The organism is Methanobrevibacter millerae (assembly GCF_900103415.1).
Taxonomy (GTDB): Archaea; Methanobacteriota; Methanobacteria; order Methanobacteriales; family Methanobacteriaceae; genus Methanocatella; species Methanocatella millerae.
Genome location: NZ_FMXB01000005.1, coordinates 80,990 through 163,318, shown reverse-complemented (window position 1 = coordinate 163,318; position 82,329 = coordinate 80,990). Strand labels below are relative to the sequence as shown.

Sequence of the window (82,329 nt, the reverse complement as noted above, 5' to 3'; positions counted from 1 at the left end):
TACAGATTTTAGGCTTTAAGGGAGAAATAGATTCAGTTGGAGATACATTAGATAAGATTAACTCCATTAAAAAGGATTCGCAGATTATTCAACTGCTGAATTCTGACGCCATTGCAGGAAAAAGGCATGTGCTGCACGGCGTTAACCAGGCATTTCTCGCATTTGAAAGGAATGAAAATCTTGCAAATGACTTAAGTGTTGAAATATGCCTCAGATGCTCTGCCCAAAGACAGATATCAAAGGCCTTTGATTTATTGGGTCTTAAGGAAGGACCTATGAACCTGTGCGCCATATTAATTGACTGCGGAGATTATACGGAAGAGTTATCTCAACTGTTTGCATCAGATGAAAGCGTTTTACTTCCAGATGTGGAAAAATTAAAGAAAATCTATTCGATTAATGATGATGAGCTTGAAATATTGGATGTTGAGGATATTATTATAGACAGGATAACAAGGCTCATTGCAGATTATTAATTGCACTGATTATTTCATCCAGATACTCTTTTTGAAGGCAGTTATAGTTCAGATTTTTGATTTCGATTGAAATCGCCTTTGCTTTTACCCTGTTGTAGTTGGGACATTGGGTAATGAATCCGCTTCTGTTGATGGGTAATACTTTTTTCAGCTTCCAGGTTTTTTCCTTGGAATCATCATCCCGGATAATTAAATTGACGCCTCTTTTATCGCTATGTATTGTGTTAGGTATGTGTTTTTTTAGATAGTTTGTTGCATTTACTGTGACTTGTAAATTTCTTTCAACACTTTTAAGTTCCTCATATATACCACTTGAAATAATTTCATTAGTTTTGCTTAATTTCAATGGCAGTGAGCTTTCCCTGAAGACTTTTTCATCATTGGAGCATATGAATCCACCGCTTCCGACATTGATTATCTTTGGCTGTCCCGTTGATGCAATGACAATATCTGAGTTTCTGCAGCTTCCCAATATTTTCTTTTCATCCCCTATTCCTGCTGATGCGTCTTCTATCGTCGTAATCCCGTTGCTTTTGCAGTATTTTGAAATTGCCTTTACGTCCTGTTCGGCGGTATAGCCTGCAAAGCTGGTATATATCAGTGCAGAATCGTCGGGAATGTCCAATTCGTCTATTTCATTAGGGTTAATTAGTCCCAAATCGGTTTTAAGTAAAATAATTTCCTTTTTCAGGAATTTGGCAATCTGTTTGAATCCGTGCCATGCTCCCTGATCTGGTATTATGACGCTTCCATTAACAGAATTCAATGCCGCGAAAATACTGTTGTTTCCGCTTGAGGTTATTCTTCCATGTTCGGCGCTGGTCAGTTCACAGACTCTTATTTCGCAGTCCTTCTCGAAAGTGGTGTTTTCCAGTTTTCCTGAGGCAACGTCAGACATTATTTGTTTTGTTTCATTTTTTGGCGTTTTGAATTCAAATAACATATTAATCATTTCTTAAAGTACATGTCAAGGGTGGTCTGTTTTGTGTGAAGCATTTCATTAAGAAGCGTTCCCTGATTTACAAATTCCTTAACAGGGATTCTGAGTTTTGTCCCTGCATATTTTAGTGAATCTTCCAATGTTTCAAATTCGAGGTATGGCTTTTTCATTGCTTCTTTAATGTTTTCACGTACGTTAAAAACGCCTAATGGTACGTAATTTTCATACGCTTCTCTTAATATAATTACTCCGGACTGTTTTTTGATTTTTGAAAGGTAATCAAGAACAACCATTTTTGCAGTGTAATAGCACCCTCCAACGATAGAATATTCCTTTTTGCCGCCGTTCGTTTCGTAATCCGAAAAAATTAACCTTTCATTTCCCATAATTTTAATGAATGCCTCATACCATTCGTATTGCCATTCAGTTGGAGTTAATATGATTACATAATATGTATTTAGAGCTCCAAATTCAAAGACTCTGCAGGTATCCAGTATTTCAAATTTTCTTACATCCTTTAAAAATTCATCTGCAAGTGTTGAATCGCATGCTGTAATTGACCATCTTGTCGGAACAAGCTTTCTTCTGTTTTTGGTTCCAATGGCTCCCACAGAAAAGGCTTTCTGCATTGCCGAGAAGGGCACTTCCTTATTGTGTAGGTTTACAACTGCGTCTACAGCTTTCAAGTCCGTATCGTAAAATGTCTTTTCAAGCTGTCTGTCCCATTTTACTGCATCTATATCAAATTTTTCGATGACTGCGCTAGGTCCGTGGGGAGTGCTGTCTTCCGTTAGCATTAATCCGGTCGGCCTTCTTCCGAAGGTGGCTTCGCTGTCTATTGATGTTGATGCAAGGGAAATGTCTTGAAGCTTTTCAACGAAAGGATTTTCCAAATCGTCAATCTTAATCAGCTGCTTTCCCCTTACAAGGCTCATCCTATAGTTGATTATATCCTCCTGTTGCTTGTTCTGCCCAATCCAGGATTCCGGCGAGTCCATAATTGATGTGTCACCTGTTTCGCCGACCATCATAGGTCCGGCATAGACTTTGGGATATGACCATCTTCCAATAAATACTGATGGTGGTGTGCTTCCTTCAAGGTTTTTTCCAACATTAACAGACTTCATTTGGATTTGCTCTGTTAATTTGGCCAAATAAGCGTTTTTGGAGGTAATCATAATAAAATAAAAAAAGTAAAGAGATTAAATCTCTTGTTTAACAGAATTCGATAGTTGCAGGTGGCTTGTCACTTACGGATAATGCAACGTGGGTCACTTCTGAGATTTCGGAGGTTATTCTTTTTGAAATAGTCTGAATCAGTTCCCATGGAAGCTCCGCTACGGAAGCGGTCATGGCGTCAATTGAGTTCACGATTCTAACAACAACCAGGTATCCGAAGTCCCTTTGGTCCCCCTTAACTCCTGTGACTTTGGTGTCTGTAAGTACTGCGAAATATTGCCATACGTCCTTGTCAAGTCCTCTTGCTTCAACTTCGTCGCAGACGATTTTGTTTGCTTTTCTGCAGACTTCAACGTTTTCCCTTGTAAGTGCTCCGACTACACGTACTCCGAGTCCAGGTCCAGGGAACGGTTGTCTGTATACGGTTGTAGCAGGAAGGCCTAATTCGTCTCCGATTTCCCTTACTTCATCCTTGTACAGATCACGGATAGGTTCACAGAGTTCCAGTTCCATTCCGCTTGGAAGAGCCAGATTGTGGTGGGATTTGATTTCGCCTTTGGTTTCAATCCAGTCAGGTGCAATGGTTCCCTGTACCAGGAATTTTGCTCCGGATTCAATTGCTTCCCTTTCAAAGACTTCAATGAATACCCTTCCGATGATTTTCCTTTTCTCTTCCGGGTCATCCACGCCAGCGAGCTGATCCATGAATTCGTCTGAAGCGTCAACAAACTTGAAATTGAGTCTGTCCTTGAAGGTGTTTGTTACCTGTTCAACTTCGCCGGCTCTTAAAAGGCCGTGGTCTACAAAAACAGCAGTCAAGTTATCGCCGATAGCTTCCTGAACAAGCACTGAGCAAACTGAACTGTCCACTCCGCCTGAAAGTGCAATGATGGCTTTTTCATCGCCAATCTGGTCTTTGATTTTTTGAATTGCGTCTTCAATAAATTCTTTTGGGCCTAACATTCTAACCACTTACTCTTCTTCATCTTCTTCTTCGTAATCTTCAATAATCTGTTTAATAATGGCTTCCAATCCGTTATCGTTACCGGCTTCAATGGCTTCAAATATTTCATCATATTTAATGAATTTTTCGAGTTTTACAGATTTTGCTCCAATTCCAGAGATTCTAAAGCCGTATTCTTCATCGCCAACTTGGATGTTTACGTATTGTTTTTTCAATCCGTCCTTATTTTCCATTGCTTTTTCTTTTAAAGCTTCTACGTTATCAATCATTATTACACCTATCTTTTACATATTTTATAGAAATTTTCGAATATTTGTGATCCTTTAGGGGTGTGATGCACTTCAGGGTGGAATTGGATTCCATATACATCCTTGCTCTTATGTTTAAAGGATTCAATATCGCATAAGTTAGAATTAGCCAAAATCTCAAATTCATCCGGTATGTTTTTAACTTCATCTTTGTGTGAAGACCAAACCTGCATTTCAGGAGCTAATCCTTCAAATAAGTTTTCGTCATTAATAATATTAATTTTAACCTGAGCATAACTTTCGGTATCTGAAGTGGATACTTCTCCTCCGTAGGCTTTAGCAATTAACTGATGGCCTAAGCATATTCCTAAAATGGGAATGTCAAAATGCTTGATGTATTCCTCGCTGTTACCTGCTCCTTCGATGGAAGGTCCTCCTCCTAAAATAAGTCCTGTTGGACTTTTGGCTTCCAGTTCTTCAATGCTTAAAGTGTTGGAAACCAGTTCGGACTCCATTTTAAGATATTGTAAACTGCGCTGAATTCTATGATTGTATTGGCCTTTATTATTAATTACTAAAATAGTCATGTTATACTCCAAAATATTATATTATTATTTTTGGTTTTTTTCATTTATTAAAGTATTGTGCATCAAAACTTTATATAGTAGTGTAAATAAATAAAAGTCACATGGAACTTAGAGATTTGATATTTGTTATTGTCGCAATTTTAGCGGCTGTTGTAATATTTAAAGTGTTTATGTGGTTATTGCCAGTATTCGTCGTTTTAATAATAGCGTTTTTCATTTATATCTTTCTTTCCGAGAGATACAACTATTAACCTTGCTTGATGTCATGGTATGCGGATGTGGCTGCAACTGCACCTTCTCCACATGCTACGACCCACTGCTTTAAGCCGACGCAAACATCACCTATCGCATAAACGTATTCCACATTAGTTTTCTGTTCCTTATCCACGATAATGTGGCCAGTTTCATCAAGATTAACTCCCAATTGAACTGCCAGTTCCGTATGGGGTATGTATCCGACGCTTATGAATACTCCATCTGTTTTCATTTCACTTAATTCTTCTGTTTTAGTATCCTTTAGGACAACTGATTCAACGATCATGTCCCCTTTAATCTCTTCAACCGTCGCATTATAGATTACGCTGATTCCTTCCGCTTTTACCATGTTCTGCAGGTGCTTTTGAGCTCTGAACTCATCTCTTCTGTGGACAATCGTAACGTTGCATCCAAGGTTTTTCAGATAAATGGCTTCCTGAAGCGCGCTGTTTCCCCCGCCAACCATTATAATGTCTCTTGACTGGAAAAAGAGTCCGTCACAGGTTGCGCAGTAGCTAACTCCACGGCCTAAAAACTCCTCTTCTCCCGGAACATTCAGATGGCTGTGTGAGCTTCCGGTTGCAAGGATTACAGTTTTCGTTAGGTATTCGTTTTTATCCGTTTTTACTGTGAATCCATCATCGTTTTTTTCTATGTTTAAAACGTTTTCGAATTCATGGATTTCGGTGTTCTTTTCGGCCTGGGTTTTCATTATTTCGGTTAGCTTAAGCCCTGAAATGTTTTCGTATCCAGGATAGTTTTCCATTTCCGGAACTTCCCTACCTATTCCTCCAGCAAGGTCCTTGTCCAAAATCAGGTTCTTTGTTCCCTGGCGTCCTGCATAGATTCCTGCCGTTAAGCCGCCGGGACCTCCTCCAACAATAATAATATCATAACTGTCCATATTAATCACTAGTTAATATGTATAACATTATTGTATTTAAAAATTAGTTCATTAAAAAAATAATGGAAAAAAGGATTATTCATCCTTTCTTCTTGTATATCCAAAAATAAGTATTGCCATTACTGCAACTATCGCAATGATATATGGCAGAGGGGACTGTTCGGCTTTTTTAGAAACGTCATCTTTTTTGGTTATTTCGTGTGCCGTATTTTCCTTGCCGACTGTACTTGGAGACTCATCGGCAGTATTTGGCTCTTGATTCTGGTTTTGTGCACTTTGCATATTGCTTATGCCTGCACTTGTATCCAGGGTTGTTGTGGAGTTGCTTTGCGTATTGACGCTTTCAAGTACTTCTTCAATCATTTCCTGAATCTCTTCCGGAATCGTTTGTGTGCTGTCGCTTTCAATCTTTTCAGTGTCAGTTTGAGTAGTGTTTGTGTTTTCGTTAATTATGTCTGTGCTGTTTTGGGTTTGATTTGAGTCCTTGTTTGTGTTGTCACTTGAATTTGTCTGTAACTCCTTGTTGGTATTGTTTTCAACAACATCATCACTTTGATTTGTATTTTCCGGAGTTTCTGTCTGATTTGTTATTTCAGGAGTTTCCGGATGATGATTCGGCTTTTCATCAGGCACATGAGGAGTGTCATCAGGATTTGAAGGTTTTTCCTTTGGAGTTACAACATATGTATTTCCGTTTTCATCGACGAATATGGTCGGGGATTTAATCAAATCGTTAGTGATGAATGCCTTTTCCCATTCGTCGCTGTTCGGATCGATATCCCAGATGTTTCCATCGAAGCTTGTGCCAGTTGCAGTCGTTTCATCAACGTAAACCAGGGATCCGACTTTTGCAGTATTTCCGCTAATTATGTTGTTGCTGAAAATAACCGTAGACGGAATATGTGGAGTTTCCTCGGCAATGAAGATTGCACCGCCTTTTCTTTTGGCAGTGTTGTTTAAAATCTTGGAGTTGGTTACATTTAACCCTCCGGATGTTATCATTGCACCGCCCTGAATTCCGGCATAATTATTGGAAATTGTACAGTTGTTAACGGTCAGCTGTCCAGGCCAGTTGTAAAGAGCTCCACCCCATTCTTTTGCATTATTGTTGTCAAAAGTACAGTTTTCAGTCAATGTTGTGGAATAGACGCCCACACGCAGGGCTCCTCCGTCACGTTCTGCGTAATTAAGCCTGAACGTTGAATTGTAGATGTATGAGTTTCCCCAGTATGTGGCGAGTGCTCCTCCATCATGCCCTGCTGAGTTATTGATAAAATTACAGTTTGTAGCGTTCAGGAATCCGTAATTGGTAAAGGTTTCCCATTTTATCCTATGCTGTTCGCCTGCAATGTCAATAGCTCCTCCGTTGTGTCCTGCAGTATTGTTGATGAAATCACAATGGTCGACGTATATCTGTCCGCCCAGTTCTGAATGGATTGCTCCACCGTAATCTGGACCTTTTCCGTTGATGAATGTAAGATTGAAGAATTTAACTTTGGAAACTGAATTGACTAGAATGATGCTATTTGTATGATTGCTGTCAATAATAACATCACTGGTATTTCCCAATCCCTGTAAAGTTATGTTTTTATCAATTTCAATCCCTGATTCGACATATGTTCCGGGCATTAGGAAAATAACGTCATTATCGTTTACGTTATTTACAGTATCCTGTATTGACATCGTATTGTCAATCGTCACGTTTTCCGCTGAAACATATGGAATCATTAAAAAGATTAATAAAACCAATATGATTAGGCCTTTCTTTATTTTATTCACCTCCTTATGAAATATTATCTAAAAATAAATTAATAAGTCTTTCTATTGAAATGTAAAAATATATTATTAATAATTTTACTTTATTCAATTTTTGAATTATGATTTTTGATTATTTTAACATAAATTGATGTTAAAGTTATTTTTTTGTATAAATAGGCATGTATGATTTTTAGTTTAGTTTTTTAAAATGAATTGAACTGTATTGATTTAATCGTTATGAAATATCTTTTAATTAAAGTATATATACTTCTTATGTTAATAGTTAATGTACTCTTTAAAGGAGGTTTTCAAATGACAAATTTAGACAAAAATGTTGAAGATCAAATCGAAGCAATTGTTGAAAAATACCAAAAGGAAGATAATAAACTTTTGAATTATCTCATAACTGATGATGAAATCACATTTTTCTCATCAATCAACAACGGTAAGAAAATAACTGCTGAAGATTTGCAGAAAGTTGCAGAAGTATTGAACGGTACTTTTGAAGGATTTGAAATAATAAATCAGGAATACAGATTTAAATTTAAGATGAATCTCTAGATTCATTATTTTTTTTAATTTTTTAAAAAGAGAGGTTAAGGTGTTTATCGCACAATTAAACACCTTGTGTTTTGGAAAATCTTTTGGCAGATAAATTTTTCCAAATTTTTAAATTAGAAAATTGTGAAAACTAATTTAATTTTTTGAGAGTTTTTGGATAATAATGTATAATAGCAATGTGTTTTAGGTTCGCCTAAACTTTTACATCACTAGTTATAATGTTGGAATTAATAATATATAAAGCTTTCCATTTTTTTAGGTATTCCTAAATTTTAATAAAAAAAGATTTTGGAAAATCTCAGATGAGATTTCCTTAAATTAATTTCTGAATTTCTTCACGAACGATTTTGTTGACCAGACCGCCGTCGGCTTTGCCTTTAAGCTGCTTCATACACATTCCCATTAAAGGCCCCATTGCGCCCATCTGACGTTCCTTAACCATTCCTTCATTTTGAGCCACAATGTCTGCAATGATTTTAGCCACGTCATCTTCGCTCATCATGATTAAGTTGCTTTTCTCGGCGATTTCTGCAATGTCTGTGTCTGGAGCTTTAATAGTCTCGACTGCAAGTTTGCGAACGCTGTCTTTTGCAATCTTTCCTTCAGCTAAAAGGGTAAAGATTCCTTTGTAATGATCCAGGGTCAATACATTAACGTCATGGCCTTCCCTTTTGATTTCACGTAAATCATATGCAAGAAGTGATGCTACAGGTGTTGCGTCAACGTCAACGTCAGCCAAAATTGCTTCAAAGGTATTTGCTTCCTGCCTTTTGACAAGCTGTGTAGCCAAATCTTCGCTTAACTTATACTCTTCGATGATTCTGGCCTGCTTGACATCCGGAAGTTCCGGCAAGTTGTTTGCAATAGGCTCGATTCTCTCATCAGTAATCTTAAAGAGCGGAATGTCCGTTTCAAGATACATCCTGTTTGCGGTTGGAAGAGGTCTCATGTATTCGGTGTTGCCGTCATCCAAAGCCTTACGGGTTTCCTCAACAACTCCGTCAAGACCCAGTTCGGCTCTTCTTTTAACTTCTTCTAAAGCTGAAACGGCAATGTCCTCGTCGTGAGCTACAATGATGAATGCGTCATCTTCGCCTATTGATAAATGTTCATTTACTTTATCAACTTCCTCTTGGGTTATTCCGTAAGCAGGCAATTCGTCTGAATGGAAAATGCCTGAAACTCCACGTTTTTTGGCATAGCTTGCAATTTCAGTACCGAACCTTCTTCCAGGCTGCACTTCACGGCCAATCAATCCGTCAAAGCCTTTAAGCACTACGGCCTTAATCGTTTCGGCGGACTTTAAGATCTTGGATTCGGTATCTTCAAATAGCTCATCCAAAGTGTGAATCTCATCTAAAACTTCAGCATTTCTTGCGTTAAGCTCCTTTTTAATGTCAATTAATACAAGTTGCCTTTGCACTTCCCTTTCAACGATTTCACTCATCAAGTCAAGATCCTGAACACCCTTGATTTCAACACGTGCCCCTTCGGCAATGGAAATGTTCAAGTCTTGCCTGATTGTACCGAGACCCCTTTTTACGTTGGTGCTTCTTAAAATCTGGCCGAGCATATATGCGACTTCCCTTACCTGTGCAGGGTCATGCATTGAAGGGTCAGTAGTGATTTCAGCCAAAGGAATACCTAACCTGTCAAGTCTGAATTCGGTAAATCCGTCCTTGGTTTCGATTCTTCTTGCAGCGTCCTCTTCAAGCCCAAGACTTTCGATTACAACCCTTCCGTAAGGGGTGTCAAGGTATCCGTCGGTTGCAACCATTCCAGTTCTTTGAAATCCTCCGGTGTTACTTCCGTCAATAACCTGTTTTCTCATTGTATGGAACTCATCTACAATATGCATGTTCATCAGGCATGCAATGGTAATGCAGATGTCTAAAGCCTCTTCATTTAAGCTGTGGGGAGGTTCGTCATCGTTTTCAACAAGACAGGTGTGCTTTTCGAAGTTTTCATATTTGAAATTAAGCCCTCTTAGAGATTCCTGCAGTGCTGCTCTGTCGATTTCTCCAAGCTCTGACTGGGTTGGCCTTAATTTCCTTTGAATCAGTTCAGTATAATCGTCATCAACCAGTTCCGTTTTACATGGGCAGAATAATTTATGTTCGCTGTTTAATTGCTGATGAATTTCAAGTCCCATTTTTAATCCTAATTCGTTATAATCCATTTTACCACCCTAATTCAAGAAATCCTTAATTGATGATTTTTGTGAAAATTCACCTGCAATATTATTTTGCATAATCTCTTTAACTTCATCGTAATCGTCGCTTTGACCTAATGCCCAGCATAATTTGACATAGGCGGTTTCAGGGGTCATGTCCATTCCGGAGATTACTCCGGCATCGATTATTTCACGGCCCGTTGAATAAACGTTCATGTTAACCCTGCCGTAGAGACATTGTGAGGTCATAACTACAGGAATCTTTTCGTCCGCTGCTCTTTTGAATGACTCAATCAGATTGTCTGGAACGTGTCCGAGACCGGTTCCCTCAATTACGATTCCCTTATATCCCTTATCAATGTGATATTCGATGAACTCTTCTGAAATTCCCGGAAAACTCTTGATGAATCCGACTTTCTCTTCAATGGCTGTATTCACTTCCAGTTCATTTTCGCCACGTTTGACATAATTGTACTCGGGATTAACGTTGATCTTTTTATTTTGGATTTTAGCAATCGGCTGAGCGTTAATGCTTCTGAATGTATCTCTGCGGCTTGTATGCATTTTTCTTACCTTCGTTCCTCTGTGGAGGTAAGTGTATTCGTCGTTAAGGCTTCCGTGCATGCACACGCAGACTTCAGCGATGTCTGACTTTGCTGCAATAACGGAATCAATCAGATTGATGTTTGCGTCGCTTGAAGGTCTGTCTGAACTTCTCTGCGCACCAGTAATTATTATTGGAACAGGAGTTTTAAGCATGAAGCTCAATGCGGCTGCAGTATAGTGCATAGTATCGGTACCGTGAGCTATTACAACGCCGTCAGCGCCTTCGGAAATATCTGAAGCAATCTCTTCAGCGGCTTTCACCCAATATTCAGGCTTCATGTTTTCACTTAATATATTATATAACGCCTTTACGTTGTAATTTGCATAATCCAATAATTCCGGGTTGGCCTTTACCAGATCGGATGCTGTAAACTTAGGATGCACAGCTCCTGTCCTGTAATCGATGACTGAAGATACAGTACCTCCGGTAGATACAATAGAAATGTTCTGCTTGGAAGGGTCGGTTGGAATTTCCTCTTCGTCATAGCCGATTTTAGGCTTGTCTCCCTTTTCAATTAACTCGGCTGTGGTATTGTCAATGGCCACGCCTATATTGTAACCGCTTGACAGTTTGATAACCAAATATCCGTCATCGGCGTCTTCAGGCCTGTCAAGCAAAATACCGGTATAGGAAATGTCTTCCTTGTGAACTTTGATGGTATCTCCTATACTTAAACCGTAATTTTCCAGATAATCTTTTGAAAGTTCTTTATATGTCATTAAATCACACTATAAATTGTTTTTTAACCATTCCGCTCCGGCTTCTAAAACTTCAATGTTCACGTCAATGACCTTAGGCTTTGATGCAAACATTTCACGAATAGCGTTTTCATAGGATTCACGTTTTAAAACGTCACCCAATTCGGTTAATGCACCTAAAAGCGCAGTGTTTGCGGTTCTTGCGTTTCCATGCTCTTCTGCAATGTCAACACAAGGCATTGCAATAACCTTAACGTTTCTGTCGGTTTCAAATTCGCCGATTTTTGCGTCGTAAAGTATAACTCCACCTTCCTTAACGTCAGCTGAGAACTGTTCAAGTGAAGGTTTGTTTAAAGCGATAAGAATGTCAATGTCATCAACAACGGGAGTTCCTATTGTTTCGTTTGAAATCACAACTGAACAGTTGGATTTTCCTCCCCTCTGTTCAGGTCCGTAGCTAGGATACCATGACACGTGCTTTCCTTCCGCACATGCTGCCTGGGCAATCGTCAAACCGGCACTCAATACTCCCTGACCTCCAAATCCTGAAACTTTAATGCTTACAGGTTCGATATCCTCATCAACATAGCCTGAGCCTTCTGTCCTGTTAACATTGAATATCTTGTCCAGTGATTCGGTTGAAAAGTCACTTGGAGGTCTCTTAACAGGTTCCTTTTTGTATAGGTTGTTTCTGAAGTTTTTAACAGGGAATTCCTTTTCCATCTGCTCTTCAATGAATTTCTGTGCACTTGCAACATCCTGCTTTAAATTGGTAGGACAAGGTGATAGCACTTCAACGAATGAATAACCTTTGCCTTCCTTTTGAACGGTCAGTGCCTGCTTGATTGCAAATTTGGCAAGCCTTATCTTTAAAGGATTTGCAAGTGAAACCCTTTCAATGAATACCGGTGCCTTTAATGTATTGATTAACTCGCACATGTGCGTAGGGTGTCCGGTATAGTCAGGATCCCTTCCGGTCTGGCAGGTAACTGTCTTTTCACCGATTAATGTTGTAGGAGCCATCTGTCCACCGGTCATTCCGTAAACTGTGTTGTTCACGAAAAATACTGCAATCTTTTCTCCTCTGTTTGCAGCCTGAAGGGTTTCATTCAAACCGATTGAAGCCAAATCTCCATCTCCCTGATAACTCATTACAATTGCATTATCTTCGGCTCTTGAAATACCTGTGGCTACTGCAGGTGCTCTTCCGTGAGCGGTCTGGAAGTTTCCGCAGTTGAAATAGAAATAAGCATATACTGAACATCCTACAGGAGAAATCATAACGCATCTTTCCTGTATTCCAAGCTCATCCATACATTCAGCTATTAATTTGTGCAATATTCCATGTCCACAACCGGCACAGTAGTGAGTAGATTGAATGTTGGTTCCTTTTCTAGGATACTCTTCTAAAAGGGATTGTGGATTTCTACGTATCTGCAATTCATAATCTTTATTAATTTCTTCACTCATCTTTCCACATCCTTAATCAATAATGTTCGGGCTTGCCTTTTCTTCACTTCTCCCGGAAGTATCTAAGTTCTCATCTTCAATGCCTGCTATTTCATAGATTTTGGCAAGCACGTGTTTCAGTTCAATCAGGTTACCGCCCATTCTGTTAACCAGATAAGTATCATCTTTTCTTAGTGCCGCAAACTGAACGTCAGCCAGTAACTGGCCGTTACTCATTTCCACGGAAATGAAGCTGACTCCTTTATCGGATAACTCTTTAACTTTATCGGTTGGGAAAGGTGATAACGTAATCGGCCTTAAAAGTCCTACTTTCAGGCCTTTTTCACGGCTTTTGTCAACAGCTGATCTTGCGATTCTTGAGCTGATTCCATATGAAACCAGAACGATTTCTGCGTCTTCAAGCTGATATTCCTCAAAGATTACTTCTTCAGCCTCTATTTCAGCGTATTTTTCCTGAAGCTTGTAGTTGAAGTCTTCCAGTTCATTAAAATCATTGTAAATTGAAGTAATGAGGTTTTCCATGGTTTCCTTATTTCCTTTTACTGCCCATGGCTTGTCGTTTTTAGGCTCAATCGCTTTTTCGGGAAATACCAATGGTTCTGCCATCTGTCCTAATGTACCGTCAGCCAAAACGACTACAGGGTTTCTCCATTTGTCTGCAAGTTCGAATGCCTTCATTGTCAAGTCGCACATTTCCTGAACGCTGTTCGGAGCCAAAACTATGTTTTTGTAGTTTCCGTGGCCTCCGCCCTTTACGACCTGATTGTAGTCTCCCTGTTCAGGTCCGATGTTTCCGAGTCCAGGTCCTGCTCTCATGATATCAACGATAACCGCAGGCAATTCTGCACCTGCTAGAAATGTGAATCCTTCCTGCATTAAACTGATACCAGGTCCTGATGATGAGGTCATGACTCTGTGGCCCGTACCTGACGCACCGTAAACCATATTGATTGATGCCTCTTCACTTTCGGCCTGAACGAAGTTTCTTCCGACCATCGGGAAGTATTTTGAGGCTTCATGCAGTATTTCGCTTGCAGGAGTAATAGGGTATCCGAAAAAACAGTCACAGCCGGCATACATTGCGCCGATAACGACTGCCGTATTTCCCTTAACCATCTGATTGCTCATTTATTTTCCCCCTTTGCTGGCCACTTTGGCTCTAATCATTCTACCAACTGTATCATCAACTATCTTTTTGTATTGATGTACTTCAAGTGCCAATGGCTCCGGACATGTAAAGTAACAGTCCTTGCATCCGGTACAGCCATTTCCGCTGTAATAAGCGTATTGATATCCTGCGTTATTCATGTCATCTGAAAGCAAAATAGCATTCTGCGGGCATCCCGTTATGCATCTTTTGCATCCTTTGCATAATTCAGAATTGATAACTGGAAAAGATATTTCTTCATCCACCATAATAATCTCCTATTGATTTTTGTCGTTTTCTCTAATTTGCACTCTTCTTATTTTACCACTGATAGTTTCTGGAAGTTCGTCAACATATTCGACCTTCCTAGGGTATTTATAAGGTGCTGTAACACGTTTAACATGATCTTGAATGTCTTTTGTAAGTTCATCTGAAGGTTCGTAGTCAGGCTGTAAAACAATACTGGCTTTTACGATTTGACCTCTGACTTCATCTGGAAATGCTGTAATCGCACAGTGTGCAACAGCATCGTGTGAAAGCACTGCGCTTTCCACTTCGTAAGGTCCGATACGGTAACCTGAGGATTTGATGATGTCGTCATTTCTTCCGACAAAGTGAACGTATCCGTCCTCGTCCATCCATGCGGTGTCTCCGCAGTGGTAGTATCCGTCATGAACCTGTTGTGCTTGTTTAACTGGATCTTTGAAGTATTCTTTGAATAATCCTGGAGGAACACCTTCTGATACATCAAAACAAAGTTCTCCCTCTTCACCAATTTCCACGGGATTGTCATTTTCATCCAATAATTTTAAATTGTAAAGTGGGGAAGGTTTTCCAATTGAACCGATTTTGGCATCCAGCCAGATGAAGGTTCCGATGGATAATGTGGTTTCAGTCTGTCCGAATCCTTCCTTGATTCTCAATCCTGAAATGTCATAGAATCTTTCGGATACTTCAGGAGGAAGAGGTTCGCCTGCAGTTGCGACATATTTTAAGTTTGAAAAGTCATATCCTTCGATTTTTTCCTTAATCAGGAATCTGTAAACCGTTGGAGGTGCACAGAATGTATCAACCTTATTTTCAATGATTTTTTCAAGGAGTTTTATTCCGTTGAACCTTACGTAATCGTAAATGAATATTGCTGTTCCGGCAATCCACTGGCCGTAGATGTTTCCCCATACGGCTTTTCCCCATCCCGTATCTGATGCCGTGTGGTGAACGCCGTCTTCAACGACGTTTTGCCAGTATTTGGCAGTTGGGATGTGTCCTAGTGCATAAGTGTGCCTGTGGGCAACCATTTTCGGAAGGCCGCTTGTACCTGAAGTAAAGTAAATCAGGAATACTTCTTCAGCCATTGGGTTTTCTTCACTTGATGGTCTTTCATAAACCGGACTTTCCTCTTCGATTGCCTTGTTGAAGTTAATCCAGCCGTCCCTGTCGGTTTCAATTACTAGCTTTTGAATGTCCCAGTCGATTTCCTTTTCGGCGACTTCATAATCTTCAAGCAGGGTGTCCTCTTCAACGGTAATGACTGCTTTTACTTCAGCCTGTTTTAATCTGAAATCGATATCGTGAAGCTTCAGCATGTGTGTTCCGGGAATGGCTATCGCTCCGAGCTTGTGCAATGCAACCATGCAGAACCACCATTCGTATCTGCTTTTCAATGTCAGCATTACCTTATCGCCTTTTTTGATGCCCAATCTTTTAAATAAATTGACTGCTTTGTTTGAATATTCTTTCATTTCTTTGAATGTGAAAGTGTGATTTTCATCATCGTCATTTGTCCAGATTAAAGCGATTTTTTCCGGATCGATTTCAGCGTATTTGTCAACAACGTCAAATCCGAAGTTAAAGTCTTCATCATACTTTAATTTGAAGTTCTTAAAAAAGTCTTCATACGAGTTGAAATCTACTCTTTCAACAAAATCTCCTATTACAGATGTCATATAATTACCCTCTACATTAATACTGCTAAGAATTTAGCTGGTTTATCATTAAGTGCTACCATTGCGTGTCTATGAGTTGAATCGAAAAATATTGAGTCTCCTTCATTTAAGATAATTTCGTTATTATGAATGTAAATTTTAAGGGTTCCTTCAAGAACATAGTTGAATTCCTGACCAGGATGTGAGTTCAAAGATGGTATTGGATTTTTTTCTGGATCTACCGTTACCAGGAAAGTTTCTGCTTTTTTGTGAATAAATTTAGCACATAAGTTTTCGTGATTGTATTCTTTTCTTCTTTCAACTGAAACACCTTTGTTTGCACGTGTAATGTCAAAAATGCTCATTCTACTTTCTTCACCAGTTAAAAGTAAACTTAAATCTACTTGGAATTTATTTGCGAGTTCATAAATGAAACTGGCTGGAATGTCGACTTCGCCGGTTTCATATTTGTTATATGTTTCCACATCTACGTTTAATTCTTCAGCTATATCCTGTACTGAAATATCAGAAAGCTCTCTTAATTCTTTTATTCTATTTCCAATATCTTTGTTATATTCATTCATATGTAACACCTTAAATCTATAACATATAATAATTATATATATCACTTTATATAAAGCTTGTCAAAAATCGTGATAATTCATTATAAATTATTGTTTTTTAATTTAAATCTTTAGTACAAAAAGGGTCATTTTAACATTGAAAAAATTACCTCCTTTTGAATATTACTCGATGAGCTTATTTTTACATGATAAGAGCAATATTACTTTTAAAATGGGTTAAGCATATATTCATGCTGTAATTTTATCTGTTGATTTTACATCTAATCATGACATTCAAGACCCTAATCGCAAAGGCTCCATGGCCTTTTTTAGGATATTGCATAGCTCATCAAAACAGTCATCATACGCTTTAAAATCGTCTCCCTGAGGACAGCTAATGTTCGGATGTCTGCAAAAGTTGGATATTTTATGAATTTCTAATTCAGGATAGTAAATCCGAATTTTTTCTCTTTGAGTTTCATTAAATGTAAAAACGCAATCCATATCCTCAATGTTTGTGTCCTTGAAATAGGTTGCCTCATGATTGGAAATGTCGATGCTGTGGGATTTGCAGACATCAACAGCCACTTTCGAAGGTTTGTCTCCATTTTTAGCCACTATTCCTGAGGAATAAACTTTAGCTTCATTTCCGCACATTTTTTCAAATATTCCTTCAGCCATTGCACTCAAAAGCATATTTGTGTTGTCTACAAACATTATTTTCAGTTTAACTCCGGAAAGTCTTTTTAAGTTTCTTGATGAAATCTTTCTGATAGCTTCATTGGAATCATTTTGAAGAGCATATGAAAAGGCATTTTCATCGTTGAGATTAGGGTTTGTGCATGCCCGATATCTCAGATTCCCGTCATTGCTTTTCATTAGGGTTTCGGCTAAAAACTCTTCATCATCGATTCGTGAACAGATATCCATTGCCAAATAGTCTCCATAGTATCCAACAGCCCACTTTAAAAATTCCACGTCTTCGATTCGCCAACAGGCAATCCTCTGTATATATTCGTCGCGCTCATTTTCCACAATATACTTTAATACATTCTCATCGATTATGCCTCTGCATGCACTGCTTCTAACGCTTTTATCGCCATTGTAGAAAATTTCGCATAAAAAGTCATTGTCCGTAATTTTTCTAAGGGACTGCCTTCTTACGGATTCACTTTCATCATTCAATGCAAGACTCTTCAAAAGATCCTGGTCAGTGAAATTGGGATTTTCGATAGCTTCGCTTCGAACGTACTCAGATTCGTCGTTCAATGCTATTTCTTCCAGAATTTCCTTGTTTGTTATTTTTCTTGCACAAACCTCACGAACATCCTTTTCTTGACTGGATAAACCAAATTCTTCTAAAATCCTTTGATTTGTAAAATTCTCTTTGCCGAGAATTTTCCAACATGCATAAGCATCATCAATTCTATAGATGATATCCTCCAGGATATTGATATTTTCAATTTTTTCCACTGCAGCCCTGCAGACAATGCCTTCACTGTCGTTTAAAGCTATTTCCTTTAGGATTGTTTCATCAGAGAGATTGTAGTTTGAAACGGCACTTTGCTGGATATATGGGTCGGGGTCATTGAATGCTACATCAGCCAGAAATGCTTTGTCCCTTAAATGGTAATTGCTGATTGCTTGGCGGCGAACGTCAATGTTTGAATCATTTAAAAAGATGTCCTTCAAATCTTTTTCGTCTGATATCTTTCGACAGGCATCACTGCGATAGAAATCCGGGCAGTCGCCTTTAATGATATCGAGCAGAATGGATTGATTTTCTATACGTTTAATGGCATGGGAAGTATGTGGACACTGGAAAATGGTTTCGCGCAACAGCTCTTCATCATCAATGCAGAGCATAGCCATTTGAGTGACCGAAACAGACATGTCATTCATGGCAATGTCAAACAGCACGTTTTCATCAGTTATTCTTTTTGTGGCTTCCAGCCTTGATGTGTAAAATTTGGCATTAAGTGCAATGTCTTTCAGCACTTCCTGATTATCTCCGATGTGGTTTACTGCATAGGCAGATATTTCGGAAATATCTCCACCATCCAATCCAAAACGGTGCTTTGTATCAATCTCTTTAGCTATTTTGATGAAGCTTGATTCCAGTTTGATATTTCTGATGGCACTCATTTTGATGAAATATGCGTTGGGGTATCTTCGAACAGGCCTGCTTCTGATTTGAATATGCCTGTAACCTTCAGTCCAATCGTTTAATACGGTATCTACTAGAATATCCTCATCGTCAATTTGCATAATCAGACTGGTTTTATCCTTATGATTATCCGTATTCTTGAACTGCTCATATAAAAATTCATTGTCATGGATATTAGTTAATGCGGCCTGCTTTACATAATCCGATTCTTCATTAAGATATATGTCCTTGAGGATTTCCTCATCTTCAATCTTCATCAAGACGAATGATTTAATCGGGGTCCTTTCATCATATGCCAGATTAATTAGAAGATCCTGGTTTTCAATCTGGTAAATAATGGCAAGTTTCACATGAATTTCCAAATTTTCATCCAGAACTTGGATTTCCTGAAGTTTGTCCTTAAGTGAATACATGATATCTCCACAAATTTTTTAGGAATTAGCTTTTTAATTAATTTTTTGGTATTAATCTTATTAAAATATTTCATTAGAGGTTATTTCAATTCTTGAGTATGGCTGGGGGATTAGAAGCATTATCTTTTGATGGATTCTCACAAAAAGGGAGATTATTGAAACGATAAGACAAAATATTAGAAATATCGCAAAGAAATATCCCATGCAGAGCTTATGATGCCATCAATCAAAATTTTTTTCTCATCGCTTCGGCAGCATATGCAGTCAAATATTATAAGTATAAGGGCATCATCATTCGAATTTATACATATTTTCCTGCCATTTATATTTAAGGATTGTTTCAAATTGCTTATAAGTCACATAAAGCATTTTCTTTATGCAGGATTAGGATTCAATTATTGATTAAAGCTTTCACTTTCAGTGATTTAAATAAGCATTGAATTAAATTATTAATTGAAGATTAAGTTCTTCAACATTAATTGATGAGGAGGTAAAGAATGGGACTTTTCAAAGAATACGATAACGTAACCAATATTGATTCTTTCGAATGCTTGGATGAAAACAACAATCCAAAAAAAGAGGATGAAAACGTAATGGATCTTGTCTTCATTTTGGACAAAAGCGGATCCATGCATGACTTGGTGGAAGATACGATTGGAGGATTTAATTCCTATATCGAAAAAGAAAAGGAAAAAGGCGAAAACATCCTTGTGACATTGGTTCTTTTTGATACGGAATACAGGATGCTCTATACAAGAAAACCGATTGAAGAAGTGGGAAGGCTTACCCGTGAGCAGTATCATGCTGGCGGATGCACTGCACTTTTGGATGCTATTGGAAGAACAATTACCTCTCTTGACAATGAGGTCAGCGGCAAGGTGCTTTTTGTAATCACAACCGACGGATTGGAAAACTCTTCCAGACACTTCACAAAAGACAAGGTCAAAAAACTCATTGAAAGCCATGGCTGGGAATTTCTCTTCATTGGAGCTGATATCGATTCATATTATGAGGCGTATACTCTTGGAATCGATGGAGACCATACAGCCAACTATGAAAAGAGTTCTCGCGGTGTAAGCGGACTCTTCGGTTCAGTACGCAGATTCAGGTGTGCATATTCAAGGAATGAACATAGAAATGTTGACTGGAAAGAGGATGGTTTGGATTAGGTTTCAAACCTTTTTAAAATGAATTTTTCAATTAATCAAATAATTAGGAGGGAAATTAATGAATCTTTTTAATGATGGAAAGAATGTAACTAATGTTGATTCATTCAGTTGTTTTGATGAAAACAACAACATTAAAGAAGAATCAAAAGAAGATGTAATGGATTTGATTTTTATCTTGGACAAAAGCGGATCCATGTATGACTTGGTGGAAGATACGATTGGAGGATACAATTCATATATCGAAAGGGAAAGGGCAAAGGGCGAAAACATCCTTGTGACATTGGTTCTTTTCGATACCGAGTATAAGATGCTATACTCAAGAAAGCCGATTGAAGAAGTGGAAAAGCTTACCAGCAAAGAATACTTTGCAGACGGATGCACTGCATTATTGGATGCTGTTGGAAGAACAATCGTTTCCTTTGACAAGGAGCTTAAAGGTAAGGTATTGTGCGTAATCACAACTGACGGATTGGAGAATGCTTCCAAAGAATTTTCAAAGGATCAGGTTAAGGACCTTATTGAAAGCCGTGATTGGGAATTTTTATTTATTGGAGCGAACATTGATTCATATGGAGAAGCTTTTACTCTCGGAATCGATGATGACCATGCGGCCAATTATGAGGCTTGTGCCCGTGGAGTAAGTGCATTGTTCGATTCAGTGGAAAACTATAGGGATGCCTACTCAAGGGATGAGCATGAGGATGCAGAGTGGAAAGAAGGTTTGGATTAGGTTCCAAACCTTATTTTTTTTATTTGATGATTATAATGAAAGACCGTGACAAAAGAATTGCAACTGATTTGGCATACAGAATCATAAAGGAAGTCAGCAGGACAATCCGGCCATATGTCGGAAAAGAGGAATCTGGCGTTACAGTAAAAATCGGGGCGGATGGAACACCAACGTCGCTCATTGATGTCATTGCCGAGGACACCATAATCAACATTTTGAAAAAGGTGCCGATTTATTCTTATGTTATAAGCGAAGAAATCGGTGAAATCAAAATTGGAAAGGGAACAGTAAACGGCATTGTCCTGTCCGAAGAGCTTCAGCGAGAAGATTTAAGTGATGATGAAAAGGCCAGTTTCATTTTTCTAATTGATCCTGTTGACGGCACCACCAATGCTATTAGGGAAATTCCGGCTTATGCGATATCAATTGCCGTTGCTGACGTTTCATATGGTAGGATGTCAACATTGGATGATGTTGAACTGGCTTTCATATCCAACTTGGCTGATGGCAGTTTTTTTGAAGCTGAAAAGGGAAAGGGATGTCTGCTTCGAAACAAGGAAGTTCAGCCAAGCAGTATTGTTAATATGGATGAAATGACTCTTGGCGGATTCATAAAGACCAATACATCATCAGCTTCAAAGTTGGTCGATACGGCTCGAAGAATGAGAGTATTGGGCTCTGTTGTACTTGAACTTTCATATGTTGCTAGCGGAAAATACGATTCGTTCCTTGATTTGAGAGGGAGCAGAATAATCGATATTGCTGCATCAAAACTGATTATTGAAGAGGCAGGTGCAATAATTACAGATAAAGACGGTGAAGCAATACATACTAGTTTGGGCATTCATGAAAAAACGATTGTTGTTGCATCAAGCAATAGAATACTTCATGATAAGATAATCTCCATTTTAAATGGTGATTGATTTTTACTTTTTTCTTAACTTTTTTTGAATCGATTTATGAAATTCGAAACTTGGATTGATATTATCTGTTTTTAATGCCAGCCTAAAGCTAATCCTTTAAGTGACTTATATATCCTCTTCAATAGATTAGTATTTGTGTCTAAATCTGATATTCGGTGAAGAATTAATCAAAATCATATAAGGGAGGAATTGCTTATGAAGGATATGATTAAAGGAAATTTAACTCCTGAAAATAAAAGAATAGCAGCAAACAGAAACATCAATATTAAAATCTGTTTGAGATGTAAAGCTCATAACTCCATTGGCGCTACTAAATGCAGAAAATGCGGTTACAAACGTTTAAGATTAAAAAGCAACAAACTGGATGTTAAACAGAAAGGATAATATTAAAATCTGTTTGAAATAAAATGCCCGCAACCCGTTGATACTAAAAAACCGGGTTGCGAAGATTTAAAATTCAAAACTAAAGAAAAAAGAGGATAACTATTATCCTCTTTAAAAACTTTTTTTTATAAAACATCAAATACTATTATTTATAAAAGATTAAACAAGATGAACTTCCGATAGATTTAATGATTTGGAGGAACATAATGACTTTTTTGGATTTTTTAAAAAATAAAAAAGCACAAAACAAAGAAAATAACAAATTGCGAAAAACACAAAATTCCGATTTTGAAAGGGAGTATTTTCCAAACACTAAAAAACATTTGGAAGAATTTGAAAAATTAAATAAAACTACAAAAAGCATTTTTGATTTAGGTTCCTATGATGTATTGATTATCCTTGAAGATGGAACAAACCTGACCAGCTGGGATGATGTAAAAAATAAGGGAAAAATTGTTTATGTAAGTGAAGATTTATCCAAAGAAACCTCATTATATGAGAAATATAAGGATTTGGGTAGTTTACGTTTAATTATAGCACAAAATGTATCTAATAAGATAAAATCCACTTATTCGATGTTTTTGGGATGTAAGAGATTGGTTGATGTAATCGGATGCGAAACATGGGACACTTCTAATTTAAATAGTTTGGAGAACATGTTCGGTGAGTGCTCAGCATTAGTTGCCTGTGAGGGTTTAAAAAATCTAGACGTCTCCAATGTCAGGGACATGACAGGATTGTTTAATGAGTGTGATTCCCTTTCAAATGTGGATGCATTAAAGGATTGGGATGTATCGAATGTTACCAACATGTGGAGCATGTTTGCAGACTGTAAATCTTTAAGGGATATTTCCGCTTTGAAGGATTGGGATGTTTCGAAAGTTACCAATATGTGCAGCATGTTTACGGGATGTAGAGCACTTAAAGATTTAACTGGCCTAGAATCATGGGATGTTTCTAATGTAGGCGACTTTGGTAGTCTATTTTGGGGATGTCCTTCATTAGGTGATGTTTCGGCTTTGAGAAATTGGGATACTTCCGGTGCTTCAGGATTTGGCAGAATGTTTTGGAAATGTGAGAATCTGGAGGATATTTCTCCATTGGAGGGTTGGAATGTCTCAAATGTTGAAGACATGGTTTACATGTTCGTAAATTGTAAGTCAATAAAAGATTTAAATGCATTAAGTAATTGGAATGTTTCAAAAGTCAAAATAATGAGAAGCATGTTTGAGGACTGTTCTGCTTTGGAAACTCTTGACGGATTGGAAAACTGGAATTTGGAAAGCATCACCACAGTAGAGCGCATGTTCGATGGATGCACTTCATTAAGGGACGTATCTGCTTTAAAATCATGGAACATTCCAAACAGCATAACCTCCGGAGGCATTTTTAATGACTGTCCCGATGTCAAGGAAAATCCTCTTAAAAAGGAAATAAAAGATAAAAACAAGCCATTAAATTATATTGATTTGAAATTCAAGTTTCTGGATATCTATGGTGCGGGATGGTGTCTGGTTAAACTGGGAGATATTTACAGCAGGGCATCATACATTACTGATGTTCCCTATGACTGTCTGACATCAATCATTAATGCAATAAAAAACGATGAAGACTTCCATGTTGACTTTAATGGTGAAGGATGGGAATTTGAAGTGCGTGCAGATAATGAGCAGTGCTATTTTAATTTTTATGGTGGAGAAAAACACTCTTTTGACACGATGAACAAGTATGATCTTGCAATTGTAATCTATAGGAATATTATTGATGATTTATCATCCTGGCAGAGCTGGTCTAATGAGGATTTGGAGCCATCGCTTAAGGAGTTGGAACAGTTAATTGATGAATGGCTAAATTAGGTGAATCTAGAAACTTCTGATATATTGATGAGTTAATCGGCAACGAAATAACCAATGTTGTTCTATGCTCAGCCATTGTTTTAGATTCTGATGAGGAATCACAATATCCGGAAGGAATTAAACACAATGTTAACGAGTTGGTTATTGGCGGGAATGGACACACTAACTGCTCGGGCAAAAGCACGATATATTTTGCTGGACGAGAGAAATATGGTGGTGGAGCAATATGCTTAATCAAATCAAAAAATATGAATCCAAAAATTGTATTTTCAAAGACGATTCTTCTTCATTTTCAGTTAGGGAATCATAGTATTGAAATCAAATCTATCGTCGACAATGTATTCTTTGCAGAAATTTAGGTGTCTTCGCTTTTTTCTTTAATTTTCAATGTAGTTTTTCACCTTGATGGCATGTTATCACTTATAGGATATTTTGTTTAGTAATTTAAATAAATTTTATTAATAATGTTTTCAATAGATATATTACATATAAATATTATTCATTAATTTGAGTGGGATATGTATGGAATGGAAAAAAGCAACAATATTCATAAGCAGTACATTTAATGATATGCATGCCGAAAGGGATTATCTCATTAAAGAGGTATTTCCTGAATTGACTGAATGGTGTGAAGAGCGTAAAATACGTTTATCTGACGTCGATTTAAGATGGGGTGTAAAAGAAGAGGATTCTGAGAACAACGCAACTGTAGGTACCTGTCTTCGTCACATCGATAAGAGCCGCCCATTCTTTTTATGTTTTTTAGGTCAGCGTAGAGGTTGGGTTCCTGATTTTGAAAAGGATATTAATAAAGAAACTAAAGACCAATATCCAACAATAAAAGAGCTTGATCCGGACAGGTCAGTAACGGAAATGGAAATTGAACATTCATTGCTTTCTCCACTTTATAGAGTACTGAATGAAGAGGATAAGCTTTGTCCTCCAACCAGACATTCATTGTTCTTCTTTAGAAATCCAAGTTATGTGGATAATCTCTCTCCTGCTCAAAGATTGATTTATACCAATGACAATGAAAAGAATATTGAACATGCAGATGAAAAATTAGCTGAAATCAAACAAAGAATTCGTGATAAGCAATCCAATGAATCTAAAGAAAATGAAAGTCGTAACGATGAAGAAAAAATTTATGTTGATGTAACCGACTATGAAGGTACTTGGGATAGTGATTTGGAGCTTCCTGAATTATCCCACTATGAAAATAATGAGGGCAGAGGCAGATTGACTGATTTCAAATGCGGTGACAAATCACTTAAGGAAGTCTTGCTGGAACAGCTAAAAAAACAGTTGGAAGCTGAGTTTCCAGAAAATATGCCTGTTGAAGATCAGACTCCACTTCAAAAGGATTTAGATCAACAGGAAATATTTTGTTACTTGAACAGTGAAGGATTTATCCCACGTCCCAATTACACCGGCTACCTGGAGGATTATGTTGAAAATTCGCATGAAAATAAAATATGTCTTGTAAGTGCCGAGGCTGGTTACGGTAAGACAATGCTTCTTGCAAAATTCGCAACGGACTTTGAAGAAAAGGACAATGGCATAAAACTGTATAAAAGATTTTGTGGAGCTTCCGATTTAAGTTCACAAACATATTCACTTTGGAAATCAATAATCGATGAAGCAGGAATTAGTGAAGATGAAGAATTTTATCCAAACAATCTTGATGAATTGAAAAGAAAAATTCCTGAGATTTTAAATACAATAGCAAGCAAAGGCAAATCCCTAATCATAATTGATGCTGTAAATCAGATGCCGAATGGAATGGACATGCTCAAATGGTTAGGTCACCTTCCGGAAAATTTAAAAATCATCATTTCCATTAAGGAAGATAAAAATGATGAAAAATATAATGATAATTTAGACAAAATTAAAGCAAGAAATAACATTTGCCATTTCGAGATAAAGGAATTGGATGATGATGGAAAACGTGATTTGATTAAGGAATATCTTAAAAACTACTTGAAAGCATTGGATGATGCTGAAATCGATACAATATGTGATTTTCCTGCATCCAAAAACCCTCTGTTTTTAAAGATTCTGCTTGCGGAACTAAGGGTATTTGGTTCATTCGACCAATTGAAGGATAAAATCACAATGTTTGGTGACTCACCGAAATCCGCATTCGACCACGTTCTGGAAAGATTGGAAGAAGACGAACAAAAAGGAGAGAATATTGTCCCGTTAATATTTTCACTTTTGGCAAATGCACGTGTAGGTTTGTCTGAAGACGAAATAGTATCCATCATTGAAACTCAAACTGATATTGGTAAAAAAGAGATTCAAGATGTGGTAAGATTAAATCTAAGGCAGGTACGCCCGTTCATGGCAAGAAAAGAAGGTCGTCACGACTTTTTCTACGAAAGTTTCAAATTGGCAGCTCAGGAAAGATATGCTGATAAGAAAATTGACAGAAATGCATCATTGGCAAGTTACTTTATGGCCAAGGCAGATCCTGGTGAGGATTATTCATTCGATGTTGAAGGTGAAAATGAAAATGAAAAATTAAGGCCTTTGAATGAACTTCCATATCATTTAGATGAATCTAAAAATACTGATGAGTTATCTAAGGTTTTAAGTTCATTTGCATTTATAAAAAATAAAATGAATTTATCTGATGTATATAATTTAATCTCAGATTATCAGTTTGATGATGAACATAAATTCATTACCTCTCAGGAAGACCATCCGATAGTATTGATTGGAAGGGCGCTTGAATTGTCCGCTCCGGTTTTGGATAACAACAAGGACCAGCTATCTGCCCAATTATGGGGTAGAATGTGCGATATTGATGATGATATCATCAAAGGTTTGCTAGCTGAATTGGACTCAAAAACAGATGATGATTGGCTTAAATCCAATAATGCTGCATTATATTCTCCTAAAAGTTCAATCATTAAAAGAATTAAACCTGAAGGTAAGGAATCTTCTAGTTTCATTTCAATTTCCGAAGATAAAAAGCTTATGTTGGCCAATGAAGATGGAGTATTGAACATTTTTGATGTAAATCTAAATGATTTGGATACCTTCAGGGAAGATGATCCGAGAATCATTAAAATCATCTTGAATGATGACGGATACACAATGCTTGTGGCCTATTCAAACGGTGAAATTAAGGAATTGGATTATAACAATAAGATCATTACTAAGGAATATCCTAAAATCGATGCGGAAATCACTGACATCTACCTGTCAAAGACCTACAACAAGATTTATGCATCTTCACACAATGGGGTATTTTCAATTGATTTGGATACTAACGAGCTGAAAAAGGAAGATATTGAAGCTAAAAACTACAATCAAATTCTGGTTCCAAGAAGAAACGAAGCCATTCTTGTATGTGATGAAAGGGAAGTTGATGGATGGGACGTATATGAAATGAGAAAGGCATATAACAAACAGCATCAGCAAAATGAGGAGGAAGAGTCAGGTACAAAATTGGATTCATCAGAAGAAATAAGATTCATGGGACTGAACAAGAGATTTTTAACCTTGATTTCAGAAAACGGACAAATGAAATTCTGGAACACTCTTAAAAACTCAGGCGGTGGAGAAAGTATTGCTGAAGAGCATGTTTGTAGCCCGAACGATAAATTCACTCAGGCAATTACATTGGAAGATGAAAATGAAATTATAACCATCTCAGATATGGGCGTAATGAGGGTGTGGGACATTCCACAGCCAAGAAGCCCTACATTTGATAGGTTAATCGATATTCAAACAGGTATTAAATCACCTACAGCCATTGATTATTACACTGATGGAACCGACAGGTGGGTTATTGTTGGAAATGAAAACAATGACATTAACGTTATAGATTTAAATAAAAAAGTAGAGGCAAATGAGGAAACTAAACACAGTGAATCCGTATTGTCTGTCAAAATCGATGACAACCGTATGATTACCGCATCAGATAACGGTGAAATCTTCACATGGGATTTCGATAATGAAGAATTTAAAAACAAGTATACAAACGATTTCAGATGCAATTCAATTTCATTTAATCGTGAAGATTCCAAATTGGTCTTGGCTGGTGTTAAGGCCGAAAAAGACGGCAGAAAAACTTATAAGATAGCCACCTGCACTGTCAGTGATGGCATGTGGGGGGCTAATGATGCGGAGTCTATCGAATTGGAGAGTGAAGAAACCACCAATTCCAAAGAAATCATTGACATTGCACAAAATAATTCAGGAATTGTATTCATCGAAGAAGATAAGTTATCTCTGGGAGGCAGCGAAACCAAATTTGATAAGACTGCAACAACATTGGCCACCAAATTTGATTCCGATGATGCATATGTTGGATTTGAGGATGGAAGCATTGTAAGATATCCGAGCGGTGAAACTTTCAGTGAAATTTCCTCTCAGGTTACCAAGATTAAAGTCTCAGAGGGTAAGGTAATTGCAGGTTATGAAAACGGATCCATTGAAATTCTGGATTTGGATTTGGGCAGTCATGAACATCTAGATGCTCATGATAAGGCTGTAACCAACTTTTATGTTGATGATACTCAATTAATCAGTTTAGGTAAAGACAATACTATAAAATTCTGGGATATTGGCAGTAAAGAATGCAAATATACTTATTATCTGGATATTTTCGCCACTTCAATTAGCCTTAAGGATGGCAAACTGGTTGTCGGAGATACTTTAGGTAATGTAAGGTTCTTTAACTTTGAAAATTATTAAATTGGAGAGGTATTTCTTTACATGGGTGAAAGTTCTCAAAATATTATTTACGGATTTAAATATTTCAATGATTTAATTCATTCAGGTTCTAAAGAAATTAAATTAGAATCTGATATTTTTTTAGATGATAGTGTAATAAAAATAGATGTTGATGATTTAGTTATTGATGGTAATGGTTATGCTATTGATGCTAATGGTAAAACACGGATTTTTTATATTACTGGAAATAATATTGTATTAAAGAATATGACCTTTAAAAACGCTTACTCAAAAGAGAGTGGAGCGGCTATATCTAATTATAAAAAAGAACTAACTATAATTAACTGTAAATTTATTAATAATATTTCTTTTGGTGGGGATGGCGGTGCTATTTGTAATTGGAAAGGATTTTTGAATATTAAAAACTGTGAGTTCATTGATAATTGTTCAAAAGGCAATGGCGGTGCGGTATTTAATGGAAATTCGGTGAAAATTTCGGATTCGAATTTTACTAATAATTCATCAAAAGAATGGGGATTATCTATTTTTAATAATTCAAATTCCATTATTACATTAAAAAACATAGATTTTATTCGTGATGAAAAGTTAACTTTAAAAGATACGGATTTAAATAATGAAATTTTTAATAAAGGCATGATTAATGTTGAAAATTTTCAAGCAAATTCATTTAAGAAATATATTAAATGTGGTTTTTTACATATTATTTCAGATAATGTGAATTCTTTTAAATATCTTGATTATCTTGTTCATAGTGGAAAAAAAGAGATTTTTTTAGATTCTAATATGGAATTTGAAGAGAATAATTCAACAATTATAATAGATGTTGATGATTTAGTTATTGATGGGAATGGGAATGTAATTGATGCAATGGGTAAAAATAGTATATTTGAAGTCAAATCTAATAATGTAACATTTAAAAATATTATTTTCAAAAATGCTAATTCTAAAGAAGGTGGCGCAATAAATAATTATGCTCAATCCTTAAATATTATAAATTGTTCTTTTGAGAATAACATTTCAGAAAATGCGGGAGCTATTAACAATAATGGGAAAATAAAGTTAATCAATTGTTCCTTTGAAAACAATGTCTCAAAAAATGATTTGGGTGGTGCAGTTAATAATTATGGTGAATTAACATTAATCAATTCTGTTTTTGAAGGCAATATTTCTCATCGTCGTGGTGGTGCAATAAACAATTTTCATTATTTGGATTTGGAGGGATGTTGCTTTAAGTCAAACATTGCGGAATTTGGGGGAGCTATAAATAATTGTGATTTAGGTTCTGTTAAAGCTTTCAAATGTGATTTTAAGAATAATGGTGCATTTGTTCAAGGAAGCATCATTTTTAATAATAATCATGTTAATTTAATTGATTGCAATTTTAAAAATAATATTTCATACAAACAATCTCATTTTATTTATCATAATGGGAATGAGGATAGTAAATTCGATATTGAAAATTGTATATTTTCACAAAATCTTTTTGGGAATAATTTATTATATCTTAAAGAAGGTTTTTGCTTAGTAAAATCATCTAATTTTGATGTATATAATGATTATATAATTTATAATCATAATGCCAGTTTAAGGGTTGAGAAATCTAAGTTTGTTGATTATAATCAAAAAATAATTTTTAATGATAATATATTGTGGATTTATAAGGATGAAAATCTTGAAAATCAAATTGAATTTGGTGATAACTGCCAAACATTAAATTATATTGGTGAAAAACTTCCTAGAGATTGGTATGGATTTGATTATTTGGATAAATTAATCCATTCGGGTTCAAGTGTCATAAATTTGGATTGCGACATTTTAATACATGGTTCGGAACAGGATTTTTATGAAGGCGGGATTGATATTGATATTGATAATCTTGTCATTGATGGGAATTATCATACAATAGATGCTAAAAACTTATCTAGAATTTTTTTAATCTCATCAAAGGGTATTGTAATTAAAAACCTGCAGTTAAAAAATGGTAAATATTTTAAAGGTAAATTTGATGATAATAATATTGGTGGAGGAGCGATATATGCCATGCCAAATTCTTCTATAGAATTAAAAAGATGTAAATTTTTAAAAAATAAATCAAGAGTATCTGCGGGTGTAATTTTAAATAAATCTGAATTATTAAAGATTACATGCAGTATATTTAAAGATAATCATGCTAAAAATTACGGTGGCGTAATATTTAATGAAAACTCTTTAATCAAAATTAATGATTGTGATTTCATTGAAAACTCATCACATGATTCTGCCGGAATTTACAATAAAAATTCTTCTTTAACTATATATAATGCTGTTTTTAACAAAAATAATGCGGAAAAATGTGGTGCGATATGTACAGATTCAATAATTCAGTTAACTGATTGCAAGTTCAAAAATAATTCTTCTAATGATAATGCCGGCGCAATATTAAATTGCGGTAGCTGTTGTAAGTTATCAGATTGTGAATTTTTGAACAATAGTTCTGTTAAGCAAGGAGGAGCTATTTTTAACAATTTGGGTAATATCAATTTGGATAATTGTGATTTTTCAAAAAACTCTGCTAAACAGGATGGTGGAGCCATATTTAATGTAAAGGGATGTATATGTGTAGTAAAATGTGCTTTTAAAAATAATGAGGCTGAAAATATCGGTGGAGCAATTGGTAATAATCCATATTCAAAAACATACTTAAATAACTGCTCATTTTTTAAAAATATTGCTAATTATGGTGGATCAGTTTCAAACATGAAAAGATGTAATTTAAATCTTAATAATTGTGATTTTGAAAATAATTCTGCTTTAGAAGATGCTGGGGCTATTTATAATTGGTATGGCTTTGTCAATGTTTATTCTTCCACTTTTAAAAATAATAATGCTGGAAATATTGGTGGAGCTATTGATAATTATTTGGGATTATTAAATCTTGAGGATTCCACCTTCCAGGAAAATGAAGTTAAAAGAGATGGCGGCGCCATATTTAATGGAGGAATGTTGAAATCAATGAAAAATTGTATTTTCACAAATAATAATGCTCTTTTCAAAGGTGGAGCAATTTATATGACTAAAAGTAGTTCTGCGATTATTGTAAATACCCAATTCAAATCAAATAGTGCTTTTGGAAATAAAGGTCATGGCGGTGCAATTTATTCCAATTCTTTATATGATGGGGATGCAAATGTGTCCTTATCTTTAATAAAATGTGACTTCTTAAATAATGGCTCTAATGAAGGAGCAGCTATTTACAATAAAGGAAATTTAAATTTATTTATGGCGGATATTAAAGATAATCAATCAGTTAATGGTGGTGCATTAATTAATGATGGAAAAGATGCCATTATGGCTGTTAAAAAATCTAATTTGCATGAACTTCAATATATAATTAATAAGGCAATATTAAAGATTTCATCAGAAAAAAATGAATTTAAGAATAAAATAATAAATGATGGTGGAGAGTTAATATATTATTAATTTTTTAACTCAAGGTTTTATAATTAAAATTCGAAATATAATTTTATAAAATTATACATAAATTACTCTGATAAGGGCATTGATTATTGCAGAAAATATTTGAAAGAGAATATCCTATGAAAATAAAGCAAAGAAATGCAGTTTATAATGAATTAAAGGAAAAAATGATTAAATTTGGAATTGATTTATGATTTTCATCGATTTAATCAAAAAATACTCTATTAAACTCTATTTCATTTTTTCCGCATTGGGGGCAGGGGTTATCCGGACTTATGACATAAAACTCTTCACCGCATTGCGGACAGACTCCTTCATCAATTTTTTCTCCATCTAAAGTAATGTTAAAATCATCGCCTTGATAATTGATGCAGAGGATTTCCTTTTCGAATTTCATTATCTCTTCACTCAAATTACGGAACCTTTGGGAAATGTCGAAATAGAATTTGTCCCGGTTCAAATTGTTGGCAGAAAGTTCATTCAAATGATTGGACAGGTCATTTTGAAGCGATTTTAAATCCAGATTATCTGAATCAAGGTTATTTAAGTCCCCATTAAATAAATCATATGGATTATAATCTTCGCTTCTGAAAGTTTCACTGCTTTTCTCTTTAACGTAATCGTTAATATTAAAATCCATTGATTCAAAGGACTTTTCACTTAAATAATCGTTAAAGTCTATTTTATAATAGATATCCTCGTCATGATTCTCCAGATAGTTATTCAACACCTTTAGGCTTGCATAGGATTCAACCAATTCAACAAGATTGTAAAATATGACTGATGTTTTAAGCATTTTTTCCTGTTTTTTTGGAAGGTAATCCTTTAAAAAATCAATGCATCCTTCTTTTGAAAAAATGCTTGCGCTGGGTCCTGTCCGATAAACAGAAACTGTCTTATCGCAGTTTTTACAGTAATGCTGGATGACAATGCCTCGTAAAATGGATCCAAGCGAATAGTTCATAGTTGAAAATAGACTTTCATACTTTTCTATAACGCCTGTATCATCCTTAAGCAGAAATAATAGTTCACATCCATATAGCTAAAGCCGCAGTTTTTACAGGTATAATATTCATGGCATGACATCTTTAACTCCTCTTTAATAATTAATTATTATTTTACTCTATCTTGAATGGCTTATAAATAATATAAAGTTTTTTCTTTAACCTTGGCGATTTTTTATAAATCAATGCATTTCATTAATTTATATAAGATTAAAATTAAACTTATCACATGAATAATTTGACTGTTGAAGATGTTAAAAAAATTAAGAATCCGGATAGATTGATTGAAATAGCAAAAAATCAGGATTTGAATACTAAAATCAGAAATCAAGCACTGGAAAACATTGAAGATAAGGGAATTTTCAAAGATTTGGCATATGATGAAGATAAATTTTTAAGATTATATGTTGCCGAGCACATTGATGATGATGAGATATTGCTTGATTTGATTTTAAATGATAGCGATGACTGGGTGAGGCATTTGGCGGGCAATAATTTTGTAGACAACTGCGATGCTGCGAAATATGAAGATGTTTTGCTTGAATTTGCCCTTGAAAATCCTGCATATAATGTATCTCCATATACAAAAACAGATTGGACGGCCAAATCTGCTTGCGATAGAATCAATGACAATTCAAAGCTATTGAGAATAATAAAGGAGTCAGAATCCGAACATGTTTATTCCGCTGCAATACACAAAGCCGACAGGGAGTCGTTGGCCGAGTTATTGTACGGTGAAAAATTGGGTATGAAAAAGAAACTGGTGATTGCAGCCGAGATTGAAGACGATGAACGATTAATGGAGCTTCTGGAAGTGCCGATAGGCCCTACAAGAAAATATGTTCCAAATGATGGTGATCTTGGTGATGATGGTATCTGCGGCGTTTGGGTAGTGGGCAATATTTCTCCGGGAGACAGCATTTACACCTCAATTGTCTTTTCATATCCAAATGAAGAAATAGTCATTCAGGCATTAAACATTATACAGCATGAATCATATTTGGAGTATATAAGGGGACATCATAAAAGTCCAAAAATTCGTGATCTGGCGAGCAAGAGATTGGAACATATTAAAAGATAGGAGTGATTTGAATCGGCGAGCGAAAAATAGCTGTGATATTTATAGGGATTCAGGCAAGCGGAAAATCAACTTTTTACCGCAGATATTTCTCCGATTATGTCCATGTTAACCTGGACACGTTAAAGAGGAGAAGCAGGGAAAAAACGCTATTGGATAAATGCATTGAAAACGGAGATTCCTTTGTCGTTGACAATACAAATCCCACAATAGCCGACAGGCAGAGATACTTTGACATTCTAAAGGATGAGGATTACGAAATTCACGGTTATTATTTCAAATCCTCAATTGGAGAATGCCTTTCAAGAAATTCCAAACGTGAAGGCAAGGCCAGAATCCCCGATGTTGGTGTCAGGGCAACTTATGCAAAACTGGAGTTTCCAAGCTATGATGAAGGATTTGACAAGCTCTATTATGTGGCCATTGACGGTGACGGCTATAATGTATGCGAATGGGGTAGCCATGCCATATAAGTGAAGTTTTGTATAATTCGCCATAATCAAAAGTAACCTAAAGTGAATGCTTTCTATTAGTTATATAGCATTATAGTTAAACTTTCTATTAAAATGATAATGTTGGAGGTAATAATGTCTGCAAAAACACATTCTAAGGTTTATGTTGAATATTTAAAAAATAAATACAGCACTGGAGATTCAAATAAATATTTAAAGGAATTCGAAAAATTAAACACAACCACAGACAGCATTTACGATCTGGGTGATTTGGACGTATTGATTATCCTAAAGGATGGAAGGAATTTGACTCACTGGTACGATGTCAAAAATAAGGATGATGTAATCTATGTAAGCGAGAATCTGTCTTCATATAGTGATTTGTCCAGAAAATATTCATCTTTTAAATCCCTTAAGGCGATTGTAACGGCTGATGTCACATCCAAAGTAACTGATATGGAAGCGATGTTTCATTCATGCGAATCCCTAAAGGCAATTCATGGCCTGGATAAATGGGATGTTTCCGGAGTAAAATCTATGCGTGCCATGTTTTTAGGCTGCAAAAGTCTGGAGGATTTCTCAGGCCTTATGAATTGGGTTGTTGCTTGCGTTAATAACATGGAAATAATGTTTAATAGCTGCAGAAGCCTGTCTGACATATCTTTTTTAAGAAACTGGGATGTTTCCAATGTATCTGATATGAATCACATGTTTTTTGCCTGCTGGAGCTTAAGGGACTTGTCCGCTTTGAAAGGTTGGAATGTTTCAGGTGTTAAAAGCAGCAGGTGGATGTTTTGCGGCTGCAGAAGCTTGGTTGATTTAAACGGACTGGAAAAATGGACTTTTGCCACTAGCAATAATGATTATGGAATGTTTGTAGGTTGCAGGTCTTTAAAAGACGCTTCTGCTATAGATGACTGGAATGTTGGTTATTTATCAAGACGGAATTTCTTTGATGATTGTCCTAATCTAAAGAAAGTCCCCAAATGGTTTAGTAGGTGATAATATGGATTTTCAAAACAGAATATCTAATTTGTTTAATGGAAAAAAAGATTTCAAATATCTGGATGATTTGGTTAATTCAGGTAAAGACGAGGTAAAATTAACTTCCGACATTTGTCTGTCCAATGCGGAAGAATCACTTTACGTTGAAGGTATTGAAATCAAAAATGATGTAATCATTGACGGATGCGGCCATATGATTGATGCCAATGAAAAGTCACGCATTTTCAAAATCGAAAATAAAAGGGTCACATTTAAAAACATTAATTTTAAAAACGGATCATTCAGGTCTGTTGGTGGTGATGGAATGGCTTTTATTGAGCTTTTGGCAGGCGGCGGAGCAGTTTATGCATTCGATTCAAATTTAAGGTTTGAAAACTGTTCATTCAATAATTGTCTGGCGCATCGCGGAGGGGCCGTTTCCCTCAGCTATTGTGAAGCAAGCATTGATGATTGTCATTTTACAAAAAACATCGCAAAGGAATGGGCCGGAGCAGTATTTGATGACGATGACAGTTCCCTGACAGTAAGCAATTCCACTTTCAATTCCAATCTTGCAGGCAAGGAAGCCGATGACATCAGGGCAATTGAAAGCTCATTGATTGTAAATGACTGTAACTTTTTAAATGCAGCTGCAAACGCTTCAATTGAGGCAGGAACAAGTGGAAATGCAGTTTTAAAGGATTCAACTTTCAATAATGCTGATGTCGTTTTAAACTGTTTGTCCGTAATCAAAAGCTGTGATTTTAAGAATTCACAGATTAGTGGACGCTTTTCAGAAATATACATCCCCGAAGGCGAAAGCTATGATTTCAATGTTGAAAGCGATAAGATCCGCTACCTGACAAGTGATATGGGTTGGGTGCTCGAGCTGACGGAACATGAATTGGCAAGGGAATTTCTTAAATACTTCCCTAAATTCAATGGGGCTGAATTCAGCGAGCAGGACAGATTGCATAACGAAATGATTGAATTTGTAGATATTTGGAGAAAAATCTGTTCATATGATGCAAATTTCCTTATGGCTGATGTTATTGTAAACGTTTTGGATTTGGATGCTGATGACATCGAGTTTGACCGCATAGATAAGGAAAGTGCGGTAGATAAAGGCTCATTTGATGAACTGCATGGCATTTTTGAATCCGTTATTGAAATGCATGTGGATTTAGGTAAAAATTTCAAATATCTGGATGATTTAATCCACTCGGAGAAGAATATTGTCTTAAATTCAAATGTTCGTCTTGATGATGACGAGGCAGGCGATTATGCCGATGGAATTAAAATAGATGTTGATGATCTGGTTTTAGATGGAAATAATCATTACATTGATGCCGATAATAAAGCTTCAATATTCAAAATCGACGGGAAAAATGTTTTAATTAAAAATGTGGTATTTAAAAATGCATTTTCAAACATGGGCGGTGCAGTATCAAACATCGGGGAGGTAACATTCGAAAATTGCAAATTTATGGATAATATTGCCTCTGAATTGGGAGGAGCAATTGCCAATGATGAAAAAATGACTATTAAAGGTTGTGAATTTACAAACAATTCTTCAGGTGGTGTCGGCGGCGCAATAGCTGCAACTTATGTATCTGAACTGCTGATTGAAGAGACTAAATTCACCAGAAATACTGTCAGTTCGGATGTCGATTGTCCGGGCGAGCTCCTGCCCGAGCAAGCTCAGGGATTTGGAGGAGCAATCTACAACAATGGAAAATTGGATATTAATAACGTTCAATTCGTTGAAAACAGCTGTGATGTAAGTGGCGGGGCAATGATTATCCTGCCGGACTCCAAAGTTAAAATGGATGCGGTACTGTTTAAGGACAATCACGCTAAACGCGATGGCGGTGTGGTTCATACGATGGGTGAAATTGATATAGATAATTCGGAATTTATCACTAACCATGCAGATAACACTGCAGGAGTATTTGATGCAACAGAATCCTCAAAACTAATGATTTCAAACTCCAAATTTGAAGACAACAGTGCCAGCGATGGAAAAATCATTGTCAATAAGGGAAAATTGGATTTAATCGACTCTCCACTCGATGAGGGAGATATTGTTGATGAATCACCATCAGTTAATGATGATGGCAATGTCCTTGAGGGTGAAACCGAGATGTTTGTAATAGAATCAAATGAGGAATCCTCTGAAAGTAAGTTTCCGGAAGGATATGATGATTTTGCAAGAAAGTTCAAGGATTACTTTGAAGAAATGCTGGAAGAAGAGGATACCAAGGGCAATCGCCTAATGATGTCATTGCTGTTTGCTTTATGGGCTGACAAATTCCCTGAAGATGCCAATTTGGTTGGTGCGGCATTGTTGATGGGGAGCATATATGGTGATGAACTTGTAAGAGTGATTCTGGAGGATTTCACGCAGGAGGAATACAGAAGGAGACTTACGCAATACGATCCGATTGACGAGGAATTGTCCTCATGGTTCATGGCGGTCGCATTGGTCGGCATGATTTTCGCAAATTCCAAGGATGATGAAGACGAAGAAAAATTGACTTCAGATGAATATGCCCAGCATTACATCGACTTTACAAATAATTTCGCAAATGCGGATGAAGAAAAAGATGACGTATACGATTCAATCAAGGATTTGGTAAATGAATGGAGGCAAAATTTTCCTGGCGATTTAAACATGTCCCTGGCGTATATCACCGTAAATTTCCCACATCTTTCAGAAGAAAAAATCATTGAGCTTTTGGAAGGCCTGAAAGAGCAATCTCCCGGTGATGATGATAGCTATGAAAAATTATATGCTGATTGTAAATGCGTATTGAGCCTTAGAAACATAAATTTGGATGATTATTTGGAGGATTAAAAATGTTTTCGGAACCGGATTTTTTACCATTTAATTTACTGGAAGCTTTACTCAAGTATTTTGAAAGCGGTGAAAGCCAATATGTAACTATTGACCTTGAAGGAAAGGAGACTACGGTTAAATTTTCTTCTGATATCTCCGCCGGAGGAAATGTTCTATATGAAAGTACGATAGATTATGCAAAAGAGTTTATCGCTCAGCTTGAGGAAAGTTTTAACTCAAATCCCATTTATTCATCCCTAACGGATAATGAAGATTATAATGAACTGGTTAAACTAATTAATAACATTAAAATACATATTCGAAGGCAGGAAAATCCTTTTATAGGCTTTTTGGAATCCAAATTTGAACAAATCATCAATCCCGACATCGATGATGATATACGGGATAAATATTTTAAGGAATTTGAAGAGCTGAATACCACAACTTCAAGCATTTATGATTTGGGGGATTTAAGTGTCCTCATTATCCTGAAAGACGGAACCAATCTGACCAGATGGAGTGATATTGAAGATAAAAAGGATGTTTTATATGTCAGCGAAGACTTGTCTGATCGCATGCATGTTGCTCATGAATATGCCAATCTTGAATCTCTCAAGTCAGCTATCGTTAAGGGAATAACCCATGAAGTTAAAGATGTATCCAGCATGTTTTGTGATTGTCATTCCCTGGAATACGTTTTTGGATTTGACTCATGGAATTTTTCCAATATCAAAAAGATGGATTGCATGTTCATGAACTGTTCACTGCTGTCTGACATTTCCTTTCTCAAGTCTTTTGACGTGTCAAATGTGACAGATATGATGGCTGTATTTCAAAATTGTATTTCTTTAACAGATTTATCTCCTTTAAAGTCATGGAATGTCAGTAATGTGGAAAATATGCATGCAATATTTTGCATCTGCTCTAATCTGGCCGGGCTAAACGGTTTGGAATCGTGGGACGTTAGCAATGTGAAAAAAATGGAATCCATGTTTCATGAATGCAGATCTCTAGCTGACATTTCGCAATTAGCTAACTGGAAGCCGGATAATGTTGAAAATCTGTATGAAATGTTCAGGGACTGTTATTCATTAAGAGACTGTGAAGCTCTAAATGGTTGGAATATTAAAAGTAATGTTAACATGATTGACATGTTCAAATACTGTGAAAATGTGCAAAAGCCTGAATGGTATTTTGATTCAACAAGCAAAGTTGAAGAATATATTAAAGGAATTGATGACGAAGAGAAATTAATCGATATTGCATATAACGATTCCGATTATATTGCCCGTAAGTTCGCAGCCTATTACATCAGCGATGAAGATGTTTTAAAGGATCTTATTCAAAAAGGAAGTGGCATGGGTGTTCTTGAAGCTGCAGTTAAAAATAAAAGCTTAAATGATGATGAATTCCTATTTGAGCAGTTCAATAGGGATGATTTAAGTGAAGCTTACAAATATTTTTTAATCGAGGGCATTTCCGATGAATCTTATCTGGCCAGGATTGCTCAAAACGATTATGCATTATGCTTTAGAATGCAGGCGATTAATATGATATCTGATAAATCCGTTTTGGAAGATATTTCTAGAGATGATGATAATATGAGCGTTTGCAATTTCGCCTTAAAGCGTTTGGAAAATCTTTAAGTTGGAAACGAAATAAATTGCTTTCATTGACTTATATAATATCCTAAAAATATTTTTATATAGGGAGGTGAATGTAATGGATTTGGGTGAATTGCTTTTACTGTTTCAAGTGAATAATCTTATTGAAAAAAGGGATTTTAAAGGAGCGATGGAACTTATTGACGAGTTGCTTGAACAAAATCCCGATTCTGCAAATGTCATTTTTGCAAAAGCATTATGTTTGGATGCTATGGGTGACTTCAAAGCCGCTTTGGAAATGGCTGAAAAAGCCAGAAGCATTGACAGTGATGTAGTTCCTGATGAATTTTACAATGCAGTCTCTTTCAGGGCAAAGAATACAGTTAAAAAGACTCCAACTAAAGCATCTGAAGAAAGCAAAATTCCTTCTATCTTAAAATCAGGCACTAACCTGATTAATAAAAAAGAGTTTAACAAGGCCAAATTATTTTTTGATAGGGCGTTATCAATTCAAAGCGATAATATTGAAGCTTTGGTTTGCCAAGCTTATTGTTTTTACAGTTTAGGTAAAAAAACTCACGCTCATCAATTGGTATATGATATTGACAGGTTCGAAATAGCTCCAGATTTTTTAAAGTATTTTGATGAACTGATGGGCATTGATGTGGATGATGCATATTATGATCATGAATCTTTAAGGGAAGTCACGGATTTATGTGATGAAGGCTTCAGCTACATCGATGACTATAAAATCAAGGATGCAAAGGTATGCTTCAATAAGGCTTTAAAGATTGATTCAAAGGATGTAAATCCCGTTGTTGGCAATGCATACTGTTTGTATCATTTGGGATATTATGTTTTAGCATTTAAAGAGTGTAAAAAAGCCATTAATATGGACATTGAATCCATTGACCGCAGTTTTTATAGAAAGGTGAAGGCAAAGGCTCGTGAGGTGAAATAATGGGTGTTCAAGAGCAGTTAAATAAGGCCAACGATTTTTTAAGTAATGGAGATTTCATTTCCGGTGAAAAGGTCTATGATGATATTCTGGCCAGAGACGAAAATAATGTTGATGCGCTTTTTGGAAAGGCAAAATGTTATTTTAACAGGTGCAATTACTCAAAGGCTCTTGAAATCTGTGATATGGCACGTGAAATTGATTTGGGTGCCGTTCCAGATGAATTTTATAACCGGTTGCTTTTGGCCGTCAAATCAAATAACGATTATCACTCCCGAAATGCCTCTCACTTCAGTCATTCAGATAATGTCGATTCAAAGATGTGTCCTTATTGCGGCCGTGAAATTAATCCGTTCATGGTAATCTGTCCTTTTTGCGAGTTTGACTTTAGGGATTATGATTTATATGAGAAATGTGAAAATTGCGGAAGGCTTGTTGATGAGTGTGATGCAGTTTGCGCCAATTGCGGTGAAGTCTTAAAATCTCATGAAAGTATTCCTGAAGTTGTCAGGTTGTGCGATGAAGGTTTTAGGCTCATTAAGGATTATAAAATTAAAGAGGCTAAGATTTGCTTCAATAAGGCTTCAAAAATTGATTCAAAAGATGCTACTCCAATTGTGGGTAGCGCATATTGTCTTTATTATCTGGGATATTATGTGCTTGCCTTAAAAAAATGTGATGAGGCATTAAAGCTTGATCCTGATTCAGTTGATGATGGTTTCTACAATGATGTAAATGATAAGGTTAATTCCGTTAAAAGTTAATGAAAGTAAAAGCTTTAGCTGATTTAAGTACTTTTTAATAGTTAAATATCATTATGAATAGCGGAAATTTTTCAACAGAAATTAAAAGATGCGAGGAATTCCTCGCTGAAAAATCCTTTAAAAAGGCTGATGAATCAATTTCAAATGCTATTCATATTAACCGAGACTCTCCATATGCATGGTATTTGAAGGCCAAGGTATCCATTGGTCTTTTGGATTATCAAAATGCATTGGAGGCTTGCAGAAATGCAATATCTATAGATCGCAAAGGCGAATATATTAAGTTAAAAGAAAATATTGAAAATTTCATTGATTTGCAGGATGGTGATTTGGCACTGGCCGCTTATCCAAATAAAATTGACAATATGCTTGTTTTGACAAGCAGTAAAAATATCCGCTTATTGTCCGATAGAAAACCAAATAAAATGGTTTATATCGGAATTTTGGATTCAATCAAAGAAGATGTGTGCAGTAATGACTCTTCACATGAGGATATCTATCTGAAAGTTAAAGGATTGTCCGAAAGATTCATTGACCTGGATTTCATTCCAAATTCAAGCAATAATCCAAGAAGGGTTGTCGGTGCATACGGATTCAAAAGAGCGGCCATAGATTCCAATTCATGCAAAACGGTCCAAATCGGATCCATGATTCATGAATTGGCTCATCATTTGCTCTTTGAAATTTTCAAAAATGTTATAATGTACGTTTACGAGTCCCAGAATACTGATACTATTGAAGCTTTTGGGTGGTATAGCCTTACAAGTAACGTTTATTGGCTTTTGATGAATGAATATTGCGCCCATACGGTCGAATGTTATTATATGCATTTAAACAATTACGAATCATTTAATAATATTTTAAGAATTAAAAAAGATTTGGATTTGAAGAGGGTAAAGGAAGCGGTTGAACTTGGCAACGGTCTGGCTGGCGATATCATTTATATCCTGGACGGATTTTTTACAGATGAAGTATCAAAAGAAATTAAAATGCAGTTTTGCTCTGATCGCGTTATACTTATGAAAAAAGGTTGTGAATTTAAAAGTGATGTGAAATTAGGTGACGAGGAAAAGTTTAATATGATTAATTCCATTTTAAAGGAGACTCTTATTAATGTTAAGATTAATTTCTCTTATGGTGAATTAAATCAATTCAAAAAAATATTTGCAGATATTGGGAGTTAATTATGTCAAGATTAATCGAATATGCAAGGGAACTGGAACAGCAAGGCAGGTTTGAGGATGCCCTGAATTATTATGAAATGGCAATTGATGAAAAGGGATGTCCGTTTGATATCAGAAAGGATATAGGCCAGGTTTTAAACAAGCTGGGCAATTATCAGGAAGCGCTGGACTGCTTTGATTTGGTATTGACGATGGATGAAAATCATTTTGAATCATTGTTCGGCCGTGCAATTTCTTTAATCGGTCTTAATGAGTGGGTTGATGCATTCAATTCACTTGTAAAAGCAGTCAAGCTTGATAATGATAATGCAAATTGCTGGTATTATCTTGCAATTATTCTAAAGGAATATGGCGAAGAGGAAAGTGCCAGAAAATATTTCAAATACTTTAATGAGCTGGATAACGAGGACTTTTCCAATGTCCGCAGCAATTACGAGTTTGGCTTGATCTTTAAGCAGAGGGAAAATGAACTGTTCAGACGTAAAAGGACTTTAAATATCGAAGGCTTTAGAAAAGAATTGGCTTCATATGATCTGGATAATGAGAAAATCGAAACATTGCTTCGCACAATGCCCTATGAGGAATTATTATTCCATATGTATTGTTTGAAAGATTTGCATAAGGATTATCTTACAAAAGAGATTATCAAACAGAGCCTGGGATTGAATGATGAGGATATCATTAGGATGTTTGAACTGGAGGATGAGGAAAAAATCAAGCAAAGCGTAATTTCAATTTTAGGCTATGATCCGTTCGTGGATTTGGATGATGAGATTAATGTTCCTTTGTATGAAAAAACCGGTTTGTTCAGATATATTGATGATCACAAAGCAGATAATGGTGTGATTCGCGGTATCAGCGGATTTAATCGTTTCGTTAATGTGATGGAAGCAAAAAACATGCCTAAATTGTGCAGCAGAAATTTGAATTATGCGGAGGGCAATGCCCAATTTCAGATTAATGTATCAAACAGCATTAATGTGGCCAATGATAATTTCAACCAAGCTAAAAAAGCTATCGTTGGTAAAAATTACTCTGATGCATTTGTATTTCTGGATATTGCTTTAGAAAATTGTCCTGCGGATTATTACAACATATATAACATTAAATTTTATTATGCGACATTATTGTCCAAATTCAAGTCTCCGGATTATAAACTTTTGGCATTTAAATATTGCAATAACATTGAAGATAAATTCAGATATTTTAAAAATAAGGAGGTATACTTATTAAACAAAGCTTGCATAGCTTATGATTTAAGTTTTCATTATTTGAACTTTATAGATGAAGCAATTTATTATTTTAATAAATATTTGGAAGTGAAAGGTGGCAACGAAGATATACAATACCTGTTAAACAGTCTTTACTTGAGAAAATTATAATAGTTTGGGAGTGGATAAAATGAGTGAAAACGAAAGAATTATCGGAATCGATTTGGGAACAAGTAACTCTGCAGCTTGCGTATACATTGACGGTAAAGCAACTATCGTTCCAAGTGCAGAAGGGGCAACAGTTTATGGAAAGGCATTTCCAAGTTATGTTGCATTTACTGAAGATGGTGATTTGCTCGTAGGAGAGCCTGCAAAAAAACAGGCTATTACAAATCCTGAAAATACAATCAAAGCGATTAAAAGAAAAATGGGATCAGATTATACTGTTGAAATTCAGGGAAAGGAATATACTCCACAGCAAATCTCAGCATTTATCTTGCAGAAAATCAAAAGGGACACGGAAGCGTTTCTTGGTGAAGAAATTTCAAAAGCGGTAATTACCGTACCAGCATACTTTGACGACAATCAAAGAACAGCAACAAAGGACGCTGGAAAAATTGCAGGTCTTGACGTATTAAGACTTTTGAACGAACCGACAGCGGCAAGCCTTGCTTACGGCTTAAATAAGAATTCAGATGAACACATCAACATTCTGGTATTTGATATGGGTGGAGGAACATTGGATGTAACGATTATGGAATTTGGAGATGAGATTTTCGAAGTTCGCGCAACCAGCGGAAACACCCAGCTCGGTGGAAAGGACATGGATTTCGCCTTAAAAAAATACTTGGCCGACGAGTTTGAGCAGGAACATGGAGTTAACTTATTGGATGATCCGCAAGCCGATATGAGACTGGAAGAAGCAGCGGAAAGAGCTAAAATCGAATTATCCAATACTGTTGAAACGGAAATCAATCTGCCGTTCATTGCAATGGACAGCGACGGTCAGGCATTGAACCTCATTACTACAATCAACCGTTCCAAATTGGAAACTCTCGTTGAGGAAATTGTAAAAAGGGGTGGTGAAACAATTCAAAGAGCATTGGATGACGCTGTAATGACTTCAGAAGACATTGACAAAGTAATCCTTGTCGGAGGACCTACAAGAATGCCAATAGTTCAGGAATACGTTGAATTATACTTGGCTAAAAAAGTTGAAAGGGGAATCGATCCTATGGAATGCGTTGCGCAGGGCGCTGCAATCCAGGCAGGTGTAATCGACGGCGTAATCGGAGATCTGATTCTTGTTGATGTAACTCCTCTATCTTTAGGTACTGAAGTGGCCGATGGGTCCACGTCAGTTATCATTCCAAGAAACACTGCCATTCCAGTTAAGAAAAGTGAAATCTATTCAACAGTCCATGACAATCAAACGGGCGTTAATGTAAATGTTGTTCAGGGTGAACGTAAGATGGCTGATGACAATTCACAGTTGGGTTCATTTTTACTAAACGGAATTCCTCCAGCTCCAAGGGGAGTGCCTCAAATTGAGATTACCTATGAAATCGATGCTGATGGTATCTTAAACGTAACTGCAAAAGAACTCTCAACTGGTGTAAATCAATCTATCATCATTGATGCATCAATGAAAATGTCCGATTCAGAAATCGAAAGGGCTATTAAAGAAGCAAATGAATATGCTGAACAGGATGAGAAAAAATACAGGCTAGCTCAGCTTAGAAACGATGCGGACTCAGCCATTTACGCTGCTGAAAAATTCATTTTTGATCCCGAATTCAGGGACCAGATTCCGCCATCTGACATAGACAGAATCGAAAACCTGATTGTTGAGTTAAAACAGGCTGTCAGTGATGAGGACGTTGTTCAAATTACTGTCAAGACAAAAGAGTTAAATGATGCAACCACTGAAATTGGAGCTAGTTTCTACTAGCTTCAATATTTCCTTATTGTGGAGGTGTTACTATATTTGATTTCGGTGAATTTCTTATAATGGGAGTTTTTATTTTTGCTTTTATTTTTGCCCTTTTAATCGGCTTAATTCAATATAATTTGCTGCATAAGGCTCTGTTTTATGGAGTGGTAGTTGTTGTTGTAGTCGTGGCGATATATATCATAAATAAAATATTGATTTGGAGAAACTAAATCCTGGTTGAATTTCGCATCTGTTTTAGGCTGATTTTTGAGATGATACTATGAACTCACAGGGAATCGTTTAGATTTCATTGGCTTTTTTTCTTTTTTGAATATTTTTTTAGTGTTTTTAATTTTTCCTACTTTTCATTTTTCAAAATCAGATGAAACACAAAAGATAATAAATCAAAAGCTCAAAAAATTAATCATGGGATTCATCTGGTGAGAAAATCAGATGATTTTTATATTAATTTGGTAAAAATGAGACAATGATTTTCAAAAAGGATTTTGATGAGGAAAGCAAAGAATGCGAAAGTTTAACCCATATTGAAGAGGACATTGCCGAGCCCGCATTAATTGAAATTGATAAGTTATTTGGTGCCGCTGATGTTTTAAGCATAAAATACGCTGAAATTCATCATGAAAGAATTCGCAACATTTCCATTATCGCACCTTTAATAGTATTTTTCTTTCTTCTTTATGAAGCTGCAGAGCAGCATTGGCTGATTTTTGTGGTTACTGCACTTGTCTTATTGCTGTATTATGTTTATAGTCATCCTGATGATGAGAAAACTCATGAAAAATATCTGGAATACCGAATGCTTGCCGAATCGCTCCGAGTTCAATATTTCATTTCAAAGGCAGGCATCAAAAAGCAGGTAATTGATATTTTGCCGTGGTTTACTGAAATACGGATTCCTCTGATTAAGGACGTCCTGTCTGATTTGCCCACGCTAGACACAGGTAAAAAAGAGCCTATTCTGGACATCTGGATTAGAGATCAGATGAACTATCATGCCGAAGCACACAAAAAGGCATTAAGGCAGGAAGAGAAAAACAAGTTTTATGAAAGAATTTCACTGATTGCAACAATTGCCTTTTACGTTATGGCGCTGGTTTTTGAAATTACTATGATAATGTACGCTCCTTTTGATTTGGAAACTCCTCACTGGATTCGTGCAGGCTTGAAAATCGGTGTGGGAACCGCTACGGCAATTACAATATTTCTTTCAAACTACTATGGAAAAATGTCCTTATCCAGTAAGGTTGAAGAGCATATGAGAATGTACCTGCTCTATCAGAAAATCGAATTCGAAATTAAAAAAACCCGGGAGGAGCGCGAAGAGCAGATAATCTATCTGGCTAAGCAATGCCTGATTGAAAACACCGTTTGGTATTCACATCAAAAGAAAAACGAGCCGGATTTTGCCGTCGAATGATATCTGGTTTTTCACAGGGAAATTAATGGGTGAATAATCGATTCAACGGTTAATTATATTAACGCTCGTAATAAAAAACATTATTTTAAATTAAGCTATCTTAATATCATTGATGTATCAATAAATATTCATTTTGTGCACGGCTTAACTATATAGGCTTTTAGCTATATTTAACTGGATGTGTGATTCCTTAAATATCTTGAAGGTTTTCAAAGTGAGTTTGTTGTCACTTTTGATATCGTCATTTAATTTATCCCATGAAACTAGATTAGTGCTTGTTTTTTTGAGTATTCTCCAAAAATCCTGCTTAAATTAACCGGAAAATCGTACAAGAAGGTTCTGGGGGATAATAAACAACACTGGGTCAAGGGAGATGACAATAACTGAATCCACACTATACAACAACACAGCACAAATCTATGTGGAGCAATATATATAAAATCAAAAAATATGAATCCAAAATTTGTACCTTCAAAGACAATAAACCGGGTGATGTTTATGAAAAAAGTAATTGCTTCTAAACATGTGAGAATACTTTTTACTAAGATATTAATGCTTTCTCTTGACTCGAATATAGATTTTCTTATTTTTTCCATTTTGGTAATTGCTGTAAGAAGTAATTTTTAAGGGAATTTGTTCTGGATAAAGCTTTTTCTTTCATTGATTTATATAAACTCAAAGTAAAATTATCATTAAAGGTTTTTTCTTGAAAGGAATAATTCCCGGATAAAGCTTTTGCTTTATCTGATTTATATCTATTATAAATTAAACTTATTAATTGAAGATTATTTCTTGAAAGGAATCATCTTTGTTTAGGAGTTTTATATTGTTAATGTTTTCATTAGATATAAAGACTCTGTTTAAAGTAAATAACTGTTTACTTTGTTTTGAATGTCAGGTAGTATGGCATTTATAATTGATTAAAAGGAGGTTACTACATTGGTAAAAGAAAAAGAACATATTAATTTAGCATTTGTTGGACACGTTGACCATGGAAAATCCACTTTAGCTGGACATGTATTGTTAAAAGCTGGTGCAATTCCGGAAAAGAAATTCGGAAACGGCGAAGAAAGATTCAGAAAAGTTTTCGATACGTTAAAAGCCGAACAAGATGGTGGAATTACCATAGATTTAGCACATCAAAAATTTTCCACTAAAAAATACGATTACACTGTAGTAGACTGTCCTGGACACAGAGACTTTGTTAAAAACATGATCACTGGTGCTTCCCAAGCAGACGCTGCTGTGTTAGTTGTTGCGGCTAACGATGGGGTAATGCCTCAAACAAAAGAACACGTATTCTTATCCAGAACTTTAGGCATTAACCAGTTAATCGTAGCTATCAACAAAATTGATTTAGTCGATTATTCTCAAGAAAAATTTGATGAAGTAAAAGATGAAGTATCTAGATTAATTCAAAACGTAGGTTTCAATCCTGATGATGTTGATTTCATTCCATTATCTGCATTTGAAGGAGATAACATCAAGGAGATTTCTGAAAACACTCCATGGTACAAAGGTAATACATTAATTGACGCATTTGATAGCTTATCTGCTCCTGAAAAACCAACTGACTTACCATTAAGAATTCCTATTCAAGATGTTTACTCCATTACTGGAGTGGGAACAGTGCCTGTTGGAAGAGTAGAAACTGGTGTCATGAAGATCAATGAAGACGTTATCTTTGAACCTGCCGGCGTTTCCGGTAAAGTCACTTCCATTGAAATGCACCACGAACAATATGAAGCTGCTGAACCTGGTGACAACATCGGATTCAACGTAAGAGGCGTAGGTAAAAACGATATCATGAGAGGAGATGTTGCAGGTCATGTAAACGATGCTCCTGCTGTTGCAAAAGAATTCAAAGCACAAATTGTTGTTTTACAACACCCGGGTGTAATTACTGTAGGATACACTCCTGTATTCCACTGCCACACTTCTCAAGTTGCATGTACTTTCGTAGAATTAATTCAAAAGTTAAACCCATCCACTGGAGAAGTTGAACAAGAAAATCCGGACTTCTTAAAAACTGGAGATGCAGCTATCGTTAAAGTTAAACCTACTAAACCAATGTGCATTGAAAATACAACTGAGATCCCACAAATGGGCAGATTTGCTGTTCGTGACATGGGACAAACTGTTGCTGCAGGTTTATGCCTTGAAGTGACAGACAAAAAATAGATTCGAAAGTAATTTTTATTACTTTCTCTATTTTTTTTAAGTGTAAAGTAAAAACTTTATAAAATTTATATACTATTTTAAACATAACGATAATTAGAAATATTATTGGGGAGGTGTTAATCATGGGGCTCGAAGATTTAGAATCAGATTTCATTTGTATGAAAGTCGAATCTAACTTCAGCTTCGTGATTGATGCAGGCTTTTTTTAGATAAACCAGATTAATGCATTATTTTTTTATTTTAACTCTCGGCTTTCATACGTTAATTAATTAAAGGGAGTTATTTCATGACAAGAAAAGAAAAAATTACTGCAAAAATAAAAGAATTGATGTATGGACCTAAAAAAATTAGAAACATTTGTATCTGTGCCCATATTGATCATGGAAAAACTACTTTGTCTGATAATTTAATGGCGGCAGCAGGATTTATTTCAAAAGATCTGGCGGGCGAACAAAGGATAATGGACAGTAAATCAGATGAAAAAGATCGTGAAATTATTATTGATGCTGCAAATGCTTCTATGGTTCAGAAGTACAATGGTGAAGATTATTTAATTAACTTAATTGATACTCCAGGACATGTTGACTTTGGCGGGGATGTTACCCGTGCAATGAGAGCTGTTGACGGTGCAGTCGTTGTTGTATGTGCTGTAGACGGTATTAAACCGCAGACAGAAACTGTACTTAGACAGGCTTTAAAGGAAAATGTAAAACCTGTACTTTTCATTAACAAAGTCGATAGACTAATCAATGAGTTAAGGTTCAGTGATGAAGAGCTAAAGGAAAGATTTTTAAAAATCTTTATGGATGTCAACAACCTGATTAAAAAGTTATCTCCGGATAATCAAGATTGGCAGCTGGATGTAAACGACGGAAGTGTCGCATTCGGTTCCGCTTATCAAAATTGGGCTATCAATGTTCCTACAATGCAGGAAACAGGCATTAAATTTAGCGATATTGTTGAATATTGTATCCAAGGTAAATCCAATGAATTAGCTAAGCGTTTGCCTTTATATGATGTTTTGATTAATATGGTAATTGAACATCTTCCTTCTCCGGATGTTGCACAGGCATACAGAGTTCCAAAAATATGGAATGGAGATATCGAATCACCTGTAGGTCAGGCATTAATCAATACCTCTGCAAAAGGCCCTCTTGGTGCAATGATTACAAATGTGGCTGAAAGTGATCATGCGGGTTTTGTTTCAACATGCAGAGTTTATGGAGGCACATTGCAAAAAGGTGGAGAAATTTATCTCGTTGGAGCTAAAGCAAAATCCCGTATTCAACGTGTCGGTGTCTTTGTCGGTCCGAATACCATTGATACTGAAAAAGTTCCGGCAGGAAACATTGCATTTATTACAGGTATTAAAAATCCAACTGCTGGTGAAACATTATGTTTGGCCAGTGATAAAATAGATGAATTTGAGCCAATAGACCATATTTCAGAACCTGTTGTAACAGTAGCTATTGAACCTAAAAACATAAAGGATTTGCCTAAATTGATTGATGTTTTAAGGAATGTTGGAAAAGTAGATCCAACCATTAAGGTCAATATTAATGAAAAAACCGGCGAACAATTAATTTCCGGTATGGGTGAACTTCACTTGGATGTAATAATTAACAGGATAAAAAACGATAAAAAATTAGAAGTCATTACCTCAGAACCTATTGTTGTTTACAGGGAAAGCGTTTTAGGTAATGCAGGTCCTGTTGAAGGCAAGTCCCCAAACAAACACAACAGATTCTACATTGAGGTAGAGCCATTGGATGAAGGTATCTTAAAAGCATTGAATGCAAAGGACTTAAAAGAAGGAGAAGTCAAATCCAAGGAAATGGCAAATAAATTCATTGAATTCGGTATGGATAAGGAAGAGGCAAGACGTGTCTGGGACATATGCAACAAGTCCATGTTTTTAAACATGACTCGCGGTATCCAATACCTGGATGAAGTAAAAACACTGTTGCTTGAAGGTTTTGAAGAAGCCCTTAAAGAAGGACCTTTGGCTTCAGAAGAAGTAACCGGACTGAAATTCAAATTAGTCGATGCTAAACTTCACGAAGATGCAGTTCACAGAGGCCCGGCACAAGTCATTCCCGCGATTAAGAATGCCATTAAAGGTTCTATCATGCTTGCAAATCCATGTTTGGTAGAACCTATTCAAAAAGTTTTAATATCAGCTCCGCTTGAGTATATTGGTGCCTGTGCCAATAATGTCCAAAACAGGCGTGGAATGATGATTGGTCAGGAAATCTTTGATGATGTCAGTGAAATGGAATTTGAAGTTCCGGTCGCTGAAATGTTTGGATTTGCAGCCGATATCAGATCTGCAACTGGAGGTAAAGGATTGTTTTCAACTGAAATTAAAGGATTTAAAACCTTGCCTCGCAATTTGCAGGACAATGTTGTAAAACAAATCCGCCAAAGGAAAGGCATTTCTCCAGAGCCTTTCAGTGCTGAACACTATTTAGGATGAAAGTGTTAGTCACTTTCATTCTACAACCTTTTTTTAGTAAAATATTTTAAATTAATATGCATACCTGTTGAATCAATCCGAATCAATGGTCATGCAATCCTTATTTTGTTAAATGTCAATAATCTTACTGAAATAGTGGATGTCCTTATTCCTATTATCTTCAAATTCGCAGTTTTCCACATCCAGATATTTTCTATGCTGGCAATAAATTGCTCCACCATTCGGTGCTTCGTTAAATATGAATGTGGAATCAGATAATGTCAATATCATGCTAGAACTTTTGATTGCCCCTCCATCACGTTTTGCACGATTAAACTTGAATGTAGAGTCGTTAATGTTGAGTTGGCTGAAATTGTATATTGCACCACCGCCACCCGCAGAGTTAGTGAAGAATTCACAAGCATCAATCTTTAAATTGGCGATTTCATCCCTATTGATAATGCATAATGCTCCCCCAGAAGATTTTACTTTATTTCCGTTAAATTCAGACAGGATAATTTTTAAATCACCTGAATTGCAATAAATAGCTCCTCCACTCTCTGCGGAATTATTTTTGAATTCTGTTTTTTCAATCTCCATATTTCCGTTAGAGTATATTACCCCTCCATCATTAGAGGAAGTGTTTCCAGCAAATTCAGAATTTTTAATCGACAATGAGCCGTTTGAGAAAATTGCTCCTCCGAAATATTTTGAATCATTGTAGGTGAACTTGCAGTTGATGATGGATAGCTCTCCACAGTTATGTATGGCTCCACCTTCGCTGCTGTGCTTTTTTTCCGCCATATTTTTTGACAAAAATGAATCCTTGACGGTCAGCCATCCCTTATTGGATATTGCTCCTCCGTCTTTATTGGAAGTGTTGCCTAAAAACTGGCAATTCTCGATAGTCAGACTGGAGTCATAGTTGACTCTCAAGCATCCTCCTGCATTGTTGATTTGATTTCTGTAATCGATTTCCTGAAATCCGTTTTTAAAGACAATATTTTTAAGCAGAATGTTTTTTCCTGTCACACAGAATATGCGGGATTCGCCGGCACCGTCAATCGTTTTGCCGTTCCCGTCGATGACCAGCCCATCGATGTCCAATTCGATTCCGCCTTCATAGAAATCCCTTTCATACTTTTCAAATACCACATCTTCCATTAAAACTATTTCCTTGGAGTTGTTATGGTGGATAATCCTGTCGAGATATCCGAAATCATGCTTTTCCTCTTTGGGAATCAATTCTTCTGGGGTGTCGACAATGCCAGTGCCCTGAATCTTATCCAACAGATTGTCTGAAAGTTTCCGGATGAATATGTTTTCACTATTGATGATTGTTTTGCCTTCATCTGTAATTTTAGGGGCAATCAGTGTCAAATCACCATAGTTTTCAATATTTTTAGGATTATTGTTGAATGTATTTGCATCAAAAAGTGTATTTTCAATCGTGAACGTTTTTAAATTTGAAATAATCATATCATCAATTGTGTTTTCTGTGATTTGGCCATTGAAGAGAGAGGCATTTCCAAAGTTGGTAATGATGAATTCCGATTTGTTGTTTGAAAAAACAGTGTCATAAACCCTCAAGTGGGAAAAGTCATGTTCGCTGTGGATGATTCTGCCGGTATTTTTTGAAAATTCGGAGTTTTTGATTTCGACAAACTGGGAATTGTGGATGATGTTGTTTGGGGATACATTTTCACAGATTCTTGAATTTGACATTGTCATTTCGCCTTCATTACGTATTGCAGCTCCGATTTCTGCAGTATTATTCTTAAATACTGAGTCGGATATAGTTAATTCACCCATGTTGTGTATTGCCCCTCCACGTTTGTTAGATGAGTTGTTTAGGAATTTGCAGTTGACGATGATAAGTTTGCCTTGACTCATTACAGCCCCTCCGCCGGGATGGTTCATGTCCTGGCTGACTTTATTGTCCACGAAAGTTGAATCTTCAATTCTAAGCTCGCCTGTGTTGAGCAATGCGGATCCAAAGATATCACTGAATCCGTTTTTGAAAACCATGTTTTTGATTGTGACATTTTTGGCCTTGCATTTGAACATCCGTGCCTTTTGCCTTCCATCCATCGTGTGGCCGTTGCCGTTTATGACTATATTGTCAACATCCAGTTCAATGCCTGTTGAATATTTCCTCTCTTCAGATTTTCCTAATACTATATCCGAATCCAGAAAGATTTCAGATGCATTTCCATGAATCTGTTTGTCCAGATATTTGAAATTGCGGCTGGAACTACCATTTTTATTTTCATTAGAACCGAACGCTTTTTTTAACCTGTCTCCAAAACCCATACTATCACCAGTTAATATTAACTTTAGAAATACTATTAATTAAATTTACTTTTAAAATTTCTTTATTTAATGATATTATTGCTTAGAAAAATGAAAAAATGAATTTGATTCAAAAAATTATTTAAATAATTCAATAGCTATGTCTTAATGAAAGCAAAAGCTTTATTTCACTTATATTCTTTTTAATTTATACATTTAATTGTAAACTATTTACTAAAAAATAAAGGTGGTGATAAAATCAATAAGAACTTTGAATATACAAGAGATAGTTTATATGACCATTTTGAAAAAAATATGGTATCCAGAAAGTTATTTAGAGTGGATTGCGACACAGATGAGCTGTGGCAATTTTTCCTGGATAAGCTTCCAAATCAAATCAACCCTATTTATCGTGAAAACAGGGTTCATGATTGCAGTAGCTGCCGTAGTTTTTTCAGACATGCTGCCAATATGGTAGCAATTGATGAAGACACATATGAGTTAATCACATTGTTCGGATGTGAGCCTCACAAGGATTATGAAGGTGTCTTTAAAGAGTTGGATGAATATATTAAAAGCTGTAAAATTACAGATGTGTTTAAGCATGATACAAAAAAATTAGGTCATAAATATGATCGTGAGCAATTGGAAGACGGCAGTGTAGTTAGACACAATCACTTTTACCTTGAGCTTCCAAGAAATCATGTCGGATATAGAAGCGATGTTGCTGAAGCTAGAACTACTAGGGAAGTGTTGCAAGCTTCAACTGAGGAAATTTCTCTTGATTCTGTTGACACTGCCTTAGAACTTATCTCCACTAACAGCTTATATAGAGGTAACGAATGGAAAGATGTTCTTGAAAAATTCAGAGATCACCTGGTTGAAGTTGAAAGTGTTGATGAAGATAATTTAGATAAGTTTTACTGGATTAAAAGTATTGAACTTGGTCAATTAATTTCTAGATTAAAAAATAAGAGTATCGGTACACTTTTAGTGGAAATCAGTTTCGGCGTACCGTTGGATGAAGCGGTTTCCAATTATGAAAGAATCGTTGCTCCAACTAACTATAAAAGGCCTAAGGCAATTTTCACAAAATCCATGCTTAAAAGAGCAGAAGAAAAAATCGATGAATTAGGTTTTAAAGATTCTATCCCGCGCAGATTTGCAGTAATGGGAGATTTAAGTGTTAGGGATGTTTTATTTGCAAACAGGGATGTCACTCCTCAACTTCAGGAAAGTGAAAGTTTCTTCGATAAATTAAGAGGATTAACAACAAGCAGAGCTAGAAACTTCGATAAGGTTCAGGACATTCCAATCAATGATTTCATTGAAAATATTCTGCCTAGTGCTCAGGAAGTGGAATTATACTTGAATTATGATTTAGGAAATAACTTCGTATCTTTAATCGCTCCAATCAATAAGGATGCTCCAAGCATGTTTAAATGGGATAACTTATTCAGCTGGGCATATAAAAACAACATTGCTGACAGTTTAATGAAACAGAGAGTTAAAGCAATGGGCGGAGACGTTGACGTTGACTTGAGATTCTCCATTCAGTGGAACGATCAGGAATGGGATAAAAACGATTTGGATGCACACTGTACGGAACCTACAGGCTTTGAAATTTATTATTCTCAAATGAGAAGTAAAAAAACTGACGGATGGCTGGATGTAGATATTATCCATCCGGTAGAAGGCGAAACATCTGTTGAAAACATCAGATATAAAGATAAAAGCCGCATGATTCCCGGTGATTACAAATTCCGTGTACATCAATACACTTACCGTGGCGGTGATAGAGGATTTAAAGCCGAGATTGAATTTGATGGAAGAATCTACAACTTCGCATATCCTTTCCAAGTAAGACAGGACGAATACATTGATGTCGCAACGGTAACTTTAGACGAAAACGGTAACTTTACCTTAAAAAGCTATTTAGACAATCAGGCTTCCAACATTAAAGAATGGGGATTAAGTTACAATACCTTTGTTCCGGTTTCCCTAATCTGTTACAGCCCAAACTACTGGGGCGATAATGCAATTGGAAACAAACATGTCTTTTTCATGTTAAAGGACTGTGTTAATGAAGATAGGGTAAATCCATGGTTCAATGAATTCCTGGTGGAAGAATTGATGGACCACAAAAGAGTAATGGAAGCTCTTGGTTCCATTGCAAAAGTTGAGAACTCTCCAAATCAGTTAAGTGGTATTGGATTTTCCTTAACTCAAAGAAATAAAGTTACTTTAAAAGTAAAAAGCGAAAACATCGAAAGAGTCATTAATGTTGTAATTTAGAGGTGATTCGATGAATGAAATTAGGAGGTATTCTATGGCAAATGTTTGGGTTGAATGTTTAAAAAACAAATATAGATTTGAATTTAAAGGCTTGATTAGTGTCGAAGATCTTTTCGATTTAAAATTGGAGGATTTGGATTCAATCTATAGAAATCTAAAAAATGAGGAAAAGGATCTTCAGGGAGATTCCTTACTTGACACTGCAAAAAATCCTAAAATCGGTGAAATTCAAGTTAAAATTGATGTGGTTAAAGCAGTTTTTGATATTAAACAAACAGATATTAAAAACACTGAGAAAGCTTTCGCTAATAAAGCTCAAAAAGATAAGATTTTAGCTATCATCGAAGATAAGGAAAATCAGGAATTGTCTGAAAAATCTATTGAAGAACTTAAAGAAATCTATTCCAATTTAGAATAGTTAGATAATCTATCATGCGATAGATTGTCTTATTTTTATTTTTTTTTGGTGCATTAAATTGAATTTTAAACAAAGAGATAAAATGTTATTTTACAAGATGATGAAGAGTTAATTTATAAAGATGGAATTGAAATTGATTCGGACGGATTAACAATTGACGGGTGCGGACATACAATAGATGCCCGAAATAAAGCCCGCATTTCAAACTTATTAAATGAAGATTCATCATACACATTTAAGAATTTAACTTTTAATAACACTTATTTCCCAGGTTAGGATCATCCTGATGCTTTAAACGATGGCGGTGGGGTCATCTATAACAAATCCATTTGCATGTTTGAAAATTGCAGTTTCATAAATAATGAAGCTTCACATTTTGGAGGCGCAATCGATAATATCTGTGGCTTTTTAACTTTTACGGACTGCGTATTTGAAAAGAATTTTGCACACGGTTCCGGAGGAGTAATATTCAATCACGCTGGTGATATTGACTTTACAAACTGTATTTTCAAACAGAACAAATCAAATCATACCGGTGCAGTATTATCGGATTTTGTTGGCCATTTGAAATTTAATAATTGTATATTTGATGATAATTCAATAGAATTTAAATGAATCATCGCATTAGCCCATAATGCATCATTTGACTTTGGCGATCAATATTTTTAAAAAATACCGTTAGTGAAGGGTTTTACATTTATACGGTAAGTATTTTTGATACAATGTAAGCATATAACATGTTTTTTAATGAGGTTATTTTAAAATTTTTTTTATCAAAAGAGAATTAATCATATACAGGATTTTTGATGAAATGGGTGTTGATTCGGTAAACTCTTTGTTCAGGTCAATGAATAATCACAAAGGATTCGGATAATAGAATTCTATTGTACTGGCCTAAAATAAGAGGAATATCTTGGAAAGAGTTTATTCCTGATGTTTTTATCTGATAAAATTGTTAAAAAAGCTTGCTTGGATAGATTATGTGTATTGCATTTGCATCAAAATCTTTTAAAAAACACATAGTGTGCTATTTTATCTACAGCTAATTTTAAATTTTTGGATGATTTAATCCATCGTCGGTCAAGAAGGATTTATCTGAATTCAGATATTGTTTTGGATAAGGATGAAATCCCCGATTATCATCATGGCATAAAAATTGACAGGGATAATATTAAATAATGGGCAATGGCCATACAATTGATGCTTGCAGTATTGCCCGTATACTATACAAAATATTTATTACTTTTAACTCTCACCATATAATATTTTTACACAATCATATATAATTTTAGTTCATAGCACATATTTTATAATCTTAAGAAAATTCAAATATCTCAATACTGAGCTACGAATCCCCATTGAAAAAAATTTTTACAAAAACATATATAGCAAATACTTCAATTCACAGAAAACAGATAATCAAACCATCAATGACTCAAGTAAAGACAAAGCTCCCAACTGTGTGGGCTGGGGACAGGCCCATTACTGTATAGCAAAATCATTAGACTATGATAAGCAGTTTTTTCCATGTTAAATGTTGTGTAAGAAGTACTGGCCATATCAGATTAAGGTTAAAGCATAAGAAACATACTTTAGGAAATTGGATTAACAGAGATCCAGCTGCAATAGCAGATACCAGTGACGGTAATGTTAAATCTATCTGGTGCGATAATAGTTACCTCATAGCATACGATCCAAGCTGGATATTCACAGATTTTTACTCAAGTTAGGCAATCAAATGAATTGCGATGAATGATTGAAGAATTAAAAAAATTTCCAAAGGATAAACCAATAAAGATAATGGAATGGTACAGTATATAATAGAAACCGATGAACCTGAAGACATTAACACTATAGGTTATCACAAAAAAGTCGGCATTGACGCATTAGAAGTCACTGGTGAGATAAGAGACTTTGTTGTTATTGTCAACGATAAGTATCATGAAATAGCAAGTGATTTTCCATAATTAACTAATTAACATTAACTAGAAGTCAGGTATTAAAAACTCACTATCCGAAAAATATTCATGTTAACTAATTTAATTATTTATAAATTAATACTCAGTTTACATCGTTTGGTTTATTATTTTCTAATTTAGAACTTTCAATAATGAATAATTTTTCATCATCATTGTATATGGCTCCCCCACTACTATCTTTAGCGGTGTTATCTGTTAATATGGATTCTTTAATGTTCAGTTCACCACAATTGTATATGGCTCCACCACCCTCAGAGACCAATCCTGAACCTTCTGCGGTGTTATATTGTAACTTAGATTTATTAATCTCCAATTTACAACTTATATTGTATATTGCCCCACCACAACCAGCCATTGAACCTCTCGCCATGTTATTTTTTAGTAGGGATCCAGTGATGGTTAATATGCCTCCATAACTAGATATTGCTCCCCCACCAACTTTTGAAAGTGATTGGCCTTTTACAATATTATTTATTAATGTGGATTCTTTTATGTTCAGTTCACCATTATTATTATGTATAGCTCCACCACTACCTCGTATTGCTGTGTTATTTATTAATGTGGATTCTTTTATGTTCAGTTCACCATTATTATTATGTATAGCTCCACCACTACCATCATTTGCTATGTTATCTGTTAATGTGGATTCTTTTATGTTCAGTTCACCATTATTATTATGTATAGCTCCACCACCATCTTCTGATATATTATTTTCGAATTTACAATTTTCTATTGTTAAGTTAATATTGTGGTTAATTTTTATAGCTCCCCCATTATTATTTAATAAATTATCATAGTTTTTGTGTGAGTGTCCATTTTTAAAGATTATATTTTTAAGAGTGATGTTTTTTCCAGTTATGATAAACATTCGTGTTTTGTCTGCCCCATCTATAGTTTTCCCATTTCCATCTATAGTTAAGTTGTCTATATCTAGTTCTATCCCTCCTTCATAGTAATCTCTTTCGTAATCTCGAAAGGTTATGTCATGATCTAGAATTATATCTTTAGAATTATTTTCATGAATTTTTTTATCTAAATAACTAAAATCAAAGTTATTCTCTTCATATAATTGATCAATATATTTAACAGTTCCCCCATAAATTTGACTTTCAAGATTTGGAGATGATTGTTTTATAAGTACATAATTTCGATTTATTATTGTTTTTCCTTCATCCTTTATTTTAGGATCTGTTAGAGTTAATTCGCTTTCATTTATTATATTCACAGCATTATTTGAAATATTATTTTGAAATATTGTTTTTTCAATACTGCAGAATTTTCCACAATTACTTATTACGGATTCTTCTATATTATTTTCTTTAAATTCTCCATTGAAAATACCTAAATTAGATCCATCATCATTCAATACAATATATTTTGATTGATTATCTCTAAAAGTAGTATTATGAATCTGTAAAGCACCTTTATTTAAAATAATATTATAGTCTTGAGATTTATTATTTATAAATTCACAACTAAAAATCTTTAAATCACCTTCACAATGTAATATACCAGAACCATCTTTTGCTGTGTTATCTGTTATGGTAGTTTCAGTAATTTTTATTTTACCAAGATAATTTAATATAGCTCCACCCTTTTTTGCTGTGTTATCTGTTAATGTAGATTTAGTGATGTCCAATATACTAGATGCATTATATATTGCTCCACCCTTTTTTGTTGAATTTTCCTGAAATATAGATTCTGTAATACTTGAAACACTATTAAGATTGAATATTGCACCTCCTCTAAACTTTTTCGCAACATTTCTTATTAGAGTGGATTTAGAGATAGTCAAATAACCATGATTGTATATTGCTCCACCATTATTTATTGCTATATTATCACATAGTGTAGATTCAGATATATTCAACTTACCTATATGATTGTATATTGCTCCACCTGTACTAGGGTCCATAATTCCTAAACGTTTTGCAGTGTTATTTTGTAGTATGGATTTGATGATACTCAACTCACTATTCTCATTATTGTATATAGCTCCCCCTTTATCTTTTACTGTATTATTTTGGATTCTAGATTCAATAATGTGCAACTCACCATTATTATATATTGCTCCACCACACTCTTTTGCATATCCATTTTTTAATATAATATTTTTAATAGTAATATTTTTACCCATACAGTAAAATATCCGTGTCTTACCTTTAGCATTTATTGTATGGCCATTTCCATCAATAATGAGATTATCTACATCTAATTTGATTCCTTGTCCAAATTTTTTTCTTTCATTATGTCCCAATATGATATCTGAGTCAAGCACAATCTCTTTAACTCCCCTATTGATTAAATTGTCGAGATATTGAAAGTTTTTACTTGATTTGAATCCTTTAACTCTATCCAAGAAACCCATTTAATCACACCATTACAATTATTAATAATAGGTATATAATTAAATATTTATTAACGTTATGTATAAAGAGATTATTTTACAAACATTCCACATTACATCCGCCATCAACTATTCAAAACTTACTTTGCGAAACCCTTACATATAATTGCAGTTTAAAAATCAAATCTAAATCCAAAACGGCGACCGTTAATGTTAGCCATCAAAGTAAATGAAAAGAAAAAAACTATCTATTGATTTAACATCAAGTATTCTGCAGATAATACTAACTATAAAACTTAATTTTTATTATCAGGTTATTGTCTCATTATTTACATTTAATAACAAGGTTGAAATTAAGCGTTAGCATTAGATAATTGAAAAAAAGTTTTACTCCTAGTTTAATTCATTGTAAATCTGTAAACCAAGATCAGTTAGTTTATGTAGCTTTCCAATTCTATCTTTAGGATTTTCACATACAACAATATCTTTGTCTTTCAAATCAATTAATGCTCTCGAAACTATACTGAAATCTACATACATTATTTCTCTGATTTCAGATTGAATTGAATGTTTTCAATCGAAATATTCAAAACAATGAAATTAGTAAAACATAGTTACCTAAAAGTTATTATTGAATTACAATTTAAGAACAAAAGAAATAAGATCAACATACACTAATTTAGAGTATAAAAATATCAAGGAAAACTGCAGGTAAATAATAACATATTAATTGACATAGGAGAAAAAATTTTAATTTAGTTTTAATATTTTAGAAATTTTCCAAACATTTAAAAGGTTTAAAATTAATAATAATTCCTAAAAGTTTTTAAAACTAAAAATAGGGAGTTTAAAAATAAAATAAAACGTTTTAAAGCAGTAAAATTTATTTTGCCCGTATACTATACAAAATATTTAGTACTTTTAGCTCTCACAATATAATATTTTTAGACAAACATATATAATTTTAGTTCATAGCACGTATTTTATAATCTTAAAAAGATTCGAATGCCACAATACTGAGCTACGAATCCCCATTGAAAAAAATTTTTACAAAAACATTATATTAAGTATTATTTCATTTAACCATATTACTGGAATTGAATATTTTCTTTTGAAATACTCAAAACACACTTAAGAATAAATGATAATTTTAATATCCAATCATAGTGAAAACAAATACTTACCTAAATTTTATACTCAAAAAATTATGCACTTACAAAAAGTTACTCTTGTTGAACACGGTTTTAAAACAAAAGAAATAAAATCAATATATGCAAATTTAGAGGATAAAAATATTAAAATCGGTATGTAAATAATAATAAATTGATTTTGACAATCATGGATCTCTAAAATCAATTATAAATGGAAAAGACTGTCATTTAAAGGTTAACAAATCGTTTTTCGGTGATGGCTGTGATAATGAGATGACAAATGAATGCAGTTTAAAGCAATGACTATATCTTCAATTTGATAATTGGAAATCTTTATAACTCAAAAAGTGATTATCATGTCTCAGAATAAAATTTGCGAATTTAAGTATTTGGATGATTTAATTCATTCAGGTTCCAAGGAATATTAACTTAGATTGTGATATTTCAATGGATAACTCAGAGAAAAATCATTTTCGGATGGAATTGAAATTGATCTTGATAATCGGGTTATCGATGGCGGTCATCACTCAATAGATGCCAATGATATATCCAGTATATTTTTAATTTCATCAACTGATGTTATAATTAAAAATTGCACTTTAAAAATGGATTATATCTCAAAGACAAATTGGATAGTGAAGATATTGGTGGTGGAGCAATATATGCAATGCTAAATTCCTCTTGAATTGAAAAGCTGTGAATTTTCAAATAATAAATCTGATGAAACTGTCAGGGCGATTTTAATTTAATAGCCAGATAGAAAAATAAGTAAAATGATTAAATTAAGGATTTATTGACAAACATCTTAAAACATAACATTATATGATAATAATTTATAAACTCTGAAAGAAAGATTTATATTTAAATAGAAATTTTTCATTAATTGATAAGGATAGCTATGTAGTTATTACGTTAATATTTGGAAACTATTTGGGAGACATAATATGAAATACAAAAAAATTTTAATTATTTTAACTCTTTTAATGGTAGGTTTCTTATTCATCAGTACCGTAAATGCTGGATGGTTTGATTTTTTGTCACCTGCTGAAGAAAAAGAAATAAGTATTCAGGATGAATTTGATAGTGCGAAATTTGGAATAAATGCTTCATATGAAAATGCTAGCGTGATATTGCTTGAGTCTACTCCTCTTGAAAAAAACTTTCACCCAGAAATTTATGTGGATACCATTGACTTATCCGAGTATGGTGTAGATAAGGCAAATGTTGCTGTTGGTTCAACAAATACAAAGCCCTCCACATGCAAGATTCAAGTTAAATTAAATATTGATTTGAAAAATGCTACTTTGGTAGAGTTGAGAAATAATTCAAAGTCTATAATGGGCACACCCGTTGAAGATGAGTTGACCGGTAATTTAAGCAGTATATTAGATGACTCATTTAATAAGAAAAATAATTGGTCAACACGGAATCTGGAATTTTCTTTTGCTGCCACGAACCCGAAATCCGGCAAAAGTGAAGGCCATAATCTTCCTATAAGTTTAAAAAATGCATCATATAAAGATGGCATATTGTCTTTCACTGAGGAAGTTTCAGACAATTCTACAGGTCACGACTTTTCAGAAATAATTGGTGGCAATAGTACGGTTTCTTTTTATATGCATAATAATAAGACTAGTATTTATTATTACATTCATATGCCTCCAATTTCAGGGGGATAAAACCCTCTATTTTTTTATTGCTAAATTTTGATTATTTTTTTAAAATATATTCTTTTTGTAGTGTTAATATGATGATTATTTGGGATGAAATAAAAATAAAGATTATTGCACTTAAATCAAAATTAAATATCTTGAATCATTTTTTCAAAGTTAAATTTTAATATATTGATTTAGTAGGGTTCATAAAAAATAATTTTCATACTAAAATTATTTATATCAAATAATTAAAAATTATACATAAAGGTTTTTATTTAATTAAGATTATTGGGTATGTATCATGGAGGATGTAAGAGATCATAATCATCTTAGAGCATTAATTTTTCAAAAGGAAGGTTATGTTTCTTTAAATTATGATATAAGTTTAAATAGGAGTATTGATATTAGGAATAATAATTTGACCATTGATGGTAATGGCCATACTATTGATGCTAATGGAAAAAACCGTATTTTTAATGTTACTGGAAAAAATGTAGTTTTAAAAAATTTTATTTTTAAAAATGGTAAAGCTCCAACAGGACTTTTTGCAGATGGTAAGGGTTATGGAGGGGTTATTCGAAATAATGGTCAGTTAGAATTAAATAATTGTCAATTTATAAATAATGTGGCTAAAAATGATGGTAATGATATAGTTAATAATTCCGAATTAAAAATTATAAATTGCAGTTTCTCTCAAAATAATAATTCTAAGTATTCTATTTTAAATAATGGTTCTATTAAAATATGTGAAAATCAATTGGAAACATTAGAACCTTTTATTAGTGGTGGAAAAATTAATTTCATTTCCAAACCTAAAATTACTGTTGATGTTTTTGGCACTGAAGGAATGGGTACAGATTATCCTATCCACATGATTGACCGTCCTTTTGATGCATATTCTGGATCGGAGCGTTATATTTTTGCAAGTTATGCTCATGTTGATGCAAAAGAAGTTTTTGCTGAATTAAAACGTTTTCATGAAGATGGATTTAAAATTTGGTATGATGATGGAATTCGTTCTGGTGAGGGATGGCAAGAAGTAGTTGAAACGGCATTAGAGGATTCTTCATTATTCATTGTTTTCCTGACTCCTAATTCTGTTGAATCAAAAAATGTGCGTGATGAGATTTTTTTAGCTATTCATGAAGATATTCCTCTTATTCCAATTTATCTTGAAAAAACTGAGTTGAAATATGGTCTTAAATTAACATTACTTAATTTACAATCAATTTTTAAATATGAAATGCCTGAAAATGATTATATTTGCAGATATAAAAACGATTTTAGCAGATATGTTGGAACATAAATAATTTAATTTTAAAAAATTTCATTATTTTCTATTTATATTATCAATAAACTGTTCTTTTTTTGGTTTATCTTAAAATAATATGATAAAAAATTACTGGTTTTATCAATTAACTTTAATTTAGAAAATTTTATATGTTTTTAAAGAGAAATTTTATTTTATGAGTATTTTTTCCTTTTTTATATTTTTTTGTTTTGCAAACAATAAGTTTCAGTAAACAAATAATGAAAAAATAATCATGTGGTGTAAATATGGTAAATTTAAGTTTTGTTTCAAGTAAGATGAAAACAATTGTCGGTATAATTTCAATAATTTTATGTATTTTGGTATTCTTTTTGACACCATCGTATATTGAATTTTATTTAATTATTCCATTTGCGATTTTTGCAATATTTTTAATTATTCCTAATGATACCTTACAAAATAATAGGATAATAGGTGCTGTTTTAGTAATTTTCGCTATTTTTGTAATATATACATCAATTAATGGAGTTTTAAATCCTTATGATGTTGCTACAAATTTATATGTAAACGGTTATTTTAGTTCTCTTCCAACTACAAGCGAAATTTCTGCATGTGCTACAGGTTATGGAATAGTTTTGGCCTATGCAATAATCAATATTTTATTTGGAATTTTATTCTTTATACCTACAACAGGTGAGACATATTAAGGAGGATTATGTATGTTTGATAAAAAGAAGATGTTAATAGTATCTTTGTTCGTAGCATTATTTTTAATAACTACGTGTGTTGTTTTTGCCGATTCAGGTTCAGGTACTTTTAAGGATTTGGCTTCTAAAGTGTCTGGTGACAATAAAACAGGAGTAATTGTCTTGGATAAAGATTATGTAAATACTGATAATTATGATGTAAATGGAATAAATATCACTGGAAAAAACCTTGTTATTAAAGCGGATAAAGGTAAAACCGTCACTATCGATGCTAAAAATGCTGGAAGGATATTCAATGCAAACGGTACTCAAAATGTTACTTTTGAAAATATCAATTTTGTAAATGGTAACTCCAGCAAAGCCGGTGGTGCAGTAGTGTTGGGTGATGAAAAAAGCAATTCTGCCGTAAACTGTAATTTCAAGGATTGTTATTCCGATGAATTTGGCGGTGCTTTAGATGGTAATGCTGTAGGATGTACATTTGAAGGCTGCAGTGCAAATTATCATGGCGGTGCTATTTTCGATGGTTCTGCAACAAACTGTACCTTTAAAAATTGCTTCTCATTAAGCTGTGGCGGTGCCATTTCATATCATGAAGCTACAAACTGTAAATTCATAGACTGCTACTCATACTGGCGCGGTGGCGCAGTATTTGAAACAAAAGCAGTAGGATGCGACTTCACAAATTGCTATTCAACTGAAGGAGGATCCATGTATAACGGTTCTGCATTCAATTGCAATTTTGAAAACTCTGCTGCCAAAAACGGTAATGGTGGAGCTATTTGTGAAGGTACAGCAGAAGGCTGCAGTTTTTCAGGCTGCACAGCAAGTGGTGATGGTAATGCCATGTACGGCGGTACCGCTACGAATTGTAAGTTAAATAAAGAAGATGCCGCTAATGTAAAAATGAAATAATTCAATTTGATTAAAAAAATGCAAAGTTCAAATACTTTGCATATAATTTACTTTTTTTCAGCAAATAAAGCCCAATAATATTTTAATTAGCATATGGCTTGGATGTCCGAATAAAGATCTTCCTCCGGATGCAGTACCAAAACCCCATGCAATTGATGTAAGAATTATGTTCACAAAACTGTATTTCAAATATGTACCGAATTTATCATCGCTAGTTGATCCAACTATAAAAAATTGGGTTATGATTATTGCAATTATAAATTCCGGGCAAAAAAATTCATTATTGGGCGCGCCGGTGATAATTTGTATGATTATGCTTTTAAATAAGTTGAAAACCCATATTCCAATTAATATTCCAGGATATATTAATATGTCATCGTCATTCATATTATTTTCTTTAATTTGTTTATTATTTAAGTTGTATAAAGTGATTACTTTAGTTAATTTATTTATAGGCTTGAACAAAAGTATTATTATAAATATTATTTGAGGTTGATATTTTGAAATTAAATAAATATTTATTGGCAAGTATTTTTGTACTGGCTATATTAATGCTTACTGCAGTAAGCGCATCAGATGATATTGTACCGGAAGATAATGTCTTGGAAAGTGACATTTCACCTGCAGATGTATCTGATGAATTGGGTGGCCAGTATTATGACGACGATTTTTATATAACTGTTCAGGAAGATTATACTTGGGATAAAAAGGATTGGAATTCAAGGGATGTAATCTACATTTCATCATATTCTCAAAAAAATGGAACTTTCAGTTTTCTGGTCGATGACAATGAAAAGTTAAACGTTCCACTTACAAACGGCTATTTTTCAATTGAAGATGATGGAATGGGCGGCAAATACAATAAGACTTTCGAATATATTTATCCCGCTAACTTGTCCCTAGACACTGGAAACTACAATATTAAAGTTAAATTCGATGGAAATACCTTGATTGACAATCAGGTGACTTTAAAGGAAAAGGATGATTTTGATTTTTACATTGTGAATCCTTATTCTTGTGATGATGAGGATTATTTCGATTATCCTAGCTTCATTATTATAGATTCAAACCATAACCGCACCGGAACCTTGGAGATTTTTGTAAACGGTACTCGCAAGACCTATTTCAACGTGACTGACGGGGCTTTTGATGAAATACCTGATTGCAGCAACAAATCCAGATATCTTGCGCCTAGCGATATTTTGGATGATTACGGTACTTATGACATTAAAATCACATTCACGGACAGTTCAGCTACTGAAACTTTAAGGGATGAAATAGTTCAAGTAATCGGACCTAAACCTTCAGAACCTAAGCTTGAAATGAGTTTTTATTTTGACGTTCAATATTTGAGGGCAGACAATACTGCTTATATCTATTTGCCTCGAGAAGCAACAGGCAACCTGACTATAAAGTATAATAATCATGTATTTGATGTTCCTTATTCCGATGGCTATGCCGAACATATGATTTATGCTTGGTACGTCCAGTATCTTGGCGAAACACTAGTCACGGCCATTTATGAAGGGGATGATTTCGGTACGTTAACTGCCAATGGAACCATTATCGTTACTCCCGGCGTCACAATTCCCTATTATGCGAGCCTTGGCGAGAAATTCACGATTTCCATGATAACTCATGAATGGGTTAATGGCGGAAAATTTGACGTTTATGATTATGCTGGCGATGTTAAGGGAGACCTCATTGCCTCCAACGTGATTAACAAGGGTCTTTCATCAGTAACCATATCAAGCGACACTTTAGGATTGAACAAATTTTATCTGGAATATGACACCCTGGGATCAGGCAAATACTATTCAATTCAGGAATTGAATATCATTGAAAACAGTGAAAATGTGGAAGTTGACGTTCCAGAAGAAGTGCCTGTAGGATATGATTTTAACATGACTGTGACTGCACCGCCTCGCGATTTCAGTTTTGTAAGTATTTCTGTCGATGGCAAAGATTCTGAATTTTATAGCATTGACAGCGGCAAATTAGTAAAGACTATTCCCGGTTTATCAAAAGGAAATCACATGATTGTAGTACAATATGATTATGGATATTATGAAGACGGAAAATGGGTTGAGGATGTTTATTCAAATACTTTTTATGTAAATGCATATGAGTATGTTAGATTTGACGCTCCGGAATTAATTAAAGATTATAATGGTTCTGAAGAATTCACAGTTACAGTATATGATCTTAATAATAATACTATCCCATATTTTTTGATTAAAATTATGACCAATAATCAAACTTATAATAAAGCAACTGATGGTAATGGAAAAGCTTATCTTAAAGCAGATTTTGATGTGGGCGTTTATCCAGTTAATATAACTGATGATTACAATTATGCAACTTCAAAAATCACTATTAATAAAGTAGCTACCAAAACCGATTTGTCTTTTGAAAAATTTGCTAATAATAGTGTTGCTTTGATTGCTAATGTTACTCCATCCTCTGCCGGCGGTCAACTTGTATTCAATGTTAATGGTGAGGAGTTAAAGTCTGAAGTGTGTGGTCATGAGGTTATTTGGATTTTAACTGATTTGGATGCTGGTAACTATACTGTAACCGCAGTTTATAATGGAGACCTCAATCATATAAATTCCACTTCCAATACTATTTGGTTTAATATTGAGAAAAAATATGATGTTTCTGCTCCGGATTTAACCAAGTATTATAAAGGTCCTGAAAAATTTGTTGTAACTGTTAAAGACGGGGATAACAATCCTGTATCAGGCAAAAATGTAACCATTACACTTAATGGAGTTAATTACAATAGAACCACTGACAGCAAGGGTCAGGCGTCAATGGCCATTGGCTTAAACAGCGGTGTTTATAATGTAACCAGTGAATTTGAAGGCATTAAGGTTAACTCAACAATTACTGTCAAATCCACTATTTCAGGAAAAAATGTGACTAAGATTTACAGAAATGATACTCAGTACTATGCTACCTTTGTTGATACAAAAGGCATCTTATTGAAGAACACTGACGTTGAATTCAATATTAATGGAGTTTTCTACACCAGAACTACCAATGATCAGGGTGTTGCAAAAATGAACATTAATTTAAACCCTGGAACTTATATTATTACAGCTACAAATCCAAACTCCACCGAACAGTATACAAATGTCATTACTGTACTGTCTTCAATAGTAGAAAATCATGATTTGACAAAATACTATAAGAATGCATCCCAGTTTACTTTCAGGCTACTTGACAGTCAGGGCAATCCTGTTGGTGCGGGTGTAAGCGCCAAAATAAATATCAATGGTGTATTCTATACCAGAACTACCAATGCATCAGGTTATGTCAACATGAACATTAACTTGAATCCGGGCACTTACATTGCAACTATTGAGTATAATGGTTTGATGATGTCAAATACCGTTAAAGTATTGCCTATTTTAAAAGCTGAAAACCTTTCAATGAGATATAAGGATGGAAGCAAGTTTGAGGCAACATTGCTTGATGGTCAAGGAAATCCTCATGCTAATCAGGAGATTACATTTAACATTAACGGGGTTTTCTATGATAAGCCGACTGATGAAAATGGTATTGCTCGCTTAAACATTAACTTAATGCCCGGCGAATACATCATCACGTCAATGTATGAAAACGGCGCAGCTATTTCAAATAAAATAACCATAAGAAGTTAAAGATTTAATTCTTTAACTATTTTCTTTTTTTAGTATAAAGCGAAGGCTTTATGTGATTTATATATGATTTGGAATAGATTATTATATAGGTTTCAAAAGGGAATCATTAGATAAAGCAATGGCTTTATGTGATTTATATATGATTTGGAATAGATTATTATCTAGATTTCCATTCAACTGCCATGACCTGTGGAGGTCGAGGTAGCCTTGCCAAAGATGAAATCTAATTATGAGTTAAATTTGATGATTATTATGAATTATGAATGCCCAAGTTGTACAAGATTTACTGGATGTAGACAGGATATGTCTGTATGGGAATGCATTAGGTATTGGTATAAGTCCAACTTTGGGCTTATTGATTGAACATTAATCAAAAACCAATTTCTTTTTTTCATTTCCTTAGCATTATGGATTTTTTACAGCTTTTAATATTAATATCTTGAGGATGTGGTGTTAATGGTTAACATCGCTGCTTCGGGAGTAATGGATTTAGGTTTAATATATTTAATTAACAATAACGTTTTCGTTATTTCTCTTTCAACGGGATGGTGTAGTCTGGAAAACACGCGAGGCTCATAACCTCGTAATCATCGGTTCAAATCCGATTCCCGTTATTGGGCATGTAGCATAGCAGGTTAATGCGCTGGCCTTGTAAGCCGGAAATCAGGGGTTCAAATCCCCTTATGCCCTTTATCTTATGGTTAATTAAACTCAATTTGAATCTATAATTTAATGGAAGAATGTTTGCCTTCTAAGCAAATGATGTGGGTTCGAATCCCACTAGGTCGTTGAATTGTTATGCGATGGATCTGTATCTCAGTTGGTAGAGGGCTGGGCTCATATCCCAGTGGTCGTGGGTTCAAGTCCCATCAGATCCATTCAATAAGCTTTAATGGTGTAATTGGATAACATGCTACTCTGCGAAGGTAGTCATCTGGGTTCAAGTCCCAGTTAAAGCTTTAAGGAGCTGTAATTTGGCTTAATGATGGCCTCTCTAGCACAGGGGGCATTGACTTCAGTCATGATGGCTCCATTAATGTAACTTTCAGTAGTTTGTGTGGTCTAATTGGTTTTGCATACAGCCAATTAGACCAAAGGTAAGTAATCATTATTTGAAATGGTGGTGTTTTGGAAACACGCTCATAGCGAGAGTCTGAGGTTCGATTCCTCTACATTTCATTAGTCACATCGATGACTTCCATGTAATCTGATGAATCTGTAAAAAGGATATTGTTAATGTAAAGTAAAAGCTTTATGTGAGTTATATATTCATTTGAACAGATATTTAATTAGATTATGTATGGTTGGCCAAATGTCTATTGTTCGTTTGGCTGAAGTTAATGTAAAGTGAATGCTTTACGTCATTTATATATAATTCAAAATAAAATAATAATTGATGATAAATATGTATAGGTTTAATGAAGAGCAGGATTGTTAAAATCACCGTTCTTGTAAATAAAGATCATCTATCTCTTTTTTTTACATTTATGGTGATTGCAAAGGATAATTACCATAAATATGTTTTGAATAGCTTAAATTATATTACTCAAGCGTATTTTTAATATATTGAATAATTTTTGGGTCATTGGCTTAGTCAGGTAGAGCGGGTGCCTGAAGAGCACCTTGTCGCCGGTTCAAATCCGGTATGGCCCATTTTACAATAAAATTATTTCGGGAAGTGGCATAGCGGCTATTGCGGTCGGCTGTAGACTGGCTTGTCATGGGTTCGAGTTCCATATTCCCGATTCAAAATGTTTTTAACATTTCATGGAGCTATAGGGTAGTGGCAATCCTGATGGACTTTCGATCCGTCGACCCGGGTTCGAGTCCCGGTAGTTCCATTTTTGGTATGGTAGTATAGTGGCAGTATGTTGGGTTGTCACCCCTTCGATTCGGGTTCAATTCCCGGCCATACCGTTTCAAAACTGTAAAATTCAATATCTTTAGTCCTATGGTGAAATTTGCAATCATGTGGGGCTTTGGACCCCGTGTTCTTGGTTCGAATCCGGGTAGGACTATTTAAAATGCTTGTGTAGCATAGCAGGTAATGCGTTCTGCTGTTAATCGAAATACTGCAGGTTCGAGTCCTGTCACAAGCGTCATAATTATTTGAATAACGGGGTGGTATAGTCTGGAAAGTATGCAAGGCTCATGACCTTGAGGTCGTTGGTTCAAATCCAACCCCCGTTACTTTGGGTGTGTAGTATAGTTGGAAGAACATCGGGCTTCTAACCCGAAGGTCGGGGGTTCAAGTCCCTCCATGCCCTTTAGGAATCTAAGTTTAATAAGGTAGAATGTCGGACTGTTTATCCGAAGATTGAGGTTCGAATCCCCCTGGCCTACTTTAATGCTATTGTTGTTAAAGGGAGGATTCATGTTAAGATATGGTGATTTAATTGCTACATTAGTATATTCGGCAAGTACGTCGGACTTTCGATCCGATAAGCGGGGTTCAAATCCCCGATGTAGCATTCATATAAGCCTGTAACTCAGTTTGGCAGAGTGTCACCCTTACAAGGTGGATGTCAGGGGTTCGAATCCCTCAGGCTTATTTAAGTAATATTGGTTCAATAGTGTTAATGGCTAACATGGCAGGTTGTCAGCCTGTCGATTCGGGTTCGATTCCCGGTTGGACCGTTTTGGTGGTATGGCCCTATGGTGAGGCACATGGCTTAAACCATGCAGGTTCAGTTAGATTCTGGATGCTGCCTTTTAAAACAGCTATTAAATGGGTGTCAGCCAAAACTAATTTTGATTTGGGAATCAAGTAATTGTCACATCAAGCTTTAATTGATGTGTAGTTGATATCCTTTTACAGAAATCTATAATATGTTCTTTGTTCTCTTTTCCTGAATTAAGTTGCATAATATTTTTAAAGGGCATCATGATGCTCAAATTCTAGGATGAACGGGTTATTTATTTCATTCTGTAAAACTTCTTTTCTTTAAATGAATTCCTTTAGTTTACTTAAATACTTATTTTTATAAAAATTCATTTGTAGAGAGATTAAGGAGGGGTCAATTTGGATGTTGATGTTAAAGCAGTAAGAAAATTAACTAATCAGGAGGAACTTGCATGCATTGCCCTTAACGATGAAGACAAATATGTGAGGCGCGCTGCAGTAAGGCGCATCGATGATGAAAACGCCCTGATTGAAATTGCCGAAAGCGATGTCAGCGGATATGTGAGGAAAGCCGCAGTTAATGGAATCAACAGTCAAAGGGCTTTGGAAAGAATAGTCCTTAAGGATCCCACACCTGCTGTTAGAAAAGCGGCTTTGAACAAGATTGATGACGAAAAGCTTCTGGTCTACATTGCAAGGCATGATTCGAATCATGCAGTAAGGAAGCTGGCCTGGAACAAGATTAAAAGGATTAATCCCAGTCTAATTTTAACGGCCGCTGATGTCGAAAGGATTTTCGATGAGAAAAGGCTGATTGAAATTGCAAGATATTCGCTAACCTGGAAATCCCGCGAAATTGCAGTCTTAAAAATTGTGGATGAAAATGTCCTGGCAGAAATTGCGCGCAATGATGAGGATTACCGTGTTCGCCAGCAGGCAGTAAAGGGAATTCAAAAAGAGGAAGTTTTGATTGACATCATTGAAAATGAAACTTATAAGGAAGTTTTAAAGGAAGCCATCAGAAATCCTAATCTAAAAGACATGGATACATTGGAAGGCTATGCCAGAAGTCATGGGAACTGGAATGTAAGGCTGGCTGCCGTTGGCAATGTCAATATCCATCAGAATGTAATCTATGATGTTGCAAAGACGGATAATGTATGGTATGTGAGAAATGAGGCAGTAAAATACATTGATGACGAGTCAAGATTAAAGGAAATCGCAAAAACCGACCTTCATTCATGGATTCGGGTAAATGCCATAAGGCATATTGAAGACAAGGCATTTGTTCTTGACGTGATTGAAAGTGATGAAAACAGGTTTGTACGCGAATCTGCGAAAGTGAGATTGAAAAAGCTTCTGGGGTGATGATGTGATTGGTGATTTGTTCGTATCGATATGCTGGTTTATAACATGTTCATTTCTGTTTATTATTGGTGTAGTGCTTTTATTGGCATTTTTAAGTTTCCTTAAGGAAAAACTGATAAATGTTTTTGGCAGTGAACTTAAGAATACTGACGAAAGGGTCAGAAAGGCCTATGTGATGAAGCTGGATGATGAGGAACTGCTGAAAAAAGTTGCTTTGAATGATTCAAGCGAGGATGTTGCCCTTTGGGCTGTTGAAAGAATTAAAAGCAGACCCGTTTTGGATGAAATTTCACGAAGCGACAGGGGAATCGTATCCCGAGTTGCAAGAAGGAAAATGGATAATCTATAAAGAATTGATTTTTCCATTAATCCTTCTTAAATCCTCATTCTTTTTTTCCAATTCTTCTTTATATCTGTCCTCCAGGTATCCGTTTACATATGGATCGTAGTCATATTGCCTTGTAATGACTATTGAATCGTTTTCTGAGTATGCCTTTTCGTAATATTTGTAGGCCAAATCATTCTGGCCATGCTTTAGGAAGCAGTCCCCTTTTTCTTCATTGCCTCTGGGTTTGCCTGTATCTGAATAGATGTTCAATTCTTTGTAATAGTCAAGCTCTTTAAATCTATCGGATTTGGCAAGGGATTGAATTGCTCTTTTGTAATTGTTTAAAAATAAATCATAATGTTTTGATTTAAATTTTGATCTGTTTTTCTTATAGGAACTTGAAATTACATTGTCGATTGCAGTCAGATAATAGTCTGCAGCTTCACTGTATTTTTCAAGTCCGTATAACTGTTCTGCTTTCATCCAGTAGATATAATAGAATCGGTCCTTGTCATGATTTCTTTTTGATGCAAATTCAAGAACCTTGTCAATGTCATCCTCGCTTAGCCAATATTTTCTTATTTTCCTGTTTTCCAGATATCTTTTCGGATTTATCCCGTATCTTTTCAACAGCAATACCTTAAACCTCAATCCCTTTTCAAATTTCATTTCAATCACTGTTGTATTTTCTCTTCATATTCATTATTAAGTGATGTAAAGCAAATCATTTGTATGATTTATATATGTTCTTTTTAAAATAATACATAAGGAATTATGGTTATGGTGAAAGCTATTTAAGCAGGGTAGCTGAAACAATCTCGAAATTGCTTGGCCTTTTGAGAGCTCAGGCGGGATGGCATATTGCTTCTATGCGTGGTGGTAGCCAAAAGGCTTTCTGGCAGTGGCTAGGGATGTAGCTATTCTATTGCTTTTAAAGAATGCCATATATTAACATGCTTAAATATAATATATATTGATTAAGATTATGGGTGATGATTATAATGCCGAATTGGGTAAGAAATGCACTTATCATTAAAGGAAAAACTGAAGATATCTATGAATTTTGTAAAAATCATATTGTTTGGCATAGAGGAACTCAAAATTTACATTTTGATTTCAACACAGTATTTCCCGAACCCGAGTGTGAAGAGGAGTGTCCTGATAAGTTTAACAGGAATAAAAAAAAGGAATGGGTAACTGGTAGGGTTATTGAAGGAAAAGAATGGTATGACTGGTATGGCTGGAGGTCGACATATTGGGGAAGTAAATGGAACTCACACTTTTTTACTAGCAATGACTTTCCAAACAAAGAGATTGAAGATGTTATCAAGCTGAATAAGACAAAAATCATTATCGGTTATTCAACACCATATTCACCGTCATGGAGAATAGAAGAGGAATTATTCAATCGTTATCCTAATTTGTTAATGGCCTTGGGGTTTAGTTCTTGGGGTGAATTCGCAGGTATTTTTTTACAGGGAGGAATTTCCCATATGATTTCTGTAGATGATAATGAAGATTTATTATCTGAATGTGAGAGGAAGCTTGAGTACTTCGGATCTAATGAAGATGTTCTTTCATTTTTTAAAATTTTATTTCAGGATTATTTAAATTCTAAAAATTTGAATCAAGAGAAATGATGAAAAGATTATGCTGTTAAAATATCTATTTGAAAAAGATTCAGAAATTAGGAATCTTTAGAACTCAGGCACAACATATTCCCAAAAAAATAGTCTTAAACTCGCAGATATGCTCCGTTAATGACCAATGAATTATAACTGAAATGTGGCTAAATAATGTAAACGAATGCATCGCCCACATTATTTTTTAAACACATATTCATCCTTTAAAAGATGTTTTGCAACTTCAAAACAATCTGCAAGCATATATTTCATATTGCGCAGTATTCATGTAATATCTCGGGATTTGTCCCTTCCGTTACAGTTTCCTTTGTTATGATGACCTTGGTGATGCTGTTGTCGGATGGAATCTCGAACATGATGTCAACCATTATATTTTCAAGAATGGCTCTAAGTCCTCTGGCGCCGGTATCCCTGTCCATGGCTTCCCTGGCGATTTCTCTGAGGGCATCCTCTTCAAACTCAAGTTCAACGCCATCATATGCAAATAGCTCCTTATACTGCTTCACGATAGCTGATTTAGGTTCTGTAAGAATGCTTACGAGGGCATCCTCATCAAGCGGATTAAGGGTTACTACAACAGGAACACGGCCCACCAGTTCAGGGATGAGTCCGAACTTGACAAGATCCTGAGGCTGAATCTCCTTGAGCATTTCAGAATTGACTATTCCGGACTTGTCCTGAATGTCGGCATTGAATCCTATGGATTTTTTTCCGATACGGCTTTCTACAACATGGTCAAGCCCGTCGAATGCTCCGCCACATATGAAAAGGATATTGCTTGTGTCAATGATTAGCATATCCTGTGTAGGATGTTTTCGTCCGCCTTGAGGAGGTACGCTGGCAATAGTACCTTCAATGATTTTTAGAAGTGCCTGCTGAACGCCTTCGCCGGAAACATCTCTTGTAATGGATAAGTTTTCGTCCTTCTTGGAAATCTTGTCTATTTCATCGAGGTAAATGATGCCGTGTTCAGCCCTTTCAATGTCATAGTTTGCAGACTGGATGAGCTTTAATAGGATATTTTCAACATCCTCGCCCACATAGCCCGCTTCGGTCAGGGTTGTGGCGTCAGTTATTGCAAATGGCACATTCAATATCTTAGCAAGAGTCTGTGCCAGATATGTCTTTCCGGAACCTGTAGGGCCGATAAGGAGGATATTGCTCTTTTGAAGTTCGACATCAGAATTTTCTCCCATTTTAATTCTCTTATAATGATTGTATACCGCAACGGAAAGCGCCTTTTTCGCATCTTCCTGTCCTATAACATATTCATCCAGAAAAGCCTTAATCTCTTTTGGCTTATGCAGATTGAATCCTTCATCATAATAAAAAACCATATTTTACCTCCTATACTTATTCTCGATTTTCAACAACACTGTCAATGAGTCCATATTCCACAGCCTGATGTGCTGTCATCCAGTTGTTGCGCTCACAGTCAGCATAGACCTCATCATAATCCTTGCCTGTGTTTTCCGCCAAAATCCTAATGATATTTTCCTTTATGCGAAGCATATGCTTGACGTCAATTTCCATATCTGTAGCCTGGCCCTGAGTTCCTCCAAGCGGCTGATGAATCATGATTTCAGAATTTGGAAGGGCATATCTCTTTCCTTTTGCACCTCCTGCGAGAATAAATGCTCCCATTGATGCTGCCATGCCAATGCATATTGTTGACACGTCACATTCGATGTAATTCATAGTATCATATATAGCCATTCCGGCAGTAACGCTGCCTCCCGGACTGTTGATATAGAGGTTTATGTCTTTGTTTGAATCCTCGGATTCCAAAAAGAGGAGTTGAGCCACTACAAGACTTGCAGTAACGTTATTGACTTCGTCTCCAAGGAAAATGATTCTTTCCTTAAGAAGTCTTGAATAAATATCATAAGCCATTTGTCCACGGTTTGTATTTTCTATTACTGTAGGTATTAATACCATGTTATCCCTCCTAATAATTGATTGTCATCCATTCAGCAATGCAATCTTTTTTCTTTGTTAATTTTTAAATTACATAATTTGTAGGTCATTTTGTTTTCAGTTATTATTCTGTTGGTGAAAGTATTTAAAAGAGGTAAAGCTAAAGCTTTACTCTTGATGCTAATGGGAATTTCAAAAATCAACATAAGATCTGGGGCTAATTTGGGATGAGGGCCTTTGCAATTATCATTGGCATAATACAATTGTTTCGAAAATTATAAATTTCACTCTGCCTCATTCACCTATGGAATCAAAAAGCCATAAGGCGGATTTGAACCGCCATCCCCTGCTTACGAGGCAGGCATAATAGCCTTTATACTACTATGGCATGAATTAACTTTAATTAAGCGGTGCCGGAGGGATTTGAACCCTCGACATCGTGTGATGCAACCCGCTCTCAAGGCGGGACCCTTACCGTGCTTGGTTACGGCACCATTAAAATACTAGCTAACTATGCATATTAAGTAGATGTGGTGGGATTCGAACCCACGAAGCACTAAGCAAGAGGCTCTGAGCCCCTCTCCTTTGGCCTGACTCGGAACACACATCTATATTGAATTAAGTAGGTGCGGTGGGATTCGAACCCACGAAGGACTAACCAGCAGATTTTGAGTCTGTCCCCGTTGACCGCTTGGGTACGCACCTAAAATCATAAGGCTGCATATAAATGCAAAGTAGGTGAGGTGGGATTTGAACCCACGAAGGACTTTACCAACGGATTCTTAGTCCGCCACGTTTGGCCAGCTGCGTCACTCACCTGTGAAATCAAAAAGCCATAAGGCGGATTTGAACCGCCATCCCCTGCTTACGAGGCAGGCATATTAGCCTTTATACTACTATGGCATGAATTAACTTTAATTAAGCGGTGCCGGAGGGATTTGAACCCTCGACATCGTGTGATGCACCCCACTCTCCAGGCAGGGCCCTTACCGGGCTTGGTTACGACACCATTAAATTCCTTGTGAAGGATTTGAACCTTCGGCATCAGAGATGCACTCGCTCACAGGCGATCACCTTAAACCACTCAGCCAGAAGGCATATGAAATAGGTGTGATGGGATTTGAACCCACGAAGCACTAAGCAAGGGGTCCTAAACCCCTCTCCTTTGGCCTGACTCGGAAACACACACCTATGATAAATTGAAGTAGGTGCGGTGGGATTTGAACCCACGTAGCGCTATGCCCCCGGTCTTAAGCCGGGGTCCTTTGGCCTCTCGGACACGCACCTATAATAATAAAGCATTGAAAATAGATGCGGCAGGATTTGAACCTGCGAAGGACTGTTCCTGTTAGAAGCCCCATAATGTTCTATGTTCTCCCCTGAACGGTAGCTTCACTCGTTGGCTTATCTTGAGTACGCATCTATAATGAAAAATTATGATCAGATGACGCAAATGGAAAACATCACAAAACAAAAAGATTTAATCTTAAATAGAAAATCTTTATTGACAAATTTTCCATTATTTACCAGAAATCGAAAAAAATAGCATTCATGACAACAAAGCGGTTAGCAAGCTGTCATGTGCTAAAGACAATGAAAGAGAAGTCAGATCTGTAGCTGCAGATCTTTTAACCATATTTACACATTTGATTTTGCTAACCATTATTATCACATCTTTAATTTGTTTTTATTTAGTAAACTTATCTAGTTATCATTTTATTTCATATCATATATAAGTCAAGTAAAGCATTTGCTTTACAGATATTTTCTTTTTAAACTTAAATAGTAATCTGTTTTATCATGCATATAAATCAATGAAAGCAAAAGCTTTATCCGAGTATTTGACAATTCATAATAATCAGTTATTCAAGATGATAAAACTCATCGAAAATATCTGCATAAAGATTATTATTTAATTAATTTAAATATATTAATTGATAAAATAATTTGTGAGGTGAAAACATGACTTATAGAAAGGCTTTTGAGGATAATGTAGTAAATTTTAAGGTTCTTGATAAAAAGACTTGGGATGTCTTTGAATTTTCTCACCTTGCCAATAAGATTTATATAAATTCTGATGGAGGATTGATGGGTGATTCAATCTTCGAGAAGGTCGTTTTGGACAATATAAGCTGGACAATCATAAAGGATGAATCCAAGTCCAATATTAAATTCATAACAAGTTTTGATGACCGTTATTTCATCAGATTGTATTTTGAAGCTTCACAAGATCATATGAAGGAATTTGCATTGAAACGCATTGAAAATGAGTTCACTTTAGGATACATTGCCAAATATGATGCAAATGAGGAATACCGATGGTATGCTTATAAAAAAGTTTCAGATAAGCATATTCTCGCAGATATTGCGCTCAATGCTAAAGACTGGAAAATTCGTTTTGATGCAGGCAAGAACCGCATTCATGACGTGTTTGTTTTGTGTGACATGTATCTTGATGACCCTTGTCCTGAAATTTCCTCTACAATGAGAGCCAGAATGAGTGAAATTAAAAAGGAACGTCCGGATTGGTATATTCGTGATTAACTCCTGGGTTTAAATTTATAAAAAATTATTAATTTGGTGAAACTTTGAGCCATATTATGGAAAATATTATTACGGTTGAAGGAAGCCGTAAAGAATTGGATGAATTCATAGAAAAACATTACATGGAAGATGGAAGAATTGATTTTTCCACATTCGAATCGGATTATTCCTATTTAAATCAGATATATGATGTGAATCTTATTTCTGAATTCCGATTCGCCCATCTTCAGGAATTATATTTTACACCTAAGCAAAGACCATCAATGATATCAATATATTATATAGGCAATAGGGAGGGGCCTGGTTTGTTTTACAGTCTTTTGGATATGTATCCAAATCTTAAATTCAATTATTATGCATATTTTGATGAGGCTGAGGATTCTTGGTGGATTGACTGTGACGGCGAAGAGCATTACATCTCTGAGAGATGGCCAAGTATTGAGGATTTCTGTGATGAATTCGGCTTTGAATATTTGGACGATGATGAGGAAAACTGGTGAAAAAAGCTTATAATTCATCATGTCTGGATGGAAATTCCACATATCTAATTGATGGTGATGCCAAACGGTTATTGAAGGCGGTACATTTGATAAAAAGATTCTTTTTTTTTAATGATGTAATTTCTAACTATTTCTTCGGTTGAATATTTATACTAAAATATTCATAACAAAAATAAAAATATGAAAGGATTAATCTTCATACCATTCCGGATACTTTTCAATTGAATTGCAGTCCTTGAATAGGTCTTTCATATCCTCTACATTTGACACATCCCATTCATTCAAGCAGGACAAATCAACCAGCCCGGAACATCCGCTAAACATTCTTTCCATGGAGTTTAGATTGGAAACATCCCAACCTGCA

62 protein-coding genes and 21 tRNA genes (2 of these 83 only partly in view) are annotated in these 82,329 nt (G+C 35.2%); 50 read left to right on the top strand and 33 right to left on the bottom strand.

Translation table 11 applies throughout. The features are described 5' to 3' along the window. Positions 1-476, top strand: partial view of a KEOPS complex subunit Cgi121 gene (gene cgi121, locus F3G70_RS04445; protein ID WP_149731496.1) — the 3' portion only. It extends 7 nt beyond the left edge of the window; the window shows 476 of its 483 coding nt (coding positions 8-483); its start codon lies off the left edge, out of view; it ends in the stop codon at positions 474-476. Here the strand turns inward: cgi121 and F3G70_RS04440 are convergent. From F3G70_RS04440 to F3G70_RS04410, 7 genes are all read right to left on the bottom strand, one after another. Continuing rightward, the gene (locus F3G70_RS04440; protein WP_149731495.1) at positions 460-1,419 is read right to left on the bottom strand and encodes a DegT/DnrJ/EryC1/StrS family aminotransferase; all 960 of its coding nucleotides are present in this window, start codon (positions 1,417-1,419) and stop codon (positions 460-462) included. The genes cgi121 and F3G70_RS04440 overlap by 17 nt on opposite strands. A 5-nt stretch (positions 1,420-1,424) precedes the next feature. Next, complete coding sequence (locus F3G70_RS04435) at positions 1,425-2,594, bottom strand: Nre family DNA repair protein (RefSeq protein ID WP_149731494.1); 1,170 nt, start codon at positions 2,592-2,594, stop codon at positions 1,425-1,427. A 37-nt stretch (positions 2,595-2,631) separates the two neighbouring features. After that, positions 2,632-3,558 carry a glutamine-hydrolyzing GMP synthase gene (guaA, locus tag F3G70_RS04430; RefSeq protein WP_149731493.1) on the bottom strand — a complete coding sequence of 309 codons (927 nt, stop codon included), beginning with the start codon at positions 3,556-3,558 and terminating at the stop codon, positions 2,632-2,634. Between the two features lie 9 nt (positions 3,559-3,567). Beyond that, on the bottom strand, positions 3,568-3,828 hold the full coding sequence (locus tag F3G70_RS04425) for a hypothetical protein (RefSeq protein ID WP_149731492.1): 261 nt from the start codon (positions 3,826-3,828) through the stop codon (positions 3,568-3,570). An 8-nt stretch (positions 3,829-3,836) separates the two neighbouring features. Next, complete coding sequence (locus F3G70_RS04420) at positions 3,837-4,394, bottom strand: GMP synthase subunit A (protein WP_149731491.1); 558 nt, start codon at positions 4,392-4,394, stop codon at positions 3,837-3,839. Positions 4,395-4,641: 247 nt separating this feature from the next. Continuing rightward, positions 4,642-5,553 carry a thioredoxin-disulfide reductase gene (gene trxB, locus F3G70_RS04415; RefSeq protein WP_149731490.1) on the bottom strand — a complete coding sequence of 304 codons (912 nt, stop codon included), beginning with the start codon at positions 5,551-5,553 and terminating at the stop codon, positions 4,642-4,644. A gap of 75 nt (positions 5,554-5,628) precedes the next feature. After that, complete coding sequence (locus tag F3G70_RS04410; protein ID WP_223166007.1) at positions 5,629-7,281, bottom strand: hypothetical protein; 1,653 nt, start codon at positions 7,279-7,281, stop codon at positions 5,629-5,631. A gap of 342 nt (positions 7,282-7,623) precedes the next feature. On the opposite strand from F3G70_RS04410, the gene F3G70_RS04405 reads away from it, so the two are divergent. Next, positions 7,624-7,872 carry a hypothetical protein gene (locus F3G70_RS04405; protein ID WP_149731489.1) on the top strand — a complete coding sequence of 83 codons (249 nt, stop codon included), beginning with the start codon at positions 7,624-7,626 and terminating at the stop codon, positions 7,870-7,872. 313 nt (positions 7,873-8,185) lie between these two features. Here the strand turns inward: F3G70_RS04405 and gatE are convergent, their stop codons facing one another. From gatE to F3G70_RS04365, 8 genes are all read right to left on the bottom strand, one after another. After that, positions 8,186-10,051, bottom strand: coding sequence for a Glu-tRNA(Gln) amidotransferase subunit GatE (gene gatE, locus F3G70_RS04400; protein WP_149731488.1), 1,866 nt, complete (start codon positions 10,049-10,051; stop codon positions 8,186-8,188). A gap of 9 nt (positions 10,052-10,060) precedes the next feature. Beyond that, a complete protein-coding gene (gene gatD / locus F3G70_RS04395) occupies positions 10,061-11,371 on the bottom strand; it encodes a Glu-tRNA(Gln) amidotransferase subunit GatD (RefSeq protein WP_149731487.1) in 1,311 nt (436 codons plus the stop codon). A 9-nt stretch (positions 11,372-11,380) separates the two neighbouring features. After that, positions 11,381-12,820, bottom strand: coding sequence for a 2-oxoacid:acceptor oxidoreductase family protein (locus F3G70_RS04390; RefSeq protein WP_149731486.1), 1,440 nt, complete (start codon positions 12,818-12,820; stop codon positions 11,381-11,383). 12 nt (positions 12,821-12,832) lie between these two features. Then, positions 12,833-13,948: a 3-methyl-2-oxobutanoate dehydrogenase subunit VorB gene (locus F3G70_RS04385; protein ID WP_149731485.1), complete on the bottom strand. Its 1,116-nt coding sequence runs from the start codon at positions 13,946-13,948 to the stop codon at positions 12,833-12,835. Further along, positions 13,949-14,236: a 4Fe-4S dicluster domain-containing protein gene (locus tag F3G70_RS04380; protein WP_149731484.1), complete on the bottom strand. Its 288-nt coding sequence runs from the start codon at positions 14,234-14,236 to the stop codon at positions 13,949-13,951. 9 nt (positions 14,237-14,245) lie between these two features. Then, positions 14,246-15,913: an AMP-binding protein gene (locus F3G70_RS04375; RefSeq protein WP_149731483.1), complete on the bottom strand. Its 1,668-nt coding sequence runs from the start codon at positions 15,911-15,913 to the stop codon at positions 14,246-14,248. A gap of 11 nt (positions 15,914-15,924) precedes the next feature. Continuing rightward, positions 15,925-16,485, bottom strand: a complete 561-nt coding sequence (locus tag F3G70_RS04370) for a helix-turn-helix domain-containing protein (protein ID WP_188118078.1) — start codon at positions 16,483-16,485, stop codon at positions 15,925-15,927. A 264-nt stretch (positions 16,486-16,749) separates the two neighbouring features. Next, the gene (locus F3G70_RS04365; protein WP_149731481.1) at positions 16,750-19,035 is read right to left on the bottom strand and encodes an arsenate reductase/protein-tyrosine-phosphatase family protein; all 2,286 of its coding nucleotides are present in this window, start codon (positions 19,033-19,035) and stop codon (positions 16,750-16,752) included. Between the two features lie 497 nt (positions 19,036-19,532). On the opposite strand from F3G70_RS04365, the gene F3G70_RS04360 reads away from it, so the two are divergent. The 7 genes from F3G70_RS04360 to F3G70_RS04330 all read left to right on the top strand — a co-directional run bounded on the left by F3G70_RS04360 (position 19,533) and on the right by F3G70_RS04330 (position 32,263). After that, on the top strand, positions 19,533-20,204 hold the full coding sequence (locus tag F3G70_RS04360; protein ID WP_149731480.1) for a vWA domain-containing protein: 672 nt from the start codon (positions 19,533-19,535) through the stop codon (positions 20,202-20,204). A 58-nt stretch (positions 20,205-20,262) separates the two neighbouring features. Then, complete coding sequence (locus tag F3G70_RS04355; RefSeq protein WP_149731479.1) at positions 20,263-20,934, top strand: VWA domain-containing protein; 672 nt, start codon at positions 20,263-20,265, stop codon at positions 20,932-20,934. Positions 20,935-20,969: 35 nt separating this feature from the next. Continuing rightward, entirely contained in the window at positions 20,970-21,857 is an 888-nt protein-coding gene (locus F3G70_RS04350) for an inositol monophosphatase family protein (protein WP_149731478.1), read from the top strand. Between the two features lie 195 nt (positions 21,858-22,052). Then, positions 22,053-22,241 carry a 50S ribosomal protein L40e gene (locus F3G70_RS04345; RefSeq protein ID WP_223166006.1) on the top strand — a complete coding sequence of 63 codons (189 nt, stop codon included), beginning with the start codon at positions 22,053-22,055 and terminating at the stop codon, positions 22,239-22,241. Positions 22,242-22,447: 206 nt separating this feature from the next. Then, the gene (locus tag F3G70_RS04340) at positions 22,448-24,097 is read left to right on the top strand and encodes a BspA family leucine-rich repeat surface protein (RefSeq protein ID WP_188118077.1); all 1,650 of its coding nucleotides are present in this window, start codon (positions 22,448-22,450) and stop codon (positions 24,095-24,097) included. 522 nt (positions 24,098-24,619) lie between these two features. Beyond that, positions 24,620-28,804 (top strand): DUF4062 domain-containing protein, encoded by a 4,185-nt coding sequence (locus tag F3G70_RS04335; RefSeq protein ID WP_149731476.1) that lies wholly within the window; start codon positions 24,620-24,622, stop codon positions 28,802-28,804. Between the two features lie 21 nt (positions 28,805-28,825). Then, positions 28,826-32,263: a hypothetical protein gene (locus F3G70_RS04330; protein ID WP_149731475.1), complete on the top strand. Its 3,438-nt coding sequence runs from the start codon at positions 28,826-28,828 to the stop codon at positions 32,261-32,263. A gap of 202 nt (positions 32,264-32,465) precedes the next feature. Here the strand turns inward: F3G70_RS04330 and F3G70_RS04325 are convergent, their stop codons facing one another. After that, positions 32,466-33,224 (bottom strand): hypothetical protein, encoded by a 759-nt coding sequence (locus F3G70_RS04325; RefSeq protein WP_149731474.1) that lies wholly within the window; start codon positions 33,222-33,224, stop codon positions 32,466-32,468. 269 nt (positions 33,225-33,493) lie between these two features. Between F3G70_RS04325 and F3G70_RS04320 the strand changes: the two genes are divergently transcribed. From F3G70_RS04320 to F3G70_RS04260, 13 genes are all read left to right on the top strand, one after another. Beyond that, the gene (locus tag F3G70_RS04320) at positions 33,494-34,345 is read left to right on the top strand and encodes a hypothetical protein (protein WP_149731473.1); all 852 of its coding nucleotides are present in this window, start codon (positions 33,494-33,496) and stop codon (positions 34,343-34,345) included. A gap of 32 nt (positions 34,346-34,377) precedes the next feature. Then, positions 34,378-34,815: an ATP-binding protein gene (locus F3G70_RS04315; protein WP_223166005.1), complete on the top strand. Its 438-nt coding sequence runs from the start codon at positions 34,378-34,380 to the stop codon at positions 34,813-34,815. Positions 34,816-34,929: 114 nt separating this feature from the next. After that, positions 34,930-35,796, top strand: a complete 867-nt coding sequence (locus tag F3G70_RS04310; RefSeq protein ID WP_188118076.1) for a BspA family leucine-rich repeat surface protein — start codon at positions 34,930-34,932, stop codon at positions 35,794-35,796. 4 nt (positions 35,797-35,800) lie between these two features. Then, positions 35,801-38,635: a right-handed parallel beta-helix repeat-containing protein gene (locus tag F3G70_RS04305; protein WP_149731470.1), complete on the top strand. Its 2,835-nt coding sequence runs from the start codon at positions 35,801-35,803 to the stop codon at positions 38,633-38,635. A 2-nt stretch (positions 38,636-38,637) separates the two neighbouring features. Further along, on the top strand, positions 38,638-40,263 hold the full coding sequence (locus F3G70_RS04300) for a BspA family leucine-rich repeat surface protein (RefSeq protein WP_149731469.1): 1,626 nt from the start codon (positions 38,638-38,640) through the stop codon (positions 40,261-40,263). Positions 40,264-40,339: 76 nt separating this feature from the next. After that, positions 40,340-41,182: a tetratricopeptide repeat protein gene (locus F3G70_RS04295; RefSeq protein WP_149731468.1), complete on the top strand. Its 843-nt coding sequence runs from the start codon at positions 40,340-40,342 to the stop codon at positions 41,180-41,182. Further along, a complete protein-coding gene (locus F3G70_RS04290) occupies positions 41,182-41,943 on the top strand; it encodes a tetratricopeptide repeat protein (RefSeq protein ID WP_149731467.1) in 762 nt (253 codons plus the stop codon). The genes F3G70_RS04295 and F3G70_RS04290 overlap by 1 nt, the downstream gene beginning before the upstream one ends. Positions 41,944-41,996: 53 nt before the next feature. Further along, positions 41,997-43,127 (top strand): hypothetical protein, encoded by a 1,131-nt coding sequence (locus F3G70_RS04285; RefSeq protein WP_149731466.1) that lies wholly within the window; start codon positions 41,997-41,999, stop codon positions 43,125-43,127. A 2-nt stretch (positions 43,128-43,129) separates the two neighbouring features. Continuing rightward, positions 43,130-44,509, top strand: coding sequence for a tetratricopeptide repeat protein (locus F3G70_RS04280; protein ID WP_149731465.1), 1,380 nt, complete (start codon positions 43,130-43,132; stop codon positions 44,507-44,509). 19 nt (positions 44,510-44,528) lie between these two features. Then, on the top strand, positions 44,529-46,289 hold the full coding sequence (gene dnaK, locus F3G70_RS04275) for a molecular chaperone DnaK (protein WP_149731464.1): 1,761 nt from the start codon (positions 44,529-44,531) through the stop codon (positions 46,287-46,289). Between the two features lie 469 nt (positions 46,290-46,758). After that, positions 46,759-47,709: a hypothetical protein gene (locus tag F3G70_RS04270; RefSeq protein WP_149731463.1), complete on the top strand. Its 951-nt coding sequence runs from the start codon at positions 46,759-46,761 to the stop codon at positions 47,707-47,709. 939 nt (positions 47,710-48,648) lie between these two features. Further along, positions 48,649-49,890: a translation elongation factor EF-1 subunit alpha gene (tuf, locus tag F3G70_RS04265; RefSeq protein ID WP_149731462.1), complete on the top strand. Its 1,242-nt coding sequence runs from the start codon at positions 48,649-48,651 to the stop codon at positions 49,888-49,890. A gap of 286 nt (positions 49,891-50,176) precedes the next feature. Continuing rightward, positions 50,177-52,366 (top strand): elongation factor EF-2, encoded by a 2,190-nt coding sequence (locus F3G70_RS04260; RefSeq protein ID WP_149731461.1) that lies wholly within the window; start codon positions 50,177-50,179, stop codon positions 52,364-52,366. 108 nt (positions 52,367-52,474) lie between these two features. Here the strand turns inward: F3G70_RS04260 and F3G70_RS04255 are convergent, their stop codons facing one another. Further along, entirely contained in the window at positions 52,475-54,658 is a 2,184-nt protein-coding gene (locus F3G70_RS04255) for a right-handed parallel beta-helix repeat-containing protein (protein ID WP_149731460.1), read from the bottom strand. Between the two features lie 318 nt (positions 54,659-54,976). Between F3G70_RS04255 and F3G70_RS04250 the strand changes: the two genes are divergently transcribed. The 5 genes from F3G70_RS04250 to F3G70_RS12025 all read left to right on the top strand — a co-directional run bounded on the left by F3G70_RS04250 (position 54,977) and on the right by F3G70_RS12025 (position 59,317). Next, positions 54,977-56,932 carry a hypothetical protein gene (locus F3G70_RS04250; RefSeq protein WP_223166004.1) on the top strand — a complete coding sequence of 652 codons (1,956 nt, stop codon included), beginning with the start codon at positions 54,977-54,979 and terminating at the stop codon, positions 56,930-56,932. 10 nt (positions 56,933-56,942) lie between these two features. Beyond that, positions 56,943-57,350 (top strand): hypothetical protein, encoded by a 408-nt coding sequence (locus tag F3G70_RS04245; protein ID WP_149731458.1) that lies wholly within the window; start codon positions 56,943-56,945, stop codon positions 57,348-57,350. A gap of 333 nt (positions 57,351-57,683) precedes the next feature. After that, positions 57,684-57,965 carry a hypothetical protein gene (locus tag F3G70_RS04240; protein WP_149731457.1) on the top strand — a complete coding sequence of 94 codons (282 nt, stop codon included), beginning with the start codon at positions 57,684-57,686 and terminating at the stop codon, positions 57,963-57,965. A 441-nt stretch (positions 57,966-58,406) separates the two neighbouring features. Continuing rightward, positions 58,407-58,529 carry a hypothetical protein gene (locus F3G70_RS12410; protein ID WP_262492212.1) on the top strand — a complete coding sequence of 41 codons (123 nt, stop codon included), beginning with the start codon at positions 58,407-58,409 and terminating at the stop codon, positions 58,527-58,529. A gap of 626 nt (positions 58,530-59,155) precedes the next feature. After that, the gene (locus F3G70_RS12025; RefSeq protein ID WP_188118075.1) at positions 59,156-59,317 is read left to right on the top strand and encodes a hypothetical protein; all 162 of its coding nucleotides are present in this window, start codon (positions 59,156-59,158) and stop codon (positions 59,315-59,317) included. Positions 59,318-59,411: 94 nt separating this feature from the next. Here the strand turns inward: F3G70_RS12025 and F3G70_RS04230 are convergent, their stop codons facing one another. Together F3G70_RS04230 and F3G70_RS12245 are read right to left on the bottom strand one after the other, a co-directional pair. Continuing rightward, the gene (locus F3G70_RS04230) at positions 59,412-61,697 is read right to left on the bottom strand and encodes a hypothetical protein (protein ID WP_149731456.1); all 2,286 of its coding nucleotides are present in this window, start codon (positions 61,695-61,697) and stop codon (positions 59,412-59,414) included. Between the two features lie 372 nt (positions 61,698-62,069). Next, complete coding sequence (locus tag F3G70_RS12245) at positions 62,070-62,216, bottom strand: hypothetical protein (RefSeq protein ID WP_223166003.1); 147 nt, start codon at positions 62,214-62,216, stop codon at positions 62,070-62,072. Positions 62,217-63,771: 1,555 nt separating this feature from the next. Here F3G70_RS12245 and F3G70_RS04225 point away from each other — a divergent pair. The 4 genes from F3G70_RS04225 (at position 63,772) to F3G70_RS04210 (ending at position 67,374) form a co-directional block, all read left to right on the top strand. Further along, positions 63,772-64,506 carry a hypothetical protein gene (locus tag F3G70_RS04225; protein WP_149731455.1) on the top strand — a complete coding sequence of 245 codons (735 nt, stop codon included), beginning with the start codon at positions 63,772-63,774 and terminating at the stop codon, positions 64,504-64,506. A gap of 277 nt (positions 64,507-64,783) precedes the next feature. Next, a complete protein-coding gene (locus F3G70_RS04220) occupies positions 64,784-65,788 on the top strand; it encodes a toll/interleukin-1 receptor domain-containing protein (protein WP_149731454.1) in 1,005 nt (334 codons plus the stop codon). Between the two features lie 251 nt (positions 65,789-66,039). After that, positions 66,040-66,459 carry a hypothetical protein gene (locus F3G70_RS04215; protein WP_149731453.1) on the top strand — a complete coding sequence of 140 codons (420 nt, stop codon included), beginning with the start codon at positions 66,040-66,042 and terminating at the stop codon, positions 66,457-66,459. A 12-nt stretch (positions 66,460-66,471) separates the two neighbouring features. Next, positions 66,472-67,374 carry a hypothetical protein gene (locus F3G70_RS04210; RefSeq protein ID WP_149731452.1) on the top strand — a complete coding sequence of 301 codons (903 nt, stop codon included), beginning with the start codon at positions 66,472-66,474 and terminating at the stop codon, positions 67,372-67,374. Between the two features lie 57 nt (positions 67,375-67,431). On the opposite strand, the gene F3G70_RS04205 is transcribed toward F3G70_RS04210, so the two are convergent. Further along, a complete protein-coding gene (locus tag F3G70_RS04205; protein ID WP_149731451.1) occupies positions 67,432-67,761 on the bottom strand; it encodes a hypothetical protein in 330 nt (109 codons plus the stop codon). Positions 67,762-67,874: 113 nt separating this feature from the next. On the opposite strand from F3G70_RS04205, the gene F3G70_RS04200 reads away from it, so the two are divergent. The 16 genes from F3G70_RS04200 to F3G70_RS04125 all read left to right on the top strand — a co-directional run bounded on the left by F3G70_RS04200 (position 67,875) and on the right by F3G70_RS04125 (position 75,382). Next, positions 67,875-71,042: an Ig-like domain repeat protein gene (locus F3G70_RS04200; RefSeq protein ID WP_149731450.1), complete on the top strand. Its 3,168-nt coding sequence runs from the start codon at positions 67,875-67,877 to the stop codon at positions 71,040-71,042. Between the two features lie 539 nt (positions 71,043-71,581). Then, positions 71,582-71,656 (top strand) — tRNA-Met (locus tag F3G70_RS04195). A gap of 2 nt (positions 71,657-71,658) precedes the next feature. After that, positions 71,659-71,732, top strand: a tRNA-Thr gene (locus F3G70_RS04190). 115 nt (positions 71,733-71,847) lie between these two features. Continuing rightward, positions 71,848-71,920: transfer RNA gene (locus F3G70_RS04185), tRNA-Met, on the top strand. 701 nt (positions 71,921-72,621) lie between these two features. Then, positions 72,622-72,695, top strand: a tRNA-Phe gene (locus F3G70_RS04180). Between the two features lie 19 nt (positions 72,696-72,714). After that, positions 72,715-72,787: transfer RNA gene (locus F3G70_RS04175), tRNA-Tyr, on the top strand. Positions 72,788-72,811: 24 nt separating this feature from the next. After that, a tRNA-Glu gene (locus F3G70_RS04170) sits at positions 72,812-72,883 on the top strand. A gap of 5 nt (positions 72,884-72,888) precedes the next feature. Continuing rightward, positions 72,889-72,959 (top strand) — tRNA-Asp (locus tag F3G70_RS04165). A gap of 28 nt (positions 72,960-72,987) precedes the next feature. Next, a tRNA-Gln gene (locus F3G70_RS04160) sits at positions 72,988-73,060 on the top strand. Positions 73,061-73,157: 97 nt separating this feature from the next. Continuing rightward, a tRNA-Met gene (locus F3G70_RS04155) sits at positions 73,158-73,232 on the top strand. A gap of 4 nt (positions 73,233-73,236) precedes the next feature. Then, positions 73,237-73,309: transfer RNA gene (locus F3G70_RS04150), tRNA-Arg, on the top strand. A gap of 131 nt (positions 73,310-73,440) precedes the next feature. Next, positions 73,441-73,513, top strand: a tRNA-Glu gene (locus tag F3G70_RS04145). A gap of 7 nt (positions 73,514-73,520) precedes the next feature. Beyond that, a tRNA-Val gene (locus F3G70_RS04140) sits at positions 73,521-73,593 on the top strand. Between the two features lie 28 nt (positions 73,594-73,621). Beyond that, positions 73,622-73,813 (top strand): hypothetical protein, encoded by a 192-nt coding sequence (locus tag F3G70_RS04135; protein WP_149731449.1) that lies wholly within the window; start codon positions 73,622-73,624, stop codon positions 73,811-73,813. A gap of 251 nt (positions 73,814-74,064) precedes the next feature. Next, positions 74,065-75,033 (top strand): HEAT repeat domain-containing protein, encoded by a 969-nt coding sequence (locus tag F3G70_RS04130; RefSeq protein ID WP_149731448.1) that lies wholly within the window; start codon positions 74,065-74,067, stop codon positions 75,031-75,033. 4 nt (positions 75,034-75,037) lie between these two features. Continuing rightward, positions 75,038-75,382: a hypothetical protein gene (locus F3G70_RS04125; protein ID WP_149731447.1), complete on the top strand. Its 345-nt coding sequence runs from the start codon at positions 75,038-75,040 to the stop codon at positions 75,380-75,382. On the opposite strand, the gene F3G70_RS04120 is transcribed toward F3G70_RS04125, so the two are convergent. Continuing rightward, positions 75,377-76,030: a hypothetical protein gene (locus F3G70_RS04120; RefSeq protein WP_149731446.1), complete on the bottom strand. Its 654-nt coding sequence runs from the start codon at positions 76,028-76,030 to the stop codon at positions 75,377-75,379. The two genes, F3G70_RS04125 and F3G70_RS04120, sit on opposite strands and share 6 nt — an antisense overlap. A 332-nt stretch (positions 76,031-76,362) precedes the next feature. Between F3G70_RS04120 and F3G70_RS04115 the strand changes: the two genes are divergently transcribed. Continuing rightward, on the top strand, positions 76,363-77,001 hold the full coding sequence (locus F3G70_RS04115; RefSeq protein WP_149731445.1) for a hypothetical protein: 639 nt from the start codon (positions 76,363-76,365) through the stop codon (positions 76,999-77,001). A 251-nt stretch (positions 77,002-77,252) separates the two neighbouring features. Here the strand turns inward: F3G70_RS04115 and clpX are convergent, their stop codons facing one another. The 11 genes from clpX to F3G70_RS04060 all read right to left on the bottom strand — a co-directional run bounded on the left by clpX (position 77,253) and on the right by F3G70_RS04060 (position 80,208). After that, on the bottom strand, positions 77,253-78,341 hold the full coding sequence (gene clpX / locus F3G70_RS04110; protein ID WP_149731444.1) for an ATP-dependent Clp protease ATP-binding subunit ClpX: 1,089 nt from the start codon (positions 78,339-78,341) through the stop codon (positions 77,253-77,255). A gap of 16 nt (positions 78,342-78,357) precedes the next feature. Beyond that, positions 78,358-78,942, bottom strand: a complete 585-nt coding sequence (clpP, locus tag F3G70_RS04105; RefSeq protein ID WP_149731443.1) for an ATP-dependent Clp endopeptidase proteolytic subunit ClpP — start codon at positions 78,940-78,942, stop codon at positions 78,358-78,360. A 295-nt stretch (positions 78,943-79,237) separates the two neighbouring features. Continuing rightward, positions 79,238-79,309: transfer RNA gene (locus tag F3G70_RS04100), tRNA-Thr, on the bottom strand. A gap of 20 nt (positions 79,310-79,329) precedes the next feature. Then, a tRNA-Ser gene (locus F3G70_RS04095) sits at positions 79,330-79,415 on the bottom strand. 31 nt (positions 79,416-79,446) lie between these two features. Continuing rightward, positions 79,447-79,531: transfer RNA gene (locus tag F3G70_RS04090), tRNA-Leu, on the bottom strand. A 13-nt stretch (positions 79,532-79,544) separates the two neighbouring features. Beyond that, positions 79,545-79,626 (bottom strand) — tRNA-Leu (locus F3G70_RS04085). Positions 79,627-79,656: 30 nt separating this feature from the next. Further along, a tRNA-Leu gene (locus F3G70_RS04080) sits at positions 79,657-79,740 on the bottom strand. Between the two features lie 12 nt (positions 79,741-79,752). Beyond that, positions 79,753-79,824 (bottom strand) — tRNA-Thr (locus F3G70_RS04075). A gap of 20 nt (positions 79,825-79,844) precedes the next feature. Beyond that, positions 79,845-79,930: transfer RNA gene (locus tag F3G70_RS04070), tRNA-Ser, on the bottom strand. 96 nt (positions 79,931-80,026) lie between these two features. Continuing rightward, positions 80,027-80,112, bottom strand: a tRNA-Leu gene (locus F3G70_RS04065). Between the two features lie 14 nt (positions 80,113-80,126). Beyond that, positions 80,127-80,208: transfer RNA gene (locus F3G70_RS04060), tRNA-Leu, on the bottom strand. A gap of 675 nt (positions 80,209-80,883) precedes the next feature. On the opposite strand from F3G70_RS04060, the gene F3G70_RS04055 reads away from it, so the two are divergent. Continuing rightward, positions 80,884-81,465, top strand: coding sequence for a hypothetical protein (locus F3G70_RS04055; RefSeq protein WP_149731442.1), 582 nt, complete (start codon positions 80,884-80,886; stop codon positions 81,463-81,465). Positions 81,466-81,521: 56 nt separating this feature from the next. Then, a complete protein-coding gene (locus tag F3G70_RS04050) occupies positions 81,522-81,965 on the top strand; it encodes a hypothetical protein (protein WP_149731441.1) in 444 nt (147 codons plus the stop codon). Positions 81,966-82,154: 189 nt separating this feature from the next. Here the strand turns inward: F3G70_RS04050 and F3G70_RS04045 are convergent, their stop codons facing one another. Next, on the bottom strand, positions 82,155-82,329 hold the 3' end of the coding sequence (locus F3G70_RS04045; protein ID WP_149731440.1) for a BspA family leucine-rich repeat surface protein. 293 nt of this gene lie beyond the right edge of the window; only the last 175 of its 468 coding nucleotides appear in the window; the start codon falls outside the window, past its right edge; the stop codon is at positions 82,155-82,157.

Bases quoted from the DNA above. Each gene is read 5' to 3' on its own strand.
- F3G70_RS04240 (WP_149731457.1), top strand. From the start codon at position 57,684: ATGTTTGAAAATTGCAGTTTCATAAATAATGAAGCTTCACATTTTGGA.
- F3G70_RS04365 (WP_149731481.1), bottom strand. From the start codon at position 19,035: ATGTATTCACTTAAGGACAAACTTCAGGAAATCCAAGTTCTGGATGAA.
- F3G70_RS04135 (WP_149731449.1), top strand. From the start codon at position 73,622: ATGGCTAACATGGCAGGTTGTCAGCCTGTCGATTCGGGTTCGATTCCC.
- F3G70_RS04360 (WP_149731480.1), top strand. From the start codon at position 19,533: ATGGGACTTTTCAAAGAATACGATAACGTAACCAATATTGATTCTTTC.
- F3G70_RS04440 (WP_149731495.1), bottom strand. From the start codon at position 1,419: ATGTTATTTGAATTCAAAACGCCAAAAAATGAAACAAAACAAATAATG.
- F3G70_RS04375 (WP_149731483.1), bottom strand. From the start codon at position 15,913: ATGACATCTGTAATAGGAGATTTTGTTGAAAGAGTAGATTTCAACTCG.
- F3G70_RS04435 (WP_149731494.1), bottom strand. From the start codon at position 2,594: ATGATTACCTCCAAAAACGCTTATTTGGCCAAATTAACAGAGCAAATC.
- F3G70_RS04325 (WP_149731474.1), bottom strand. From the start codon at position 33,224: ATGAACTATTCGCTTGGATCCATTTTACGAGGCATTGTCATCCAGCAT.
- F3G70_RS04380 (WP_149731484.1), bottom strand. From the start codon at position 14,236: ATGGTGGATGAAGAAATATCTTTTCCAGTTATCAATTCTGAATTATGC.
- gatD (WP_149731487.1), bottom strand. From the start codon at position 11,371: ATGACATATAAAGAACTTTCAAAAGATTATCTGGAAAATTACGGTTTA.
- F3G70_RS12025 (WP_188118075.1), top strand. From the start codon at position 59,156: ATGGTACAGTATATAATAGAAACCGATGAACCTGAAGACATTAACACT.
- F3G70_RS04320 (WP_149731473.1), top strand. From the start codon at position 33,494: ATGAATAATTTGACTGTTGAAGATGTTAAAAAAATTAAGAATCCGGAT.
- F3G70_RS04245 (WP_149731458.1), top strand. From the start codon at position 56,943: ATGAATGAAATTAGGAGGTATTCTATGGCAAATGTTTGGGTTGAATGT.
- F3G70_RS04290 (WP_149731467.1), top strand. From the start codon at position 41,182: ATGGGTGTTCAAGAGCAGTTAAATAAGGCCAACGATTTTTTAAGTAAT.
- F3G70_RS04405 (WP_149731489.1), top strand. From the start codon at position 7,624: ATGACAAATTTAGACAAAAATGTTGAAGATCAAATCGAAGCAATTGTT.
- F3G70_RS04310 (WP_188118076.1), top strand. From the start codon at position 34,930: ATGTCTGCAAAAACACATTCTAAGGTTTATGTTGAATATTTAAAAAAT.
- F3G70_RS04390 (WP_149731486.1), bottom strand. From the start codon at position 12,820: ATGAGTGAAGAAATTAATAAAGATTATGAATTGCAGATACGTAGAAAT.
- F3G70_RS04345 (WP_223166006.1), top strand. From the start codon at position 22,053: ATGAAGGATATGATTAAAGGAAATTTAACTCCTGAAAATAAAAGAATA.
- F3G70_RS04305 (WP_149731470.1), top strand. From the start codon at position 35,801: ATGGATTTTCAAAACAGAATATCTAATTTGTTTAATGGAAAAAAAGAT.
- clpP (WP_149731443.1), bottom strand. From the start codon at position 78,942: ATGGTATTAATACCTACAGTAATAGAAAATACAAACCGTGGACAAATG.
- F3G70_RS04285 (WP_149731466.1), top strand. From the start codon at position 41,997: ATGAATAGCGGAAATTTTTCAACAGAAATTAAAAGATGCGAGGAATTC.
- F3G70_RS04055 (WP_149731442.1), top strand. From the start codon at position 80,884: ATGACTTATAGAAAGGCTTTTGAGGATAATGTAGTAAATTTTAAGGTT.
- clpX (WP_149731444.1), bottom strand. From the start codon at position 78,341: ATGGTTTTTTATTATGATGAAGGATTCAATCTGCATAAGCCAAAAGAG.
- F3G70_RS04385 (WP_149731485.1), bottom strand. From the start codon at position 13,948: ATGAGCAATCAGATGGTTAAGGGAAATACGGCAGTCGTTATCGGCGCA.
- F3G70_RS04255 (WP_149731460.1), bottom strand. From the start codon at position 54,658: ATGGGTTTTGGAGACAGGTTAAAAAAAGCGTTCGGTTCTAATGAAAAT.
- guaA (WP_149731493.1), bottom strand. From the start codon at position 3,558: ATGTTAGGCCCAAAAGAATTTATTGAAGACGCAATTCAAAAAATCAAA.
- F3G70_RS04260 (WP_149731461.1), top strand. From the start codon at position 50,177: ATGACAAGAAAAGAAAAAATTACTGCAAAAATAAAAGAATTGATGTAT.
- F3G70_RS04420 (WP_149731491.1), bottom strand. From the start codon at position 4,394: ATGACTATTTTAGTAATTAATAATAAAGGCCAATACAATCATAGAATT.
- F3G70_RS04270 (WP_149731463.1), top strand. From the start codon at position 46,759: ATGATTTTCAAAAAGGATTTTGATGAGGAAAGCAAAGAATGCGAAAGT.
- trxB (WP_149731490.1), bottom strand. From the start codon at position 5,553: ATGGACAGTTATGATATTATTATTGTTGGAGGAGGTCCCGGCGGCTTA.
- F3G70_RS04205 (WP_149731451.1), bottom strand. From the start codon at position 67,761: ATGAATGACGATGACATATTAATATATCCTGGAATATTAATTGGAATA.
- F3G70_RS04300 (WP_149731469.1), top strand. From the start codon at position 38,638: ATGTTTTCGGAACCGGATTTTTTACCATTTAATTTACTGGAAGCTTTA.
- F3G70_RS04115 (WP_149731445.1), top strand. From the start codon at position 76,363: ATGCCGAATTGGGTAAGAAATGCACTTATCATTAAAGGAAAAACTGAA.
- F3G70_RS04330 (WP_149731475.1), top strand. From the start codon at position 28,826: ATGGGTGAAAGTTCTCAAAATATTATTTACGGATTTAAATATTTCAAT.
- gatE (WP_149731488.1), bottom strand. From the start codon at position 10,051: ATGGATTATAACGAATTAGGATTAAAAATGGGACTTGAAATTCATCAG.
- F3G70_RS04295 (WP_149731468.1), top strand. From the start codon at position 40,340: ATGGATTTGGGTGAATTGCTTTTACTGTTTCAAGTGAATAATCTTATT.
- F3G70_RS04220 (WP_149731454.1), top strand. From the start codon at position 64,784: ATGGAGGATGTAAGAGATCATAATCATCTTAGAGCATTAATTTTTCAA.
- F3G70_RS12245 (WP_223166003.1), bottom strand. From the start codon at position 62,216: ATGTATGTAGATTTCAGTATAGTTTCGAGAGCATTAATTGATTTGAAA.
- F3G70_RS04230 (WP_149731456.1), bottom strand. From the start codon at position 61,697: ATGGGTTTCTTGGATAGAGTTAAAGGATTCAAATCAAGTAAAAACTTT.
- dnaK (WP_149731464.1), top strand. From the start codon at position 44,529: ATGAGTGAAAACGAAAGAATTATCGGAATCGATTTGGGAACAAGTAAC.
- F3G70_RS04410 (WP_223166007.1), bottom strand. From the start codon at position 7,281: ATGATTCCATATGTTTCAGCGGAAAACGTGACGATTGACAATACGATG.
- F3G70_RS04225 (WP_149731455.1), top strand. From the start codon at position 63,772: ATGAAATACAAAAAAATTTTAATTATTTTAACTCTTTTAATGGTAGGT.
- F3G70_RS04050 (WP_149731441.1), top strand. From the start codon at position 81,522: ATGGAAAATATTATTACGGTTGAAGGAAGCCGTAAAGAATTGGATGAA.
- F3G70_RS04215 (WP_149731453.1), top strand. From the start codon at position 66,040: ATGGTAAATTTAAGTTTTGTTTCAAGTAAGATGAAAACAATTGTCGGT.
- F3G70_RS04350 (WP_149731478.1), top strand. From the start codon at position 20,970: ATGAAAGACCGTGACAAAAGAATTGCAACTGATTTGGCATACAGAATC.
- F3G70_RS04335 (WP_149731476.1), top strand. From the start codon at position 24,620: ATGGAATGGAAAAAAGCAACAATATTCATAAGCAGTACATTTAATGAT.
- F3G70_RS04425 (WP_149731492.1), bottom strand. From the start codon at position 3,828: ATGATTGATAACGTAGAAGCTTTAAAAGAAAAAGCAATGGAAAATAAG.
- F3G70_RS04280 (WP_149731465.1), top strand. From the start codon at position 43,130: ATGTCAAGATTAATCGAATATGCAAGGGAACTGGAACAGCAAGGCAGG.
- F3G70_RS04340 (WP_188118077.1), top strand. From the start codon at position 22,448: ATGACTTTTTTGGATTTTTTAAAAAATAAAAAAGCACAAAACAAAGAA.
- F3G70_RS04210 (WP_149731452.1), top strand. From the start codon at position 66,472: ATGTTTGATAAAAAGAAGATGTTAATAGTATCTTTGTTCGTAGCATTA.
- F3G70_RS04120 (WP_149731446.1), bottom strand. From the start codon at position 76,030: ATGAAATTTGAAAAGGGATTGAGGTTTAAGGTATTGCTGTTGAAAAGA.
- F3G70_RS04355 (WP_149731479.1), top strand. From the start codon at position 20,263: ATGAATCTTTTTAATGATGGAAAGAATGTAACTAATGTTGATTCATTC.